Here is a 115,343-nt window from a genome sequence, read left to right on the forward strand (position 1 = left end):
CTTATAGAGGAAATAATTATGCTTCAAAGGCTTGTAAAATTATCAAAGACGTAGCTATTGCACATGGAATGAATAAACTTATAATAACTTGTAATCCAGACAATTTCCCTTCTCGAAAAACTTGTGAAAAAACAGGTCTTAAACTTAAAGAAATAGTAGATTTGCCACCACATAATGAGATGTATCAAGAGGGGGAACGTCAAAAGTGCATATATGAATGGATTTTAGAATAGTGACTACTTTGCTTTATTCATAAAATGACAACTAAGGGAACTCTTTTACGAGTTCCTTAAAAATGTTATTTATCAACACTATTCTTTAACATCGCCAAACTTAAAATATACTATAGAAAATATTTTTTTATAAAAACAGCTTAACTACTTAGAAAAGACTGTGCAAGATTTGTGAATTTCACACTATCTTATCACAGTCTTAAATCATATAAGATAAATTTATACATTAGATTTCACTATTTTTCTCAGTGTCCACAGAAGGTACTAATCTATCATCTTTTTCTCCTCTACTATCTTTTCCATCTGCTGGCATTTCCATATTTTCATCAGGCCTTCCCCTGTTTTCTCCTTGAGTAGGTCTGTACATTTTTTCATCTGGAGTTCCCATCTTTCCACGTCCTCCCATGCCGCCTTGAGTTGCTCCTTCTTGGGTAATATTAGTTATAACACTTGAAACTGTACCTTCACCTATTTTATTTCCACCTGAATATTTTCCATCAGTATATAATCCATCAGTTGAATTTCCACTTGAGCTTCCTCCAACATAAACTAAGTACTTTTCATTAGTCTTTATATTTGGAGAACATACTACAACTGATTGATATGTTTTTGATGGTGCAAAAGTAATAATATTTTCCTCACTTTCTGATTGAATGTTAACTATAGTATTAGCTTCTTGTGAAGTTAGATTTATATTTATAGTATTTTGAGTTGAAGAATTGCTTGGTGTTTCTGCCATTCCAGAACTTCCCGCCGCAATTAAAGTACCTCCACTTACCTCACATGTATTATCAAAATCTAAAGCTCCATTTCCATTATCCGTTGGACCATTTACTATTACAGTTCCATTAGTCATATAAATTGAACCATTGGCATCTATACCATCACCACTTGCATCTACAAAAATATAACCTCCATTAATATTTATTTTAGCATTTCCAGAAGACTCAAATTGATTTTGCCCTGGACGGCCGTTGATTGAAGATCCATCATTTCCTCCTGCTGCATTTATTCCATCATCACTTGCAGTAACATAAATTTCTCCACCATTAAGAGTTATTACTTCACTTTCAATCCCTTCATATGATTTTTCAATATTTATCTTTCCATCATTTATTGTTAAATTGGAATTTGAATGTATTCCATCATCCCCAGATGATAGATTTATAGTTCCATTGTTGATTGTTAAATTATTGTTTGAATGAATTGAATCATCTGATGAATCTATTTTTATATTTCCACCTTCTATAGTTATATTGCTTGATGCTTTTATACCCTTTGCACTAGTAGACTCTTCTTCAATGTTTTCATTAGTATTGGCATTATTCATATTAGGATCTCCATTACCACTCATTCCCTTATCTTTCATGCCCCAATTTCCCCAATCACTGTTTTTGGAAGTACTACTATTTTCACTACCACCGCCTGAAGATATTGTAATGTCTCCATCTTCAATTAGCAGTTCAGTCTCTGCTTGAATGCCATCTTCAACTGCAGTTATATTAAGTGTACCTTTTTCAATATATATATATCCTTTACTTGCATCAGTATCATTATCAGATTTTATTCCATCTCCGCCTGCATTAATTGTTATATTTCCATCAGAAATATTAATGCAATCTTTTCCTTTTATACCGTTATTTTTAGAATTCACAACTACATTCCCACTTTGAACTTTTAGATCATCTTTACTAACAATACCGTTATTATAATTAGCATTAACAGTAAGTTTACCTTCTCCTATAATATATAAATCATCTTTACTAAATATTGCTGCATTAGGTTCATTTGTAGTTGCATCTTCTAAAACATAATTTTCCCCATCTGTTATAATATTTTCAGTATCTTTTTCTAAAGCAATTATACATCTTTTAGCATTTATAATATAAATAGGTGCACTATCAGAACAAGTAATATCTATTCCATTTAAAATTATATACACTTTTTCTTCATCACCTACATTAACAATTAGTTGTCCATCATCTAACTTACCACTTACACTATAAGTTCCACCCTGTGTAATTGTAACCTTATTATTTTCTACATTTACACCATTTCCATCAACACTTATATCACTCCCCAATTTTATAAATGTATCTGGTTCTCCTACGCTTTCACTTTCTAAAGCTTTCATATTTACTTTGGACGTCTCTGTAACTTTCGTAGTATTTTCAGAATTTGTATTAGCTTTATTTTCAGAACAAGCTGTAACACTAAGGCTTAGTGACATAGCTATCAATATTGATATAAATTTTTTATTCATTGTTTTCCTCCTCTAAAATTTAATTTATCTCAATTAAAATAACCCTCTTTATTTCTTAAAAACATACTATCATTTATATCTTAAATTAAACTTAAGTCATTACTAATTATTATTTAGTTAAATCATAGCCTTATAGATAGTCTTTCTATATTAGTAAAATACCTATAGTTATTTAGTACAAAGTAAATATTTTATTCAAAATTAAGTTAATTTTTTACTCTTTTATAAGTTTTATTAATATTTTTTAAACCTTCAGCTACATTAAAATTTTTATTTTTATGTAATTTCCACTAACAATAAACTAATGAAGATTAAAAGAATACATAAGTCAATTGTCAGTTTAAAACATTGGTTAAACTTGACAAATATAGTATGATTATAATATTATGATTGTACGTTTATAGTTAAGAGGTGTATTAATGAAAGATCATCTAAAAGACATGGCCAATATCCTTAAATCCCTTGGCGATGAGAAAAGATTAAAAATAATAAAAATGCTTGCTTCAAATGCTGATGAAACCTTTTGCGTTTCTGATGTGGCACAACAACTTGATATATCTCAACCTGCTGCATCTCAACACATAAAAATTTTAAAGAATATTGGAATTCTCGAGGAGAATCGAAGGGGTTTTAGAGTTTTCTATACAATTAATTCTGATACATTGATTAAATACAGAAAGGATGTAAATGAACTGTTTAAGAAAGCATTTGAGAGATGCCAATATGACTTCTCTTGTGACAAATGTCCTTATAATAACAAGTGTCAATAGGAGTAATGTACTATCTTGTCTATAAGTATTTGCTTATAGACTTATAGATAGACAAAGGAGCTATTCATAAACTAACTCAAAACTCCTACAATCAATATTACTATTATTAGAGATGCTCCCATGATTTTACTTGCGACATTTATTATTATAATAACAAGTATTAATAGAAGGGATTGTTATCCTAACTATAAGTATTTGCTTATAGTCTTATAGACAGATAAAGGATATTTTCATAAGCTAACTTGAATTTTCTACAATCAATATTAGCATTAGTAGATATTTCTTTGTAAGGATAATTTATTATTGTTTTTTGTGATAGCAGCTTTTATGACAAATCGTTGCCTTAATTAATTATAGCGTGCAGAAATATTTTTAATTTTCATGGCTTTTTGAGCCTAAAGTATTTACACAAATCAAGGAGGGTAAAGATACATGATAAAAGATACTCAATTATTAGAAGTTGATGAAGTAAAAATAACAATAATCATGGACAATACAGTAGACGTATTTATGACAGGTAATGAAATTGTACACAGGTTTGATTTAAGTTCTGATTTTCCACCTATCGCAGAGCATGGTTTTTCAGCAATGATTCAGGTTAAATCCGGAAATAAGCAAGGAACTGTATTATTAGATTTAGGTATTAGCTCTAGCGGTATCTTACACAACATTGATTCCTTAGGAATTAATGCAACAGATATACAAGCAATTATACTCAGTCATGGTCACTCTGATCATACTATGGGGTTACCTGGTCTAATTGAGAAGTTAGGAACACATAAAGTTCCTCTTATTTCTCATCCAGATGCTTTTTTAGACAGAAAGATTATAATGCCAGGTGGAGATGAAATAAATATTTCTCCCCCAAAGTTAACTGCTTTTCAACAGGAAAAAATTACTTTTATTAAAAAAAGCGTTCCAACACTTCTTGTTGATGACATGATTCTTGTTTCTGGCGAAATTCCTCGAACTACAGATTTCGAAAAAGGATTTCCTTTACATTATACAAAGCGTAATGATCAATGGGAAAACGATCCGGTAATAAAGGATGATCAGTGCGTTATTGTAAATGTTCGTGGACAAGGATTAGTTATAATTACAGGTTGCTGTCATTCTGGAGTTATCAATACCATACGCTACGCTCAAACTCTGACTAATAGCCAGAAAATTTATGCTGTATTGGGTGGTTTTCATCTAACAGGTGGGATATTTGAAAAAATTATTCCTACTACAATTGCTGAATTACAGAAAATTAATCCAACTTATTTGATGCCTGGTCACTGCACTGGTTGGTCTGCCATCCACCAAATTGCCCAATCAATGCCTAAAGCATTTATACCAAACAATGTTGGTACTACATTAGTTTTTCAAGGGAAATAAATATAAAAACCTTATCCAAAAACAAAGTTCTAAATAAGATAAATTTTGTTTTTACCATCAATGTGATTAATAAATTTTAATATTTGCTTATTTAAGCATAAAATTAATGGAGGTATTATAGTGGAAGATTTAATAAAAAATGAAATTATAAAATATGTAACTAAATGTAAAGATAACTGGTTTGAAGAAATTAATGACCATTATTACGATGAACCAATTGTAAAATTCGCATCTGCAGATGATCCATTGTTTGAGGAGTATAAAACCATAATAGGTAGTGATCATTTAACTCCATCTGAAGCTTTTGAAATGACATTTGGGAAAAATAGCTATCATGGAGGAACAGTTATAAGTGTTGTATTACCTATAAATGAAAAGATTCGAAAAAGTAACGGAGTACAGAAGGAATTGCCATCAAAAGAATGGGCTCTGCTTCATAGCTTTGGAGAGGACGTATTCAAAAAGAATTTTTATAATTTTTTTGAAGATTTTTTAAATCAAATGGGATATAAAACTGTAGCACCTTATGGTGCTGAATGGTTTAAAGCTTTTAACACTACTTCTGGTCCAAGCTCCAATTGGTCAGAACGTCACATAGCTTATGTAGCTGGTCTTGGGACTTTTGGATTAAACGATGCATTTATTACTGAGAAAGGAATTGCGGTAAGGTTAGCTTCATTTGTAACTGAATTAAAACTTAATCCAGATGTCAGGATATCTAAAAGCTATACAGAAAATTGTTTATTTTACAATAAAGGTATTTGTAGAGCTTGCATTAAAAGATGTCCTTTTAATGCGATATCTGAGAAGGGACATGACAAATTAAAATGTTATAAATCTTGTTATGGAGAAGAATCAAGAAAATTAGCAGAATCCTATGGAGGAAATCCAAATGCAGGAGCAGGCTGTGGTTTATGTCAAACTAAAGTACCTTGTGAATACAGAAATCCAACTAAATCAATTAATAGCTAAATAAAGATTATTATTAAAAAGAATAATTTAATTATATCATTGTTTTTCTTTGAAACATTAACTACAATAATTAACGTGAGTTCCTTTTTGCTTGCACTTATAATAAAACATTTCGATGGGATTTTTTATTTTAAATTTTTTCCATCGAACTCACGTTAATTTATGTCTATAGGTGACTCTTAGTTAATATAAGATTAACATAATTTTTTTCTATATCGGATATATACACTTATGAGGTCTTCCCGGAGCCGGTACCATACCACAATAAATGCAAATCTCAGCATTTACTTCATCATTCTCTTTATATGCACTCCAACTACAAACATGATTTTGTCCTGGATATATTCTATCTCCGCATCTAGGGCAAACTGGTGCTAATCTATGAATATGATTCTCGCCTTTTCTCACTGTTTCTTGGCAAATTGGACTGGATGTAGCTGCCTTAACCTCTACACTTGGGATTATTGATGTACCAATAATAGTTATTCCTGCTATACAAGTAATCAGTAATTTTTTTAAATTCATTTTAGATCCTCCTTAAAAATAATTTTGAAGATAAGTTGGCCAACTTTTAATAACTTCTTTCTTATTGATTTTAAGATTGAAGTTTCTCAATATAATTTATGATCCTCCAAGTAAATATATTCCTTTTTATCTAATTCTATTTCTTTTCTCCCAAAAGTTATATAATCGGTCATGTCTGCAAATGCTATGTCCATAAACTTCTGAAATATATCCTTTGATTCTAATATTGCTTTATTTAATTTATTAGTTTTAAGCTTTTTAATTTCATTTTGTATTATAGTTTTCTATAGTACCTAACACCCTATTTCTGATGCTCTATTTTTAGAATATCCAACTTTAATAGCTGCTTTAGGGTAATAAACACAAAGAAGCTTTTGACTTTCAGCAAGCTCAGAGTTATTTAAAATCTTCTTAACTTTCTGCTGCATTATCCTAGGGATATTCAATTGATAACTAAGTTAAGGAAAAATATAAAAAATAAACTAATGTTTATTGAAAATAAAGTTCTACTTAGGGAAAGAGCTATTATTGAAATTATAAATAATCATTTAAAGAATATATGTCAAATAGAACATAGTCGACATAGAAGTTTTACTAATTTCATAGTAAATATAATTTCTAAACTAGTTGCATATAGCTTTCTTCCTAAGAAGCCATCTTTAAACTTAGATAACTACATCACTATAACTTATTTGGAAATTAATAGAGGTACTTTTTTGTGCTTTTTTATAACCATATTTATCTAATGCCGATTTTATTTTTCGAACTCACGTTAATTACTATAAAAAACATATCTAGATAAAAAATCCACGGCAATACAATTATAGTATTGCTGCGGATTTTTCCTTAAGCTATGTTTCAATTTATTGTTAATATTTAAACATTTTTTAAGGGAAGTCTAATAACTTCTCTTAAGGAACGTATCAATTTTAAATATATAATCTTACTTATATAACAATAGTTGTAGCATTTTTTTATCAACTTCATCAAAATATCCGATGTCGCTTTCTAAATCCCAAAGCATAATTTCGTTTATTTCATCATTTTCTTTGAATTCTGTAAGTCTATCAACCTCTGCAAAATATGCTGTTCTATATCTTATCTGATTTTTATTTTTATCATATATCTTAAATACACCTCTATATTTAAGATTGGTTGCATATTGATTTGTTTCCTCAAATAATTCTCTAATTGCACATTCTTTGTATGTTTCGTCTTTCTCCATTTTTCCAACAGGAAACTCCCATTGATTTCTCCATTTGTTATATATAATCAAATATTTACCACTGCATTTTATAAATGCAAATGAACCTGTAATAAGTTTAAAAACATCACTTTCTATTAAATCACTTTCAGGAATCAGTCTATATTCCTGAAATCTATTTATTTTTGTATAAGCATAGGCTATTCAAAATATAATAAAAGAGATATTTCAATATTGGTTATTATTGAAATATCTCTTTTATATAAATATACCAATTCTAGAATTAATATAAATGTAAAAATAATTGATATTTTTTAGTATCATAGCTGAAACTATTGAATTCGCAATTTACAGTTCTCAATTGTGGATATTTCTTAGCAGAAGCTGAGAAATTTAAAATTATTTATTTTTGAAGTGATGCAGTCACTTTTATTGAAAAATCTATTTAAAGAAATTAATTTGTAAGAATTAATTTCCACCACAATTGTCAATTCTCAATTGATTATATTCCCCAGAGGTGGAGACTAACAATACATTGCTAGTAAAAATTAGTTTAAGAAATTAATTTTAAAGTAGTTTATCTATACTATATCTCTATAAAATTTTCATTTTCATCAACTTTAAATAGCGGAAGTCTTTTTATAAATATAATATCATCTCTATTTGAAGCATCTCCTTCAGCTAGAATTGCAGCTTTTGCTTTGACGATACCACCAGCTTTTTCAACTAACTTTTCAACAACCCTTAATGACTCTCCAGTGGAAATGACATCATCTATAATAGCAACATTTTTTCCTTTTACCTTTTCTGCATCAATTTTATCTAGACATAAAAATTGTTTCTTTTGAGTAGTAATTGAATTCACTTCCTCAGTTATTGGCGAATCCATATAAGCTTTAATGCTTTTTCTCGCTACAATAAATTCTTTCATGCCTAAAAGCTTTGAAATTTCATATGCTAAAGGTATTCCTTTTGCCTCAGCAGTGACAATTACATCTATATCCTTCAATCTATCTGATATTGCAGGTGCAACTGTTTGTACTAATTCAGTGTCACCCAGTATTACAAAACTTGCAATAGCTAAGTCATCTTTAATTTTCATTAAAGGTAATTCTCTCTTCAATGAAAGTAATTCTAAATTATATGTATTCATATGAATTTCCCCCCTAAAATAATCCTACAGCAAATCTAGTTATAATTCCTGCAAGCATTCCAAAGAATGGATCACTTATTGCTGTTACCCCCATAGTAACACCACCAACTAAACTATCTGCTCCTGCTAAGGCAGCAGCTGCATTGCCTGGTACTGTTACTAAAATACCTAGTACGAATAAGAAACCACTAATTGATTGAGAAGGTACATATTTACCTATCTTTGGAAGCAGCCCTAAAAATAATATGGCAGCCATAATTAACATCATGATTATACCAGCTGCTAATGGATGCGGAGCACTTCCTGTTGCTGAAATTATAGATTCAACTGGTGCACCACCATATAATGCAGAACCCATATCAGCTAAGCTGCTGATAACGGAAAGATGATCAATGTTTACATTTGCATTAGCCATATCTCCAGTAATTTGTCCAAAAGCTATATTAGATCCAATATTTAAGCACACCATTCCAAGTGCTCCTCTTAATATTTTACTATTAAAGCTAAGTTTACGTCTTTCTATTTTTTCCTTAGGTATTTCAACATTTCTCATATCCTTATTAATGATATTTCCAACAATACTTGAAATAACCACTGAAATAGTAATAGTTAGAACTAAATCATTTGTACCAAAGTATATTGCTACTGCAGTGGCAATTGATACAATACTTACAACTTTTTCACTTTTTAGCATATCCATAGATACCTTTGCAAGCATTATTCCAACACCTGCCATCATGCCTGTTGTAATTGTTGGGCCTATAAAATTTACAATTTTACTCAAAAACCCGAATATTCCTATACAAGTCATTATAACTGCACCAAAGAATATCATTGAAAGTCTTTCTTCCATATCCTTTCCAGCAGTTCCTGCATATGTTATGGTTTCCGCTTGGAAAGAAATAGGTGCAACTGAGCCTGTTAGTAAATTTCCAGCTGCTCCTACTAAAAATGCAAATGCTGTTGGAATTGAAGCAAAACCAAATGTTAATGCTAACAACCCTTGTGGTAAGCCATTTAGAACAACACCTATGATTGCTAGAAAGTCAGTAAGAAAGTCTGACATAGTTGTTTTCCCCCTTTAAATTATCCACTTATCCTCTAGTAATAAATAAATCCTCATAGCCAGAACCTTTGCGGAGTTCTGGTAGAGACATCTGGACCATATCACCAGAAATATACGAAGACATCAACTTTTTTTCATCTTTATAATAACACTAAATTCGAACATTTTCAACATATTATTTAAAAATGTACGTATTTTTTATAAAGTATTAAAATAATGTTAGCTAATAATTTATTAAAAATAAAAATACTTAAAAAAACCTCCACATTTCTGTGGAGGTTTTTAGTGGAATTAAAGCATAACTTATAATTCACTAATTATTACTTATTAATTCTATAATTAAAAAATCTATATTCATTGATTCCTTTGTGAATTTTTTAATAGTATATTTATCTCTTTGAATATCTTAATACTGCAATCCCCTTATCCATACTATACTGCTCTAAATGTAAATCTATCTTAGGATTATTCCCAAGGAATAGTGGTCTGCCTTTTCCTAATATCGTAGGAATTATTCCAATTACATACTCATCAATAATATCTGCTTTAATGAAATTATCTACGAGACCCCCACCACCAAATAAGAATATATTTTTACCCTCTTTTTCTCTTTCTTCTTCTATTACTTTGCATATATCACCATTTATAAAATGTATATTGTCATGATCTTGCAATTCTTGTGATGTTGCTACATATACTTTTTTATTGTTAAAATCATTATGGAAGTTTTGGTCATAGCAGTTTTTCCCCATAACTACAACATCTACCCCATTTAAAAACTCATCATAATCCCACTTCTTTTCAGTGTCTAATTTATCATCACCATCTCCAACTATCCAATCAAATCCACCATCTTCTGATGCTATATATCCGTCAATGCTTACTGCTAAATTTAGTATTATCTTTCTACTCATATCTTTTCCCTCACTTTCTTATACTTTTAAATATATTAATTATTTGTCAGTAGAATTTTTTATATTCAGAATTTCTACTTGATATCAAATACATTGTAACTTATAATAGTTGACACCTTATGTCATATTGAAAAGGAGATATTTAATATGAAAGCAGATAGATTAATTTCTATATTAATGTTGTTACAAATACATAAAAAGTTAACAGCTAATGAATTAGCTCAAAGATTAGAAGTCTCTGTTAGAACTATTTATAGAGATATTGACTCTTTAAGTAGCCTTGGAATACCTATATTTAGTGATAGAGGAACAAACGGAGGAATAAAACTTTTAGGAGATTATAAAACTTCTTTAAATGGAATAAATGATGATGAAATTTATTCTCTATTTCTTCCAACTGGCGATAAAATTTTAGAAGACTTGGGAATTCAAAAACTTAAAGACTCTACAATACTTAAGCTCTTAGGCAATTCCTCTCCTTATCAAATCAAAGAAATTGAAAATATTCAAAACTATATTTACATAGATATGCATACTTGGAGTGAAAATCCCACTAATGTAAATAAAGACATTCTTTCTGTATTACAAAATGCTATTTGGAACCATAAAATATTAAAAATAGTATATAGAAAAATAAATGAAACAAAAGAAGTACTCTTAAATCCATTAGGATTAGTATGTAAAAGAGGTATTTGGTATTTAATTGGAATTAACGCTGAAGTTATCAAAACCTATAAAGTAATCTCTATAGAAAGTGCCCTTTTGATAGATGAGCATTTTGACAGACCAAGTGATTTCAGCCTAGAAACTCATTGGAAATCATCTACAAGTAATTTTAAATCTTTAATTCCTAAATATACTTTTACTTTTAAGGTTAATCCTTCTATTATAAATCATATAAAAGAAAGAAAATTTATAACTATAAGTAATGAAGTTATAAAAGATAATGAAATTTATTTAGATATAAATTTTGATGATATTTGGCAAGGTATTGAATTTGCTTTTACATATGGTAAAGATATAAAAATAATTAAACCTATTGAAGCTATTAATGAAATTAAAATAAAAGCTTCTGAAGTAATTAAACTATATGGTAATTAAAATTAAACATATATAAATAAGGAACCACCACAACACATTTCTGTATTATGGTGGTTTCATGATTCAAGTGTTAGGTTATTATAGGGATACAATGTGAACACTTAATATATACTCTGGAAAATAAATTTTCTATAAAAGCAGTTTTATCCCTTAAAAATTAAGGATTAATAATTAAGAATGAAGAATTTAGGATGAAATTCACCCTTAGTAAATTTCTTAAAATAAATTTTATTCTCAAAAAACTTCAAAGGTCTTAACCGTGAAGTTTTAACCATAATTCTTCATCTTTCATTCTTAATTTTTCATTCATAGAAAAGAATTTTTGTTATGGAAATTAAAATCATGCATAAGTTAAATTTTCATTAAGAAACCCTATAGAAGCCCCTCACTTCTTCTATTTATCATTATGCATGAGACAATACAGGGAACATTAAGTCTTCTGTTTTAAATGGATTATCTTTTCCTATTTTAATAAAAAGAGTAGTATCTTCTTCATTTACTAAAGTTTTTTCATATGAGGAAATATCCTTTGGAGTAAATCCCAAAACTACTTTTTTCGTTTTCTCATTCATCATTGCATTGATAATATTATCTAACTCTACTTCTTTTGTACTAAGCACTTCTTGTAAATATAAAATATCTTCATTAAACTCGCATATAACCACTGTATCATAGTCCTCAAGATAATAAATGTTATCCTTCATAAAATATGTGCAATAAAACATTATAAGAGATGTATTATTTTTCATAGAAGCCTTTGAGAAAGATATTGTATTACAAGCCATATTGTAAATAATTTCTCTATCACTATCATTATCTATACTCATCTTTCTTATCTTTTCTAACTTATCCTCTTTAGTTGTGTTTATTGAGTATTGATATTCATGACATATTTCAAATCCAAACTTTGGATAAAAATCAAGAACGCTGTCATTCGCAAAAAGATAAATGAGATCACATTTATCCTCCCATTCTTTTAATACTAACTCCATAAGTACTCTGGACAATCCTTGTCCTCTATAATCTTCATCTGTCATAACAGTTCCAATTTGTATATATCTCTTTTGCTCTTCTAAAATTAAAAAATCTATAATACTCACCGAAACGTTAGACACTACTTTGTCTCCATCTAATAAGGAATATGGTATATATTTGTCTCCCCAATATCCATCCTCGTACCATTGTTCAAAATTAAAACCATAAGTTTTTTCTGTTAAACTATTAAAACTATTTCTTAATTTGGCATCATCTTTGTAATTACACTTATAAATATATTTTTTTCCATCTATTAATAAAACTTCACTCATATTTTTATTTTCTCCTTAATTTTATAGATATACACATTCTATTCTATCTTATCTAAGTACTTTTTCCAAAACAACCTTACAAATTTTTATTAAACAAAAATAAGCCATAAGCTATATAAAGTTAGCTTATGACTCATTACCTACAATTGTTATCTGCTGTATAATAAGGATTAATAATTAAAAAACCCTGATCAAATATTTATTTTTAAAAATACAACCAACATGTACGCCTGACGTAACTCCTATACTCTAGGAATTCCATAAAATGATTACAGAAAATATTATAGTATTTATTTTTCATTACTTAATAGTGTAAATTACACTATTAAATAAAAAAGACTGTTTCTTAACTAATTTCTTAGCTTTGAAACAATCTTTCATTTAATTAATTATATAGATAAGTTTTATGGCAGAGTCCAAGATTTACCTTACCACCATACATTCATCCAATCTTAGTAAAAATCGCATTCATTTGTGATACAGTTCCCCTTACCGTAGGTAAAAAACTTACATCTCTACTACAATACTTTTCTAGTTCACTACTAAATATAATCTATATCTTTACTTGGAAACCTATTTGCTATATATGTATCACATTCTTTTTAAAGTTTTTCATAATATTATTATGTACAAAAGGAAGTTCGAACTCGAACCTCCTCTTTGTTTATCAGAAAGTATCAAAATAAATTTTGATACAGCCCCTTTATACTGTCCTATTTAAGAAGCAAAACTTTTCATCCTTGTTAAAAACACCTACAACTTTTGTTGATATCCTCATCTATTATTAAAAATATATGCTTAATCTTGTGTTTCCATTTTTTTACGAAAAACCATTTCTTATACAATTACAACTTTTGTTTTTTCCACACTTACTACATTTCCTAATTTTTCCGCATTGATTACATTTAAAACATTCATTACATTCAAGACATTTATCACATTCATCACACTCAAACCATTTATCACATTTGTCACATTTATGAGCATGCCTACAAACCTCTACACATGCAGATGATGTGTTGTTAAGCAGATTAGGATCTGGTGTTGTTGAAGTTACATTTGCTTTATTAACTATACATCCTTTAGCAGATAAACTTACTGTTCCTCTAATTAAAATGACTCTAGAAGTTCCAGCTGGTAATGTTCCTATACTAAGAGTTCCTGGCCATGGATCAAATGTTACCCCTCCATCTATTGAAAATTCTGGTTCTATAATACTAGGTGGAATATTATCAGTTAACACTACATTTTCTGCATTTGATGGTCCTGCATTTAATACTATAATTGTATAAGTTAGCACTCCTCCTGGCGCTACTGGATTGGGACTTGCTGTCTTTTCAACTGAGACATCTGCTTCTGCTTGAGGCGCTATCTCTATACATATAGATGATACATTATTAAGCGGATTAGAATCCGGTGTTGTTGAAGTTACAATTGCTGTATTATTTATACATCCTGTAGCTGTTGGACTTACTGTCCCCCTTATTAAAATAGTTCTAGAACTTCCAGCTGGTAAGGTTCCTATATTAAAGGAGCCTGTCCATGGATTAAACGTTACTCCTCCATCTATCGAAAATTCTGGTCCTGTAATGCTAGATGAAACATTATCAATTAAAAGAACATTTTCTGCTTCTGATGGTCCTGCATTCGATACTACAATTGTATAAGTTAGCACTTCTCCTGGCGCTACTGGATTTGGAATTGCTGTCTTTACAACTGAAACATCTGCTTCTCCTGGTACTGCAGCTACTTCTGTAATTACTGTAGATGTGTTGTTAGACGGATTAGGATCTGGTGTTGTCGAAGTTACATTTGCTGTATTAGTTATAGTTCCTGTAGCTGATTGTGATACTGTTCCTCTAATTAAAATAGTTCTTGATGCGCCCGCCGGTAATGTTCCTAAACTAAGAGAACCTGTCCATGGATTAAATGTTACTCCTCCATTTATTGAAAATTCTGCTCCTGTAATACTAGATGGAATGCTATCAGTTAACACTACATTTTCTGCATTTGATGGTCCTGCATTTGATACTATAATTGTATAAGTTAGCACTCCTCCTGGCGCTACTGGATTTGGACTTGCTGTCTTTTCAACTGAAACATCTGCTTCTGCTTGAGGCACTATCTCTATACATATAGATGATACATTGTTAAGTGGATTAGGATCCGGTGTTGTTGAAGTTACAATTGCTGTATTATTTATACATCCTGTAGCTGATGAATTTACTCTTCCCCTTATTAAAATAGTTCTAGAACTTCCAGCTGGTAAGGTTCCTATATTAAAGGAGCCTGTCCATGGATTAAATGTTACTCCTCCATCTACTGAAAATTCCGGTCCTATAATGCTAGATGAAACATTATCATTTAAAACAACATTTTCTGCAGCATTTGGTCCTGCGTTGGATACTACAAGTGTATAGGTTAGCACTCCTCCTGGCATTACTGGATTTGGAATTGCTGTCTTTACAACTGAAACATCTGCTTCTCCTACAGCCGGGATAACTTCCACATCTACTGTAGATGTGTTATTGCCTGGATTAGGATCTGGTGTTGATGAAGTTACAGTTGCAGTATTGGCTATAACTCCTGTAGCTGATGGTGACACTGTTCCTCTTATTAAAATAGTTCTTGTTTGACCAGCTGGTAATGTTCCTATATTAAGACTTCCTGGCCATGAACTAAAGGTTCCTCCTCCATTTGTTGAGAATTCTGGTCCTATAATACTTGATGGAATACTATCAGTTAAAACAACATTTTGTGCATCTGATGGTCCTGCATTCGCTACTACAATTGTATAGGTTAGCACTTCTCCTGGTGCCACTGGATTTGGAATTGCTGTCTTTACAACTGAAACATCTGCTTCTACAGGAGCAATAACTTCCACATCTACCGTAGATGTGTTATTGCTTGGATTAGGATCTGGTGTTGTTGAACTTACCTCTGCAGTATTACTTATAATTCCTGTAGCTGATGGTGACACTGTTCCTCTTATTAAAATATTTATTGTTTCACCAGCTGGTAATGTTCCTATATCAAGACTTCCTGGCCATGGATTAAAGGTTGATCCTCCATCTGTTGAGAATTCTGCTCCTGTTATTTCAGGTGGAATAGCATCCGTTAAAACAACATTTTGGGCATCTGCTGGTCCAAAATTTGATACTGTAATCGGATAAACTACCGTCCCTCCTGCAGGTACCGGATTCAGCCCTACTGATTTAAAAACTCCAACATCTGCTTCTTGAGTAGATTCGTTAACTTCTATAACTGATGTTGATGTGTTATTACTTGGATTAGGATCTGGTGTTGTTGATGTTACCTCTGCAGTATTAGTTATGAAACCTGGAGCTACTGGAGCTACTGTTCCTCTTATTAAAATAGTTCTTGTTTCCTGATTTAATAGTGTTCCTATATTAAGACTCCCTGGCCATGGACTAAAGGTTGCCCCTCCATCTGCTGAGAATTCTGCTCCTGTTATTTCAGGTGGAATAGCATCCGTTAAAACAACATTTTGGGCATCTGATGGTCCAAGGTTTGATACATCAATTGTATAGGTCAAAATCTCTCCTGACATTACTGGGTTTGGACTTCCTGTTTTTATAACTGAAATATCTGCTACTACAGGAGCCCTAACTTCAAGTGGTACAGTATTAGAATCCACAGTAAAATTGTTTTCTATTCCCCCTTCTACAGGTGTATAAGAATAATTTATTGTTGCTGTATTAAGGGCTGGATTAGGAGTTGGAACAGCATTAACTACAGCATCAAAATTTATAGTAGCAGTAGAACCTCCTGGAATATCCGGTATAGTAAATCCAATATTAGGATCTGATGATTCTTCTGATACTCCATTAACTGTTACGCTGCCAGCCACAAATAATAATCCATTTGGTACGTTATCTTTAAAAAATACATTTGTTAAAGGACTAGTACAAGTATTTTCTAATGTTACTGTATAGGTTACTGTTTCCCCAACATTTGCAACAGGGGTACTAATAGTTTTTACAGGTATAAATAGAGGAACCTGAACTTCGTTTAATGATACATCATCTATAGCATAATCATTTCCAATAACCTCTGGCCCTTCACTTAAAAATTCTACCGTTAAGCTTGTGTTATTTTGTGAATTGATTACAGTACCTATTTGTTTCCATTCTGGAGCATTTGTATTAACTGGAATCTGAGCTCCCAATGTTGCACTATATAGTACATTACCGTTTTGATCAAGTATTCGTACACCAAGCTCAGGATTTGGATATCCTGTTACTTTAAATAGATTTAAAATCCAAGAACTAAATAAATAGTTTGTATTAGGCTGTACTGAAACTACATCTCTAAAAAAAATAGCCCCTGGATTAAAACCATTTACCACCATCATTCTTCCTGTTTCATTACCTGTAGTATGGTCTGCAATACGCCACCAAGCACCTATTTCATTACTCATTGCATTAGTCATAATGTTTTGTACTGTATATTCACCACCAATAGGTGTAAACTTAGTTGGATCCGGTAATACATAGGTAAAATCTGGGGTTACACCTGGGTAAGGTTCAACTGGAGCACCCGTATTAGCAGGGGTACCTGGAGGAAAAAAGCCAAATGTTCCATTATCAGCAACATTAATAAGATTTACATTTGAAACTGACACACATGGATCTAATATATTTTGTATAGGTGTATATATAACTGGACCATCAAGGAAATTTTCATTCGTTAAGTTTGCTCCTGTGACAGTTACTAAAAGTGTATCTGGAGTTAAAGAATCTAAATTAGTTGAACCCGGTGGAGGATTCGTTGCAAAGCTTATCGGAGGGTTTGTCCCTACTGGAACAGGTCCAACTACTGCGTTATTGAAATCTCCTGGGGTTGGAATGCCTCCAGATGTTCCAAAGGACTGTACAATTCTATAATCACCATTTGGTACATTTATAAATGAATAATTTCCATTAGCATCTGTAAGAACTACAAGTCTAGCATTTGTTGCTGTATTTTGTAATACTACAGGTACATTAGCTATACCTGAGTCTCCTGCATTAATTGTAGCACTTCTATCTCTATCAAATATAACGCGACCTGATACTGTCGCCATAATATCACCTCATTTTATCATCACAACTATATAATGATATTTTTTATGATATATACTATGCATTGATATGTTCTTTTGATTATGATTTTCGCTATTTTTCTACTTTTTTAGACTTTAGGGCTATAATCAATTAGTTTATTCCATATCTTATCTAAGCACTTTTTCCAAAACAACCTTACAAATTTTTATTAAACAAAAATGAGTCATAAACTATATATAAGCTAGCTTATGACTCATTAAGGCATCTTCAAAAAATAATATATCAATATGGTTAGCATATTTGGTCTAGTATTTTCTTTCAGATGCCTAAGTTAATTATTTTCTTTTTTCCTCTAAAATAATTCTTTCTATACTTTTTTCTGATAAGAAATACTTGCTAGCAAGAGATTCTTTGCAAATCCCCCTATTATATTCCTCATAAATAGCTGTATTTCTAATTGCAATTTCTTTTCTTATATTAGTTGTTTCTCCCCATTTCTTTCTATTGCCTTCTTTTTTAGGAATATATATGTACTTTCCATCCACATACTGCTGAATTAGGTCAATTATCTCTTGGGGAAATATATCTTGAGCGTTAATATAGCACATTATGTTCCTCCTAAATTTACTTTTCTTACTTAGGATTAAACAAAGGCTATTTTCTTGATTATGTTTTTAACACAATAGCCTTTGCTATGTGTTAATAATAAGTTTTCTCATAAATAATTATCTCCTTTTTTCCTTTTAAATTATAGGTTAATTCTATTCCCATCGAGATGGTAACAAATCATTAATAGTAAGTACCACATCTTTCTTTATCATTACTTCACATTTATAATTTTCATCATGGATTTGGCAAATAAATTCTCTACATCTTCCACAGGGTGGAATTATTGTTCCATCTTCATATACTGCAATTACTTTTGTTATTCTATTTTCTCCAGCAGTAATCATAGCTGCAATAGCAGCGTGTTCTGCACAAAATCCCATAGAACAAGGTGTATCTATACATACTCCAGTATAGACTTTTCCACTTTCACTCAAAATAGCTGCTGCAACAGAACCAGCATAAGAGTTTTTAGAAAGTTCTCTAGGATTTAATGTATTTTTTGCAATATCATATAATTCATCAAAATTCATAGTTATAACCCTTTCAAATAAATTTTTATATTTAAATTAATACACGCTATATTAGCTTATATGTTTTTTCATCAACATAGCATTCCTTTGTTTCAATAGTAAATATAAATAGTGAAATTATATTTACTATTTTAAATTTCTCGTAGTAAGGAACTATTCTCACTTTAAAAGTTATTTGATAGACTTAATTTTATCTAAATCTGAGCTGCAAAGCACTTCGAGATTTTTAAAAATCTTTTCTTCAGTCCAATCCCACCATTTTAATTTTAATAAATAATCAATCAACTTATCGTCAAATCTCTTTTTTATAATTTTACAAGGGTTACCTCCAGCAATATGATATGGAGGAATATCTTTTGTTACCACAGAATTAGCAGCAATAACTGATCCATCTCCAATATGCACACCAGGCATTACTGTAACATTCTGTCCAATCCATACATCATTACCAACCACAGTATCACCTTTTAGAGGTAAATCTTCAAGAGTAGGCGCTGCTTTTTCCCAACCTCCTTCCATGATATTAAAAGGATATGTGGTTATAGATTTCATTCTATGATTTGCACCATTCATAACAAATTCTATTCCCTTTGCTATTGCGCAAAACTTTCCTATAATAAGTTTGTCACCTATAAATTCATAATGATGAGTTACATGTTCTTCAAATTTTTCTGCTCCATTTATATCATCATAATAAGTGTAATCTCCAACTTGAATATTAGGATTCTTTATAACATTTTTTATATAACAAATACTCTTTATATTTTTATTAGGATAAATACTGTTTGGATTTGGGCCAAATCTATTCATATATCTTGCCTCCTTTATAATTAAATCTATTTTTTTACTATTACTTCTTTTTAATCATAAATATATATAACAAATGATCAAACTATATTATTTTCTCTTTAGTTATATATCACTTACATAAATTCCATCTTCTCTGTATTATTTACTTATCTCTTCTCCATCATTTAATCATTACCTGTGGAGATTTTCTTATATTGTAATTTTAAATATTCAATGATCTCTGTCTTTTTTATAGGTGATGAGTGCCCTAAGAAACAAGTATCAAATTCTAAGCTCTCTAGCATATTTATAAAGCTTTGTAATTTAACTGAATCATAATTGTAGTTATTATAAAAATCTATACTGTAAGCATCTCCTATAAATACTACTTTTTCTTCAGGTACATAAACTATAACAGAATCTTCTGAATGAGGTGCAATAACATTTTTTAAAATAACCACTAATCCTCCTAAATTTATTTCTAAATCATTCTTAAAAACTATATCAGCAAGTATAACTTTTATATCTTTAAGAATTTTATATTCTTTACGGATATTTGTATCCGCAAATTCAATATCTTCTCCAGTTAAAAGACGTTGCTTCATTGCTTCCTCTGTCCATTGCCATTTGGACATAACCTTTAATCTTTCATTAGTTATTTCGCATGCTATTGTTTTTGCCGTAACTGCATTCATTCCATAAGTATGATCCCAATGCCAATGAGTAATAGCTACATAATCTGGTAATCTTAAGTTTGATTCTTCTATAGAGTCATTAAATTTTTCAACATGATTTCTCGAATTTCCTGCGTCCACCATTAAAGAATACTTATCTCCTTTAATGTATCCAATTAACGGTCTATCCGCTTCTTTGTCATTTTCAAGAAAATAAATTCTTTCTGTAACTTTTGTTAATGCCATAAAGTATCCCACCTTTTTTTAATATAAAACTAAAAAATCCCCACAGATGAACAATATCATCCATGGGGATTTTATTTATAAAAATCTTTTAATATATCCAAATAAAACTTAAAATACAATATAGATATACTTATCCTAAATTTAATGTATAGATCAATATAACTGCACCCTTAGTATTTCAATTCACAATTATGATAAAAATTAATTTTTAATAGCAACGTATTGCTACTTCTTTATAAGAAGTGATTGTATCACTTTAAAAATAAATAATTTTAAATTTCTCAGATTTTACTAAGAAACATCCACAATTGTAAATCCACTAGTTTCAAAGACACTAATTATTTTCACGTATATTAATTTTAGAACTTATATATAGTTATTTTATTTTTATATAAAAGAGTTTAATAGATGATATTGTTCTTAAAATGCATAATTAAATAAAGCTCTAGCGTAGAACTTTAAAAGCATTTCAAACTATTTAATTTTAATAGTTTAGTTAAGAGCAAATAAAATCATCTCTTTAAATCTCCTTTTCACATAACCAAATTTTAAATTGATTGTATAATAAATTTTTTTCATTGTCAACAAGGACTATATATTTGAAAAATCAAAAGACACTCCTTCATGCTAAAAGTAAGAGTGTCTTCTAGATTGATATAAAAATTAAGTTCAAATATTATGTATCACAAAATTTTATTGGCAGCTTTATTATAAAGTTACTACCTTCATCTAATTTACTATATACGTTTATACTACCACCATGAGCCTTGACTATTTCTCTTGATATTGTAAGTCCTATTCCAACTCCTCCAGTTTCTCTGGCCCTTGACTTATCTGTTCTATAAAATCTTTCAAATATATAGTCTTTATCTTCATCACTTATACCTATTCCACTATCTTTTATAGATATATATACATAATCAGATTTAGTAAAACAGCTAACAAATATATCTCCTTTATTTGGAGTATACTTAATAGCATTTGAGATAATATTAATTATCACCTGGCTTATTTTATCCTTGTCTATCATAATATTAATAGGCTTAATATCTACTTGTAAGTTTATATCTTTATCTAATAACTGTTTTTCAAAATTTGTTAAAATTGTAGTTATTACAGTCTTTAAATCTACTTCTGATTTATTTAACCTTATTTTACTACCCTCACATCTTGATAAATCCTCTATGGATACAGTTAATCTATTTAATCTCTGAAGTTCATCATATATACTCTTTAATCTTTCCTCGGATGGTTCCCATAAACCATCCATTATTGCCTCAAGTTGTGCTTGCATAGTGGTTATAGGAGTTCTAAGCTCATGTGATATATCTTTCGTTAACTCTTGTCTTATTTTTTCTTGCTTATCTAAATCTCCTGCCATCATATTTATTGATTTTACGAGTTTATTAATTTCATATATACTGTAATCTTCTTTTATACTCCTAGAATAATTCCCTTCAGATATAAGATTTGTTGCATCTATTACCTTTAGGATAGGATTACTAATAGTATAAGACAATAACCATCCTACTATAATAGATATAATAAAAAATAGTAGGCCTAGTATAAATAATATTCTATCTAGCATTTTCAAAAATATAACATCTGAATCTTCATAATAAATTGGACCTATATACTCAATTTCTAATTTTCCTATTGAAGCTTCACCTTGTTTTATGTCAAATTTATCAAATGTATTTTTAATATCTATACCTGGACTTACTTTATTAGTATTTTCTATAATTTTATTTAGAATCTTCTCACATACAATATTATCATAGTCTCTTGCATTCCATATAATATTATCATTTTTATCTCTAACTGTTATAAGCAATCCTGCGGTTATTGCATCTGCTCCTATGTTCTCAATAGCTTTCTTATCCCATGAATTATTACTGTATACATTTAATATTTTATTTTTAATCTCCATTTTTGACTGTTGTATTTTTTCGCTAGTATATACATTAAACTTCTTTTCAATGTAATAATGATTTACTATATTTACTAAAAATATGATACTCAATGAAAATAATATAAAAATAAGACTTACTCTATATCTTAATTTATTAAACATTAAATCTATATCCCATGCCACGAATAGTTTTTATATAGGTTGGATTTTTACTATCTTGATCTAGTTTAGCTCTTATATTTTTTATATGAGTATCAATTATTCTATCATAAATACAAATATTATCTCTACTTATATAATCCATTAGCTCTTCCCTTGAAAATATTCTATTAGGATTTCTAGCTAGTATAGATAATATTTTATATTCTGAAGCAGTTAATACAATCTCGTTGTTATTGTATTCTACTTTCTTATTAACAATATCTATGATTAATTCATTATTAAAAATTAAGTTTTCACCTTGATTTCCCTTAACTCTTTTCAAAACTGCATTAACCTTCGCTACTAATTGCTTTGGACTAAACGGTTTTATTACATAGTCATCACTTCCAATTGAATATCCATTTAGTATACTCTCTTCACTTGATTTAGCAGTTAACATAATTATTGGCACATCAGATTCTTCCCTTATGCGCTCACACACCTTTTCACCTGATATATCAGGTAACATTAAATCTAATATTAATAAGTCAGGATTAAACTCACTTTGCTTTTTTAGTGCCTCAATCCCACTTGTAGCCTGTATTACAGTATATCCCTCATTTTCTAAGTACAATTTTATAACTTCTATTATCTTAACTTCATCATCTATAACAAGTATAGTTTCTTTCATAAATTATACCTCCATGGGTACTTACTTAATTATCTTATTTATATTTTCATTAAGCATTTCTTCATCCATGATTCCTACATGATCATACACTAAATTTCCTTCTTTATCTATAAATATGCTTCTTGGAATACCATTTAATTGATATTTGTTAGCTGCATCAAGATCTATATCAAACATAACATTCATATTATATCCTTCTTTTTCCATAAATCCCTCTGCAGACTCTTTAGTTTCTCTCATTCCATCTGTAACATTTATCATTAGTATTTCTAAATCCTCATTATTATATTTATTTGTTGCTTCTTGAAAATACGGCATTTCATACTTACATGGAGAACACCAACTTGCCCAAAAATTTACTACTACAGCCTTCTTCCCTTTATATTCTGATAACTTTACTTTATTATTATCTTTATCATAAACTGTAAAATCTACTGCTGGTTGAAAACTAGAATTTTCGTCTGATACATTGTTACTAGCTTCATTACCAGCTCCATTATTTTTGTAATTATTTGATAAATAATCATATCCAAATTTAACCCCTACAAGTAAAACTAGCATTATAGCACTTATATATATATATCTTTTATTATTTTTCAAATTTATCACTCCCTTTATATTTTAAAATGTCAATATTGATAGTAATAGGTTTAGATAGCCAGTCATCATCATTATCCCTATAATAATTAGGAAAACTCCTGATATTCTATTTATTGTCTTATAGTTTCTCTTTATGAAATCAAAAGTAGTTTTCAGAGAATCTATTAAAAGTGCTGATAATACAAATGGTATTCCAAGACCTAAACTGTAAGTCAATAACATTGATGCTCCCATAAATACATTAGTGGAATTTGATGCTATCATAAGCGCTGATCCTAGAAATGGTCCTACACATGGTGTCCATCCAATTCCAAAGATCATTCCAAATAATATTGCAGACATAATAGATGATTTTTTATTTCCTGTTGGGTTATCCATTTTAAAGCTTTTATTCAATAATCCTATATTTATTATCCCTAAATAATTCAGTCCAAATATTACCATAATAGTTCCTGATACTATATTTATTTCCCTCATATATTTATTAAAAATGACACCTACTGTTCCCGCTGCTACACCTAATAAGGTAAACACAAAGGTAAATCCTGCAACAAATGCTATTGAACTTATTAATGCTCTGTTTTTATAATTTTTATTATCTATATCTCCTCCAGCAAAATATGAAACGTATATTGGAATCATAGGCAATATACAAGGAGATATAAAGGTTATTATTCCTTCTAAAAATAGTAATATATAATTCATAATTTCCCTCCTAAGGCATCTAAAATAAAATAACTAGTATACTGATTAATTATTTTTAATGTACCTAAATACCACACTGTAAACTTTTCATTACTTCTTCATATATTTTTTCTTTATCTGCTTTGTCTAATCCATTTACAACTCTTATGCCACCAATTAATTTATTATCCATAAGAATCCCATAATTTACACCTTCATCAAGTTTAGTAGTTAAAACAAATTCATTACTTTCTGTATAAATCATATCTTGCTTTTCTCCATTTGACGAATTAATAAGTATTACCTCACTACCCTTATTAATATCATTGATTTTTATATTAAACTCTTCTTTAACGTCAACCATAGTTACTATTCTATCTAAGTAACTTCCGTCATAACTCTTATTTATTTCACTACTATATACCTCATCAAATTTTTTAATGCTCTCTGCTTTATTATGCGATAAGGCTTTAGATTCATTGTTGAATATGTAAAAACCTACTGCAGTTAAAATCAATATAATTGCTCCCAATATTGTTAAGATTTTTACCCTCATAGCATCACTCCTCTTGCTCCATAATAAAATAATACCTAGCTTACTTGTTGATATTATGAAGATTTATTCTTCTATAATAAATGCTCTTTATATTTTTTATAGTTAAAACTCTGTTTTGGAAATTCACTAACAGTGAATTTCACCCTAAATTTTTTATTCTTAATTATTAATCCTTAATTTATAAAGATTTATTAGTTTTACCCTACATTAAAAACAAAAAATCCCCATAGATAAACAATATTATCCATGGGAAAATATTTCTTTACAAATTTAATCTTACTTAATATAGCAAGTTAAATTGCCTATCTAAATAATCAAACTCATCATAAGTGTATTATAATAAACTCCATTTATATAATTATCTTTTTTTAATATACCTTCAGTTTCAAATCCAACCTTTTTATATAGTTCTATTGCTCTAGTATTATCCTCTCTAGTTAGAAGAGATATTTTTTTAGTAATACCATTTAACTTTGCCCACTCTATAAGACAATCTACCATTTTTACTCCTAACCCTAATCCACAATACTGCTCTGTTACAACTATTCCTAAAGTTCCCACATGTTTAGTCCTAACTTTCTGATTTGAATTAATTGATGCTATACATGCTATTTGCTCATCGATTATTGCTAATAATATTATTGAATTATCTTCCCCTCTAGTAGATTCTAAATAGCTTTCATATTCTTTCAAATCTCTTTTAAATTCATTTTTGCCAAATGAAAGAAAATCCGTTTCTCCTCCTGCCAAATTATAAAAATCTATCATAGACTGCGCGTCTTCCTTTTTAGCTTCTCTTATAATAACTTCTTTCTCATCTCTTAAACATATTTTCATTATACCCCTAATCTCCTTTTAATTGATTACTATTAATAATATTACTACTAAAAGCAAACTAATTATGTATCTTTATTATATCTTTGTATAAATCTCTCATATTTTTAAATAGTATCATGGACTCTATTACCTTTTTTACTTTAATTGTATATTACTCCTATACTAGTTTCTTATCAATACTGATTATTTAACTTTTCATTTTTTATTTGCTCTTGTTTTCTACATCTTTATTAATACTTATTTCATAACTTATAAAAAGCTTCTTGTTCCTACATCAAGAAGCTTAAGAATGGCATAAATCAAAAATATATTTTATAGTTAAAGTAAAAAATCCACGATCTTAAAGATTGTGGATTTTTTCTATAATTGAGGCGATACGTACCCTTAGTACCCCGACATTTATTTCTATGTATTGCGGCAAAATTTAGGTTTAATTTTTTAACTTATCCTTATTAATTTTAAAGTTTCTCTATTTCCTATAATAATAGGAACCTTCTCTATTTCAACATTACTAGTATCTATTCCAAACCACTTTTCCGGTGTAACAGTTAATTTTTTAATTAATAACTTTGTACTTGTAATAAAACTATCCCACTTAGAAAGTTCACTTTCATTAGAAAGTATTTCTTCTAATAATACAAATTTAAAATCTCCCACAGCACATTTTCCATTATTACTAATCATATAGTCCTTTGGAGTAAATTCCACTTCACCACTACGAGCAAGTTCTTGAATAACTTGATGTAAAAAAACATTGATTTTTTGATCGATACGGAATCCAAGATTAAATTGAATACTAAATGCTTCATTTGGTACAATTGTTTTTACACTATATTCTTTTGTGTATGGTTCATCTGTTACTCTAACATTTATAAACCAGTAAAACTTTGCACGTTTAGGCTGCTTATTAAAAATAGAAAAAATTATTTTCCTTTCAATTTCCTTATAATTTTGTGATTCAGTCAAATATACAATATTTGTAGCGTAAAGTGGCATTTCTTTGTCTTCTTTTAAAGCCTTAAAATGTTTGCTAAAAGATAGTATATCAACATATTGACTAAACCTTTTTCTTATAACTGTACCATAAATCCAAATATACATAAGGAATATAAGTGCTCCAGCAATTATAATTGTTACATATCCGCCATTTATAAATTTAAATAAATTAGCATATAAGAAACCTGTTTCTATTGTCATAAAAATAGCAAATACTATTATTGACATAATTGGTTTTCGTTTATTAAATCTTAGATATTGAGATAATAAAATAGTTGTCATCAGCATTGTTATTGTAATTGCTAATCCATATGCTGCTTCCATATTTTCTGATTTCTGAAACTTTAGAACTAATAGTACACATCCAATATAAAGTAAATAATTTACTGCTGGTATGTAAATCTTTCCCTTATCATCATTTGGGTATCTAACTTGAAGTTTTGGGAAAAGATTTAATTTAATAGCCTCAGAAACTAGCGTAAATGATCCCGTTATAAGTGCTTGGCTAGCAATTATTGCTGCAATAGTAGCTACTATAGTTCCTGGTATAATAAACCAACTTGGCATAATTAAAAAGAATGGATTTTCTTTAATTGTGCTTCCTTCACGTAACATAAGCCAAGCTTCTTGACCTAGATAGTTCATTATTAAACATATTTTCACAAATACCCATGTATAGTGAATATTACTTTTACCACAATGTCCAAGATCGGAGTAAAGCGCTTCTGCTCCAGTAGTACAAAGAAATACTGCCCCTAAAATATATACACTTCTAGGATTTGTTACTAATAACTTAATACCATAATAAGGATTTAAGGCCTTTATTATTTGAGGATATTGTAGTACTTGACTAAATCCTAGAATTATCAACATTGAAAACCATATAACCATCATAGGTCCGAACATTCTTCCTATTACATCTGTTCCAAATCTTTGAAGTAAAAATAACACCGTTAATATACTTATTACAATTATAATTATACTTCTTGTTTCTATTGGAAAAACTAAAGTTAAACCTTCTATTGCTGATGTTACTGTTACAGGTGGTGTAATCATCCCATCAGCAAGTAATGTTGCTCCTCCTATAACAGCCGGTATAATTAGCCACTTAGCTTTTTTTCTTACAAGAGTATATAATGAAAATATACCTCCCTCTCCTTTATTATCTGCTTCCAGAGTTATCATTACATATTTTATTGTCGTTTGAAGTGTTAACGTCCAAACCACAAGAGATACTCCACCTAAAATAAGTTCCTTTGATACATATCCATTATTTACTCCAAGCATTGATTTCATAACATAGAGTGGTGATGTACCTATATCTCCATATACAATACCTAATGCTACTAAAAGAGATGCTATACTAATTTTTTTTCTCATTTTTTTACAAGTTCCTCCTATATTGTCCTAAAATAAATCTATTCAAATAATTATAGTCCTCGCTTGTTTCAATGTCTATATCTGCAAATACAATTTTTTTTACAGTTTATGACTCTTTTTGCATGATATTGATTTTCTATTGAATTTTCTATAATTTGCATCACACTATTAAACTATAAACTGCCACGATTTTATTCCTATTACATAAAACAAATATATTTTCTACATTAAAAATGTTTCTCTACATCCTTAATCTTAAAGTCACATATTCCTTCCTAAGCTTGAGCATTGCCCATACTTTCCCCTAATTTAGTATATTTATAATACTGCTTCATCAATTTTTGTTTTATATAAAATATCAGATTCTAATTCCTCATAATCTGATAAAATAAATTGCTTATTTACAAGTTCAAGATTCTCTTTCTTTATCTCTTTACTCCATGATTTATTTATAAAAGATTTGATTAGATTTTTAAATATATCCTTACTAGTTAGTAAATCCTTATAGCTCTTATCATGTATGTTATTAATATCTTTTATTCTTATTATTTAAATAAACTAATATAAGCTTCTCCCCATCACTATCTATTAGAAACTCCTTACCTAATTCAAAAGCATCTTTAGGACTTGAAACTCTTCTTGATTCATACAAAATTGAACCTTCTTTAATAAGTTTTACTGATACTAAATTAACTCTCTTTAGCATCTTTTTACTTTCTTCTATCTTTATTTTTAACTACCTCATTGATTTTCACTGTAAATTTCTCCTTTTTAATACTTCCTACACATAATAAATACCTCATAAATCTTCCTAAATGATAAAGACTTAATTACCATTAATACTGATAATTAAGTCCTATTTTTCATTAATTAGATTCCCTAGTTGTGTTATAAACTTTCTACCCAGCAAGCACAGAGAGTAGAGCAAAATTCATTTACTCTTTTAGAAATAAGAAATCCTGAGCAATATGCCCTTAAATTAATAATTAGGTTCCTTTTAAATGTGTCTTTTAATATCCTCCACTCCATATTACCCCTCCTCATATCTTTAATTTTGATTAACTACTTAGTTAATTAAAACCCTCTTTCCCTTAAGGCTATGGAATTACTCTTGTCAATATATTAGTTTTCTTTTCTATATTTTAAAATAATGCTGAAATAAGTATAATCTAAAAGGATGTCCAAATGGACATCCTTGAAATTCGCAATACTTTAAAATTGCACCTAAAATAAAATCTATTGAAATAACATTATTTTAAACTTTTATATTTATTAATTTATTTTATAGATATAAACCTATTTATAACCAAGAAAGCAACCAGCTAATGGGTTTATAGAAATTTTAAATATTTTTCACTGTCTAAAAGGTTCTCTAATTTATAAATAAACTCTTCATTATCTATTTAATTAGCCACTTCAAATTGGCTGTAATAAAGAGAAGCATAGAAACCATTTTGTGCTAGAAGACTCTCATGGTTTCCTCTCTCTACAATATCTCCATCTTTAACAACCAAAATCATATCTGCATTTTGGATAGTTGACAATCTGTGAGCTATGACAAAACTTGTTTTATCCTTCATAAGCCTTGATAAAGCTTTTTGAATTTCTACTTCTGTTCTTGTATCTACACTTGAAGTAGCCTCATCTAATATCATAATTGTTGGATTAGTCAGCATAGCACGAGCAATAGTTAAAAGCTGCATTTGTCCTTGAGAAACATTAGATGTCTCACTAGATATTACAGTATCATATCCTTCTGGGAGTGTACGAATAAAATGGTCACAGCAGGCTGCTTTTGCAGCAGCTATAATTTCTTCTCGTGTAGCATCCATCTTACCATAGGCAATATTTTCAGCTATTGTACCTTCAAATAGCCATGTATCTTGAAGTACCATACCAATCTGTCGACGCAATGTGCTTCTAGAAATTTCAGTAATATTAACCCCATCAATTGATATAGATCCTCCATTTAATTCATAAAAACGCATAATCAAGTTAATTAATGTAGTTTTTCCTCCACCTGTTGGACCAACAATAGCTACCATTTCATTAGGCTTTACTTCCAAACTTAGACTCTTTATTAAAGTTCTATCTTGTGTGTAACCAAACTTTACATTCTTAAAAGTCACTCTACCATTAGATTTGGGGAATGTACTAACCGTATTATCTATAGTTTCTTCCTCTTCATCTAATAGTTCAAAAACTCTCTCAGCTCCAGCAATAGCAGATTGTAGAGACATAATAACATAAGAAGCTTGAGTAATAGGCTCAGAAACTTGATTTACATATTGTAAAAATGCCTGAATTCCACCTAAGGAAATCTGTCCATTAAGTGTCATTATTCCTCCTACAATAGCTGTAACAACAAAACCTAATTGATTTAATAGCCTTATAGTTGGATATATAGCAAAATCAATGAATTGTGCTTTTCTATTTGCTTCAAACTGCTTTTTGTTAAGCTGAGAAACCTCTTCAATCATATCAGATTGTTGATTAAATACCTTTATAATACGATTGCCAGAATATACTTCTTCAATTTTTCCACTCAAATCACCCATGGCAGCAAAATTATCTGCATAATAACGTTGACTCAATTTTGATACGAAATTTGTTGCAATAGCGCTGATTCCAATGAATATAAAAATTAAAAAAGATAACTTTGGATTTAAGATAACCATAGCAATAATGGTAAGTACAATTGTAAAGCAAGAAGATATGAACTGCATAAATCCAATCTGCATGACTTGTGATACTTTTTCAAGATCAGTTGTTACCCTACTCATAACATCCCCTGTTTTATGTGAATCAAAGTATTTCAGTGGAAGCTTATTTATTTTTTCGCTAATGTCTTTACGTAGTGATAGAGTTAAATTTTCACCAATGCTAGATATTATATATTGCTGAATATAAGAAAGCAAACTATTAACAATAGATGTTAGTACTAACATCAAAACTGGCATAGCTAGTGCATGTGTTACCATTGATATAACACTTCCGGAGCCATCAAAGCTACGAATTGCATCTAGTAGATTATTAATAGCTACTCCAACCATAAGTGGCATAATTGCATAAGATGTACTACTTAGTAATGCAGATATACCCACAATTATTAGCTTTTTATTTTGCATTTTTAATCGTCTCATTAGTCTCTTAATAGTCTTTTTTGTATTTTGAGGAATATCCTCGCTGAATGCCATTATATCATTCTTCTTATTTTTATCCTTCTTCATAAAATCAAGCCTCCTTTATATTCATCTGACTTTTAGCAATTGCTTGATATATAGAACAGTTTTTCATTAGGTCATCATGTTTTCCAATACCAACTAGTTTTCCTTCGTCTAATACAAGGATTTGATCTGCATCCATAATTGTACTTACTCTCTGAGCAATTATTATCTTGGCTGCATCTGCCATATTTTCTTTAAGTGATTTACGAAGTGCTGAATCTGTTTTTAAGTCCAAAGCAGAAAAACTATCATCGAAAATATAAACTGGTGCCTTCCTTATAAGGGCCCTTGCAATAGACAAACGTTGTTTCTGTCCACCTGAAAAATTAGATCCACCTTGAGCAACTTGAGATTCTAATCCCATAGGTAATTTGTCTACAAAAGAATCTGCTTGAGAGATGCTTAATGTTCTTTTCATATCTTCCTTAGTTGCCTCTTTATACCCCATTCTTAAGTTATCTTCAATTGTCCCGCTAAATAAGAAAGCTTTCTGAGGAACGTAACCAATTGTATCCCTTAATTCCTTTTGTGAAAGGTATCTTATATCCACACCATTTATGCGAATCTCTCCTTGGTCTATGTCGTGTAATCTTAGAATAAGATTAGCAATAGTACTCTTACCAGAGCCTGTACTTCCAATAATGGCTGTTGTCTGACCTTCATTACATGAGAATGATAGGTTTTTTATAACTGGCTCCTCTGCTCCATGATAAAAGAAGGATACATTTTCAAATTCAACAACTGCAGGATTATCCTTTATATCTTCTTTTTCTATGTTTAAATCCTGAATCTCTGGATTAATTTCCAAAACTTCCTCTATACGATCAAGGCATGATTTCATTTTAGGAAGGGTAACACTTGTTGTTGTAGCCAATATTAGATAGCTCAATGTAATAATAGAATATTCAGTAACTGCAGTTATTTGCCCAATTTCCATTGTTCCATTCATAGAAAGCACTCCACCTATCCAAACTATAAGGGCCATAGACAAGCCAGTTATAAACCATATTGTAGGATTTAATATAGCAAATAGCTTATTTAGCTTTATCATATCTGTAGCATACCCCTTAAAAGCTTTACTTGCTCTACCTTCCTCATATTTTTCATTTCCAAAAGCACGGATAACACGGATTCCAGTAATAGATTCCCTTATTACCTGATTAATATGATCTAATTTAGTCTGAACCCTTTTAGAAATATAAGTTGATTTCTTAAGTACTAACGCAGCAAAGACCATAAATATTATCACAGATAAAATAAGTATTAAAGCCAGAGTAAAACTAGTGTATGCTGTCATAACAATAGATACACCAATAATAAGTGGAGTTGGAATTATCAACTGCAAGACCAACCCAAAATTCTGTTGTAAATTAGAAATATCTGAAGTTGTACGTGTAATCATAGAAGAAACACCAATAGTGTCAAATTCATGAATAGATAATTCCTGACTCTTACAAAAAATCTTATTTCTCATGTAATAGCCAAAAACTGCAGCAAGGTCTGCAGAATAGTAACTTCCTAAGACAGCTGCCCCTGTTGTTATTAAAAGAACTAATATCATTTGAACCCCTATACGAAGGATCTCATTCATATCACCTTTCAAAATTCCATTGTCTACAATCCCTGCTATTAGAAATGGAATGAGTAATGTTCCTACTACTTGTCCTAAAAGCATAATTAATGTTATTGCTACTTTTCCTTTTCTTTCTTTTAGGAATACTTTTAAATACTTCATAGTCTACCTCCGTTATGTAAGTAATTTTGCAAAAACTTATTTTCAGTGGTATTATAAAGCTTAAAGTAACTTTAATGTCAATAGTTTATTTAAAGCTTGGAGGTTATTATGAAAGATGAATCTTATATGCCAATAAAAGAATTTTCCCGTCTCACTGGTATTAAGCGTGAAAACCTAAGATATTATGATCAAATTGGGTTGTTCTCTCCAGAATTTCGTGGTGAAAATGGTTATCGCTATTATACTAGAAGTCAGCTTACTACAGCATATTTAATCATTTCTCTTAGAGAAATTGGCATTAGTATAGACGAAATCAAGAAATATATAGATATACGTACTCCTGAGCAGATGTTTTCTTTGTTTAGTGCACAGAAAAAGCATATTTTGACGGAAATAAAAAAACTTAAACGTATTTTAGAAATCATGCAATTATATGTGGATATGGCAGAAGATGCTATTAAATATGAAGAAAACAGCATAAATATTGAATATAAAAAGAAAGAGCCTATTTTTTTAGGCCCTATACTTTCTAATAATCCTCCAGATGATTCTACTGTTTCATTTTATGATTTCGCTGCTGAAAATGGAATTGATGTAGGTTATCCTCTTGGTGCTATTATTAATACAAAAAGCATTGAGTCTGGAGAGCCTTTATTAGTAGTGCACTATTATTTTAAGGTGGAAAATGACCAAAATTCATATAAGCCAGAAGGTAAGTATGCAGTGTTCTATGGTAGATGTGCTTATGGAGAATCCGATGATCTTTATGAAAAGTTATTTACATTTATTAAAGAAAATAATCTACGCATTTGTAGTAATGCCTATGAGGAATATCCTCTAAATGAACTTACTACTAAAGATGAAAAGCAATACTGTGTAAAGATAGAAATAATGGTGGAGGATATTTAATTTAAATATCCTCCACCACATTCTCTATACTGATACAATAAAAATTTTTGACGTCCTCATAATTATTTTTACTTTATCCTGTGATCTTAACCTCAATTAAAGCCTCATCTTATCAGTCTAAATTATAAATAAATTCTACTATATATATTTTAATATTTGTAACTGGTATTCTTGCAAGGAAATATGACCTCCAGCAAATTGATTTTCTAATATTGCTATCTTTTCAGTCTTTGTTAATACCCAGCTAAGTCTCTTGGCGTATTATAAAAATTTTATATTTTATTTTTATAAGATAGCTTCTATCCTAGTACTTAATAATTTTTTATAAACATTAAAAATCTTAGATTGTTGCACAACATTAAATTTGATAAAGCGAAGGCGAAACTAAAGTTATCTTTCATCCACCTGTTTTATATATTGTTCTGTCTTCTCTAAATGTTTTATAAAAGCATAGTTATAATATACTTATTAGCAATTATTTTTATATTGTAAATTTATTTATCTAATTAGTTAATAATTTAGTAATTCTAAAAGAACTGAAAATTATATTATATATTAATATACTCCCATATCTATAAAACATAAATTTAACTAGATATGAGAGCATATTAATTAATTATTCATTATATTGAGGTTCTTCTTGTTTTACAAAGTCAAGTCTTGATTGAAGCGCTTGTTGTACACTTTCCATTGTATTTGCAAGTTGATTGAACATTTGTTTTGCTTCTTGATTATCTGTATCTAAAGAAAATGTCTTCATATCAGCAGCTAGGCCTTTAGCGCTAGATAATGCTGTTTCAAGTTTAGTTCCTGTTGGCATAAAAATTCCTCCTTTATAATTTTTTATTGCAACTATATTTTGTTCATAATCAATTTAAATATTCCTTTTATCAATAATGAAATATATTCCTTTTTAAATCTAGTCTATATTTATTAAACTTTAGTAATTTATCTTTAATAACTTAAAAAATATTTATATTAAGAAATGAATTAAAATTAAGTTTATTGGTTAAAGTAGGTTAGAAAGTAATTTAATAAATATAAAGGAGACTTTTATATGACTGCGATTTCAAAGGTAAAACAAACATTGGCTACACTAAAAGGAGCTGAAGCCACTTTAAGAATGTACTCATTACAAGAACGTAATAAAAAATCTAGAGCTATCTATAATCAGACATCTGAAGAAATAAGAAAAATTAACACAGATTTAGAAAAAAGAATAGGAGCTATGGAGTTTGAAGAACCCCAATATAAAGGCAACTAGTGAGGTGGCATATGAATTCTTGGTTAATAATATTATTTAATTCAATAGTTTTATTTTTTTTAGCATTAGTTATAACAAAATATATGAAGAAGAAGACCTTATCTAGGGCTACTCCCTTTGATTTTATTTCTTATGCTGTCATTGCTATTATAATTACTTTAATTTCTTTAAATATCGTTGATAATATTTACTTTGGACTAATTACACTGGCTGTTTGGGCACTAATGCCTATTATCTTAGATTACGCTTCCATGAGAAGTAAGTGGGTTTATAACCTAATACATAGTAAGGAAAGAGTCCTAGTTAAAAACGGTAAAATCATGGAAGATAACTTATCTAAAGAGAGAATCACAGGTCAAGAGTTTCTACAAGAGATGCGTTCAAAAAATGCATTTAACTTAGCTGACGTTGAATTTGCTGTAATGGAATCAACCGGAGATATAAATGTTAGTTTAAAAGCTGATAAAAAACCTGTTACTCCATATGATTTAGGAGAGCAAGTAGGACCTAAAACTGAACCACAACCTGTTATCTTAGATGGAAATATATTAGATGAAGGTCTTACTAATGCTGGATTAAATCGAGACTGGCTCACAACCCAGCTGGAAATCAAAGGGGTTTCCCTTGAAAATGTTTTTCTTGGTCAAGTGGATTCTTCTGGAGACTTATATATAGATCTTTTTGATGATATGATACAAGTCCCTAAAACACAGATTAAGGAAATGCTATATGCTAGCATTCAAAAAAGTCAAGCTGATCTCTTGTCATTTTCTTTAGACTGTGACAATAAAAATGCAAAAACTATGTACTCACAAAGTGCTGAAAAATTAGAAGAAATCATGAAAAAATTAAAACCATATTTATTACGTTAGAAGGTGAAATAAATGTCAAATATGAAAAAGAAAAAAATGACTCCAACTCAGCAGCAATATGATGCACTAGTGAAGAGTATAGAACCTAAAAGATCTATTTTAACTAATTGCATTAGAGCCTTTCTCGTAGGTGGTGTAATATGTACAATTGGTCAAGGATTGCAGTGGATTTTTATCAACTATTTTCATTTTAATGAAAAGACCTCAGTAGCTCCTACTTACGTAGTTTTAATCTTTTTTGCAGCTTTATTTACTGGTCTTGGAATTTATGATCATCTTAGTCAATGGGCTGGATGTGGAACTGCTGTTCCTATTACAGGCTTTGCTAACTCTATAGCTTCTTCTTCAATTGAACATAAGAGTGAAGGATTTGTACTTGGAGTAGCTGGAAATATGTTCAGACTTGCAGGCGCCATTATTGTTTATGGAGTTTTTGCTGCTTTTGTAGTTGCTACAATAAAAATGACAATAAAATGGTTGGGGGCGATGTAAATGCTTAAAGGACATCAATCCTGGATTTTTAGTTCTAAACCTACAATATTAGCTTCTGCAACTGTCGGTGGTCCTTTTGAAGCTAATGGCGCTTTAGCTGATGACTTTGATATACTTTATGAAGATTTATGGCTTGGGCAAGATAGCTATGAAAAAGCAGAAAGGGCTCTACTTGAGCATGCTTGTGAAAGAGCAATACAAAAATCAAAGATAAAAAAGGAAAATATTAATTTTTTTTTAAGTGGAGACTTAATGAATCAAGTCATTTCTAGCAGCTTTGCTGCAAGAACTTTAGGAATACCTCATTTCGGAATCTTTGGTGCTTGTTCTAGCTCCATGGAAGGTTTATCATTAGCAGCTCAATTAATAGAAAGTAAAGCAGCTAAATATGTTATAACAGCTGCAGGTAGTCATAATGCAGCTGCTGAAAAACAATTTAGATATCCTACCGAATATGGTGTACAAAGACCACCTACTGCTCAGTGGACAGTAACTGGAGCTGGAGCTGCAGTTCTTGGGCAAAATGGAAATGGACCTAAAATAACTTCTGCTACCATAGGAAGAGTAGTAGACATGGGAATTTCAGATCCCTCTAATCTTGGAGCAGCTATGGCACCAGCAGCTGTAGATACCATTGAAGCTCATTTTAGAGATTTAAATATTGATGCTTCTCATTATGATCTTATTGCTACTGGTGATTTAGGAAAAGTTGGTCATGAACTTGCTAATGCTTTATTAGAAAAACATGACATAAATATGCCAGCACATATATTTACAGATTGTGGGCTTTTAATATATAAAAAAGAACAACCAAGCTTTTCTGGTGGTAGCGGCTGTGCTTGTTCTGCTGTTGTAACTTATGGACATTTACTTAATCGTATGCGAAAAGGAAAATTAAAGAAAATATTAATTGTTGCAACTGGTGCCTTAATGTCCCCTATCTCCTATCAACAAAAGGAAAGCATACCTAGCATTGCCCATGCTGTTTCTATAGAAATGTAAAAAAGAAGGTGTGAGTTAAGTTATGGAAAAATTTATTTTTGCATTTATAATAGGTGGTTTAATTTGTGTTATTGGGCAACTTATAATGGATACTTTAAAGATTACTCCTGCACACACAACTTGTACACTAGTTGTAATTGGTGCAATCTTAGGTGGATTTGGTCTATATGATCCTTTGGTGAAGTTCGCAGGTGCGGGAGCATTTGTACCTATAAGTAGTTTTGGAAATACCCTTGTAACTGCTGCTATAACTGAAGCTGAGAAAACTGGTTTTATAGGAATATTTACTGGTGTTTTAAAGACAGTAAGTGCAGGAGTTTCTTCAGCAATAATCTTTGGGTTTATTTCTGCCCTGATATTTAAACCAAAAGGTTAAGCATATGAAAAAATATGTTAAAATTTAAATTCCCTACATATATTGAACTTAATTTTAGGCTAAGTCCATTAGTGTATTATAGAAGTTTTATATTTTGTTTTATAAGATAGCTTATATCTTAGTGTTTAATAATTTCGTATAAACTTTTTATTACTCTACTTAATATCCCTAACTCATGTTTTTAACTTCTAGAAGTATTTACTTCTTAACAATCATAATGAAAAGTAAATTTAGCTGAGCCGCAGCTTAGGATTTTCCAGTGAACCTAAACATTACATATATTTTATATTTTTATAGTTAAAGTAAAATCCGCGATCTTAAAGATTGTGGATTTCTTCTATGGTGGATGTGATTGGCATCAATAATATCTAGAATTAAATTTCACACATATTTCTATAGAATTTTACTCCTAGAAGTCATATCAATGGAAAAATCATTAATTTCTATTATTAATACAAATCATTAAATTTTTAGTATAATAAATTTATTATACTTAGGAGGTGTAACATGAAATCAGCACAATATTATATAGAAAAATTAGACATGATACCACATGTGGAAGGGGGATACTTCAAAGAATCAATAATATCAGAAGACTTCTTTAGAGAAGATAAAAAATTATTTAGTAGCATATATTTCTTACTTAAAACTGGAGAGGTATCTCATTTTCACAGATTAACTTCTGATGAGATGTGGTATTACCACGATGGTCAAGCTCTGACTATATATATGATAACACCAGAGGGTGAGCTCATAACTAAGCAATTAGGATTAGATGTAGAAAAAGGAGAAGTTCCCCAAGTTCTAGTTCCTAAGGGATATATATTTGGTTCTTCTATGAACAATGATGGATTTGCTTTAGTTGGATGTATGGTATCCCCTGCATTTACTTTTGATGATTTTGAACTATTTGAGAGAGCAGAACTTTTGAATATGTATCCAAACCTGGAAGATGTAATAAAGAAATTAACTAGATAAAACATATTCTTTATATTAACTAAATATAAAGAATTATAAAAAGCAAATTTTATACTAATATACTTCAATAACTGTAGGAGACACAGAATGACATTACTATGTGATAATAGATTCTTACAATATCTAATAATTTTAAAGTTAAAATATCCAAAAATTATAGAAGGTCTACTTGAAAGTGATTTAAAATTCACTTTCAAGTAGACCTCTCATTTAATTATAAATTCATTACATATTTGTCCAGAAGGTTGCAGAATGATAATTTTTAGGGACGCTTAGTATTCACCATTCCATGTTTTATAGACATATTTTTTAAATTATTACCCTTGTACCATCAAATTTTGTGAAGGCAAAACCATGGAATTCTTCATTATAGGTATTTCTATAATCCTGAAGTAATCCTATCGCCACAGCTTCTCCAAGTTTCATGCCTTCTAAACCATCTGAACGCCAATGAACACCTGCAAAATCTCGTGCAAGGGCAATATTAGTAGCAAGCTTATTTAATTCTCCCCCTACTTTTAGATCACCCTCAAGATATGGTTGTAACTTAAGTCCGTCAGCGCTAGCTACTACTGGATTAGGAATAATATAATCCTCATTGAAAAATGCTTTTAAAATAGTTACCTCCGCTCCAATGTGGGCTGCATGGCCTGCAGGATATGCCGGATGAGTTGGACATCCTTCAGGATAGGCCATAGGCAGGAGGTACGTTCCATATTTTTCAAATACTATCTCTAATACCTTTGAATTTAATAATTCTGGATTAATCGGATATCTTGCGGCACCTGTCTTAAAATTTTGTACGCATCCTCCAAACTCTTCGGGTCTTAATCTTCGATGCACCAAAAACTTTTGGAACCAGGCTGCTTCAAGGGCCATCCTCGCTGCACGAGCCGCAAAATCCAAAACATGTGCGCTACCAAAGGTAGCAAACCCCTCCTGAGTTTTTGAGAATAAATAGGGATTACTCAAAGACAGAGCTTCCTGCCCAAAGCCTAGTAGTATCAAGCAAGCCGTTATTGCAGCCTGAATGCTGCTGTCTTTATGGACATATTCGCCGAGGACTCTTCCATTACTAATATATCGAGGTATTGGATCAAGTTTTAATGTTGAAGAGGGCGCCTGTCCATTCTGTATATTAAGCCATTCATTATATGAAGTCATATAATCGATTTTTCCCACAGGTGCAATGTAATTCTGTGTTACAGTTTTTGCCCCAAAGGGAACATCCTTTAAGAGGAATTGTGAAACATATGGTCCTTCCAAAGCGCCAGGTACATTACTACGGAATAGTGTTTCCGTAGTGACTTTACATTTACATTTAGGACCATCAAACTTCGAAAACCTTGATAAATCCTCAGCTGCAGCCCTAGTTCCAGGGTTGGTGTTATAATCTACAAAAGGGACATCACGAGTTAAAGCCATCCAATAATCCTCAGCCATTTCACTTGCTTCTATGGCACTGGAAAAGCTCGGAGCTGGTGCCATAGTAAGATGATGAGAATCAGGTCCAACCATCTCATAGGCATACGATGCCTGAGGGTTAGAGAATTTTCTAGTCCCTCCTAGCGGTAACAACTCAAATTTTTCTGGATTCCCAGTGGTTAATGTGTTTATCCAAATGTTGTAGGCCTCTAAATTTACTTCTCCTAACAAATTATGAGGTAAAGCCTTTGTATAACTTCCAATCTTATTTGCATACAAAACTTCATCGTCATTGCATCTTTGACCTTGAAGAATTAAATTCTTCTGAAATAAAGCAGATTGAATTCGTTTTTCAAAGGCCTCAATGCGCCTCTGCTCAGGCGTCAAAGGTCCAATCCCGCATTGATCTTTTATTACATTGTATTTAGGACATACGGACTTAGTAATACAAACTTTATCTTCACTTTGATTCGTTTCTCTCTTTTTATCTTGCTTTTCTTCCACCTTAATCACTCCTACTATTTAATTAGAACTTTACTATATTCAAATTTAAATATGCTATCTATATCAATTCTTCAGTATATTATATGTATCGAGTGATTAAATTTCTATTCTTAATCTCAAATGTTATATAATTTAATTACGCTGATTCTTCGTAACGGTAAGCAGTGTTCGCCATATATTATTAAATATATATTAAACTATAAATTGATTTGTAAGAATTAATTTCCGCCATAATTGTCAATTTCCCATTCTCAATTCTCAATTGATTAAGTTTCCCAGAGGTGGAAAATTAGCAATTGTATTGCTGGTTAAAAAATCCATTAAAGAAATTATTTTAATTAAAAATAATTTCCACCTTAATTGTGCATTTTGCATTGTGAATTAAAAATGCCATAGAGATATACATTAAGTTTTAAGGCAGTTTATCTATATATAATTATATGATGATTATATATCATATCCAGACTCTTTAAGGTTTCTTTTTATTCCTTTACTTAATATGTCTATCTCATCTTTTTTAAATTTATTTTTAGAATAAGCTTGTGCTATGTTAGAAATTCCCCTATCTTTTAACTCCTCTAATCTTTCCTTACTGTTTCTAGTTTGAAATAAATTTTCTTTTTCACCATACCATTCCCTTATTTCTTCTTCTGTAGGTATTTTGTAGGAGTTATAATGCACAACAGCCTCCAGTGGTAATCTATCTGAAAGCCTACCTTCATTCTTTGGATATCCTAAACATAGCATTCCTGATGGGAAAGTATACACCGGATTATTTATAATCTTTCTTAAATCCTTAGAAGTTACATCTCCATTATAATATGTGCCAATTCCTAGGCTTTCTGCTGCTATCTGAATATTATGAAGGCAAATTAGTGCATCCCAGTTATTTATGAAGAATCCATGAGTTGTATTTACAGGTTTTTTATCCTCACCAAAAGTAGCAAACCACTTTTTAGTTCTATAGGCATCTGCTAATGCTATTATTACAAGGGGTGTATTATATATTCCAAGTTCCTCTAGCTTTTCTAAGTCGTCAACTACAACTAATGAATATCCCTGCAAGTTTCCTCCATTAGCAACTCTAACCCCAGCTTCTAGTATTTCATCTAAAATCTCTTTTTCAATTTTTTTCTTTTCAAAGCTTCTTATTGACCTATGATTTTTTAAAGATGTGATTACTTCATTGCTCATTTAAATTCCCCCTTTTACCATTATTCCTAAATTATAATGATAATTCTTTGGTAATAATAGACTTATATTTTTATCCATTTTATGGTACAATAATAATATAGGATATCTATTTAAATGTAATAAAAAATTCACCATAGAGATGTGGTGAATTTTTATTTTATGTTCAATATAATTTATGAACTCTAAATCTACAATAAATATTTAGCATACCTTCGCACTTATCTGCTTCTATAGTTCCATTGATTTTTTCTATTAAACTTTTTACTATTGATAGACCAATTCCTGTACCTTTTCCTGAGCGATTTTTATCTGACATATAAAATTTATCAAAAATTTTATCAACATCTATAAATTTAAATCATCAGTAGTATTGCTGACTCTTAATAGCACTGTTTCATCTTCTAAAACTAAGGAAATATATAGCTTGTCCTTTGCGTATTTTATAGAATTACTTAATAAGTTTTCAATTATACGTTCTAAATACTTTTCTTCAGCGATAATGTATATGCTATCTTTTGGCATTTCTATAGTAGGGTTCAACCCTTTATCCAAAAAATCCGTATATCTACCTAATAAGAGCTCTTGTAATATTCTAGTGATATTTAAACTTTCCAGCTTAAGCTCATGATCTAAATATTCTATTAGGGACAGTTCATAAAAATCATTTAATAATGTTTCAAGAAATTTTGCCCTTTGCTCTGCTGTATTTAAATACTCCATTCTCTCTTCTTCAACTATATTATCTAATTTGCAAAACTGAATATATCCTATAATTGAAGTTAAAGGAGTTCTAAGATCATGAGACATATTAGCAATTGTTTCTCTTAATTCGCTTTGGAGTTTAATATTGTTAATTTCACATTGTTTTTTCAAACTCAAAGTAGTATTTATATTTTTAGTCAATTCTTCAATTTCTTTATTTATTAAAGCTACAGTTAATTTTTTATCATCTTTATCTTTATTAATATCTATAAGCTGCTTTGTTATGTCCACTATTTGCTTTTTCATGAAAATTAAGCGTATAAACAAAAATGTTATTATAATTATCAATCCTACTATAATAAAAACCATTTATTTACCGCCTTTCTTTATTTTATATCTGCTTTCTCAAAAAATATATACTTAAACTGGTTGAAATTGCTACTGTAATCAAAACTATTAATATAGCTCTAAGTGCCCCTATAAAACTAATATTATTGGATAATATAATTAACGATTGTCCAAATATAGTTTTATCATAAATTAATTTAATAATACCCTGCTCTTGAACTGAATGAAATCTAGCAGATCTACTAATAAAATCTATAATTACAAATAAAGATACAATAATTAATGGATTTTTAAATATAAAGGATATTAAAAGTGCAATACTAGACAAACCAATATAAACAAGAGTCATAAGAAAAAAGATTTCCACTATAAATATAAAAGAATTGAAAGTAAATGGTTCTCCATATCCATTCATTAAGGTATTTATTATAGTTATTAAAATAGGTGATAGTAAGTTTATAATAGTGATCCCAACGTAATAAACTATACTTTTTGCCAAAACAATATCTCTTCTTTTATGTCCATAACTAATTAAGTTTACTATATGTCTAAAGCTAAACTCGTTGCCTATATAGTAAGCTGCAAATATACCAGTAAAAATAAAGAATCCTATAAATTCTTGTGCTAAAAATACTTGAATTAGTACTTTTTTGCCAGTCATAGTGTGGCTAAATAGTATAGGGCATAAAATACTTTGAGGTACATTCAGAAGTAAAATTGCTAAAAATATTTTTGAGGTTTTTAGCTTATAAAACTCTGATTTTAACAAATTAATCATCTATATCACCCCCTATGACTTTTGAAAAATAATCTTCTAAACTATCTCCCATAGGCATAAGTTCTTTTACTAACACTCCTTCTCTAGCAAAAGCTTTAGATACTATTTCTGAGCTATCTACATAGTCATATAATCTAATAATATTATTAGGCAAGATATTAAAGCTTGATGTTGATAACTTTGTATTTAATATAACTGCTGCCTTAGCTGAATTATCTACTTTAATATGAAGAAACTTTTTACATTTCTCTTCCAATTCCTTATCTGTTATTTGTTCTATTAATTTTCCTTTATGAATTATGCCATAACAATTTGCAAGTTGATAAAGTTCCTCTAATATATGACTTGATATTAAAATAGTAACTCCAGCTTCTTTGTTTAGCTTTTTTAATAACTCTCTTGTTTCAATTATAGCTATAGGATCTAGCCCGCTAATGGGCTCATCTAATACTAAAAATTCTGGATTACCAAGTAAAGCCATTGCAATTCCCAGTCTTTGTTTCATACCTAATGAAAGATCTTTTTTTTTTATTTTTAAAATTTAATAAATTTACTAGTTCTAAAACTTTTTCTATGCAGTCTTTTCCTGGTATCCCTTTATGTAATCTTTGAATTTCTAGATTTTCATAAACAGTTTTATAATAATGTAGAGCTGGTGTTTCTATAAGACATCCCATTCTTCTTCGCTCTTTCTGTATTTTATCAGTATTACTTTCACCAAATAATTCAATGCTTCCTCGATTTACTTCTATATAAGGCCTGATATAACTCTCATTAAAGTAGTTTTACCTGCACCATTTAATCCAATAAGTCCATAAATTTGACCTTTTTTTATTGACATATTAACCTTATCTAGTACTGTTAAATTTTTATATATTTTAGTAACACCAAAGATTCTTAATATAAAATTATCCATAGTCCCCCTCTATAATCATATATTTTTTCTATTAATTATAGCACAAGCTATTACGAAAAATATGCATCCACTAACAATCATAACTATAGACTGATTAAAAGTATAATTTAAATTGTTAAAGCCTGTAACTGCAATATAAAAAGGCAGCTTTTCTATAAGAATTGTCACCATTTTATTACTGCTTGATTCTACTACATTTGAAAGGAGAGCTATTATTAAATCAAAATAAAAAGCATAGGTTATTATTCCAGTAAATATGCTATTGGATGTAACTGCTGAAACCAATAATGCAAATGAACCTAGGGTAAATGTATAAATAAAAAATACATAAAGGTTATTTATTACTGTAGTAAAACTAATAAGCTGAGATATATTTTGGCTCATAAATAAATTATACAAAATTGATACAATTTGAAAAAACATAAAATAAATTAAGCTTGTAGCAAAAAAGTTAAATAATTTTGAAATCATTATCTCATATCTCTTAAAAACCCCTGTAAAAATTATTTTATCCGTTTTATTAGTAAATTCCTGAGTAAGACAAAAACAGCCATTAACTAAAATCATATATGGAACTGTTCCAAGAACTATATTAGAAATATCTATAGATTCATCTATAATAAAACATAAGAATAATATAGGTATTAACACAGTGACACTAATTAAAATGTTTTTAATAAAATTTTTCTTTTTAAACTCTAAAGAAACAACAGTTAAATTTCTTTCCAAATCAATTCCTCCATTACTATATTTTAAAATAAACTATTACTTAATTTCTCTTTTATTTAGGATTAAAATAGAGCAAGCTGAGAAAATTAAGCCATAAGCTATAGCCATTAAAACTTCATTTATATTTAAACTTTCCAAATTTAATTTCAGTAATAAGTCAGTCCAAATATAAAGTGGTGTTTTGGCGTAAAATGAAATTTTCTCAGCAAATTCAATATTGCTATATGCTAAAGTTACTACAAATGCATTATAAAAATTTACAATACTTAAAAATAGTATTGTAGATAAGATATTTTTACCGCGTTTAAAAATTATGGAATTTATAAGAATCATGAATGCTCCTACTGAAAATGTTATTACAACATAAGTTAAAATTATTTTAAGATGAGGTAATTTCAAAAATTCTATAACACCCATTTTTCTCCAATCTAATATAGATAATAGAAATCCATCTAATTCAACTATTAATGAAAATATAAAACCTAATATAATTAAAGATAATAACTTAGACATCATTATTTTAGTTCTGCTAAAAACACCTGTAAAAAGAGTTTTAATTGTATCCGTAATTATGTCATTTCTCATAACTGAAAGACTAGCATATAAAATTATAGTATATAAAAATCGTCCAAATTCAATGACATAAGTTTCTAAAACAAATGATCTAGATTGTCCTGCTATAAGCCACATTAAAGAATATAAAAAAGCTGCAATAATTAAATATTTAAATGGCTTTGAGCGAACTATATTTTTAACATTAAATAAAGCTAATTTAAGCATCTATATCTTCCCCCATAGTCTTTAAGTATTTTTCTTCAAGGCTTTCTTTTACTTCATATATTCCTTTTAGTGGTATTTTATTTTCAGCTATATCCAAAGTTAAATCTTCTAATTCTGAACTTTTTATCCTTATATGAACTCTATCTTCATCTGCTAACTTATAGTTGATTTTTTTTCTTTTCAAAAAATGCTTTTAAATTTTCTAATTTACTGCTTTGGAGTGCTATTACTTTATAATCCTCCCCAGTTTTATTTAGATTTTCAACTTTTAATATCACTCCTTTTTGTATGAATATGACTTTATCACACATAAGCTCTATTTCTGATAAAATATGACTTGATATTAAAACTGCAGTGTTTTTTTCCTTTGCCATATATTTTATAAACTCTCTAAACTTAGGTACTATGGCAGGATCTAATCCATTGGTAGGTTCATCTAACATTAATATTGGCGGACATGTTAAAACAGCCTGTGCTACCCCAATCTTTGCTTCATTCCTAAGGAATATTTTTTTACCTTTTTATTTATATAACTCTCAATTCCTAATCTCATAATAACTTCATCAATTTCTTTTTTATCCTTTAACCCAGAAACTTCAGCGAAAAAAAGTAAATTTTCATATCCTGTTAAATCAGGATAAAAACCAGGTGTTTCTATAACACAACCTATTTGTTTAGTTTTATAATTCTTTTTAGATTTGATATTCTCACCCTTTAACAAAACTTCTCCTTCATATTTAGGAATTAGTCCTGTAATAATTTTCATTAAAGTAGTTTTTCCCGCACCATTTTACAATACCAATAATTTCACCTTCTTCAATAGATATATTTACATTATCAAGTACCCTTTGATTACCATAAGTTTTACTTATATTGATTGCATTTAAAACTTCACTCATCTTATATCCTCCATCTATTATGATTTATCAGTTATTGTTTTCCATTTACTTTATAGCTATATATTAGTAAGGAAAATATAAGAGAATTTAAAGAAATCCTTAAGAAAACCTTAAGATTAAACAATAAAAAATCTACTATACAATAAATGCATAGTAGATTTTTATGATTTAAGCTTATATCCCATTCCCCATATGGTTTCTATATATTCCTTATTAGGATTTACTTTATTTAATTTATTTCTCAAATTGCTCATATGTACGTTGACCGTATTATCATCACCTAAATACTCATCTCCCCATACACTTTCATATAAATTAGCTTTACTAAATACTTTCTTAGGGTGAGTTAAAAGTAACTCTAATATATTAAATTCTCTAAAGGTTAAAAATAATTCTTTACCATTAACATAAACTTCTTTAGTTTCTTTGTTTAAAATGATATCTTTATATGCTAAATTTTCTTCTTTAGGCGAACTATTATCAAAATCTATATACCTTCTAAGATTAGCATTAATTCTTGCAGACAGTTCTTCAATATCAAAAGGTTTAGTAATGTAATCATCAGCACCTAATTTAAATAAATCTAGCTTAACTTGCTTTTCCAATTTTGCTGAAATCACAATTACAGGCATTTTTTTAGTTTTTCTTATATTTTTTAGTAATTCTTCACCTGTAATTCCAGGCAACATTAAATCTAACAAAACTAAATGAAAATCTACATTTTCAATATATAGCATAGCTTCTGTTCCAGAGTAAGCCTGCCTTACATTATATCCACCCTTCTCCATGAGTTTTGCTAGCATTTTATTTATATCATTATCGTCTTCTACCACTAATATATTAATGTTATTATTCATAATTAATCACCTAACAATATTATAAAATTCTAGTACTTATCAACGTATTTTCTTAATATAACTTATCATAACTGCTATGTGAATTTCAAGTTTGTTCCTCTTATTTTTGCAATTTATTATAAAACAAGTAAAACTAAAAGTTATTCACATAAAATCATTTTATTTTCTCTTCATTTCAATTTTACAGATCGTAACCTTAACAAGAAATTAATCATACATTGAATTAAGGCATCTGAAAGAAAAGGAGATGATTTCTTGATTGATTCAAAAACAATATCAAAATACACCTCTGATCTCGATATATTACCTGTTTTTAAACCTATATATGAGTATGATTGTACACTAAATAAATGTATACCAGCTTATAAAGTAGATATAATTAAAACTGAAGTTCAAATGTTACCAGAGGGTTATCCTAAGACTACAGTATATGCATATGGAGGTATAGTTTATAGCAATGACGATACAGAAGAATATGTATCATCTACTCCAGGTCCTTCATTTATAGTTAAAAAAAATGAAGCTATATCCGTAGAGTGGAGAAATAAAATAGATAGTGAGCATATACTACCTGTAGACCCAACTCTTCACTGGGCAAATCCAAACAATTTTATAGTACCTCCAAAGCCATGGCCACCATTTCCTCCTGGATTTATTCAAGCACAATTTCCAGTTCCTACAGTTACCCACCTTCATGGAGGAGAAACTGAAGCTAAATACGATGGATTTCCTGACTCATGGTTTACCTTCAATGGTATAACAGGATCAGCATATGAAACTAATGTATATAAATATTTAAATCGACAACAGTCCTCAAATTTATTTTACCATGATCACACAATGGGAATTACTAGATTAAATGTTTATGCTGGTTTAACTGGAGCATATATAATAAAAGATCCTTATAATATATTAGATTGTGAGGATTGCTCTCCACTCCCTCAAGGTAAATATGATATAGCACTTATAGTACAAGATAAGTCCTTTAATGAAGATGGCAGCTTACACTTTCCATCTAATGGAATCAATCCAAACACTTATCCATATTGGAGACCTGCATTTTTAGGAAATACTATTGTTGTTAATGGTAAGGTGTGGCCAAATTTAAATGTTAAGAAAAGACCTTATAGATTTAGAATAGTAAATAGTTCAAATTCAAGATTTTATACTTTTAAATTATCAAATAATAAAGACTTCATAATAATTGGTACTGATTCTGGATATGCTGAAAAACCAATATATGTAGATGAAATAACTTTATCACCAGCAGAAAGAATAGATGTTATAATAGACTTTTCTAAATTTACAGATGAAAAAGTATTATTACTAAATGTAAATGAAAACTCACCATTAGATGAAGAAACAACAGGACAAGTAATGCAGTTTAAAATAGAAAAGTGCAAATATAACTGTCGTCCTTTAAAGTTACCTTGCAAATTAAATAATATTCCAAAACTACAGGAAACAGTTTCTAAAAGAGTTGTTGTTTTAAACGCAGCAATAAATGAAGGAGGACTAGAAGCGCTTTTATTAAATGGACAACTATGGCATGCACCTGTGTCTGAAAAGCCACTAGTAGGATCTACTCAAGTATGGGAAATAGTAAATATAACTGGAGGAGCACATCCAATTCATATACACCTTATAAATTTTCAAGTCTTAGATAGACAAGCTATTGACAGCACTTCATATGCTAATGATTTTAATGCTATAAATGGTCCGTCACCCTTAAGCCATGCTACAAAAATAATAGACCCTAACAGCTATTTAATAGGAAAGCCTATTAAACCAACAGCTTCAGAATGTGGATGGAAAGATACCGTTATAGCTTACTCTGGACAAGTTACTAGAATAATTGTACCAATGTTTCCAAATATAGAAAATCCTGAAGAGGTAAAGCCTGGAGATAATTTATTTCCATTTGATCCAAGTGATTTCCCTGGGTATGTATGGCACTGTCATTTATTAGACCATGAAGATAACGAAATGATGAGGCCTATGGTGATAGTAAACAAACTACGTGAATAATATTTGTTATAATATGTCTTAAACAGTTAATAAATAAGTGTAATGTAAAAAAGTGGACAAGCTAAATAAATTTTATAATCATAAAGGCATAACCACCATTAAAATGGATGGCTTGATCTGAGGTTATAAGGCTGTTTTTTTTAGCTAGCGTCTAAAGGCGCTGGCTTTTTACTTAATAAAAAAGGGCAAAAGCCCTTTAGAATACACCTAATTATATTTCAGTTTTGTTCACTATTGAGGCTTTTCCACCTACTTTAATACTAATTCTTTCGAAACTTTTTTCTACTTTAACTATTATCTCACTAGGATTATCCATATAGTATCCTTGTTCACAATAAATAGTTATATTTTCATCTTCATTAACTTTTATAATTTCATTCTTTATAAGATAAGCTCCTAATGCTCCATTAGAAGTGCCTGTTGCACTTTCTTCATCAATTCCTGCTGCTGGGCCAAAGTTCCTTGTAGAAACAGTGGAAGTATCATTTTCTGTTTCTAAAGTAAAAGCATGAACTCCAATCACACCTAAAGAGTTACTATAGTCTGCTAATTTCTTAAAATCAGGATTAATTGATTTTAATACTTTAAGATTTTTAACAGGAAGCATTATATCTGCAAGTCCAGTAGATACTGCCTGAGGTTTTGTCTTAAAAGATTCTATAAAAATATCTTCGCTTGAAATACCTAAAATATCACAAAGTTCTTTACTATCATCTATTTCAAATAAAAATTTAGGCTCTGCTTGAGTCATTAGAACATTAGATATGTTACCATCATTAAAATTAAGCTCTACATCTAATATACCTACTTTAGTTTTTTGTCTTATAATTTTTTGATTTTTTCCTTCATCGCAGGTTATCATTCCTAGCTTTGCTAAGGTATAAAAGCTAGCGATAGTAGCATGACCACAAAGCTCAACTTCCTGAGTTGGTGTAAAGAATCTAACTTCAAAATCATAATCTTCTAGATTCTTAGAATTATTATGTTCTTTTTTATTAGCATTAGGAATTATAAAAGCTGTTTCAGATAGCCCTACTTCTTTTGCAATAATTTGCATTTCTGAGCTGTTAAGCATAGAAGCATCTACAACTACACCTGCACCATTACCCCCTTTATTATCTTTAGTAAAAGCATTTACTATATAAACTGATATTCCCATATTTAAATTCCTCCTAAGTTTATTTAGTTTTATAATGTAGGTAAAGCACAACAAGGAAAATTTACTAAATTAATATACCATTTAGCAAATTACAGCCACTTTCACCTATCTATTACATAATATATAGGGATATAAAATCATATTATTAGGATTGATGCGATATATTTTTGTCCTATTTATGATGAAATGCTGGAATACTTCAGTGATATTAATCTTAACTAGATTATATCAATTCAATACTTTGTCCAATCTCTAACCGAATTGCATTTTTAAATATCATGCAAGCAGTTATGTTGTCTTGAATGGACATTCCTGTAGAGTCAAATATAGTAATCTCTTCATTATTTTCACGCCCCAATTTAGTACCTAATAAGATTTCACCAATTTCTCCATATAAATCTTTTTCAGTAATGATACCTTCTCTTATTGAATTTTGTGTCTCACCACGATGCATACACTGTTGTATATTATCTACAACTATTTTAGCATGGGAAAAAATTTTTGAATCAAGCTCCTGCTTACCTTCCATATCTGCACCAATTGCTATTATATGGGTGCCAGGACTAACCCATTCATCTTGTACAATAGGATTTTTACTAGATGTTGCAGTGACAATAATGTCTGAAGATTTTACAGCTTTCTTTGGTTCGTCACATAGGATAACCTCAATACCAAGCATTGATTCTATATCTTGCTTATACTTCAACATATCTTCACCTATAGTGCTCCAAACCTTTACTGTTTTTATAGGCAAGACCTCTTTAAGCGCTACCATCTGCATTCTAGCTTGATTTCCAGCACCTATCACACCTACAACTTCTGAATTTTTTCTCGCTAGTACCTTAGCCGAAACACCACCAGCTGCACCTGTTCGATATCCTGTAATCAAGCTGCCATCCATTATACATACTGGATAGCCATTTTTTCCATCATATAAAGTTATGGTTGCTAAAAGTGTAGGTAAATTATAACACTTTGGATTGTCCCAATAACCAACTGCAGTTTTAACAGTAATCATCTCTGTGGACTTTGAATACCCAGCCTTTAAATCCATTTCCCCATTATAATCTGGTACCTCAATAGAAAGAATCGGTGGTTGAACTACCAATTTTCTATTAAAGTCCTTATATGCTTCTTCTACTGCAGCAATAGTATCTGTCATATTTAATATTTGCATTACTTCTTTTTGATTAAGTAACAATGTTTTCATATTAATTACCTACACAAGTTTCTTTTCAATTAAGTAATTTTCAAAAACTTTTAAATTAGTTTCAAAATCCTTTCGACCATATCCCATCCTAAAATAATTATCTTTAAAGGCATATATATCTGCTGGTAGAAGTAATACTCCTTTTTCCGCAACCAATTTATCGCAGAATTCTCCTATTGGCATATCAATATTCATTTTGTGAAAAGCTATAGGGCCTGCACCTGGTCTGTTGTATTTAAATAAATTAGCATACTTTTCAAAAAATTTATCCGCTATTTCAAGGTTTCCTTCAATGATTTTACGATTTCGCTCTAAAATCTCATCACTATGCTTTAAAGCAACAGTTGCAAGATATTCAGCAGTACTACTGCAACAAATACTGGTATAGTGCTTCATCTTTATCATCTTTTCAAGGATTTCTTTATCTTTTGTAGCAATCCAACCAATTCTAAGTCCAGCTAAACCATATGCTTTAGACATTACCCCAAGAGATATAGCTTTTTCATAAATATCTGCAAACCATGGTCGTTTAACTCCGTCTAATTCAATACCTTTATATACTTCATCACAGAATACATATATATCATGCTTACGAGCAATGTCGGCAATCTTTCTCATTTCTTCTTCTGTAAATATATATCCTGTAGGATTATTTGGACTATTAACACAAATTAGCTTTGTATTTGGCTTAATCATTTTTTCTAATTCATCATAATCTATAGACCAACCATTTTCTACTTCTTTAAGTGACCACTTGGATACTTCACATCCAATAGCGTTACCTACCTCATATAAAGATTGATATATTGGAAACTGACATATCATATGATCTCCAGCTTCTAAGCACACATTCAAGAAATTAAATATTGGTTCTTGTGCACCAACGTGAACAATGACCTCTTCTGAATTAATATTTTTATAAAGCTTAGAGATTTCTTTTCGTAGTTCTGGACTTCCAGGAACTTCAGTATATCCTAACCATCCATTTAACAATCCTTCTTCTGCCTCAGGCTCAAGAGCTAATAGTTCTTTTACAGACATTGACTCACAATCTGATTGAGTCAATAAATATGGAGCTGAGAATTCATGCTTTCCGAAGAATACTTCCAGTTTAAAATCATTTATACGCATAATTATCACCTAACCTTTCTTATTTTTCTTTTATTATACTGAAAGGTTTTAATATTGTATCCATCCATTTATTGAATGTCAAACCAACCAAGTGTTACAATGGAAGTGATTAAAAAGAATAGTATAGATATACCAGCTCTAAAATTAATATATGTAAAAATAAGATATCTTTTAGTATCATAGCTGAAACTATTGAATTCACAATTCACAATTGTAGATATTTCTCAGCAAAAGCTGAGAAATTTAAAATTATTTATCTTTGAAGTTACGCAGTAACTTATTATAAAGAGACTAGCAAATGTAGTCTCTCCTTAGTGTTAGTTAAATTTATTAGTGTTGTTCCAATCTATGCTGCACCTCAGGGGAACCCTAAAGGGCTTCACTACTGTTCCCCAGAGGTGGAAAACTAGCAATTATATTGCTAGTTAAAAAATTCATTAAAGAAATTATTTTGATTAAAAATAATTTCCACCTTAATTGTGAATTTTGCATTGTGAATCGTGAATTGAAATACTTAAGAGTGTAGCTATATTCAGATATACATTAATTTTTAAAGTAGTTTATCTATATTTGAATATATAAGGAGGCAATTTCATGGAAAATAGAACATCTAATATAGTAAATATAGAATGGAAACCTGATAAAGCCAGTAATATTCCAATTTTCAAACAAATTGTTAACTATATTAGTAATAAAATCTCTAAAGGCGACTGGCTTATTGGTAATAAACTTCCCTCTCAACGTGAACTTGCAAAAATGTTTGATGTTAATAGAAGTACTATAGTTGCGGCTTTAGAAGAGCTAACCTCTCTTGGAATCCTAGAAGGTAAATCTGGACATGGCACTACAATCGTTAATAACACTTGGTCTTTGCTACTGTCTACTTCTCCGCCAAACTGGCAGCACTATATTGATTCCAGCATACATAAATCCAACTCTGTTACTATTCAAACTATAAACAAGATGGAATTTGTTGATGGTATCACACGACTTGGTACTTGTGAACTGTCACCTAATTTATTCCCTCGTGATATGATGGATAAGGTCTTACGAAAATTACCTGAAAGAGCATATGACTTAAACTATTTAGCCCCTCTTGGTCTTCTTGAGCTGCGAAAAGTTTTGAGTCAATACTTAACAAAGTATGGGATATATGTACCACCATCTTGCATACTGATTGTTTCTGGTTCATTGCAGGCTTTACAATTAATTTCAGTATGTATGCTACGACCAGGTTCAACGGTATTTGTTGAATCTCCATCTTACTTAAACTCACTACATATTTTTCAATCTGCAGGAATGAAGCTTAGTGGAGTTCCTATGGATAGCAGTGGTATTACTCCTTGGGCTCTAGATAGAAATCGCTATCTAAAAGAAACACCTTTACTATATACCATACCCACTTTTCATAATCCAACTGGTATAGTTATGACAGAAGCAAGGCGTATGGAACTTTTAAATTGGTGTAAAAATAACCGTTTACCAATCATAGAAGATGATGCATATAGAGATCTATGGATAGATGAACTTCCTCCTCACCCATTAAAAGCTCATGATAAAAACGGTATGGTTCTATATATGGGAAGTATATCAAAATCCCTAGCACCCGGTCTTCGTATAGGTTGGTTAGCTGGACCTGAATCTATCGTAGAGCGTCTAGGAGATGTAAAAATGCAAACAGATTATGGATCAAGTTCTCTTTCACAATGGGCATTGGCAGAATTGCTAGAAAGCGGACTTTACGATCAGCATTTACTCAGCCTAAGAAAAAATTTAAAAGAGCGTCGTGATTTAGTTTTACATACACTAGAATCTCATTTTAAAGATATCGCTACTTGGAATGTTCCTGCTGGAGGATTTTATATTTGGTTAAAGCTTAACAAAAATATTTCAACGGATAGATTATTTGACTTAGCTTTAAAGGAAAAACTTCTAATAACTCCTGGAAGCATATATGATTTTTCAAAAAACCAGCATATACGTATTTCTTATTCCTATGCTTCACCTGATGAATTGATAAAAGGCTTGATTAAATTATCAGAATTAATTGAAAGTATGTACTAAATAAAATAAAAGTAGTGAGGAAAATAATATTAATTATTTTCTTTCACTACTTAATCATTATCTTATTTGGCCATTTCCAAATATTATATATTTATTAGTAGTAAGCTCTTTAAGTCCCATTGGACCTCTTGCATGTAGTTTTTGAGTACTTATACCTATTTCTGCTCCAAATCCAAATTCTTCTCCATCAGTAAATCTAGTGGAAGCATTTACATAAACTGCTGCTGCATCTACACGTTGATGGAATTTTTGAGAATTGTTGTAGTCCTTTGTCACGATAACTTCAGAATGCCCTGAACCATATTTATTTATATGTGCTATAGCTTCATCTGTATCCTTCACTATCTTTATGCAAATTATGTAATCTAAATATTCCTTATAATAGTCCTCTTCATCTGCTAGTATTATATCATTTACTATTTCTATAGAACTTTTATCTCCTCTAACTTCTACTTTTCTTTTTCTTAATTCCTCTACTATTATTGGAATAAATTCTTTTGCTACGTCTTCATGAACAAGTAGTTTTTCCTCAGCATTACAAACTGCCGGTCTACTAGTTTTTGCATTAATAACTATTTCTTTTGCCATTTCTAAGTCGCAGTTTTTATCAACATAAACATGGCAATTTCCTGTTCCTGTTTCTATTACCGGTACTGTAGCATTTTCTACTACTGATTTTATTAATCCTGCTCCTCCTCTTGGTATTAGCACGTCTATATATTCATTTAACTTCATCATTTCTTTAACAGTTTCTCTACTTGTATCTTCTATTAATTGGATACAATCTACCGGTAATTGAGTGTTTTCAAGTGCTCCCTTTAATACCTCTACTATTTTTTTGTTAGAGTTTATAGCTTCACTTCCACCTCTTAATATTGTTGTATTACCTGATTTTAAACATAATCCTACTGCATCACAAGTAACATTTGGTCTTGCCTCGTATATTATTCCTATTACTCCTAGAGGCACTCTTTTTTTCCCTATTTGTAATCCGTTTGGCCTAATTACTATTGAACTTACTTCACCTATAGGGTCTTCTAGTCTTGCTACTTGTGTTAAGCCACCGCTCATTCCTTTGATTCTATCCTCATTTAGAAGCAATCTATCTATCATTGATTCTGATGTTCCCTTATTTCTTGCATTTTCTATATCGATTTTATTTGCTTCTATTATGTCCTTAGAATTTTCTAATAGGGCTTTTGCCATTTCATTTAAAGCTTTATTTTTTTCATTTGTTGAAATATTTGATAATATGTACGAAGCTTCTTTTGCTTTCTTACCTTTTGAAATTAACTCTTTCATCTAAATTTACCGTTACATAAAATCTACTAAAATCTAATATTTAGGGATTTATTCCTTATTCAACGCAACCTGTTTTGTCATAAGACTACTCCAGTTTGATATTTTGCTCCAAAGGCTTAAATTCCTGCGTAACGAACAGTACATATCAGCATTATCTTGCTCATGATATTATGCTGATTGTTTATATCTTGAAAGATTTATTGACGCATTTTTGTCCCTATCAATCTTACTATTGTATGATGGACAAATAAAAACTCTATCTTTAAGTTTTAAATCTTTCTTTATTGCTCCACAACAAGAACAGGTTTTGCTTGAAGGATAAAACCTATCTGCTTTAACAAATTTAATTCCATTAAATCTACTTTTGTATTCTAAAATACTAATAAATTTATGGAAACATTGTTCTTGTATAGCCTTTGATAAGTGTTTATTTTTAAGCATACCTTTCACATTTAAATCTTCAACAACTATTCTGCTTGGCTTGGTTTTCACTATTGCAGTTGTTGCTTTATGAATATGATTTAAACGTATATTTGAAAGCCTTCTTTGAATAAGTCTTATTTCTCTTTCGAGTTTTTTAATATTATTAGTTTTAGTAAATTTATAACGGTTTTCACCTTCCTTCCCTATTTGGATTTTACCTTTTTCATATTTTCTTGAAACTTGTTTTTGTTTTCTTTTTAACTTCTTTTTTAGTCTTTTAACTTCTTTAGTTTTATTAATATTTTTAAATGGCTTATCTATATTACTGACTATAGCTAAATCTTTTAATCCGAGATCTACTCCAATTGATATATCTGTGTTTTTGATATATGTTCTGTTTCTTCAATGCCTACAGATATATACCAGAACTTCCCATCAAAACTTACTCTTGGATTAGTATATTTAACATTCATAGGTATCTGTTCTACTGTTTTAGCCCAACCTACCTTTTCAAGTAATACTATATTTTCTTTAACTTTAAGTTTTGATGTATCATTATAAAATGATGGTTTAGATTTTCTTCTACTTTTAAATTTTGGTTTATCCGATAAACCTTTGAAGAATTTTTTATAAGCATTACAAGCATCTTTTACAGCCTGTTTTGCCACATTATTAGATACTTCATTAAGCCAATTAAGTTCTGCTTTCTTTAGAATAGTTAGTTCTTTTCTTAAATCCCCATCGTTAATAAACTTACCGCCATTTTTATAATTTTCTTCTTGTCTTGCCAGTGTCCAATTGTAAATAAATCTTGCAGTTCCAACAGACTTCCAAAGTTGTTGTTCCTGATCTATGTTTGGAATAATTCTAACTTTCTTCGCCAGTATCATTCTCTAACAACTCCTTAATCATTTTCTTTACCTTATTTGCTTTTTTGCCTTGTAAACGGCAACTAAAAACAGCAACAATCTTGATTAAATCTTCAACTAATTCCTGTTCTTCTATTTTTTCAGTGTTGTCTATGATTTCAATAGTGGTACCATACTTATTACATAGTTTTTCTATGATTTCAAATCCAAATCTTAATAATCTATCTTTATACAAAATTACTAACTTATCAACTTCCGAATTAGTTATCATATCTATTAATTGATTTAATCCTTTTTTATTGTAGTTAATTCCACTTCCAATTTCAAACTGATAACCTTTTGCTATCATATAAGTTTTAACATTTTCAATTTGCCTTTCAAGGTCATCTTTTTGCTTATTGCTTGATACTCTACAATATCCAATTACTTTTTTAGTTTCAATGCCTTTAATACCTAAAAAATGATTAAGTTGCTCTTGCGAATAATACCCCCTTTATGCTTTATTTATATTTCTTTTCCAAGAAACAGAGTTCCTACCTCTTCTCCATTTAATATATCAATAAGTATACTTGGATCTTTTCCATTTGCTAATATCATATTTGTACCATTATCAGTTACACGTTTTGCTGCATATATTTTAGTTTCCATGCCACCTGTACCTAAGTTACTTCCTGCACCTTCTGCAAAACTTTGTACTTCATCAGTTATAGATTTTACCTCTTTTATAAACTTTGCATCCTTGTTTGTTCTTGGATTAGAGTCATAAAATCCATCAATATCCGATAATATTACTAAAAGGTCTGCATTCACAATAGTAGAAACTATTGCCGCTAGATTATCATTATCTCCAAATCTAGATACATTTTCAATTTCATCTATAGATACGCTATCGTTTTCATTTACTATTGGAATTATTCTACTTTCTAGCAAAGTTTCAAAAGTGTTTACAACATTGTTTCTACTTCTTTCACTTTCTATATTATCTCTTGTTAAAAGTATTTGACCTACTGAATAGCCATATTCTCCAAATAATTTACTGTAAATATTCATAAGTGCCACTTGGCCTACAGATGCTGCTGCTTGTTTTTCTCTAATAGTTTTTGGTTTTTTCTTTAGGTGCATTTTACTTACTCCAACACCTATAGCTCCAGATGTTACAAGGATTACTTCTTTCCCACTATTTATTAAGTCAGATATTGACATAGCTATTTTTTCAATTCTTCCTAAATTTATGTTTCCATTGCTATAAGTTAAAGTTGATGTACCAATTTTTATAATTATTCTTTTTGATTTTTTAATACTTTCACGATATTTCATTTTTCTTTCCTTTTAGGCATTAAAATAATTAGTCAAAGATTTACCGTCTATTTCTTATAGATGAAAGACACACTGATAATAAATTTTGACGAAGTATAATACAAAATACTAGTTAATGACTAGTTATTTTTTTAAAATGCCTTAGTTCCTTTCAATAGTTTTATTCGTTAGTTAAACTTATAATAAAATATTATCATAAAAACATAAGTTTATTAATACCACATGTGTACGCTTTTAAACATTTTAGTTTGTAATTTTAACCAAGTTAAAATAATTCACAACTTAAATTAATGCACAGTTCTCAGTTCACAATTCACAATTAAAGTAGAAATCATTTTTAGGCAAAATAATTTCTTTAACATATTTTTACTAGCAATATAATTGCTAGTCTATGTAGGGGCGAACATTGTTCGCCAGTTTCTCCACCTCTGGGGAACAGTAGTGAAGCCCGTCAGGGTTCCCCTGAGGTGCAGTATAGCTTGGAACAAAATCAATGAAATTGCACTAAACTTATGGAGATAAGTAATATACTTTAAATATTGTTTAATGTTGCAGATGCAGTGCCATATCATACTGCACCCCAGGGGCTTCACCAATGGAGAATTCAAAATTGACAATTCAAAATTAAGGTTGAAATTATTTTTTAACAAAATAGTTTACTTGAATATGTTTCTAACTAGTAATTATATTACTAGTTATGTGAAGAACATTGTTCAACGTTACAGATAAATAATTGTAAATTTCTCAGTGATAGCTGAGAAATATCAACAATTGTCCGTATTCCATTGTCAATTTTCAATTATTGAAGGGGTGGCGGTTAATTCTAATGAATATCCACAACTGTGAATTTTGCATTTTAAATTTAAAAATAGTATATCCACACAGTATTATTATATCTAATAACATGCTTTTAAATCATAGTGTTAACAGTTATTTTTATATTACTTTTAAATTTATTCACATAACAAATTCTTTGATATTTTATAATTATTAAAATGTTTAACTTTATTATTTCTGAAGTTTATGTAAAATAGCAAATAAGATAGTATATTTTATATAAACTATATTTTTATTCTTCGAATGAGCTAAGTACCTCCTCTACTGTTTTAAATAAAATAAAAAACACATCTATATAATCATAAATGTGTTTTTATTAGATATGTATGATATAGGTGAAGCACAATGGTTATAATCCATCAATCATATTTGCTTATCAAAATTCTATTTGTTGAAATAACAAAGGTAAGAATTCACATCAATGATATGCGGGTATGTCAAAACTATGTTGTACTATTCTATGAATTTTAAAACCATACTTTTCAAGATATGATAATAGCAAAAATGAAAGAACAGAAAATATCTATAAGTGTAATAATATATTAATCTTAATTATCACCATATTAAATCTATTCTATTTTATGCTCAAAATTCATTTATTGGTATTAGAAACTTTTACTACTGTTGTAGTTCGTTACATAAATAATTGTAATACCCCTTGTATTTTTAAATTTCCTCATTTTCACAAAGAAACATGTTCAAAATTTGATTATAAAATAAATCAATATCTTTTTAAAACTCCGCTTTCACAATTTAAACTTTTTATTTTCTTAAATTTTATATATTAATATCCAATATTTTTCTCGAGAACTGAAATAAGGATGTTAATAGCTATTATATAGTTGCCTTTAAAGGCGTATTTATCATTTCTCTGTAAAATTTATTTCTTTTATATAACTCTAAATGGCTTCCAATATCCTCCACATATCCATCGTTAATAACTATAATCTTATCAACTTTTAATAATATATCAGGTTTATGGGTTATTATAATAATTGTTTTATCTTTATAACTTTCTTTAATCACATTATTTACCTGATATTCAGCTTCTATATCATAATTAGCTGTAGCCTCATCTAATATTAATATTTTAAAATCTCTAATTAAAGCTCTACTCATAGCTATTTTTTGTCCTTCACCACCAGATAGCTTACTTCCTCTTTCTCCTACAATACTTTCATATTGGTTAGACATTTCTTCAATAAATTTATATGCTCCACTTTTTCTTACAGCTGAATGCATTTCAGTATCAGTTTTCTTAGAATTAAGTATAATATTTTCCTTTATAGTACTATTAAATAAATATACATCTTGACTTACTACAGATATTAATTGTCTATAATCTTTTAATTTCAAAGAATTAATATCTTTGCCATCTAGAAGTATTTCTCCAGAATTAGGAGTTAAAAATCTTAAAATTAGATTAATAATTGTTGATTTTCCTGAACCATTACTGCCAATTATAGCAACTTTTTCTCCAGCATTTATTTTAAAACTAATATCCTTTAATACAGGTTCATTATCTCTATATGAAAATTCAATATTTTTAAACTCAATAGTTCCTAGAACTTCATTTGTATTTAATTTTTGTAATGGATTTTTTCCAGTGATGGCTTCATTCTCCATATCCATAAAATCAAAATATCTTTTTGCAGATGGTAATACACTTGCAAAACTATATCCAATGTTCATAATTGCAAATATAGGTGCAGTGACATAAGCACTGTATGTAATAAAGGCAACTAATTTTCCAACAGTAAGTATTTCCCCTATAATCATATACCCACCAATAACATATATTAATGTTGTTATTATTTGTGTAAACAGTGTTTCTGAAAATTCATTTGCTTTTCCTAAATATGACATTTTTATATTTTGTTTTATCATATTTCTTTGTTTTTTTATAAATTGACCTGTTTTTAATGCTTCTAATCCCCAAATTTTTACTTCCTTGATACCTCCAATGGTATCACCATACCAACCTGAATAATCTTCATAACTTTCAATATATTTTTCAAATAAGCTTTTTTCTCTTTTTAGCAAGATATTTTACAACTAAATATCTTGCTGGGGTTACTACCGCTACTAAGATACTAAGCCTCCAATCGATAGCAATCAATCCGATAATTCCTACTATAATTCTAAAAATGCTTGTTAAGATATAAAATGTACCCTGATTGGCTATTTAAGATATATTATCAATATCTGTCCTTAAATTACTTATTATCTCTGCATAATTTGTACTCCAGAAAAAACTCATTTTAAGTTTTAAAGTATGTTTAAAGGCTTCCTTTTCAAGATTATAAGATAATAAATTTTCTATATAAGAACGATATTTAGTTTCTATTACTTCTAAGCTTTGAATAACAGTTATCAGAATTAAATTATAAATAGAATATGTTATAATAGCTTTCAAATTTTTTCCAATTAATCCTTCATCCATTAATCGCTGATTAACAAGAGGTGTTAGTATACTTAATCCAGATGATATTATTATACAAATAATTACTAGTATTACTTTCCACTTATATGGTTTAAATATATTTATAATCCTACCTATAATATGCTTGTCCTCTTTTTTTATATTCATAATCATCCCTCATAAAATAATATTTATTCAAATAATTTGTATTTACAATACAATAGTACCAAAATTTTAATATTATATCAATAATTTGTAAATATATATATATTTTTGTTATTTAAATGAATTTATTTCCATCTATTTAATTATAATGAAAAATTGTAATACTTCCATTAAATTTCATATTAAAGGATACAATAAAATGATTAATAATCTAGATAATTTATATATTTCTAATTTAGAATTGCCACATAAGTACTTTTACTATAAAACAAAAAATTCACCACATTTCTAGAGTAAATTTTTTATTTCATGGTAAAAGCTATACCTTCCTTTGAAATCTGCTATTTATAAAACCTTGTTTATATATACTATTCACTTAAAATAAATTATGATAATTTTTTTCAATATCTAATAAATAATTTTTTCTTATAGCAAGAAAATATATGATTAAGCAATTAACATAGTAGCTATAACCTGAAATACTAGAATAGCTATCTTAGGTACAAAAGCATAATTTATTGCACTAATAGTGACAGAAAAATATATGTTAAAACTCATAGAAAAATGACATATGTCATTTTAAGAGCTTTTTATTTAATATAATATAAAAATGGTGATGGTAATGATTAAAATTGATAACAAAAAAGATATAAAGTATTACGTAAAAAAATTTGATATAGATAAAATATTTAAAAATGATATGACAAATTATATGGAGTTGTATTCCTTTAATAAAGGAGAACATGTATATATGTCTAATGGAGATATAGAACATCTTTATTTTCTTGTTAAAGGAACAGTTAAGATATATACAATCTCTAAAAATGGTAAAGCATTATCATTAAGATTTTATAATCCATTACAAATTCTTGGGGACATAGAGTTTATAGGAAATAAACCACCAACCTGTAATGTTCAGTGCTTAGATGATGCATTATTTATAGTAATATCTTTTGATGATATGAGAAAATATGCTACTGATGATATTAATTTTTATAAATATATATCTAAAATATTCTCAGATAAATTAAGCACAAGTTCACATTCGAGTATGCATAATTTTTCATATCCTTTAGAAGAAAGATTAGCAAGTTATATTTTAGCATTAAGCTATGATAGTGAGAATTCAAATCAAAATTCAGATGAAGTTGAGATTTTTAAATTAAATGATATAGCTGAATTATTAGGAACTAGTTATAGGCATTTGATTAGAACTATTAATTCTTTAATGGATAAAAAAATTATATATAGGAAAAAAATATTATAAAAATTTTAGATAGAGATAGATTAGAAAAATTAGCTAAAGATTTATATGATTAATTTATTACTAAAAGTTTGTAAATGGAGGGATAAACTATGAAAAAGATTTTAATTACAGGGGCTGGAAGTGGCTTAGGAGCAGAGCTTGCCAAATGTTACGGAAAAGATAAAAATCATATTATATTAGTTGGTCGCAATAAAGAAAAACTAGAGAAAATATCAAATGAAATTATTCAGATGGGAGCAACATCAGAATATGTTACTTGTGATATAAGTAACCCCAAATCTGTAGAAGAACTAGGAGAGTATATTAGTGAAAATCATATTACTATAGATTATTTAATAAATAATGCAGGAGTAGGGTTCTTTGGACCTCTAGGAGAACTTACTATAAGTGAGATGGATACTATGATAAACGTAAATATTAAGGGAACAATTCTAGTTACACAAAAGCTACTCTCTTGTATAAATCAAAAGATATTAAATATAATATCTACAGCAGGATTAAGAGGAAAAGCTAATGAAACTATGTACTCCGCAAGTAAGTTTGCAATTAGAGGATTTACAGAAAGTCTTCAAAAAGAACTTGCAGATAAAGACATAAAGATAACTGCAGTATATATGGGAGGTATGGACACGCCTTTCTGGGAAGATTCAACATATGTAAAAGATAGAAGCAAATTAAAATCTCCATCTGAAGTTGCAGAAGAAATTAAAGCTAAAGATGATGGTAGAGCTGAAATTATTATTGGAGAATAAGTATTTCAAAAGCATAATTTTATCCTCTATAACTTTTCTTTATTTATTTTGTAATATTCTAAAAAAGTGATGGAATAATACCATCACTTTCTATTTCGTTGAATTTACAAAAGGTAAATTTAATTAAAATTATAGAAATCAAATTTCTCTTGTTTATTATATAAAATTATTTATCCTTAGAAGATAAAGGTCCTTTAACATCAATAGTATAGGATCCACTTGTTCCAGAGAACTTGTATACAAGTAAATAATATCTTCCAGCTGAAGGAGCATCATATGATCCTGTTAATTTTCCGTTGTCACTATTAGTGGCATAGGCTACACAATTATTATGATCAGATTCACTATAAAGCATCCAATTCATTCCTATGGCATCTTCATTATTTACTGCAATATCAATTTCTCCTTCTGAAGTAACATCAAAGTAGAAAATATCTTTTTCATTGCTTTCATCAAGCGTTCCTTTAGTAATTGTATTAGAAAGTATAGGTCCATTTACAGTTCCAAAGGTATCATTTGTATCTTCTGGAGAATTCTCCTTAGAAGATAAAGCTCCTTTAACATCAATAGTATAGGATCCACTTGTTTCAGAGTACTTGTACACAACTAGATAATATCTTCCAGCTGAAGGAGCATTATATACTCCTGCTAATTTTCCATTATCTCTATTAGTAGCATATGCTACATAATTATTATGATCGGATTCACTATAAAGCAGCCAATTCATTCCTATGGCATTTTCATTGTTTACTGTAATATCAATTTCTCCTGCTGAAGTAACATCAAAGTAAAAAATATCTTTTTCATTACTTTCATCAAACGATCCTTTAGTAATTATATTAGAAAGTATAGGTCCATTTGCAGTTTCAAAGGTATCATTTGGTTCATGAGAAATTAAAGCATCTGTTGAAGAATTATCCTTAGAAGATAGAGGTCCTTTAACATCAATAGTATAGGATCCACTTGTCCCAGAATGCTTGTACACAACTAGATAATATCTTCCAGCTGAAGGAGCATTATATAATCCTGTTAATTTTCCATTGTCTCTATTAGTAGCATAAGCTACATAATTGTCATGATCAGATTCACTATAAAGCACCCAATTCATTCCTATGGCATTTTCATTGTTTACTGCAATATCAATTTCTCCTGCTGAAGTAACATCAAAGTAGAAAATATCTTTTCCATTACTTTCATCAAGCGTTCCTTTAGCAATTGTATTAGAAAGTATAGGTCCATTTGCAGTTTCAAAGGTATCATTTGGTTCATGAGAAATTAAAATATCTTTTGGAGAATCATCAATTACGTTAACTGAAGTACTCTCAGAATTATAAGCCCCTTTGTCATCAGTTACAGTAAGTTTAACATTATAGTTACCATCCTTTGTATATAAATGAGTAGGATTAGAATCATTACTAGTAGTTCCATCACCAAAATCCCATAGATATGAAACTATTTTACCATCAGAATCAGCAGAGCCATCACTACTGAAGCTTATAGGCTTATTTATAGTTCCTGTATACGGTCCATTTATCTTAGCTACAGGAGGACTATTAAAGTCTGCGGTATTAGAAAGTATTCCTTGAAATACAACTTCAAATTCAGCATTATTTGATGAATCCACTTTGTAGTTAACAAAATAACAACTAAGAGTTTTATATCCACTCCAAGGATAACTATTTAATGTGTTTAAAAAATTATTTGCAGTACTGTTCATTAACTTCCAATCATTTAATTTACCTTTTGAAGTTCCTAAAGTATACGTTCCACGAAGAGTAAATGTATTAAAGAATGGAGACTTCTGCTTTTCAGTAGAAACGTTTTTTAATTTTGCAACAGATGTAATATCTGAAAAAATCTCTGATTCATTTTTAGCTGCATGTTTAGCTAAGTAATCATCAGAAACTAGTGGAACAGTTAATGTGTCCAAATTATCTACTAAATGCTGCATATGATTTTGATACTCAGTGTTAAGAGTATTATTACTCATTGTATTAATGTAACTATCATATTGCTTTACATCATCTGATTTTATAGAATCTGCTAATTTATTGTATAAATCTAAATTGTTATTATATAAGTAATTATGGAGTGCAAATCCATAATGATAAAAACTCCAACCACTGCTATAGCCTGAATGAACCAATTGGTCTATGGTGTATCTTTCTGAAGGATTATTAGATATTCCACCTACAATAGAGTGTCTTGGTAATATATCTTGAGTACGAGTAGATCCTGCAAAAAATTCAGCACCGCCTTCTTCATACCAAGAAAGTCTATCATTTTTATAAATTTCAGTTTGTCCCCACATACCAGGTACAAGGTATCTTCCCTGAAGGTAATGAGTAAACTCATGACGGAATAATTCTTCAAGTGAATATATGCTTTGTTCTGTAGTTCTTTCATAGGTAAAGAATGTACCATCACCTTCAATATATATACCTCCATTATCAGTACTATAGCCGTATAAAGTTGAATTCATTTTGTATTCATCTGGAGTGTTATAAACAACAACTGTTAACACATCATCTGCACTAGGTCCTTTGTCTATAGGAGTATCATTTCCAAAAGTTCTATAGAACTGAGAGTTTACTTCTTTTGTAGCCCAGTAAAGTCGTTGAATTTTATCATCAGATATTTTATCTCCTACTTTAAATACAAATTTTCCATCATCAAATACATATGTTTTAGGTAAATAATGTTGTTTTCCTTCTTCATTTAATTTGTTTATATCAATTATATTTCCATAATAGTCTTTACCATTAAAATTCCTATATATCTGATCAGCAGCTTTAAAATAAGATGAGCTTAAATAAGGATAAATTTTTAAAGCATCTGTGAGCATTTTATTACAATCATTTGGATTGCTTGCATATTTTGATAATTCTCCAATATAATAAATACCACTATCTATTACCCATTCATTATCACTATTAACATTTCCTTTTATAGCAATTTTGTTTAACTCCCTAATATAAGAATCAATATTTTTATAATATGGAGTCTTTTCAATAGGTGTGCCATCCCAAATATATTTATCCATTGTATAGCTAATACCCTTAAGCATATTGAATGAAGCAGAGCCCTTTGAGTATTGCTGTGTGTAATTATCAAAATTTTCGTTGTACTGCTTCAAAATTGGAACAGCATAATTAATTACTTCTAAATCGGATGACGTAGCATTAATTAGTAGACCTGTAGAAGCGATTATATCATCTTGTTCTTTTGTACCCAATTTAAAGTTTGGATTTTTTTCAATTGCCAATATAGCAGGTATACATTTATCGCGATTAGCTTTAGTATTAAGTGATTCAAGTTCTTTGTTGTAAAAACCTAAATAGTTTCCTGCTCTAAATACCTCAATAAGAGTAGGGAGGCCCTTTGTATCAGAGGATGTAAATTGACTTCCTCTTTCTTCAATAGCATCAAGAAGTGCTTGCATACGATTTGTATTGCTATAAAACTCCTGTGCATCAGTATTATATTGAAAAAGATCTGTAATATCACTCCATTGAATAGTAACAAGAAGATTAATAAGTCCAGTATAATTCATACGGTTTAAATCAGACATAGAATATTTTTTCGTACTTGATTTTTCTGCTCCAAATGCTCTTATATTTGATTTCTCTATTGCTTGTCCACTAATTTCCCCTGGTATATCAGAAGAGCTATTTGACAAAATAGAACTTTCATCTTTAACCCTTTTTATATCATCAAGACAATTATCATGAGGAACTTCTTCATAATTAAGCATTTGTTCCATAATAGGATTAGGGATAGCTTCAGAGTTTTGATTAGGTAATGCATAAATTAGTCCATGGGAATTTGTTGCAATTAATGTAGTTATGACCAATGTACTCAATACTTTGGATAAAGTGGTTTTTTTAAAGTTTCCTTCAGTTAAATTAGATTTAAAATGTGACTTCTTTATCATACTTTTACTCCTTATGTTTATTAATTTTTTACTAAAGTACAACAGGTTATTTTTAATGATTTGATACATAAATTAAATAACCATAAAGTTGTTCTAAGGATTGCGAGAATCCTTTTCTTCTCTGAGACGTACCCGTGACTTAAACTCATGGTAGAGTAGAGATAAAAATTATGAAAATAAGATAAGTGCAATAAATATAATTCTACTTTTTATCTAATATAATCACCTTCCTCTACAACTTTTTTAATACATTTTTTCAAATTATATTATTTAATAATATAATTATACATAAATGGTAAAAATTTTTAAAACACTAAATAATCCTAATTTTAGAAAATAGTTTTAATTTCCTTTAATTTAAACAAATAAATGAAAAAATCCTACTATTTGCATAATTTTAATAAATATAGAATTTTAAATCTAATAAAAATTTGCGAAGCCTTGTCCTAACAGCATTAATATCCACTGGTGCAAGATTATATTTCAAAATAATTATTTCATTATATAATTTTCTATAGATATTTTAAGGCAGAATTTTTTTACATAATGTTACTATTTTAGAGTAATATATCCATAATGCAACTTTTTCAATTTTTATCAAAAATTAAAAGAACCATAAATAGATTTATAATTAAAAATCCATTTCCATCAAGTAGCATATAGGGCTCCCTAATGAAAATTTAACTTATGCATGATTTTAATTTCCATAACAAAAATTCTTTTCTATGAATGAAAAATTAAGAATGAAAGATACGAATTATGGTTAAAACTCCACAGTTAAGACCTTTGGAGTTTTTTAAAAATAAATTTTATTTTAAGAAATTCACCTTTAGTGAATTTTTTCCTGAATCCTTCATTCTTCATTATTAATTCTTAATTTCTAAAGATCTAAGCTGTTTTTATAGAAAACTTATTTTCCAGAGTATATATTAAATTTTCACATTGTATCTCTATAGCAGCTATATAAAAAAAGCTCCTTTTTCTAAAGAAACTTTTTTTATAATCTATCTATTTTATAATCTATTAAAATAAAGTCTATTTAAATATCTTAATACGTTCTTCTAATGGTTGGAACTCTTTTTCACCTGGTTGTGTTGTTGGCTTACCAAATGGCATTTGCGCAATTAATTTCCAGTTTTCTGCTATATTCCATTCTTTCTTTACATCATTTTCGATAAGTTCAGTATAATGTTGAAGTGATGCTCCAAATCCTTCAATTTCTAATGCAGTCCAAATAGCAAATTGGTGCATTCCACTTGATTGTTGAGACCAAATTGGGAAATTATCTTTATAGATAGCAAATTGTTGCTGAAGAGATTCTACTACACTATTATCTTCAAAGAATAAAACTGTACCATATCCACTTTTAAATGAATTTATTTTTTCTTCAGTAGGGCCAAATTTATCTGCTGGTACAATCTTTCTTAGCGTTTCCTTTGTAACATCCCATAATTTATCATGATGTTCTCCTAATAACAGAACTACCCTTGCACTTTGAGAGTTAAATGCTGATGGTGTGTATTTCACTGCATGTTCTATAACCTCTTTTATTCTATCATCAGAAACTACAGCCTCCTTACTAATTCCATAAAATGTGCGTCTATCTTCAATAGCAGTTAAAAATTCTTTTGACATCTAAACATACCTCCAAATATATATTTTTTTGTTATTCATAAATAAATTTAATATTAATCTTGTTTTTTCATTTCTAAAACTATAATATGAGAAGTTTCTTTCGCTTTAATTAGAATATCTTCCTCAACTATTTCCATTCCATCTCTTTCGTTTAATTCAACTTCGTTAACTAATAAAGTTCCTTCTATTTGAACTAAATATGCCTGTCTTCCTTCCTTCACTGGAAAACTAATCTCTTTTCCTTTTTCAAGTTCTAAGGAATAAGCATTAATATCTTGGTTTATTTTTATTGGGGCATCACCGTCTTTGCTTGAAGCCATATGAAGCCATTTATTTTTCCTGTCATCCCAATTAAATCTGTAATCCCCATAGTTAGGTTTATATCCTTTTTGATCAGGGAAAATCCATATTTGTAAAAGTCTTAATGTATCTTTTCCAAAATTATGCTCACTATGATAAACTCCTGTTCCTGCACTCATGTATTGAACATGGCCACGAGTTATAGTGCTTTTATTACCCATACTATCTCTATGAGTAAGTTCACCATTGACAACATATGATATTATTTCCATATCTCTATGAGGATGAGTGTCAAACCCTGTATTAGATTGAACTAAATCATCATTTATAACTCTTAAAACTCCAAAATTTATATTATCGGGATTATAATACTCAGCAAATGAAAAGTGAAATTTACTCTTTAACCATCCAAGATTACTACTTCCCATATTTTTGCTTTCTATTTTTCTTAACATCTCATGCCACTCCTTTTTTATAGGGTTCCACAATGAAAATTTAACTTATGCATGATTTTAATTTCAATAATAAAAATTCTTTTCTATGAATGAAAAATTAATAATGAAAGATGAAGAATTACGGTTAAAACTTCACGGTTAAGGCCTTTGAAGTTTTTTGAGAATAAATTTTAAGAAATTCACTAAGGGTGAATTTCATCCTAAATTTTTCATTCTTAATTATTAATCCTTAATTTTCATGGATTTAAACTATTTTTATAAAAAATTTATTTTCCATAGTATATTTCAAGTTTTCATATTGGATACCTATATATTGTTCATAACTCTGCTCTTCAATATTCATGTATATTCAATAAAAATAATTTATCTCCTTACATATAATTATTTAAATTAAATAATTTATTAAGTTACATTTAGTAACCAACTTTAAATTTATTATTACATGCTAAGTAGAATTAGTCAAGATATTTTTTAAAATAAAAAGAACCTCTTATTAATTTTAAGAGATTCTTTTATTTATTTTAATTAATTCCATTTTTCTGCCCATTCTTGAATTTCATCCATAGCATTTTTAAGGTCACGTCCCTTTTCTGTAAGTTCATATTCTATACGTACAGGTGTTTCTGGATAAACTTTTCTAATAACAATTCCTTCGCTTTCTAATTCTTTAAATCTTTCTGTAAGCATACGAGCACTCATATTAGGAATTGCATCTGCTATATCAGAAAATCGCTTTTGTCCTCCTAGCAATGTTCTTATAATTAATCCATTCCATCTTTTCCCTAATAATCCAAAAGCATTTTCAAACTTTGGACACATATGATATTTTTCCATATCCAATCACCACCCGCATACATTTTACCATACATACTTAAGAAAAGTAAGTAGGTTATTATATTTATGTACATAATGATATAACATTATACTATTTATTTTAATACATAAAATTACTGTGACTTAATTGCTATTGAATTTACTATTTATGTACTAAGAACTTTTATATAAATCTATCTTCATTACTAATATTTGATTATAGACAAATCTTACACATCCAAAAGTTTTAGCAAATTGTATTTCTTGCTCTTTAGTTGGATAAATTCTATACTTATTTATATCCTTTTATTACTGTTTTATCTCCATAGATAAACTCGCCACTTTTCTATATCTTTTATTAATATTTTACGTCTATATTTTACACACCATCCAATATAATATTCTATTAGATAAATATAACCTCCATGAACTTTTGATATGTATCAATTACCTCATGCATTATGATACTATATTAATTTTATCTAATAATTAAAAGCTAAAATGAATATAATTATTTTCCGATATTTTGCTATTTTTATATAAATACTCCACTTTTTGTGATATAAATGTATTATAAATGTACTTAAAAGGGGACATATAGATTATGAAAAAGCAAAAACTAACGAATATTTGTTCTTTAGTTATTACTACTTATTTATTATCATCATTTATATTTATACATAGTAATCCAATAAGGGTTGCAAAGCGTTATAATTTGTATCATAGGTGTTTTATATCCCATTTAAAGGAAGCTCCAAAGTTAGAATATACTTCTGACGATAAGAAAAATGTGAGGATTCGCCTATTATATAAGGATAATTCCATTTCAGGAATGGGCTTATATAAAACAAAATCAGGGTTATGGTTTATAATACCAAATGGTGTATATCACTGGTAAAAATTATTCTAAATATTACCCATATATAACCATATCAGTTAATAAGTGCAATTCAAAATTGCACCTAGAACTTTTTTTGTCTTACACTTATTTTTATGCACAGCAAATAAGTTAATATTTCAAGCAAATCTTTAATTTTTTTAGTCTATTCCAAACCATATAATTGATTTAGTTATTTCTTTCTTATATAACTTTATTAATTTCTTTAGCAATTATAAAAAATATTTATTCTAATTAATAAATTTTGCAAACAGATATTCTAAATGTTATTTCAGAGCTCTATACATTAAAATAATAATAGAGCTAAATGTCGAGTATGAAGATAGTAATTTTTTTTATTTTCATTAATGATATTTTATCAATAGAATTATTGTACATCTTTTGGTTCTTGAAAAAAAGATATTATAAGAACTGTAAGACCTGTGACAATTCCAATTTTAAAGAATAACCAAGCAACTGATGGTAAGAAAAATAAATCAAATGAAATAGAATATGGAGTGAAATAAAAAAACATACATATGATGCTTATCAAAATTGAAATTAAAGATATTAAATATTTTTTCATCTTTTAAGCTAACCTACTTTCATTATTTTTGAGTGTGCGAAATTATTTCTGCAAATAGCTTTCTATGATAATTATTTTAAAGGCATGGATGTTATGATATGACTACCATGCCTTAATTTTAATATAATATTAGCATCTTTTTTTAGCTTTATCTAAATGCTTAGCTACATAAGTACCTAAATAATTTTATATTATTATTTATTAAGTATCTGTTGAAACACTGTCCCAATTATCATTATATGTGCCTTTTCCAATAAGCCAATTTAATCCCCAATGACGTTCAAATACCACCCCTGGATCTAACCCTGCTGGTGGATTTTCTCCGTGTATCCTAGCATTTACACAAGCCCAGTTATAACGATAAATTAAATCTGCTTCATCTAATATTTCTTCTATGCTTCTCAGTTTAACTGTTTTCATAAAATCATTAAAGTCTTCATAATCTGCCACTGCACGAATTGCAAAGTTACAGTCGCATATTTGTGAAGGGTATTCTAGCTTGTCCGCAATACCTAATGCCCAAATAAGTGTCCAATAGGCTTCATATTTCCACGCCATATTGATTACTTCTTGTATATCTGGACTTCCAAAAATAATTTCCTTCTCATTATCAGTTAATTCTTCTTTTACTTTATACCTTTCTAAGAAACCTTTAAAAAACTCTCTAGATTCTCCAATATTCTCTCTACTATTAATATCACATGCTACTTGAATAGAGATTAAACAAGCAATAGCACGTTTAGCTATTTCTTCTGCACTTCTCATCTCTATTTCATTTACACCTTCAATAACTGGAAGTTCTTCCATATATGGAACCTTATTAGCTTTTAATATTTCTATAGATTTTTGTTTTCTTTCTAATGGACTCATACTCTTTCCCCCTTATCTTTTAAAGTTACTTCTTTAATCTATAACCTCAACATTCCCATATTGAATTATTTTATATTCTTTGCTAATACTTGTCTATAAAAATATAGATACTACAATGAATAAATTTCCAATTATTGCACTAAACATATAAGATACTATAGAATATGAATTGCTGAAATCAAATTATAGGATTTTTACTTACGCGAGTCTTATCAATGACAAAACCTTTGATTTATACTATGTTTACTCAATTGATCTATATTATACTTTATTGATTTTATAATCTTTTTAAAACTTTCACCCCTACATATATATTCTCATATACCTCCTTATAAACTTTAGTCAATCTGCAAAAAAAGCTTAATTAGTTTTATATTTTTTATTGACTTACTATATTAAATAGAATATACTCTTAATAAATTAAAGGAGAAACAAATATTAAATCTCATTTTTTGTTTTTCTATGAAAAATATTATTAATTATGAAATAAAACTGGAGGGTAATTATGAATACTTTAATAAACAAACAAACACGATTTAGTTTTTATAGCCAATTTATATAGGGTTTGTATCACGTTACAAATTTGATTAATTTTAACATGGATACAAGCCCCTTAGGACTCACTGATAATTAGGGATTGTATCTGTGTTGGCTATAGTGTTTATAATGGTATTCATTATTATCATCATTTATAAAGTCACGCAGATTATACTGTGTGGCTTTTTTATATTCAAAAATAAGCCACCTGGATTATGCTATGTGGCTTTTTTATATTCAAAAATAGACCACATGGATTATACCATGTGGTTTTTTATACAAAATAAATTTTAAAAGGAGTGTTTTTTATGACAGGAATTATATCTGTAGTGATACAAAGTTTGATTTTATCAATTATGGTATTAGGTATTTATATCAGCTATAAAATTTTAGATTTTCCAGACTTATCTGTTGATGGAAGTTTCTCATTAGGCGGAGCTATCATTGCTTTCTCTTTAACTAACAATATCTCTCCAATAATGGGAACTTTATTAGCTATGATATGTGGTTTAATTTCTGGTCTTGTTACTGGTATTTTACACATCAAACTTAAAATTTCTAACTTACTTTCAGGAATCTTAGTTATGGGTATGCTTTACTCCATTAATCTAGGCATAATGGGAAAGTCAAACATTCCATTATTTGATCTCAATCACCTATTTAATATGGGCATTTCTCCACTGATATTAGTTACAATAATTGTATTGTTTTGCAAATTTATTTTAGATTTATTCTTAACTACTGGCCTTGGATATACGTTAAAAGCTGTTGGTGATAATCCTCAAATGGTTAAATCATTAGGAATTGATATTGGTATTATAAAAATATTAGGATTGATGCTATCTAATGCTCTTGTTGCTTTATCTGGTAGCTTGTTTGCTCAATTTCAAGGATTCTCTGATGTTAATTTAGGGATCGGTACTTTAATACTTGGAATAGCATCAATTATAATTGGCATCTCCATATTTAAGAAACTTACATTTATTAAACCCACAACATCTATAATATTAGGGACTTTAATCTACCAATTTACAATTTATTTTGGAATAGATTTAGGCATAGTACCTCCTAATAACTTAAAATTAATGACTTCTATAGTAATAATTTTATTCTTAAGTGTTGGTAACCTAAATATTTTTGCTAATAACAATAGTAACTATAAAACTTTAAAGAGAAGAGGTGCTGTAGATGTTGCAGATTAAAAGTATTTCAAAAACATTCCCTAATCCATATGGAAATCCTAATATAATTTTTAAAAATCTTTCATTAACTATAAATAAGGGTGAATTTGTTAGTATCATCGGAAGTAATGGTACAGGTAAGTCTACTTTACTTAATATAATTTCAGGTTTTATAAAAGAAAGCCAAGGAGATATTTTATTAGACCGTATTAATTTAACAAAGCTAGCTGAACACAAAAAAACTCAGCTAATAAGCAGAGTGTTCCAAGATCCAAGTTTAGGTACTTGTCCTTCCATGACAGTTAAAGAAAATTTATCCCTAGCTTTAAACAAAGGAAGCTTACTAAATCTAAAAAAATGTCTTCGTCATAAAAATGAAGTTATAGAAGACTTATTAGAAGATATATCACTTGACTTAAAAAAATATTTAGATGTTCAAGTAAAATATCTGTCCGGTGGTCAAAGGCAAGCACTTTCCCTAATTATGTCCACTATTACAAATCCAAAGGTTTTATTACTAGATGAACATACTGCTGCTTTAGATCCTAAGACTTCAGATGAAATTATAGATTTAACTAATAAAATTGTTAGAGAAAAAAATATAACAACACTAATGGTAACTCATAATTTAAAGCATGCTATTAGCTATGGTGATAGACTTATAATGCTTCATAAAGGAGAAGTGATTTTAAATATAAGTGGTGAAGAAAAATCAAATATAAGTATAGAAGAAATACTAAACAAATTTGAATATGCAGTTTAAAATATGAGGCTTAATTTACAGTTCAATTAGTTAATGCATCTAACTCTGTGAATAGATTTAACTACATATATAAAAATAAAATTTAGGAGGATTATATTATGACAATAAAAAATAAATTAATGAATTTAATTTTAATAGGAACAATTGGAGCTTCTTTACTTACAGGTTGTTCTAAGGATAATAATGATAAATTATCTAATTCAAATAAGAATATCAAAACAATAGGTATTACTCAGCTAGTAGAGCATCCATCTTTAGATAAAGCAAGAAATGGCTTCATAAAAGCACTAGAAGATAACGGGTATAAAGATGGAGAAAATATAAAAATTGATTATCAAAATGCCCAAAATGATATGCCTACAACTCAAATGATTGCAAATAAGTTTGTATCTGATAAAAAAGATTTAATATATGCTATATCAACGCCATCAGCTCAAGCAGCTTACAATTCAACTAAAGATATGCCAATTTTAATAACTGCTGTCACTGATCCAGTTGCTGCTGGTCTAGTAAAATCTATAGATAAGCCTGAAGGAAATGTATCAGGTACATCAGATTACATATCTATAGATAAAAATCTAGAATTAATTAAAATGTTTATCCCAGATGCTAAAACTATAGGTGTTTTATATAATACTAGTGAAGTAAATTCAAAAATACAAATTGATACTCTAAAAGAGTATGCATCTAAAAATAATTATAAAGTTGTAGAAAAAGGTGTTTCCTCTTCAATGGAAATTAGTCAAGCTATGTCTAGTTTAGTAGGTAAAATAGATGTTTTATATGTTCCAACAGATAATTTAATTGTTTCATCTATGCCAATAGTTTCTAAAATTGCTACTAATAATAAAGTGCCAGTAATATCTTCTGAAGATGGTTCTGTCAAATCTGGTGCACTTGCATGTCAGGGTATAGACTATGAAAAGTTAGGTTATAAAACTGGAGAACTTGCTGTTAAAGTTTTAAATGGCGAGGAAATATCTAATATTCCTGTAACTATATTAGATGAAACTCAAATAATAGTTAATGAAGATACTTTAGAATCTCTTTCTTTGAAAAAAATTGATGATAAAAATATAACATATATTAAAACTGAAAAAAATTAATTATTTACACATTCATTTATATAAACAATATTTAGCTACATTATATCTTAGGCTCAAAGTGAATATAAAATTATTTTTGGGAATTAGTGTATAAAATAAGACGTATATTCTTCCAAAATAGTAATTATTAAAAAGTTAGGATTGGACCACTGGAAATTCTCCAGTGGTCTTTTGAAGAATTTATTAGTATAAAATAAAAAATTCACCACATTTCTATGATGAATTTTTATTCTATGGTGGAGACAAAGCACTATCCTTAAAGTCCACCATAAATTATATATTATTTAACATATATAAAAAATTTTTAAAATCTATACTTTCAGGTATTGCATAATCCCAATCTTGACCAAAGAATATACCCATTAATAAGTAATCTTTAATCATTTTAATATTTCTTTCTAAAATTAGATTAAAAACAATTATCAATTTTATCTCCATGTATTCAACTATTATATCAATATCATTTTTATCAAGTTTCTCTATATCTATTTTATTATTCTTAATTCCATCGATAAATGAATACTCTATTGTTACATTTGCCAACTTAAACTCAATATCTTCATTTGTACAGTATTTTCCTATACTCTTCATCTTATCATCATCTAGTATCAAAGTAAAAATATATGCAAATCTATTCACTAGAAATTTATTTAGTTTCATTATAGCATTATCTGATAATTTCTCACCTGCATGCATATTCTCAACTGGTCCGTTTCGAAAAGCATAATGTGTTGCTACTACTGAAAGTTTATGAATAATATCTGGGTCATCTAAAGGATTATTCACATTTAATTCATTGTTTGCTGAACCAAATAAAGTTCTTATCACTACTTGTTTCCCAGAATTTCATAGTGATCCCATCTTCTACATTATTATATTGCTCTACAGGTATCTTAAATTTTAAGTTATTCTTACCAGCACTCAATTTCGTACCACTAGTTTTCATAAATATATCACCCTCTGGTGGATTAAAGAAGCTCACATATCTATCTATGCCACTTTCATATGTTACGAAAAATTCTACTTCACTTCCGTTGTTATACCTCTTCCAACTTTCTATTTTTAAATCGTTTGCTGAAATATTTGGAGTAAAAGTTACATCTACAGCTTTATTTATATTATCATCTAATATACTGTCATCTATAAGCTGATTTGTTACTATTTTCTGATTTGGATTAAACCAAATAAAATTCCTATCACTCTCTGATTCCCAAAATTTCATAGTAATTCTGCCTTTTGAATCATTATATTGCTCTATAGGTATTTTAAATTTTAAGTTATTCTTGCCAGCACTCAATTTCGTACCGCTAGTCTTCATAAATATATCACCCTCTGGTGGATTAAAGAAGCTCACATATCTATCTATGCCACTCTCATATGTTACGAAAAATTCTACTTCACTTCCGTTATTATACATCTTCCAACTCTCTATTTTTAAATCATTCGCTGAAATATTTGGAGTAAAAGTTACATCTATAGCTTTGTTTATATTACTATCTAATATACTGTCGTCTATAAGCTGATTTATTGCTATTAAAGTCTCTGTTCGCCCTATAGTTATACTGTCTGAAATCTTGCCTATTCCCACTGATGCTGATTGAATCATGGCAGAGTTTACTATACTACTCTGACTAACTGCAGCAGCATTTACAGGAACAGTGTTTCCTATTAATATAGAAAGAGTCAATCCTCCTAACATTGCTAACGAAACTATCTTCTTTCTTATTGTTTTTGATAAAAATCTTTTAATATCCATCTCATTCCCCTATCTAATAATTATAAATTATAAATTGTAATTATTTATTATTTTATGTTTACAATATCTTTGTAAAATTAAATACTTTTATATCCCTTTTCTACCAATATGTTCATATATTCTATAATAAATTATAAACTCCTCTTTATATATAAGCACCTCCACATTTTATATATATAACATTATTTTTCTAACTACCAAATTAGTTTAAATGTATAAAATATATGTTTAAAGTAAACGTATAAGTTTTATTACCATTGAGCTAATGCAATGGATAAAAGAAAAAACAAGCAGACTTAATATTGACTAAATATAAAAAAGTGACTTCTAGAAAGGATAGATATAATGAAGAAATGAAGGTTACTAAAGAAAGATTCTATCAGTATAAAATAAAAAAATTCATCATATTTCTATGGTGAATTTTTTATTTTATGGCAGAGGCGAAGCACGCCCTTTAAAATCCACCTTTTTTTGACTTACAATAAGTTTATATAATTATGGATTAGTAAAACTACTATCAGCTCTTACAAACCTTAATATATGAGGATATTTCTCTGCGTACACTTTTAGAGTTAATCCTATGAATCTTGCAACCTATATTGAAGCATAGACATTACTTACTCTAAGCTCCGCTTTAGTTAGATTACTGCTACATCTATATTACTTATAACAAAATCTCCTATATACATATATATAATAAAAAGTTTCTATTCTCATAATACGCCATATCATTTTTCTTTGATCTAAATGTATTAAATACTTTTCTGTTATATTAAGATTCTAAAAAAATTATTATACTATCATTTATTTCTTCAACTACAGCTGCATAACCATATGGATTATTTCCATAAGCTCACCACACTGCTATTGCATCTAACTTAGGAATCTTGCCATATAGATATACTTCTCATTTATATCCCCATCATTCACTTGCATTGCCACTACTTAGATTAGGTTATTTTCCTAATAATTTGGATTATTTTTTGCTGCTACTGATAATCTTGGTTTAAATATTATTTCAATATATCCACTGTCTATAGATTTATTCCTTGAGGATAATAGAATAAGTTATATGGATCATATTTTTCTTTTACAGTTTTTAACCAAGATACATTATTGCCAAAATAACTATATAAATAATCAGGTATATTAATATCACAATAGTTAAGATACCCAAAGCCTGCATATGGAAGTAAGGAATTTCTTAAACTATTTACCCACCTAATTGTATCATTAGCATACATACTATACTTAAGAATCCATTCGGCATCAATTTGTATTAATACTTTAGCATGTCTATGAGGAAAAGCACTAGGTAAACCTTCATTTTCTGCAATCTTTCCTCCCAATAAGAGGAATTCAATGTCTATAGGTGGCTGTATAGGTGGTGAATTATCTAAATAGTCAAACATTATTTGGCAAGGTTCTTTTCCTAATGAATTATATGCAAGTAATCCTGTATTCTTAAATCCTTTTGGTGTAGGCACAAAGCCTGGATGCCCCTGTACAGATTCCTTAAAACTAATATACTTTATTGTATAATTCATTTTATCAGGAACTCTTAATAAATCGCTTAAAGCTTGTTCCATTTCTTTTTCTGTGCTTCTTATTCCTACTCCATATAGTTCAATAATATCTTTAGTCATAGAAACCTTAATGGTATATCTATTATCTAAATATTCCCCTACCTTTTGAAATGCTTGAATTACTTCATATCTACTATTTTTAGGCCATTCAGCAGTCATTACTGTTACTTTATCAACGGGATATACTTTAAAAGTAAGTGACACTACTACTCCAAAATTATTACTACCTGCTCCCCTTAATGCAGCAAATAAATCTTGATTTTGATATGAATTAGCAGTTATTATCCTGCCAAAAGCATCTACTATTTGTGCTTCTACTAAATTATCGCATACTAGCCCATATTCCCTTTGTAAAAAGCTAACTCCTCCTCCTAATGTAATTCCTGTAACTCCAATAGATTGACAACTTCCTCCAACAAATGCAAATCCATATTGAGTTATCTTAGGATGAAGTTGTTCTTGTCTATATCCTGCCCCTATTCTTACGTAACCTCCACTTGTATCTATTTCAAAATCAAGTAAATTAGAAACATCTATCACAACAGCATCATTTGCCACAGAAAATGATTCATAGTTATGACCACCATTTCTACAGCGTATATTTAATCCTTGCTTTCTTGACCAATTTACTGCATTAACTACATCTGTTATATTATTAGGATATACAATTACTCTTGGGTAGTAACTAAAATATAAATTTGCAGTTCTACGAACAATATTATAACTTTTATCTTCTTTAGTTATAACAAGTCCTGTTAACCCTTCTATCATATTAATTTCCTCCAACCTTATTAACCATATAATGTTATAATATATGGTAATAACTTGGGAACTGTTCTTAACAGTAGTTACACTCTTCATTATTAATAATTCATAGATTCTTATTTCATAATACTATAAATAAAAAATATCCATCTTATAATATACCTAGCAACTTCTTTATAATGTTATTAAAGGGAAGCTTGAGCTTACCTTAGTTCTTATAACAATATTGCTTCGCATCATGCTCATATACTTATAGTATATAAATTTAAAACTAACTTTCTTTATAATTTTTATGATATTCTCGGTCTAAAATGCTAAAATAAAATTGATCTACCCACTTACCTCCACATTTATATTCTTCTCTAAATACGCCCTGTTTTGACATTCCTGCCCTTTGCATTACAGATGCTGATTTGAGATTATCGCAATGGCACATACCTATAACTTTATGGGCATTTAATTCATTAAATGCAAAGGATATTAAAAGATTTGCACTTTCTAAACAATATCCATTACCTTGAAACTCTGGTAAGAGAACATACCCAATTTCCCAGCTTTTACGTGTAGAACTACATTGCCATATATAAGTTGCTCCCATCTGTACACTATCTGAACTTCGTTTAATAATAAAGTCGAAAACATCACTTTCTTCAATTCTTTTAGTAAACCTTTCTCGAATACGTTCCTTGTTAGTTTCAACATATTCTTCATAACACCATAATTCTGAATTACTTTCTTCATCACATATAAAATCCATATGTTCCTTTGTTACAGGAACAAGTTCAATAGTTTTACCTTTTAATATATGATGAATTTGCTTTTTTATATATTCATTCCCCATCTTTCTCCCCACTTTCATATTACATAAGCAATCTTTTGTTCACAATTTATTACATAGAAATCAATATCAATACTAATCTTAAGCATAATTTGCTATCATGTCAGTAGCAAATTATCATCATGCAAAATTGAAGTTAGCTAAGTATTAATAAGTAAAGATTCGGCATTTTCTTGATTTACATAAAAATTTTCAAGTTCATCTTTCTAAATTGTTCTCTTATAAATATTGAAGCTACAATATATGATTAAAGTATAAAGGAAAATATGAAGTAATAATATGTAAAGTTTAATTATAGATGTAAATACACAAAAGCAGCCAGTTCATCAACCGACTGCTTTTCTTCTATTTCTTTCTATAAATTATACTCTTGATTGTATCATAGGACAAATGATATTCAGCCATAAGCTCATCTATTGTCGCACCATTTTTCTTCTTTTTCTTGATTTCATTGTTTCTTTCAATAATTTCATTTCTACTGTTCGTAGAAGTGGCCCATGATTTTTTATCATTATCCTTTTTAGGTATATAAATTATACTACCACCAACATATTGCTGTATTTGAAGAATTAATGTTTCTGGTAAAACATCTTTTGCATTTATATACTGGACCATAATCCTGCTCCTTTTTACTATAATTCACAAGATTGCAGATTCGTCATATAAATGAAACAGCGATTATCTTTTACCTTCTATGCAACTAACCGCTAAATTATATGACTAATCCTGCATAGAGTAAAAATCTGTTTTTATTCTTCATAACTATACCCCCTAGCTAATAAACACTCTATTTTACGCAGTAAATCATTATAATAAAAAATACCAATATTTATCTCTCCTATATTTTATTATATTAATCTGCAGTAAGCAATTACCTTATTTTCCATGATTTTTTCATAAAGTTATTGATACAACTACCATTACTAATGGAATTTTAAAAAGCTGACTACTGTTTAATACAGGAATCAGCTTTTATCTACTTAACTGGCTTTTTTAATATCCTTGATATAAGAATCACTTTGAATATAGATTCTTCTTATATTAATTGTTCTTCTTTGAAAGGTTATTATTTTCTGATTTATTGTTATTCTCTTTACTATCTTCTACTTTATTAGACTTACCTTTATTCGAGTTATTAGATTTATCATTATTTGTTTCTTTAATGCTCTCTTTTGTTTTTTCGCTACTATTTGTATCTTTAGTATTCTCCTTTATTTTTTCACCATTGTTTCTTCCTTTAATATCCTCTTTTATTTTTTCACTGTTATTTGTTTCTTTAATATTTTCTTTTATTTTTTCACCATTATTTGTTTTTTCTTTATTAGTATTTGAATTATTATTTTTATTTATAGAGTTCTCATTATTCTTTTTGTTCTCTTGATAAGTACTTCCTTTGCCATTAGAGTTTGTAGTTTCTTTTACATCATCATTAGTTTTTGTTTTACCATTTTCTTTCTTATCTTCCTCTTTTTCTTTAACCCTTTGCTCCTTTATCTTTTTCATAATATCCTTAACTGAAGAGTTTGCATATTCATCTAAAGTTGCTTCTGGCATTACTTGTTGAAGCTTCTGAATTAAATTTACTTTTCCAGGTGATATTCCTAATCTTTCAGCTTCTTCAAATCTTTCTTTATTAACATTTTCTTTTATTATCTCAGTATTTTTTATTTCTTCTTCCTCTAAGCCTTCTTCTGCGCCTATCTCTGCTTCGTCTAATAGTTCATCATTTGTTGAAGTAAGCATAACTGCATTTTCATCATCAACTATATAACCATTGTCCACTGCAGATTCTACTAATAATTTTATAGCTTCGTTAACATTTTTATTCTTTATTTTTAATTCTTTACTTATACTCTCTCCGTCAGAATTTAATGCTTCTATCTTTATTACTTTGCTATACCTATTAGTTGTTAGTTTTATACTAGGATTTATATCAAGTGTTAAATAATCCTTTGGAGCTGCATAAGAATATCCAAAGCCACCTATTCCAAGCAATAAAATAAGTGACATTGCAAATACTATACCTTTTTTCATAATTAATGCCTCATTTCTTTCATATTCATCACCAATTTTTAGATTCATTTTATTTTTAACCTTTTTAAATCTACCTTTATTATCAATAACAATCATATGTTTATCATTTATTTCTACCACTAAGGCTCTTTTCATATCAAACCTCCAAATTTATGTATTCTCTTATATATTGGTAATCACCTAAAAGTATTATCAGTACTGATATTATATACTTTCGTGATCTTTCTATTGTTTTTCGGGGTATCTTAGTATTTTTTTGAATTTTTGCTATTGGAATCTTATTATTTAAACATATTTCCTCAATAATATCTCTATTTTTTATTATGTAATTAATTATTTCATTATATTGTTTTCTAGTAGACTTCCATTTAGGAGAAACTTTTATTAAATCCTTAAAAGTTATATTATATTGGGATAATTCATCAATTAAGCTTTCTATTTCAAGTTTTCTTAAATATGAAATGTCCTGTTTTTCATAATTTTCTATAGATTGGTTTAAGAAAAACTTGTCCTTATTTTCCTTATCTTCTTCTATAGATTTCTCATTTAATAATGTTTTATTTTTTCTATAATAATCTATCAATCTAAATTTTATAACTCGCTGAGCATATGAAAAGAAACTTCCTTTGCTTATGTCATAGCTTTTTATAGATTCATAAAAAGCCATAAGAGCTATACTATATTCATCATCATTATTTATATCAATATATCTCTTTAGGGATCTATTACAATAAGCTATAATAAATTGTTTATATTCATTAATAAAAAGATTTATCCGCTCTTTATCATTCTTAATTATCATAACTTGTTCATTAATATTTTCTAACATAACTCACCTCCTTATAAATAATACGTATACCTAAATAGCATTTCTAGGGTACTTAAAAAAATATATTTTTTATTTTACTTTCCTGTTCATCATGATATTTTACATCTACTTCTATTTATAGGGATACAATATGAAAACTTAAAGTGCACTCTGGAAAATAAGTTTTCTATAAAAATAGCTTAAATCCTTAGAAATTAATGATTAATGAATGAAGAATTCAAGAAAAAATTCGCTAAAGGTGAATTTCTTAAAATAAAATTTATTTTTAAAAAGCTCCAAAGGCTTTGGCTACGGAGTTTTAATCATAATTCTTCATTGTTCATTCTTAATTTTTAATTCATTGTATGCATATCATCTGCTTTAAATTTATCTAATGAAATCTTTAATTAATATAAAAAAAATACTATACTTAATAATATATTAATTAATGACTACAAATAGAAAAGATTAGATTGAGGGGTTTATATATGAACAAAAAAGATATACTTGAGTTAAAAAAACGTTTAAAGAAAGATTATTGTACCTTCACTAAAATGTGTGGTTGCTATGTTAATGGTGAAAAAAATATTATTTTAAATTTTAGAGAAACCTTTTTAAATTTGGAAGATGATGAGTACTTTAAGTACTTAGAAATTGCTAAAAAAGTCTTATCTGGAACTATTGCTAATAATATTTTAGAACTTAACTTTCCGCTTAATGAAAATCTTGAAAATGAAAAACAACTTTCTCTTATTAAGCTTAAAAAAAGTCAATTAAAGGATGATACTTTGCTTCAAGATTTTTATAAATCCATTATAGATAGTTATGATTATACTGGTAATTTTTTAATACTAGTTTTTCATGATGCTTATGATGTTATTACTAAAACTACTGATAACGCTAAAATAGATGAATCTGAAGAAGTATATGAGTATATTTTATGTGCAATATGTCCTGTTTCACTTTCAGATCCTGGACTTAGATACCTTGAAGAAGAAAAGAAAATAAAGGCACGTATTAGAGATTGGGTGGTAAATGCTCCAACCCTTGGCTTTGTGTTCCCTGCTTTTATTGATCGTAGTTCAGATGTTAACTCTGTTATGTACTACACTAAAAATCCAAAAGACCCACATCCTGAATTAATGGAAAAAGCTTTAGGTTGTTCTTCAAAGCAAACTGCCAACATACAAAAAGAAACCTTCCATACAATTATTAAAGATTATATTGATACTGATGAGAAAAAAGCTGAGAAAACTTTTATGGAAATACAAGAGAATCTAAATACTATGATAGATGAACATAATTCAATATATAATGATACAGATGATGAACCTATAACTTTAACACAAAAGGAGATACAAAATCTTTTAATAGAAAGTGGAGTTTCTGAAGAAGCTACTACTAAAATTGAAAAATCTTATATAGAAAACTTTGGTGAAGACCTACCTTTAGCAGAGAATTTACTTGACTCAAAGGTACTTAAAGCAAATGCTCAGAGAAAAAAGGAAGAACAACTTAAAAAACAAGTAGAAGCACTTCAACTTAAACTTGAACAAGCTGAACAAGAGGCTGTTGTAGATAGTGAAAGCCATCCAGTTACAGAAATTAATGATGATAATGTAGTTTTAGAAGAAACTCAGCCAATTACAGAAATTGTTGATGATAACCTTATTACAAAAGAAATTCACAATGGAAATTCAGAAGATAATAATACTACTTCTCACTATGACATTATACTTCAAGTAAAACCTGAAAAAATACCTGAAATAAAATCTCAAATAATTAATGGCCAAAAATGCATAGTTATTCCTATCAATGGCAATGAACAAACTACAGTTAATGGCTTAGACCATATAATTTAAATTAAAAAAGAGTGTCTTTTTTCCTTAAAGATACTCTTTTTTATTTCTATAAACATCCATAATTTATTAACTTTTAATTTTCAAATGTAAAGCTGCAATATCCTATTTCATCACATCTTTTTTTCATATCATCCCATACATCCTTTTCCTTTATAGCTTCTAAAGATGATGGATACAAAATATAATTTTCCTTAAAAATATGATCCCTTAAGTTAAAAATTATATATTTTGAAACTTCATCTGATTTGCTCTTGAATTCATCAAATTCCATTTTATATGCATTTTCAGAAAGTCTTTTTAATTCTTTTTTTCTAGCCCTTAAGTCATCATGTTCCATTTTCATTATTCTTGTAGGTCCTGTTATTTCCCTTTTTTCCATCTCCACAAATAAAACTTTTTCTTCTCTTTGATGATGATTCTCTGCATCTAATATATTTTCTGCTAATTTATGAAGACTATGAATTTTTTCTTTAGCTTCATCATAACCTGTAGTCTTTTGAATATCTGAATTCACTTTTTCTAAATCTTCTAAGAACTTCAAAATCTTATCATGTTCATCTATTAAAGTATAAACTACATGTCCTTTGTTTATCTTTGTCTTTATTTTACTTAATTCATCCTTTAAAACTTCCATGTGTACCTCACACAAATGTCTTAAATCTTGTGGTTCCATTCCTTCTTCTATAAGTTGTTGTTCTGCTATAGATAAATCTATAGGGTCAATATCTTTTACTAAATCTAGAGCCTCTTTTCTTGTTTCATCCTTAATTCCAAATTTATTTAAATTTTTTAAAACTTCCTTTAATTCCTGAATTTTTTTATTATCCATTTAAATCATCTCCTTTATTCAGCCTTAAATCATCTCAAATAATACACTGTTTTCTTTATATATGTGGATAAATAAATCTTTTTCTAAATTATGAATCTTATCATAAGCCAATCTATAGCTTGTACATGCACCTTCTGGAGCTTTAAAATCTCTTGTTATTTTTTCTAATTCTTTTAATATATCTCCAGCTTCATCATGTTCATTTTCTGTTTCTTCTATAAATTTATCTATTTCTTTTTTTAGATTTTCATCTTTATTCGATTCATATTTTTCTATTAATGGGAATAAATTTTCTTCTTCTTTTATCAAATGCTCTTCTAGTTCTATTTTCAAAAGCCCAAATAATCTATGAACTTTTAATAACTCTTCTCCATGATGACTAAAATGAACCTTTAATATTTTTGATAACAGGGCATCTATTTCTTTAAGCTCTCTTTTTGTATATTCATGGTGAGTATCTAATATATTTTTCATAAGATTTAACGGTTTTTCTTTTCTCCAATCTATATACTCTTCATTGGATTCTATAAACTTTTCATATTCTTCATTAAGTTTTTGTATAAATTCATCTGAATCAATTCCTTTTTCCTTTAAAGCTTTTCCTAAAGTATCATGTCCACCGCAGCAATAATCTATTTTAATATCATTAAATATTCTACTTGCTCCTGGGAATATAGAAACAACTTCTCCAAGCTTTTGATTTGCATTAATAGTATTTTTCATAATAGTTCCTCCTAATTAATTTATATCTCATAATTACTTATCATAATCCTTACAGTGAATTTAATAATAAATCTGCTATAAACGTAGTTGCTTTCTTTATTTCTTCTTTGTCCATTTCTTCTGGAGAAAATTTAATTCTTATTGGAAATTTCACATCTGTCATTCCTGTTGATTTTATAATGTATGAAGTGCTTAAAGTCTTCATATTTGTTTCATTTAAATAATCTTGGAGAACTTCAATACCTTCTCCACTCCATCCATAAGATCCAAAGGCTGCTGATATTTTATTTTCTAAATCCATATCCTTTAAATTTCTTAAAACATCTTCTAATTTTCCAATCATATCTGCATATTTTGTGGATGTTCCAACAAGTACTGCATCTACTTCTTTAACATTTTTTAGAATGTCCTCATCTGATGCTTTATTAACATCAATTAGCTCTGCATTTATATTGTCTTTTTCAAAATATCCTTTGATTAATTCTGAAATCTTTTTAGTATTGTTTGTCATTGTAGAATATAAAATTAAAACTTTTTTATTTACATTTGTATTTTGGCTCATTTCATCATAAAGTTTTATAAATTTTTCAGCATTCTCTCTTAATATAAACCCGTGAGATGGTGCTATAATTTCTATATTTAAATTTCTTATTTTCTTTATCATATTTTGTACATATCTTCTATGAGGATGCATTATTAAACTGTAGTAGATTTTAAAATCTTCTAATATGTCCTCTTTAGCTTTATCATTGAAATATTCATAGTTTGCTACATGAGTACTAAATATATCACATGGAAATAGTATTTTATCTTCTTTAGCCAAAGTTATCATAGTTTCTTCTGTATGAAGATACGGTGTTTCTATAAATGCAAGGGTTTTTCCACCTATATCAAGGGTATCCCCATCTTTAACAACTAGAAAAGTTCTATTATAAAGCTTATACATAGCTTTTAATTGGTCAACTGCTTTTTTGGTGCAAACAATAATTGCATTTTTAGCATTGAAGGCTAAAGTTCCTAAAGCCCCTGAATGATCTGGTTCTGTATGATTTATTACTATATACTGAATTTTTTCTAAGTCTATTAAAGTTTTTAGATTTTCAACGTATTCTCTTCCAAAACTTATATCTACAGTATCAATAATTGTAGGTTTTTCTGTAAGTAAAAGATAACTGTTATAAGTTGTTCCCTTCGTTAAAGTTAATCTATGAAATGGTACATCTCTATCATCAATTTTTCCTACTAAATAAATTTTTTCTTTAATTTTTATATTTTTCATCATATCCATTACCCCCAATTTTTTATTAATATTTATGTTATTTGCTTTATTTTCTTGCTTGTTATGGCTTTATTATATAAACTATTAGAATTTAAAAATATGATTCAAATCAAATTTTTAAAAATAAAAAAAGTGCAAAGCACTTTTCTTTAAAATAATCTATTCTATAAATTCTTTTAAGGCATCTTCATTTTTGATTATAATTACCTTATTACCAACAAGTTTTATAATATCTAAATCCTCAAATTTAGATAATTTTCTACTTATAGTTTCTCTTGTTACCCCTACATAGTTTGCCATCTCTTCTCTATTTATAGGCAGTTTTATTTCTATATCTTGTTCTTTACTCACTCCATATTTTTCACCAAAATCTAATATCATATGGGCTATTCTAGCATCTACATCATTGGTAGCTAAATTTTGAGCTAAAGTTTCCGTTTCTGCAAGTCTCTTAGTAACTTCTTTTAGGATAAAATTTAAACAAAAATGATATTTTTTAAATAAACAAAAATACAACTACCTACAGACAGTATTGAAGCTGTCTATAGGCAGTTCATGAATTTATTGATAGATTATACTTGTTATTATTAAAGAAATTTTCAACGTCAAATAAGAAAGATACTACAAAACCGTCACTAAAATTATGTTACTTGACTATATAAATTGGAATTTAGATTCCATAATGAATTATATATTTGTCATTTTCTTTTGCTTGCTTAGCTAAGACAATCAAAGAAACATATTCCTCTTTTTTGTAAGATGACAAAACACTAATAAGTGTTTCCATTGATTTAGGCGGTATAAGTGTAATACCAAAATAGGCAAGACCTTTTTCTGCTCTTTGAATGGTATGCCAATAACAATCTATGCTTTCCAAATCAATTATAATTGGTTCAATGAAATCATCATCAATCGCAATACAATTGTATTTTTGTGGTTCATAAATGTCGAACCGCTCTTTAGATGATGGTTCCTTTTGCATAATTCCAAACTCATGCTTTGCCACTATCGTTACACCTCCAAATAAATAAATTTACTATTTATTCAGTTGTTTTACATCTTTCATAAATCCTATAATTTTACTAAAGCACAATAATTGATTATAATTATTACTTACAATAATAATTATAGCATGTATATCAATATTTGTTTTAAACCCAATTTTTTCTGATGAGTTTCCATTTCTTATCTCTTTCTTCTGTAACAAGATCTATATCCTCATCATTTAAGTGCTTAAACCTTCCTTGTCTTAGAAGATAGTTTTTCACAGAAGTAAATTCCTTGGGATTCCTATTAATTTTGAACTCCCCTTCTTCAAATTCAGCCAAATACCATAAACCAGAGTCCACAATATCCTTAGCCACATCTACCATTTCATCTGTTGGAATTCCCCATCCCACTGGACATGGAGCAACCACATGAATATAGGATGTGCCATCAACTTCTGCTGCCTTTTTCACTTTATTTATAAAATCTGGCAGGTATCCAACACTGGCTGTGGCTGCATATTTTATTCCATGAGCTGCTACAATTTCAAACATGTTTTTCTTTTGTGTTATGCTTCCTCTAATGTTTTCTCCCGCTGGTGTTGTAGTGGTCTTTGCACCAAAGGGAGTTAAACTACTTTTTTGAATACCTGTGTTCATATATGCTTCATTGTCATAGCAAATGTAAATAACATTATCATTTCTATCTATGGCTCCTGAAAGAGCTTGTATTCCAATATCAGCAGTACCACCATCCCCTGCAATACCAAGAACCTTATAATTTTTAAGCCCTAAAGCTCTTGCTCCAGCCTCAACACCAGTAAGCATTGAAGCAGTGCCTGCAAAAGTAGATATAATTGCATTGTTACTAAAACAAAGCTGTGGAAAATTAAATCCTACTGCTGACATACACCCTGCTGGTATAACTGTAAATGTCCTTTCTCCAAGTGCTTTTAATGCAATTCTTACTGCTAAGCTTCCGCCACAGCCAGCACAGGCCTTATGCCCATAAAATAATTCGTTATCAGTAATATTCTTTGCGGTATTTTTTTCAGTCATTAATTTCCACCCCCAAACCTATAAATTTTACAAAGTCCTTTTTAGTTCCTTCTACCCCTTCTTTTATATATTGGAACATTTCCAGTACATCATCCTTTGAAATATCCCGTCCACCAAGACCAGCAACAAAGTTATAAGAAGGTATAGAAACCCTAGCCTTTGTTATAGCAGAATTTACATTAGTATAAACTGTACCTTCATAACCAAAGGATATATCCTTTTCTAAGATACCAATGCCTTTAACGTGTTTTGCTAAGTTAATTAATTCTTCCTCTGGAAAAGGTCTTAAAAATCGTATTCTAAATACTCCTGCTTTTAATCCACTTGCTCTAAGTTCATCAACTACAAGCCTAGCCAGACCTGTAACACTTCCTAAAGTTACGAGTACTATTTCTGCATCATCACAACGATATTCCTCTACCATTCCACCATATTTTCTGCCAAACTGTTTATTAAAGACTTCATCTACATCTTTAATAACTTTTTTCGCATCTATCATTGCCTTATGCTGCTGGTATTTAAACTCCATATTATCTCCAGGTCCTGCACTAAAAGCCATATTTACTGGATTCTCCAAATCCATTTTATTAGAAGTCTCAAATGGTGGTATAAATTTATCTGCCTCCTCACTTGTAGGAATCTGTACTAACTCATAAGTATGTGTAAGTATGAAGCCGTCAAGATTTATCATAATTGGTGTAAGAACCTTTTTATTTTCAGCTATTACGTAGCTTTGCAGTACCATATCAAGGCTTTCTTGGGCATCTTCTACATATACCTGTATCCAACCACAGTCAAGCTGGGAAAGTGAATCTCTTTGGTCCCCATAAATATTCCAAGGAAGTGCTGTAGAACGATTAGCATTCATCATAACAATTGGGAATCTTCCACCACTAGCATACTGAAGACATTCTGCCATATAAAGTAACCCTTGTGAGGATGTAGCGGTGAAGGTTCTTGCACCTACTGCACTTGAACCCATTGCCGCAGATAAAGCTGAATGTTCTGACTCTACATGAATATATTCACTTTTTAAGCTACCTTCCTCCACCATTTCAGAAAGCCTTTCTACAACAGTTGTTTGTGGAGTAATTGGATAAGCCGAGATAACCTGAGGTCGCGCAAGTCTTACCCCCTCTGCCAAGGCATCATTCCCAGATAAAAAAGCTTTTCTTTCCGCCATTATTTACACCTCTCTTTCCATTTTTATAGCTTTTGGAATGCATACCTTGGCACATATTCCACAACCTTTGCAAAAATTATAATCTATATCGATATTGCTATCCCTCTTAAAGATAACTCCATCAGGACAATACATATAACATTGAAAACAATTAACACATTTTTCATGATCTATAATAGGCTTCTCATTTCTCCATCCTGCATTTTTTGTGACAAGATGTCCAGCTTTATAGCAAGGCCCTAAAGGATATTCCGATATATGAGAAGGCTTTGTATATTGTCTTAATCTTGGCTTATTCATATTATTCACCCCTCACCTTATTGTAAGAAGCCAGTATAACTTCTCTATTTTTCTCTAGAACTGAACCTTTCAAATAGTTTTCACAACCTGAAATTACAGCTCCAATGCTTATAATCTTTGATAAACCAATAAGTGCACCAATCATAGCAGTATTTGTAGTAGGTCGCTTTAAGATATCTAAAGCTATTTGTGTTGCATCAAAGGTAACTACAAATTCACTATATTCTTCATATTTTTCAGAGTGACTGCTATTAATGATTACTTTTCCCTGCGGCTTTAAATCCTTGATGTATTCCTTATCAAAAAGCGTCTCGTCTAGTAAAACTATATAATCACATTTTTTTATTTCACTTCTATCAATAATTTTCTTATCATCAATTTTAGTAAAGGACTGTATTGGCGCTCCTCTTCTTTCTGGACCAAAGGATGGAAAAGCAAGTGAATATTTATTTTCAAATAAAGAGGCAGAAGCACCTAAAATTTTTGCTGCAGTAAATGCTCCTTGACCACCTCTGCCATGCCATCTTATTTCAATCATAATCCTAATCCCCTTGCCTTATGTTTTAATAAAGAAAGACGGTTAAGCGCCTCTTCTAATGTCTCTGTCTTTTTAGCGAAATGAAGCCTTATTAAATGATTAACTTCTTCTCTAAAGAAGCTCGAACCAGGTACTGCAGCAACACCAACTTCTTTTGCTAACCACTCACAAAACTTAACATCATTGTCCCTGCTAAATTCTGAGACATCAATCATTATATAGTAAGCACCTTGTGGGGTTGTATAGGTTAATCCTATATCGTCAAGCCCTCTTAAAAATAAATCTCTCTTCTTTGTATAAGTCTTTTGTAACTCTTCATAATAAGTATCCTCAAAATTCAAAGCTGTAACCGCTGCCTCTTGCAAAGGTGCCGCTGCTCCAACTGTAAGAAAATCATGAACTTTTTTTGCTACATTAACAATTGTTGCCGGAGCTATAATGTATCCTAATCTCCACCCAGTTATTGAATATGTTTTTGATAAAGAACTACAAGAAATAGTTCTCTCAAACATATTTGGAAGTGATGCAAAATATGTGTGCTTATGTGGAGCATAGATTATATGCTCATAGACCTCATCTGTAATTACAAAAGTATCATATTTTTCTGCTAAATCAGCGATAATTTTAAGTTCATCATAAGTAAATACTTTTCCAGTTGGATTTGATGGATTACAGAGTATAATAGCTTTAGGATTTTGTTTAAAAGCTGCTTCCAATTCAGAAACATCAAAATTATAATCTGGTGAACGTAAGGAAACAAATATAGGTTCTGCTCCTGATAAAATAGTATCTGCAGTATAATTTTCATAAAAAGGTGAAAAGACTATAACCTTATCCCCTTGATTGCAAACTGTCATCATTGCTACCATCATTGCTTCTGTACTTCCACAAGTTACAACAATCTCACTATTTGGATCAATGTTTATCCCCATAAATTTTGACTGTTTTTTCGCAAGTGATTCCCTAAAGTTCTGCGCCCCCCAAGTAATGGAATATTGATGAATATCTTTGTATACAGTATCACTTAAAGAATCTAATAATTCTTTAGGTGGATCAAAGTCTGGAAATCCTTGTGATAGGTTTACTGCATTATATTCATTTGAAATTCTTGTCATTTTTCTAATTATTGACTCAGTGAAACAATCTGTTCTATTGCTCAAATTCACCATAATACACTTCCTTTTTAAAATTTAATAACTCGTCTTTAATTTTTTTCTTATTTTCAAATAGTATAATTTACTTTTCTTTCATCTATAAGACGTTTAGCCTTATGAGTAGCCCTTGGCAAAGTTCCATCCTCTAGCACTACTACATCTTTTGGCTTCACTCCTAATCTTGCTTTAAGTGCTGCAGAAACCTTAGCTTTTACTTCTTCATCAGATTCATTGTTGTCTATTGATTTTTCTATTTCTACTATATATTTAATAGTAAAACTTTCTTCTAAAATGCGGATTACATATTCCCCCGTAATTCCTTTAAGTTTGCGAAGAACAAATTCTATATCACTAGGGAATACATTAACTCCTGAAACTATGAACATATCATCCAGTCTTCCAACTACATTTATTCTTGCATGTGTTCTTCCACAAATACATGGACTTCTGTCAACAATACCAATATCGCCTGTCCTAAATCGAATCATAGGACGTGCTTTTTTTCTTAAAGTGGTAAGTACTATCTCTCCGCGTTCACCATCAGCTACTGGTGTTCCTGTTTCTAAATCTAAGACTTCAACTAGCAGGTGGTCTTCTGCAATATGAAGTCCATTTCTAGCTTCACACATACCTGCACAAGCACCAAATATATCAGATATTCCAAAGAAATCATAAACCTTTGCTCCCCAAAGCTCCTCAATGGCATCTCTTGTTGCATCAATGGACCCGCCAGCTTCTCCTGCAACTATAATTTTATTTATTGATAAATCTTTAGCTGGATCAATTCCATTTTTCTTAGCAGTTTCTCCTAAAAACCAGGCATATGAGGGCGTTGTCCAAATTACTGTTGGTTGAAACTCCTTTAAAATGAATAAAAGTCTTTCTGAAGGAATTGTTCCTGCCCAGATACATAGTGCACCAAGGTTTTGAGCACCAATAACATCTGGTCCTCCTACAAAAAGTGAAAAGTTAAGTGCATGCACATATCTATCATTTTTCCTCATGCCTGCTGCATAAAAAAGTCTGCTTTCTACATCTTGAAATTCATCAAAATCCTGTTTTGTAAAAGGACTTAGGGTAGGAACTCCAGTTGATCCGCTTGAAGCAGAAACGAAAACCACTTCATCTTCACTTACAGCAACCATATCTCCCAAAATCGGGCTTTTAGTTTGGCGTTTACGTTCTATTTGTTTATCTACAAATGGAAATTTAGTTATGTCTGAAAGTTTTTGAAAATCAGAAGGTTTTACCCCAGCTGCATCAAAAGCTTCTTTATAGTACGTAGAGTTGCTATATGACAATTCTAATATTTCTTTAAGTTCCCTTTCTTGTAACGCCTCAAGCTCTGCCCTTGGTAATGTTTCTATTTCTTCATCCCAATATTTTTTCTCACTCATTATTAAAAACCCCCTACATTTATTTTTTATTTACTTGCTTTGCAGAAAAATCACCTAACAATTGCAAGCCTTGAACTATTATGATTAATACACCAACACAAGTTAGCATTACTGTGGTATTGTAACGTTGATAACCATATCTAATTGCTAAATTGCCTATACCACCTCCCCCTACAGTACCTGCCATAGCTGAAAATCCAATAAGAGAAATAGCTGTTATAGTAATTCCATTTATAAGCTGCGGAAGAGCTTCTGGTATAAGTATGTGAATTATTATCTCTATGGATTTAGCACCAGAGGCTACTCCTGCCTCTAAAACCCCCATATTTACCTCACTAAATGAAGCTTCTGAAAGCCTTGCATAAAAAGCTATTGCTGATACTGAAAGTGGCACTATAACTGCAGCTGGACCAATGGTTGTATGCATAATTGCGCTGCTAATTGGTATAAGCAGTACTAAAAGTATTATAAATGGTATTGATCTTGTAACATTTATAATGATCCCTGAAACTCCATTTAACATCCTGTTTTTAAAAAATAAGTGGTTAGAACTTAAAAAAAGTAAAAGTCCAAGGAGCCCGCCAATTATTATGGAAACTATTAGTGAAACAGAAACCATAATAAAAGTTTCATTAAGTGCTAATATTAATTCTTCAAAAAGGTTAAAATTATTGGATAACATGTCTAATCACCTCCGTACTATATGTGTTATTTTTTAAATATTGAATAGCTTCAGCTATACTTTCATCATTGCCGCTGATGGTTATATACAATGTTCCCATAGGTAAATCTCCAATGTACTCTATTTTTCCTTGAAGTATGCTGAAAATCACATTGTACTTACTTGAAAGTGTCGATAATATAGGCTCTGTAGCAGTTTCTCCAACATATTTAAGCTTTACAATGTGACCTTTTAAACTCTTAATAAGTTCTTCTGGCAACTGAAAATTTGAGGAATGTGCTAAAAGCTGTTTTGTATATTCATTTTGAGGATTTGCAAATAAATCGTAAACCAGCCTTTCTTCTACAACTTTTCCTTTATCCATTACTGCAACTCTATTACATATTGACTTTATGACCTCTAATTCATGAGTAATAATTACAATGGTCATTCCAAATTGTTCATTTATATCTTTGAGAAGCTTTAAAATAGATGCTGTAGTTTCAAGGTCAAGTGCTGAGGTTGGTTCATCACACAATAATATTTTGGCATTATTAGCCATTGCTCTTGCAATTCCTACTCTTTGCTTTTGTCCTCCGCTTAATTTTGAAGGGTAGACCTCAGCTTTATCTTTTAATCCAACAACCTGAAGAAGTTCATTAACCCTAATATTGATTTCTTCTTTAGTTTTACCAGCAGTTTTAAGTGAAAATCCAATATTCTCATAAACAGTTTTGTTTAAAACTAAATTAAAGTGCTGAAATATCATGCCTATTCCTCGTCTTAATTCTCTTAATTCTTTCCCTTTATAATTTATAATGTTTTTATTATTGATCATTATTTCCCCACTGGAAGGCTTCTCTAAAAGATTAATTGTTCGTAATAATGTACTTTTTCCAGCACCACTTGAACCAACTATTCCGAATATATCCCCTCTTTTAATTCTGAGGGAAACATCTGAAACAGCATGAAGTTCATCGCTTTTTTGTTTGAATTTCACATTAATATTTTTAAGTTCTATCATTCAACATGACTCCTTTTTATTAATAATCAGCTGGCTTTTGAAAAGCTTTATATTGTCCCTTAGGATCATCAATTACTGATTTAAACTTAGAAGATTTAACTACCTCTAATACATCTTTTGATAACTGAGAATCTGCATCTTCTGTTCTTACTGCTATAACATTTATATATCCATCACTAAGTTTTTCATTATATAAAGCTTCGCTAGGGTTAAGTCCTGCAGCAATTGCAAAGTTCCCATTTATAACTGCTAAATCTGCGCTATCTAAAGTCCTTGGAAGCTGTGGTGCTTCTATAAGCTTAAACTCAAGCTTTTTGGGATTCTCTGAAAGATCTTTTTCTGTTGCTATTGAATTTTCAACTTTAGGATCTATTGTAATAAGCCCTGCAGCTTCTAGTACCTTTAATGCTCTTGTTAAATTTGTAGGATCATCCGGTATTGTAACTAGAGCACCTTCTTTTAGTTCATCTAAGGATTTAACTTTATTTGAATAAACTCCCATACCTGCTGTTGGTATTTCTGCAATTGCAGTTAAATTTAAATTATTTCCAGCGCCAAATTTCTCAAGATACACAGAATGCTGAAACATATTGAGGTTAATTTCTTTATTTGCAAGTGCTTTGTTGGGTTGAACATAATCACTAAATTCCTTAATAGTTATCTTATAGCCCTTTTCTTCTAGGGAAGGTTGAATTGCATCTTTAAACATGTCACCATAAGGTCCAGCACACACACCTACTATTATGTCTTTTGCCGGAGCATCAGTTGTAGTTTTTAGGTCATTAGTCTTTCCACATGCTATTAGGCCTAAACTTAATGCAAGCGCCGCTGCTAATGATAGTATTTTTTTTGATTTCATTTTAATCATCCTTTCAATTCACATTTTTATTAATATATTTAATCAAACACTATAAAAAAAAGCTGTTCTCCTATAAGGAAAACAGCAATGATTAAATTTAATAAGCAATAAAATTGCATTATAAAATTTGCTGACATCCTTATCTCTCAGATTTTACAATCTGCAGGAATTGACACCACTACATTCGAATGAGAATGCTGGTTGTCGGGTATCATTGGGCCAGTCCCTCCACCACTCTGGATAAGTTATATTTAGTTATTAACATTTTAATTATTTAATTCTTTTATGTAATAAAAAAGCTGCTCTCCTATAAGGAAAGCAGCATGATTAACTTTAATAAACAATAAATTGTATCATAAAATTTGCTGACATCCTTATCTCTCAGATTTCACAATCTGCAGGAATTAACACCACTACATTCGAATGAGAATGCTGGTTGTCGGGCTTCATAGGACCAGTTCCTCCGCCACTCTGGATAAGTTATATTTAGTTATTAATATTTTAATTCTTTAATTCTTTTATATAATAAAAAAGCTGCTTTCCTATAAGGAAAACAGCATGATTAACTTTAATAAACAATAAATTGTATCATAAAATTTGCTATCGTCCTTATCTTTCAGATTTTACAATCTGTAGGAATTAACACCATTTCATTCGAATGAGAATGCTGGTTGTCGGGTATCATTGGGCCAGTCCCTCCACCGCTCTAGATAAGTTATATTTAGTTATTGGATTTATTATATTATCCATAACAGTAATTGTCAACACTTTTCTAAATAAAATTTTATTCCAGTTCTCTTACATTCCACTTAACAAATAGTATAAGTCCTAAATTAATTATTGCTGTCTAGTTGCTACTGCTGTTGAAAAGTCTGATACACTCCCCAGCATATTCCTTGGCGCTTATTTTTGTATAAATGCTAAATTGACTCGACACCTCGTGATATAATAAATAAAGCATTCAAATACGAAGGAGGCATTCACATGAAAAAAGCAGGTAAAATTCTTTTATATCTTTACTTCATCGTTTTGATCTGGATATTGCTTTTTAAATTTTCAGTTTCGCTGAATGATGTACTTAATCGAGTATTTTCTGGTGAGCAATTACGACATATTAACTTGATACCATTTGGAGCGTCAGGTGGCGTCAAAGAAGTTGTCTACAATATTATTATTTTTGTTCCCTTAGGTATTTTGATAGAAATAGTGAACAAAAAAAGTTCAATGGTTAAAAATGCCATCTATATTTTATTGTTTAGTCTTTTTATTGAAGTGAGTCAATCCATTTTAGCGGTCGGCGCTACGGATATAACTGATCTCTTGACTAACACTCTTGGTGGAATCTTAGGCATACTGATTTATACAACTTTAAGAAAGGTATTCAATTCAGAAAAATTAGATAAGGTACTGATAGTGATAGGTATAGTGCTTTTTGTTTTGGCTATACTATTCGTTTTATTTTTAGTATTTATTATGGGAATTCGCATTAAATTTCTAGGTTGAACGAGACTCAGCTGTTACCTTTAAAGCCAGAACAAAAATTAAAACTCAGTAGCGAATCGTTATTGAATTTACGGAACTCTGCAGAAATGTAGGGTGTTTTTAATTTTAAGCGATAATATAATTAGCTAACTAAAATTATCATAGAATGATAGAAATATCAAATGAAAGGAGTTTGTCATTAAATTATGGTCATATTAAAATGGGGAAAAATAGGCATATTACTTTAACTGCCTCAGATTCCAATGCAATACAAAAAGCCCACAATATTTTAACAAAAGAAGCCTGCAATCCTCCTACCATTAAAAGCTTAAGTAAAATGGTATTTCTAAATGAACAAAAATTAAAAGCAGGCTTTTTAGCAAAATATCATATGTGTATTAGTCAATATACTACTTCCATTAAAATGACAATGGCAGAAAATCTATTAACTACAACAGAATTAAGTATTGATGAAATATCTAAAATCCTTGGATATAATTATAGTGGAAACTTCGTAAAAATGTTTAAAAAGTTCACGGAAAAACACCACTAGCTTTTAGAAAAATGAAGGGTTAAGATGAAGTTCTAAAACCAATAAAAACATCTTACTTTTTCTTATCACTATCCTAACACCTCTAATTTATGTAACTGCTAAGACTGTTGATAATTTGTAACAGCTATATTACATTCTTCGCAGCTGAATCTCTCACGACTAAAGTCATAAGGTTCTTAGGTACTATCCAAACTTCTTTTGGATAGCCGATAATTGCTAAAGCAATATCGGTTAACACCAAATACTGGCTTGGTTTCCCTAAGACTTTATCGGGCAAAGTTTCCGTTGAAACTATTATCACCCTACGGGGTTTATCATATTGGCTCGGTTCAAAACCATATGCCCCAAAGTAGTATAGACTTTTAGAGTCCTATGCTACTTATTTGTTTTTTATCTAATTTTCTAATTCTTTTTATTTCTTTATTATGCAACTTGAAGAAGTTTTCAAAAGTTGCATTTGCTCTATCTATATCTACTTCTTTTAAGTTATCCTTTGTATTCATTATTAGAAATGCAGAATACATATCTCTTTGAATATTTCCTTGTTCAAATTCATTCCAACGTTTTGATAATGGCTTTTTAACATAAGTTTCTGTGAAGTGTTCAAATTGACTTGCTTTAACTTTGTAAGTATTTATTTTCTTAATTGAAAGACTGTAGTATTGAAGTTTCTTATCTATAAGAGTTATAAGCATACTCGGGGCTTTGTTACTAAGAGATTTTCCAAATCTTTTCTTGCGATTAATCTTTCCAGTTTTCTCATTTATAGTAATTTCTTTTGCCTTTTTTTGAAGTCCTTTAAAATTCATAGTTTCAACTCTTACATCAAGACCAAGAGAAAGTATGTGATTAGCAAGTTTATTATGAGATTGTTTTCTCTTATCGGCTATTTTCCTTTGAATTTCAGAAAGTGCAAATTTAGTTTTGATATAACTTTTACTTTGAACCCATTTGTCACGATTTCCTACTTTAATTGTGCCATCTTCATTATATTTGTTAGGATTATTTGCTCTACGTTGTCTATCAAGTTTTCTTTGAAGAGCTCTTTTAAGTTTTTCGTCTATATTTATATCTTCTGCAAGTTCTAATATTTTAACTTCTTTTTCACTTGCTATAGCAAGAGTAGAAGTACCAATATCTAGGCCTACACGAGAATTTTCATCAGTAGAAACCTTACGGTTGTTCTTTTTTGGTGGAACACCCTCGAAAGTCATTTGAACAAAATATCTATTTTTACCGCGGATAACTTTTTTGACAAGTTTGCAAAACTTTAATTTATCTAAAAAACATTGATTTGCATACTCGTCATTTCTTTTTATGATTACTGGCATTGTTAGCCCAAGCCATTCCATTACGTTTCTATCTTCAAAATATCTAAAGCCTGTGATATTTCCTTTTTCACGTACAGAATAGAACTTACTGAAATCTTTAAATCTAACTTTCTTAGCTTCTCCAAACATTAGTTTTTCAAAAGAAGTAAAAGAACGTTCTGCGATTTCTTGAACCATTTGAGAACCTAAGTTTTGTTTAAACTTTTGCCCCATAGGTTTCACATATTTGTTTAGATCAAACTTAGTTACACCAAAATCTTTTCTAAGTTTATTGAACATTGCATTACGTTTTTTACCTTTTTCCATTTTCATTGCAAGACCATATTCTTTTTGTCTTTGCATTAATCTATATCTTGAAAGAATCTCTCCAAGACAAGTATTGTAGATTTGACGAGCAATATTCAATCTTTTTTCTAATATATCTTCTTGCCACTTTTCCGTTTTCAATGGAAGTGTCAAAACGTAGTTTGCCACTAGAGAAATTCCTCCTTTATTTTTTCTGTTGATTTTGAATATATTTTCTTATTTGTTCTTCTGTATTTTCACTTATAGTGGCTACGAAGTAGCTCGGGTTCCACATATGTCCACCCCATAATCTATTTTAAAGTTCAGGATGCAACTAAAACATTCTTCTTGCAGATATACCTTTTAATGATTTTAGAATATTAAGTATATAGTGTTGTGGAGTACACTCTATTAGCAAATGTATATGGTCTTTGTTAGTTTCCATTTCTACAATGGTTATAACATTATCATTTACAAGTTAATTTATTATATTCTTTAAGTCTTCTTCTACATTTCCAACGAGAAGTTTATGGCACATTCGTCTCGGCACTGAAGTACTGAGTATTCTGTGTTGTGTGATAAAATAAATTTATGACTCTTTTATCACCAATCCAAGGTAAAGCTCCTAACATATGATTTAAACTTAAAGTATCTGAGCCTCTATTAACTTGTTCTATCAAATAATCCCTAACATCAACTGGAGCATCTTTAAATATTACTTCAGGATAACACTCATTCTTCTTTAATAATGCTCGTAGACATTCTTCAATTTCTGTATTTAAAGTACTATCTGCATAAGTCAAATGTTATTTTTTATTTTGTAATTTTTATATGAATATTTTACCACAACCCATTTCTACATTTTTGATAAAATACAACTATCTCACCGTATTGCTTCTAAGTGAGGTTTTTCATTAAAGCTAGTTTTATAATACTTCTAATGAATAATATATTAAGATTGAAAACTAATTAAAACCAGCCGTGATGATAAAAATTTTTTCACAACATAACCATCTCCCAAAGGACACTTTTCCTTTTATTAAAGATATGATATGTTATATAATGTCGAAAATTGTAGAGTATTTTTAAAGGAGTGATTATTGTTGAAAACAGATAAAGTAACTGAAAAAGTAGTAAGAGGAAAGAAAATTTATATTGTAGAAAATCATCACGAAGTTATAATTCCATGGTCAGAATATGCCTCTAATAATGAAACTGCACCAGTATTATTAACTTTTGACCACCATATGGATACTCGTAGTGCATTTTACAGGCATTCTTGTAAGGTTGCTGGTCTAGAATGGAGACCTGTAAGAGATCAACTTATAGCAAATGCATATATAAATGAATCAAGTACAATTGCATCATCATTAGACAAGCTTTCCAATGATGAGCATATAGATTTTGCATTACAAACAGGGATGATATCAGACGCAGTAGTATTTAGCCTACTGAGTGCAGGTATTTGCAGAGATTATGCCAATAATAAAATATACTATATAGATCCTTGCTACACTAGCAAATGTAAAAAAAGTTCACATGGCGATGAGTGCCAAATTGATGTATACGATAAGGTAATAGAAGGAGCGGAACTATTATTTAAATTAAATCAGATAAATAATTTTATACCTGGTTTTTTTATCTCGAATAGAATAAACAAGAAATTTATTTTAGATATTGATTTGGATTGTTTTCATACTAAAAAAGCTATCAATGCCGTGGACATGTCTGTTTTTAACTATTTAGTAAATAATGCAGAAATAATTACTATAGCAACGGAAGGATATTATGTTGAGTTAGAAAAAAAGGATAACGATATAAATGAGAATTATCTTTTAGAAAAGTTATTAGTACATATAGAAAATGCTATAAAAAGGACGGAAGGTAATAAAAGATTTAAATCCTCTAGATACAATAACACAAGAGAACTTATTACAGTATCTTGAAGAAGTCATTGTATTAGAGTCTATTGCTACTAAAATCACAATTGAGGTCAAGGGAAATAGATTTTCAATTTGAAAATTCTCCCCTCACTGTGAAAGCAAACTAACATAATATCCCTAGACCAAAATTTCAACAGGGTCAGTTATGTTAGCGTACAAATTAACATTTTTCCTATTTTTCTTGATAAACTCCTCTTCCTCTTTTCTTTTTATTTTCTGATAGCATGACATACAATAACCACCGGTTCTATCAGCTGTTGTTTGCAAAATAGTTGCCTTACAACCTTTACTTCTACAAGGTATACGCTCACTCAAAACTATTCCTCTCTTTCTGTGCTATAACTGAAATAATTATATTTTTAGACTTTCAATCAAATATGATAATTTTAGGGTGATTACATTTATTCTCAAAAGATGTTTGCATCAATGCAAAAGTAAATGCCCATATTACTCTTATGTTATAACTTGTTGATGAATCAAACTTCATATCAAAACTGTTTACTATTGGAAGTAATTTTTCTTTAGAAATTTCTACTTCATCCAAATTTTTAATACTTCCAATACTTTATATACGAATTATTATAATACAAATTCTTGAATTCCTACAAATATATCTATTCTTGGAACTCCATTTTAAATATGTTATTATTATTAAAAGACTTTTTATTAATGTAGAGCGAATAAAATCAATTTTAAAAATCACAGGAGATTTGTATGGAAAAACTTACTTTTGTAATGGAAAATTATTTAGAAGCTATCTATGAGTTATCTGAAGAAGGCAAAGGAGTTAAAATGACTCGTATAGCAGAAAAGCTTGGAGTAACTAAAGCCAGTACTAATAGCGCTATGGTAACTTTAGCTGAAAAGGGACTTATAACCAATGAAAGATACAAGGAAATATTTTTAACCCCTTTAGGCTTAGAAATAGCTAGATCTACATCTAAAAAGCATCACATTATTAAAGATTTCTTTATAAAAATTCTAAACATAAATAGTTCTATTGCAGATGAAGATGCTTGTGCTATAGAACATGTTATTAGTTCAGATTCTGTTTACGCTATGCAAAAATTTCTTTCAAAACATGAAAATAAATAAAAAATAACGACTCAAAATTGCTTTTGCGATTTTAAGTCGTTATTTTTTTTATCTTTAAGATACCTGACTTCTATAGAGCATAGCATAAGCTCCTCCATAACGGATCAACTCATCATGGGTTCCTGTTTCTTTAATGCCTGTTCCTTCTAGAACTACAATTTTATCTGCATTACGGATAGTTGACAATCTATGGGCAATTACTATAGTTGTTCGATCTTTTGAAATTTCATCTAATGCAGCTTGGATTTCTTTCTCTGTTTTTGTATCAAGAGCTGATGTAGCTTCATCCAAAATAAGAATAGGTGAATTTCTAAGAATTGCTCTAGCTATGGAAATTCTCTGTTTCTGTCCTCCAGAAAGACGTACTCCACGCTCACCTATTATGGTATCATAACCATTTTCTAAATTTTCAATAAAACCATGAGCATTGGCTGCCTTTGAAGCCTCAAGAACCTGCTCTCTAGTAGCTTCTTTCCAGCCATAAACAATATTTTCATAAATTGTTCCATTAAATAAAAAGGTGTCCTGCAAAACCATGCTTATATTATCCCTAAGACTCTTTAAAGTTACATCTTTAATATCCATTCCATCGATTAAAATGCTTCCATTTTGAGGATCATAAAAGCGGTTTAAAAGGCTGGCTATTGTAGTTTTACCAACTCCAGTTGCCCCAACAAAAGCTACAGTTTCTCCTGGATTTACTTTTAAATTTATATTTTGTAAAATGTTTATTTCATCATTGTATGAGAAAGAAACTTCCTTAAACTCAACTTCTCCTTTAACCTTAGGCATTTTCTTTGCATTAACTTTCTCTCCAACATCTGGAACTTCATCCATAACCTCAAAGACACGCCTGCACCCTGCAAGTGCGTTACCTGACATTTCCATAAGCCTTGAAAAACTCTTTATAGGTCCATAAAACATGCCAAGATACATAGAAAATCCTACAATATCTCCAATGTTAATTTCTCCTCTTGAAACCATAAATCCACCAAATATTATAACTATAACAGAACCTAAAGCGGTGAAAAATGCAAGAAGCGGGAAAGTGGTTTCAAAAAAGAAGCTTGCCTTTAAGTATGCTTTACTATGTTTTATAGAAAGATTCTTAATCCTTTTTTCTTCTCTTTCCTGTTGATTGAATATCTGTATTTCTTTAATTCCAGAAAAATTATCTTGAACAGTACCAGAAAGTTCTCCTCTAACCATAGAATTCTGCTTCCATATAGGAGAAAGATGCTTACTCTGCCAAAGAGTAATCATAATAAGAAAAGGAATAGTAACAAGACTTAAAAAAGCTAACTTTACATTAATAGAAAATAATAATATCCCAACACCTACGAAAGTCAATATATTAACAACAAAATCAGGAATTACGTGAGCTAAAAGAATCTCTACCTCCATAACGTCATTAATAACTCTGCTAGTTAAATCTCCTGTACGGCTTTTATTAAAATACTTAAGCCCCATATGTTGAAGCTTAGAGTAAAGTTCTGTTCTCATATCTGCAACATAATGCAAAGCTGCATGATGGTTTAAATATCCTGAAATAGAACTTCCAGCTGATTGAAGTACAGTTGCAACTAAAAGCATCAATCCTATTCGTAAAGATTGAGCTCCAAAATCACCGCTTCCTTCTGTTGCTATACTTGTAAGTTCTCTTAGTGCCCATGGATTATAAAATCCTGCTATAGTAGAAATAATAACGGCTATTAATGCTAATATTAAATAAATCCAATATTTTCTGGCTCCCATAAAAATACGTAAGGTAGTTTTCATATGCCCACTGCCTCCTTTTCCTTCGACTCTACATCCTCATTTTCATCTACAATATCATAGGTAATACATACTGGACGATTACTCTTAGGTTCAATAACAACATCAGCATTGATATTGAAGGTTTTTCTAAGAACCTCTGGAGTCATAACTTCCTCAGGAGTTCCATGTTTTATGATAGCACCTTTTTGAATAGCAATAATATAATCAGAAAATCTTGCAGCAAGATTTAAATCATGAAGTACCATAACAATAGTGCACTTTTGATTACGGTTAAGCTCATATAAAAGCTTTAAAACCTCTAATTGGTGAGCAAGATCAAGATAAGTAGTAGGTTCATCTAATAAAATTAAATCAGTCTGCTGTGCTAGAGCCATAGCAATCCAAACCCTCTGTCTTTGCCCTCCTGATAAAGCATCAACTTCTCTTCTCTCAAACTCACTTAACTTAGTTGCATCTAAAGCCCATTTAACAATTCTTTTATCTTCCTCTGTAAGATTTCCAAAACCTTTTTGATGAGGAAAACGTCCATATGCAACTAACTCACCTACAGTAAGTCCACTTGGTGCAGTAGGAGTTTGAGGAAGTATGGCCATCTTTTTAGCTATTTCTTTTGTAGGTAATTTACTTATATCTTGTCCGCTTAGATGTACTACACCCTTCTTAGGCTTTAATATACGTCCAACCGCTTTCAAAATAGTTGATTTACCACAGCCATTTGCTCCTATAATAGAAGTTATCTTTCCCTTTGGTATCTGCATATTTAATTCCTTTACAATGAGAGCATCATCATAAGCTATATATAAATTTTTAGTTTCAATACTTTTCATACAATCCTCCTTAATTTGACTTTACTAATAAGTATAAGAAGTAAGGTGTAGTTAATACAGTAATAATAATTCCTGTAGGAACATCCGTTCCAAGACTTATAGTTCTAGTAATAGTGTCTGATAATAGAATAATTATTGAGCCCACTAAAGATGCAGTAGGAATCAATAGTTTATGATTTGAGCCTACAAACTTTCTCGCCATATGTGGAGAAATCATTCCAACAAAAAAGAAGTTTCCACCTAGGGCCACGCTGCCTGACGATAGAGCAACAGCTGCTATAGCTAGACCTATGAATTCTCTCTTTACTGCTACTCCTAATCCTGTTGCAGTTTGATTACCAAGGTTTAAAGTATTCAAAGTACGAGATTTATAAAGTACATATAGAAATAGAATCAATATCCAAGGTGCAAGAATAGAAATATACGTCCAATTGTCTCCCCAAAGACTTCCTGCACTCCATCTTTGAACAAAATCCATCTGTTTTTCATCTAGCTTTAAAGTAAGCATCATAGTAACAGCACTATATCCACTTCCAACAGCCACACCTGTCAAAATTAATCCTGTAGGTGATATGCTTTTTCCTCTTTTATATGAAAGTAAAAATATCAACACAGCTGCTGTCATTCCACCTATAAAAGCTAAAAGGGGGAGAGCAATAGCTGAAGATACACTATCTACCTTAAAAACAACTATAAACAATAATACAAATAAACCTGAGCCAGAACTTATTCCCAAAGTTCCAGGACTAGCCATATCATTTCGAAGTAAACTCTGCATTACACATCCAGCTGTTCCCATACCAATACCTACAAGAATAGTTAATACAATACGAGGAAGACGAAAATCATATACTATAAGATTTTGTTTAGCTGTACCTTTTCCAATAAGAACATTAAAAACTTCTGAAGGAGAGAGATTCATTTTACCTGAGTTCACACTTATTACTGCCACAAATAAAAGTACAATGGTAAGTACCAAAATAATAGTTAAGCCACGTGAAACTGAATAGCCCTTTTTCTTCATTCGAATTCCCTCCTTTGCTTCCTTGTAAGATAAAGAAAATACGGAACCCCTATTACAGCAAAAATAATTCCAATAGGAGTTTCATAAGGCTTATTAATAAGCCTTCCAACTAAATCTGCTGCCACAGTAAGCAAAGCTCCATATAATCCTGAAGCTGGAATTATGTATCTATAATCTACACCTATAAGGTAACGGACAATATGAGGTACTATTAATCCTACAAAACCAACAGGTCCAACAACAATTACAGAAAGCCCTGTAAGTATTAAAACAACTACAGTAGAAATAGCTTTAACCTTCTTAGTATTAAGCCCAAGACCTATAGCTGCATCATCTCCAAGATTTAAAAGAGTAATTGAAGGTGATATAATAAGAGCTGTAATTATGCCGACAATAAAGAATGGGAAAACTATAGCAAGTTCACTCCATTTAGCACCTGCTGTTCCTCCAGCAGTCCAATAAGCTAAAGCATGCCCAAGTCTATATTTAATAGAAAGATATTGGCTAAAAGCACCAAATAGCATTGATATAGAAATACCTGCTAAAACAAGTCTCTGTGGTTTCATGCCTCCTCTGCCAATAGACGCAATAAAATAAGTCATACCTGTAGTAACAGCTGCACCAATACATGCAAAAAGCATCATCTGTCCATAACTTCCACCAGGTAAAAATGCCATACAAAAAGCTATAGCAAAAGAAGCACCACTACTTATACCCATAAGTCCAGAATCAGCAAGAGGATTTCTTGTGGTTCCCTGCATTATAGCACCACATATGGAAAGGCTTGACCCAACAATTATATTAGCTGCTATACGAGGAAGTCGGAGAGTTTGAATAATCTGGTGTTCAGTTAAAGAAGAGTCAAAATTAAAAATCGCTCCCCAAGCCGTAGACAAATTCATATCAGCAGCACCAAAAGAAATTGATGCCGCTGACATAATCACCAGCAAAACCACCCCTGCAATCATATAGATTGTAAAATTCAAAGCCCCTAATTGTCGCTTTTTATTATAGGCATTTTGCATATTTATTTTCCTTTCTTAATTAGAATTATTTAGCTAATGAATTTATTGCATTAACCATATAGTCAAGTTGTTCAGTAAGACTTGTAACATCAGAATAAAAGAAAAGTCCTGCATAATGTCCTGGAATTTCTACAACTCTGCCTTCTGCAACAGCAGGAATGCTTTTCCAAATTTCTGTCTTTGCATAATCAGACTCTTTACCTTCTTGTTTAAACCATAATATATAGTCACCAAAATACTCATGAGCTACTTCATAACTTATAGATCCGCGTCCTTCTCCTGATTTTTCTATAAGTTCTTTAAGCTTGTCTGGATATTTAAGTCCAAGATATTCATATACTAAAGTACCACCTCTAGAGCCTGTTTCATAATATAGTCCACTCCACTCACCAGTAGCTCCCCAGTCTTCCAGTATACTGAAAGTTTTACCTTCAAATGTATCAGCTTTAAAAGTTTTCTTCGCATCTGCAAGTTTTTCTTCAAAATTAGAAACTGCCTTCTCTGCTTCAGCCTTACGTCCTGTAGCTTCTCCTATAGTTTTTATACGTTCAAGAGAATTCATATCTCCCTCTGGAATAACAAGAACTGGAGCTATTTTGCTGAATTTATCAAAGTCTGCCTCATCATATGTAATAATAAGATCTGGTTCTAAATTCATGACGTCTTCCGGCTCCCACTTTTCAATTTTTGTAGAAGCTTTAAGAGTATCATAAAAAGGCATACTTTCTTGTTCCCAAGCATTATATCCAACTAAATTTAATCCTAAAGTAATAACATCTCCAACATACCAATTAGCAATAACACGCTTAGGATTAGCAGGAACTTCAATATCTCCTTTTACAGTAGATATGGTACGAACAGTTGCTTCTTCTTCCTCTGCATTTTTAGATGAAGAGCAGCCAGCAAAAATCATAGTAGTCATAAGTATTGCACAAAATAATGACAAAATTTTTTTCATTTTATCCCTCTCCCTTATAAATATCTTATATTAATCAAATAGCACTAACGCCTGGGTTATATACGAATGTAAGACTAGTCTAACTTTTAAAAGCGTAGCATTTACAAATTCTCCTGTCAACATCTCAGAAATCCCCTTTTTAGAAGTCATTTTCTCTTAAAATAAGAGTAACTTATTGTTTTATAACAGTTAAATGAAAACACTTCTCATCATTTTGGATTGTAATTTAAATAAAATGGATTATGTTCTTATTGAAAATCTTTCTCAAATGATGCTATAATATTGTTACTTCAAATCAAAGAAAAGAGAGGGATAAAAATTTTATGGATGAATATAATGACTCTTCTTGGAGTGCTTTAGCAGATAAATATAATTTTGTTAAAAGGTCTTATGGTAATGGACAGATTTATGATTTTCCTCCTCATTGGTCGAATGGATGGATTGCAGAAATAAATGCTGCTAAAGGATTATTTGTTTCAAGTGCTTGGTTTACCCCAAGCGAACAGGTAGTACATACAATAAATTCAAATAAACCTTTTATGATTATCTTTTGTATTGACTGTGGAGAAATAGTTTATTCACATCAAGGAAAAAAGAGACAAGCTCTTCCTCCAATCACTAATTTAATTGTTAACCCTCAAAAACAATTTACTTTTACTTTCTCTAAAGACGTACACTATTGTTTTACTAGTGTTTTAATTTTTGATGACTTTATAAAGCCTTTTCTCAAAGATCGTACCCATGCACCTAAAATCAGTGTTCAGGATGCAAAGCATTGGAAAACTCAACACTATAATACGCCTGATATAATGCTTATTTTAGAGCAAATTAGATGGGCTGTAAGAAATACAGACATGCCTTTACTTGCTTTTGAAGGGATGACTTTGCATCTTTTATCTGCAATTGCTAGAAACTTTCCTGATATTCCTAAAAGAAGAAGCAGCCGCCGCCACTATGTTACTTGGGAAAATGAGCAGAAAATTTATCAAGTTAGAAATAAGATTGATGAAAATATTTTAAATCTTCCAACTACAATTGAACTATGCAGAATAGCTGGAATGAGCGAGAGTAAACTTCGCGATTCTTTTAAAAACCATTATGGAATTCCCCTTTATAAATATATTCGAATAGAAACCATGAAAAGAGCCATGCAGCTCCTATCTGCTGACCATCTAAGTATTCATGCCATATCCGAACTATGCGGATACAAAAATCCAGCCAAATTTGCTGCTGCCTTTAAAGCTGTCCATGGAATCACTCCTAGTGATTTTAGGAAATCTTTTAACTTATAAAAAAATTAAGATACTTATATGCTATAAGTATCTTAGTTTTTTACTAATTTTCTAGTAATTTATCCATAATATAATCTAACTGTACACTGGATGAGTAAATATCAATATCAAAAAATAGTGTAAAATCAACAGGTATAACATGTCCTTCCTTAACAGCCGGAATTGATTTCCAAACTGAATTATTCTCTAGTTTTCCAACCTCTCCACTAAATATTATATAGTCTCCAGCATAATCCTTAATTGATTCAAGAGAAATCTCTCTATGTTGATCTTTTCCTATAATTTCATTCTGTATAACATCTAGTGCTTTAAATCCTAATTGGCTGTAAATTAAATCGCCTCCACGTCCCCATTTATCACCATATACCCAAATGCCTCCATTTTGACTGCCTTCAAAAATACTGAATTTCTTATCCATAATTCCTTTGGAAGCTAATTGTTCCTTTGCATCACTTATCTTTTCTTTAAAATCAGATAGAACCTTTGAGGCCTCTTCCTTTTTATTAAGAACTTCTCCTAAAAAGGTTACTCTCTCCTCCATACTAAGGTTGGTGAAAGGAATATAAACTGTAGGGGCTATTTTAGAAAACTCATCAATTTTTTCTTCGCTTATAACAAGAATCAGATCTGGATCATATTGCATTATTTCTTCTGGTTCAAACTTTTCCCATATTGGTAAGCCTTCTACTTCTTTTTCATAAGCTTTACCCTCTGCATTATAAGTAGCAACCGGTTTAACTCCTAATGCCAAAATGTCACCCATCCCATAAGTAATAACAACTCTTTTGGGATTAGCAGGAACCTCAACATCTCCTCTTATAGTACTTACAGTACGAACAGCTTCCTCTTTAGTAGTATCCTTATATGAAGAACAACCAGCTAAAATTAAAGTAGTCATAAATATTGTACAAAATAATGACAATAATTTTTTCATTTTATATCTCTCCCTTATAAACATCTTATTTTTAACCTAAATAACACCTGAGCCCGCACTATACGAAAATGTAAGACTAGTCTAACTTTTAAAAGCGTAGCATTTACAAATTCTCCTGTCAACATCTCAGAAACCCCTTTTCAGAAGTCATTTTCCACTAAAATAAGAGTAATTTATTGTTTTATAACAGTTAAATGAAAACATTTCTCATCATTATGGATTATAATTTAAATAAAATGGATTATATTTCAATTGAAAAAATATACCTATATAGATGTACCATTTCTAAATTTAATGTATGAACTTATAAAATTGCATTAACAAATTGTTTTAGTTTATATTTATATAATTGAGAATTGACTATTGACAATGGGCAATTATAGAAGAAACATTTTTAGCAAAAGTGATTCATTTACATTCGAATTATAATACTTTGTTTTCTTTGTTAAAAATGAAAAAAGAGATGACATATTTAAATCACCTCTTTAAAAATAAAATTTCCATTTTATTTACCATGGCACTTTTTATATTTTTTTCCGCTACCACATGGGCACAAATCATTTCTCCCAATTTTTTTTATATTAT

At 29.6% G+C, this 115,343-nt stretch carries 106 protein-coding genes, 8 pseudogenes and 4 riboswitches (2 of these 118 only partly in view); of the genes and pseudogenes, 27 read left to right on the forward strand and 87 right to left on the reverse strand.

What is annotated here, in order from left to right; all coding sequences use genetic code 11:
* Positions 1-233: the 3' portion of a GNAT family N-acetyltransferase gene (locus ACWPW7_RS22075; protein ID WP_454055321.1), read on the forward strand. It extends 220 nt beyond the left edge of the window; the window shows 233 of its 453 coding nt (coding positions 221-453); the start codon falls outside the window, past its left edge; its stop codon occupies positions 231-233.
* 226 nt (positions 234-459) lie between these two features.
* Here the strand turns inward: ACWPW7_RS22075 and ACWPW7_RS22080 are convergent, their stop codons facing one another.
* Positions 460-2,496, reverse strand: coding sequence for a carbohydrate-binding domain-containing protein (locus ACWPW7_RS22080; protein ID WP_454055322.1), 2,037 nt, complete (start codon positions 2,494-2,496; stop codon positions 460-462).
* A 419-nt stretch (positions 2,497-2,915) separates the two neighbouring features.
* Here ACWPW7_RS22080 and ACWPW7_RS22085 point away from each other — a divergent pair, with 419 nt between their 5' ends.
* The 3 genes from ACWPW7_RS22085 to ACWPW7_RS22095 all read left to right on the forward strand — a co-directional run bounded on the left by ACWPW7_RS22085 (position 2,916) and on the right by ACWPW7_RS22095 (position 5,618).
* Complete coding sequence (locus ACWPW7_RS22085) at positions 2,916-3,266, forward strand: ArsR/SmtB family transcription factor (protein WP_454055323.1); 351 nt, start codon at positions 2,916-2,918, stop codon at positions 3,264-3,266.
* 432 nt (positions 3,267-3,698) lie between these two features.
* Complete coding sequence (locus ACWPW7_RS22090; RefSeq protein ID WP_454055324.1) at positions 3,699-4,646, forward strand: MBL fold metallo-hydrolase; 948 nt, start codon at positions 3,699-3,701, stop codon at positions 4,644-4,646.
* A 120-nt stretch (positions 4,647-4,766) separates the two neighbouring features.
* Positions 4,767-5,618: a (Fe-S)-binding protein gene (locus ACWPW7_RS22095; protein WP_454055325.1), complete on the forward strand. Its 852-nt coding sequence runs from the start codon at positions 4,767-4,769 to the stop codon at positions 5,616-5,618.
* 210 nt (positions 5,619-5,828) lie between these two features.
* Here the strand turns inward: ACWPW7_RS22095 and ACWPW7_RS22100 are convergent, their stop codons facing one another.
* From ACWPW7_RS22100 to ACWPW7_RS22110, 3 genes are all read right to left on the reverse strand, one after another.
* Complete coding sequence (locus tag ACWPW7_RS22100) at positions 5,829-6,143, reverse strand: hypothetical protein (RefSeq protein WP_454055326.1); 315 nt, start codon at positions 6,141-6,143, stop codon at positions 5,829-5,831.
* 86 nt (positions 6,144-6,229) lie between these two features.
* Entirely contained in the window at positions 6,230-6,421 is a 192-nt protein-coding gene (locus ACWPW7_RS22105) for a terminase small subunit (protein WP_454055557.1), read from the reverse strand.
* A 15-nt stretch (positions 6,422-6,436) separates the two neighbouring features.
* Positions 6,437-6,571: a hypothetical protein gene (locus ACWPW7_RS22110; protein WP_454055327.1), complete on the reverse strand. Its 135-nt coding sequence runs from the start codon at positions 6,569-6,571 to the stop codon at positions 6,437-6,439.
* Between ACWPW7_RS22110 and ACWPW7_RS22115 the strand changes: the two are divergent.
* A pseudogene (locus ACWPW7_RS22115) lies at positions 6,572-6,889 on the forward strand (transposase); the annotation flags it as partial. It abuts the gene before it with no gap.
* 197 nt (positions 6,890-7,086) lie between these two features.
* Here ACWPW7_RS22115 and ACWPW7_RS22120 read toward each other — a convergent pair.
* From ACWPW7_RS22120 to ACWPW7_RS22135, 4 genes are all read right to left on the reverse strand, one after another.
* Complete coding sequence (locus ACWPW7_RS22120) at positions 7,087-7,419, reverse strand: NUDIX hydrolase (protein ID WP_454055328.1); 333 nt, start codon at positions 7,417-7,419, stop codon at positions 7,087-7,089.
* 514 nt (positions 7,420-7,933) lie between these two features.
* Positions 7,934-8,500, reverse strand: coding sequence for a phosphoribosyltransferase family protein (locus ACWPW7_RS22125; protein WP_454055329.1), 567 nt, complete (start codon positions 8,498-8,500; stop codon positions 7,934-7,936).
* 13 nt (positions 8,501-8,513) lie between these two features.
* Positions 8,514-9,566: an NCS2 family permease gene (locus ACWPW7_RS22130; protein ID WP_454055330.1), complete on the reverse strand. Its 1,053-nt coding sequence runs from the start codon at positions 9,564-9,566 to the stop codon at positions 8,514-8,516.
* A 36-nt stretch (positions 9,567-9,602) separates the two neighbouring features.
* Positions 9,603-9,704, reverse strand: a riboswitch (purine riboswitch).
* A 251-nt stretch (positions 9,705-9,955) separates the two neighbouring features.
* Positions 9,956-10,480, reverse strand: a complete 525-nt coding sequence (locus tag ACWPW7_RS22135) for a dihydrofolate reductase family protein (protein WP_454055331.1) — start codon at positions 10,478-10,480, stop codon at positions 9,956-9,958.
* 147 nt (positions 10,481-10,627) lie between these two features.
* On the opposite strand from ACWPW7_RS22135, the gene ACWPW7_RS22140 reads away from it, so the two are divergent.
* Positions 10,628-11,581, forward strand: a complete 954-nt coding sequence (locus ACWPW7_RS22140; RefSeq protein WP_454055332.1) for a helix-turn-helix transcriptional regulator — start codon at positions 10,628-10,630, stop codon at positions 11,579-11,581.
* A 404-nt stretch (positions 11,582-11,985) separates the two neighbouring features.
* Here the strand turns inward: ACWPW7_RS22140 and ACWPW7_RS22145 are convergent, their stop codons facing one another.
* From ACWPW7_RS22145 to ACWPW7_RS22225, 17 genes are all read right to left on the reverse strand, one after another.
* Positions 11,986-12,888, reverse strand: a complete 903-nt coding sequence (locus ACWPW7_RS22145; RefSeq protein WP_454055333.1) for a GNAT family N-acetyltransferase — start codon at positions 12,886-12,888, stop codon at positions 11,986-11,988.
* Positions 12,889-13,708: 820 nt separating this feature from the next.
* Complete coding sequence (locus tag ACWPW7_RS22150; protein ID WP_454055334.1) at positions 13,709-17,974, reverse strand: SdrD B-like domain-containing protein; 4,266 nt, start codon at positions 17,972-17,974, stop codon at positions 13,709-13,711.
* Positions 17,975-18,289: 315 nt separating this feature from the next.
* Positions 18,290-18,562: a CD3324 family protein gene (locus tag ACWPW7_RS22155; protein ID WP_291565506.1), complete on the reverse strand. Its 273-nt coding sequence runs from the start codon at positions 18,560-18,562 to the stop codon at positions 18,290-18,292.
* 153 nt (positions 18,563-18,715) lie between these two features.
* Entirely contained in the window at positions 18,716-19,093 is a 378-nt protein-coding gene (locus ACWPW7_RS22160) for a cytidine deaminase family protein (protein WP_291565504.1), read from the reverse strand.
* A gap of 171 nt (positions 19,094-19,264) precedes the next feature.
* Positions 19,265-19,903, reverse strand: coding sequence for a Vat family streptogramin A O-acetyltransferase (locus ACWPW7_RS22165; protein WP_454055335.1), 639 nt, complete (start codon positions 19,901-19,903; stop codon positions 19,265-19,267).
* A gap of 164 nt (positions 19,904-20,067) precedes the next feature.
* Entirely contained in the window at positions 20,068-20,802 is a 735-nt protein-coding gene (locus ACWPW7_RS22170; protein ID WP_454055336.1) for an MBL fold metallo-hydrolase, read from the reverse strand.
* A gap of 676 nt (positions 20,803-21,478) precedes the next feature.
* Entirely contained in the window at positions 21,479-22,732 is a 1,254-nt protein-coding gene (locus ACWPW7_RS22175) for a sensor histidine kinase (RefSeq protein WP_454055558.1), read from the reverse strand.
* A gap of 136 nt (positions 22,733-22,868) precedes the next feature.
* Entirely contained in the window at positions 22,869-23,546 is a 678-nt protein-coding gene (locus tag ACWPW7_RS22180) for a response regulator transcription factor (RefSeq protein WP_454055337.1), read from the reverse strand.
* Between the two features lie 21 nt (positions 23,547-23,567).
* The gene (locus ACWPW7_RS22185) at positions 23,568-24,146 is read right to left on the reverse strand and encodes a TlpA family protein disulfide reductase (RefSeq protein WP_454055338.1); all 579 of its coding nucleotides are present in this window, start codon (positions 24,144-24,146) and stop codon (positions 23,568-23,570) included.
* 21 nt (positions 24,147-24,167) lie between these two features.
* On the reverse strand, positions 24,168-24,851 hold the full coding sequence (locus ACWPW7_RS22190) for a cytochrome c biogenesis CcdA family protein (RefSeq protein ID WP_039633033.1): 684 nt from the start codon (positions 24,849-24,851) through the stop codon (positions 24,168-24,170).
* Positions 24,852-24,915: 64 nt separating this feature from the next.
* Positions 24,916-25,386 (reverse strand): hypothetical protein, encoded by a 471-nt coding sequence (locus tag ACWPW7_RS22195; protein ID WP_454055339.1) that lies wholly within the window; start codon positions 25,384-25,386, stop codon positions 24,916-24,918.
* A gap of 306 nt (positions 25,387-25,692) precedes the next feature.
* Positions 25,693-26,223, reverse strand: a complete 531-nt coding sequence (locus ACWPW7_RS22200) for an N-acetyltransferase family protein (RefSeq protein WP_454055340.1) — start codon at positions 26,221-26,223, stop codon at positions 25,693-25,695.
* 438 nt (positions 26,224-26,661) lie between these two features.
* Positions 26,662-28,599: a KUP/HAK/KT family potassium transporter gene (locus tag ACWPW7_RS22205; protein WP_454055341.1), complete on the reverse strand. Its 1,938-nt coding sequence runs from the start codon at positions 28,597-28,599 to the stop codon at positions 26,662-26,664.
* A 318-nt stretch (positions 28,600-28,917) separates the two neighbouring features.
* Positions 28,918-29,148 (reverse strand): Rpn family recombination-promoting nuclease/putative transposase, encoded by a 231-nt coding sequence (locus ACWPW7_RS22210; RefSeq protein WP_454055559.1) that lies wholly within the window; start codon positions 29,146-29,148, stop codon positions 28,918-28,920.
* Positions 29,126-29,305: a hypothetical protein gene (locus tag ACWPW7_RS22215; protein ID WP_454055342.1), complete on the reverse strand. Its 180-nt coding sequence runs from the start codon at positions 29,303-29,305 to the stop codon at positions 29,126-29,128. The genes ACWPW7_RS22210 and ACWPW7_RS22215 overlap by 23 nt, the downstream gene beginning before the upstream one ends.
* 697 nt (positions 29,306-30,002) lie before the next feature.
* Positions 30,003-31,829: an ABC transporter ATP-binding protein gene (locus ACWPW7_RS22220; protein WP_454055343.1), complete on the reverse strand. Its 1,827-nt coding sequence runs from the start codon at positions 31,827-31,829 to the stop codon at positions 30,003-30,005.
* 4 nt (positions 31,830-31,833) lie between these two features.
* Positions 31,834-33,561 (reverse strand): ABC transporter ATP-binding protein, encoded by a 1,728-nt coding sequence (locus tag ACWPW7_RS22225; protein ID WP_454055344.1) that lies wholly within the window; start codon positions 33,559-33,561, stop codon positions 31,834-31,836.
* A 108-nt stretch (positions 33,562-33,669) separates the two neighbouring features.
* On the opposite strand from ACWPW7_RS22225, the gene ACWPW7_RS22230 reads away from it, so the two are divergent.
* The gene (locus ACWPW7_RS22230; protein WP_454055345.1) at positions 33,670-34,470 is read left to right on the forward strand and encodes a MerR family transcriptional regulator; all 801 of its coding nucleotides are present in this window, start codon (positions 33,670-33,672) and stop codon (positions 34,468-34,470) included.
* A gap of 616 nt (positions 34,471-35,086) precedes the next feature.
* Here the strand turns inward: ACWPW7_RS22230 and ACWPW7_RS22235 are convergent.
* On the reverse strand, positions 35,087-35,290 hold the full coding sequence (locus ACWPW7_RS22235; RefSeq protein WP_454055346.1) for a DUF1657 domain-containing protein: 204 nt from the start codon (positions 35,288-35,290) through the stop codon (positions 35,087-35,089).
* Between the two features lie 237 nt (positions 35,291-35,527).
* On the opposite strand from ACWPW7_RS22235, the gene ACWPW7_RS22240 reads away from it, so the two are divergent.
* The 6 genes from ACWPW7_RS22240 to ACWPW7_RS22265 all read left to right on the forward strand — a co-directional run bounded on the left by ACWPW7_RS22240 (position 35,528) and on the right by ACWPW7_RS22265 (position 39,454).
* Positions 35,528-35,734: a DUF1657 domain-containing protein gene (locus ACWPW7_RS22240; RefSeq protein WP_291565471.1), complete on the forward strand. Its 207-nt coding sequence runs from the start codon at positions 35,528-35,530 to the stop codon at positions 35,732-35,734.
* Between the two features lie 11 nt (positions 35,735-35,745).
* A complete protein-coding gene (locus tag ACWPW7_RS22245; RefSeq protein WP_454055347.1) occupies positions 35,746-36,606 on the forward strand; it encodes a DUF421 domain-containing protein in 861 nt (286 codons plus the stop codon).
* Between the two features lie 12 nt (positions 36,607-36,618).
* Positions 36,619-37,098 carry a stage V sporulation protein AC gene (gene spoVAC, locus ACWPW7_RS22250; protein WP_039633015.1) on the forward strand — a complete coding sequence of 160 codons (480 nt, stop codon included), beginning with the start codon at positions 36,619-36,621 and terminating at the stop codon, positions 37,096-37,098.
* Complete coding sequence (spoVAD, locus tag ACWPW7_RS22255) at positions 37,099-38,100, forward strand: stage V sporulation protein AD (RefSeq protein WP_454055348.1); 1,002 nt, start codon at positions 37,099-37,101, stop codon at positions 38,098-38,100.
* A gap of 22 nt (positions 38,101-38,122) precedes the next feature.
* Positions 38,123-38,476, forward strand: a complete 354-nt coding sequence (gene spoVAE, locus ACWPW7_RS22260) for a stage V sporulation protein AE (RefSeq protein ID WP_039633011.1) — start codon at positions 38,123-38,125, stop codon at positions 38,474-38,476.
* A 507-nt stretch (positions 38,477-38,983) separates the two neighbouring features.
* The gene (locus ACWPW7_RS22265; protein ID WP_454055349.1) at positions 38,984-39,454 is read left to right on the forward strand and encodes a cupin domain-containing protein; all 471 of its coding nucleotides are present in this window, start codon (positions 38,984-38,986) and stop codon (positions 39,452-39,454) included.
* A gap of 309 nt (positions 39,455-39,763) precedes the next feature.
* Here the strand turns inward: ACWPW7_RS22265 and ACWPW7_RS22270 are convergent, their stop codons facing one another.
* From ACWPW7_RS22270 to ACWPW7_RS22330, 13 genes and pseudogenes are all read right to left on the reverse strand, one after another.
* Positions 39,764-41,383 (reverse strand): vanadium-dependent haloperoxidase, encoded by a 1,620-nt coding sequence (locus tag ACWPW7_RS22270; RefSeq protein WP_454055350.1) that lies wholly within the window; start codon positions 41,381-41,383, stop codon positions 39,764-39,766.
* Between the two features lie 447 nt (positions 41,384-41,830).
* Complete coding sequence (locus ACWPW7_RS22275; protein ID WP_454055351.1) at positions 41,831-42,577, reverse strand: nitroreductase family protein; 747 nt, start codon at positions 42,575-42,577, stop codon at positions 41,831-41,833.
* A 163-nt stretch (positions 42,578-42,740) separates the two neighbouring features.
* On the reverse strand, positions 42,741-42,893 hold the full coding sequence (locus ACWPW7_RS22280; RefSeq protein ID WP_454055352.1) for an ATP-binding protein: 153 nt from the start codon (positions 42,891-42,893) through the stop codon (positions 42,741-42,743).
* A 29-nt stretch (positions 42,894-42,922) separates the two neighbouring features.
* Positions 42,923-43,585, reverse strand: a complete 663-nt coding sequence (locus ACWPW7_RS22285) for a sensor histidine kinase (protein WP_454055353.1) — start codon at positions 43,583-43,585, stop codon at positions 42,923-42,925.
* 85 nt (positions 43,586-43,670) lie between these two features.
* Positions 43,671-44,405: an ABC transporter permease gene (locus ACWPW7_RS22290; protein ID WP_454055354.1), complete on the reverse strand. Its 735-nt coding sequence runs from the start codon at positions 44,403-44,405 to the stop codon at positions 43,671-43,673.
* A pseudogene (locus tag ACWPW7_RS22295) lies at positions 44,398-45,321 on the reverse strand (ABC transporter ATP-binding protein). Before ACWPW7_RS22295 ends, ACWPW7_RS22290 begins: the two are co-directional and overlap by 8 nt.
* Before the next feature lie 15 nt (positions 45,322-45,336).
* The gene (locus ACWPW7_RS22300) at positions 45,337-46,050 is read right to left on the reverse strand and encodes a hypothetical protein (protein ID WP_454055355.1); all 714 of its coding nucleotides are present in this window, start codon (positions 46,048-46,050) and stop codon (positions 45,337-45,339) included.
* Positions 46,051-46,086: 36 nt separating this feature from the next.
* Positions 46,087-46,830, reverse strand: a complete 744-nt coding sequence (locus ACWPW7_RS22305) for a hypothetical protein (protein ID WP_454055356.1) — start codon at positions 46,828-46,830, stop codon at positions 46,087-46,089.
* Positions 46,823-47,014: a hypothetical protein gene (locus tag ACWPW7_RS22310; protein ID WP_454055357.1), complete on the reverse strand. Its 192-nt coding sequence runs from the start codon at positions 47,012-47,014 to the stop codon at positions 46,823-46,825. The genes ACWPW7_RS22305 and ACWPW7_RS22310 overlap by 8 nt, the downstream gene beginning before the upstream one ends.
* Entirely contained in the window at positions 46,989-47,273 is a 285-nt protein-coding gene (locus ACWPW7_RS22315) for an AAA family ATPase (RefSeq protein ID WP_454055358.1), read from the reverse strand. Before ACWPW7_RS22315 ends, ACWPW7_RS22310 begins: the two co-directional genes overlap by 26 nt.
* Positions 47,274-47,305: 32 nt before the next feature.
* A complete protein-coding gene (locus tag ACWPW7_RS22320) occupies positions 47,306-47,596 on the reverse strand; it encodes an ATP-binding cassette domain-containing protein (RefSeq protein ID WP_454055359.1) in 291 nt (96 codons plus the stop codon).
* A complete protein-coding gene (locus ACWPW7_RS22325) occupies positions 47,568-47,729 on the reverse strand; it encodes a hypothetical protein (protein WP_454055360.1) in 162 nt (53 codons plus the stop codon). The genes ACWPW7_RS22320 and ACWPW7_RS22325 overlap by 29 nt, the downstream gene beginning before the upstream one ends.
* Before the next feature lie 161 nt (positions 47,730-47,890).
* Positions 47,891-48,586, reverse strand: coding sequence for a response regulator transcription factor (locus ACWPW7_RS22330; RefSeq protein ID WP_454055361.1), 696 nt, complete (start codon positions 48,584-48,586; stop codon positions 47,891-47,893).
* A gap of 255 nt (positions 48,587-48,841) precedes the next feature.
* Between ACWPW7_RS22330 and ACWPW7_RS22335 the strand changes: the two genes are divergently transcribed.
* Positions 48,842-50,614 (forward strand): multicopper oxidase family protein, encoded by a 1,773-nt coding sequence (locus ACWPW7_RS22335; protein WP_454055362.1) that lies wholly within the window; start codon positions 48,842-48,844, stop codon positions 50,612-50,614.
* 211 nt (positions 50,615-50,825) lie between these two features.
* On the opposite strand, the gene ACWPW7_RS22340 is transcribed toward ACWPW7_RS22335, so the two are convergent.
* The 3 genes from ACWPW7_RS22340 to ACWPW7_RS22350 all read right to left on the reverse strand — a co-directional run bounded on the left by ACWPW7_RS22340 (position 50,826) and on the right by ACWPW7_RS22350 (position 54,114).
* Entirely contained in the window at positions 50,826-51,773 is a 948-nt protein-coding gene (locus tag ACWPW7_RS22340; RefSeq protein ID WP_454055363.1) for a PhzF family phenazine biosynthesis protein, read from the reverse strand.
* A 223-nt stretch (positions 51,774-51,996) separates the two neighbouring features.
* On the reverse strand, positions 51,997-52,983 hold the full coding sequence (locus ACWPW7_RS22345) for an ornithine cyclodeaminase family protein (protein ID WP_454055364.1): 987 nt from the start codon (positions 52,981-52,983) through the stop codon (positions 51,997-51,999).
* A gap of 9 nt (positions 52,984-52,992) precedes the next feature.
* Positions 52,993-54,114 (reverse strand): aminotransferase class I/II-fold pyridoxal phosphate-dependent enzyme, encoded by a 1,122-nt coding sequence (locus tag ACWPW7_RS22350; protein WP_454055365.1) that lies wholly within the window; start codon positions 54,112-54,114, stop codon positions 52,993-52,995.
* A 594-nt stretch (positions 54,115-54,708) separates the two neighbouring features.
* Between ACWPW7_RS22350 and ACWPW7_RS22355 the strand changes: the two genes are divergently transcribed.
* Positions 54,709-56,178, forward strand: a complete 1,470-nt coding sequence (locus tag ACWPW7_RS22355; protein WP_454055366.1) for an aminotransferase-like domain-containing protein — start codon at positions 54,709-54,711, stop codon at positions 56,176-56,178.
* A 57-nt stretch (positions 56,179-56,235) separates the two neighbouring features.
* Here the strand turns inward: ACWPW7_RS22355 and ACWPW7_RS22360 are convergent, their stop codons facing one another.
* The 6 genes and pseudogenes from ACWPW7_RS22360 to ACWPW7_RS22385 all read right to left on the reverse strand — a co-directional run bounded on the left by ACWPW7_RS22360 (position 56,236) and on the right by ACWPW7_RS22385 (position 63,516).
* Positions 56,236-57,480 carry a glutamate-5-semialdehyde dehydrogenase gene (locus ACWPW7_RS22360; protein ID WP_454055367.1) on the reverse strand — a complete coding sequence of 415 codons (1,245 nt, stop codon included), beginning with the start codon at positions 57,478-57,480 and terminating at the stop codon, positions 56,236-56,238.
* Positions 57,481-57,648: 168 nt separating this feature from the next.
* Positions 57,649-58,793, reverse strand: a pseudogene (locus tag ACWPW7_RS22365) (RNA-guided endonuclease InsQ/TnpB family protein).
* Positions 58,771-59,259, reverse strand: a pseudogene (locus ACWPW7_RS22370) (IS607 family transposase); the annotation flags it as partial. The pseudogenes ACWPW7_RS22365 and ACWPW7_RS22370, both read right to left, overlap by 23 nt.
* Positions 59,260-59,276: 17 nt before the next feature.
* Positions 59,277-60,089 (reverse strand): glutamate 5-kinase, encoded by an 813-nt coding sequence (proB, locus tag ACWPW7_RS22375; RefSeq protein WP_454055368.1) that lies wholly within the window; start codon positions 60,087-60,089, stop codon positions 59,277-59,279.
* Between the two features lie 1,671 nt (positions 60,090-61,760).
* Positions 61,761-62,969, reverse strand: coding sequence for an ABC transporter ATP-binding protein (locus ACWPW7_RS22380; RefSeq protein ID WP_454055369.1), 1,209 nt, complete (start codon positions 62,967-62,969; stop codon positions 61,761-61,763).
* A gap of 142 nt (positions 62,970-63,111) precedes the next feature.
* Positions 63,112-63,516 carry an ABC transporter transmembrane domain-containing protein gene (locus ACWPW7_RS22385; RefSeq protein ID WP_454055370.1) on the reverse strand — a complete coding sequence of 135 codons (405 nt, stop codon included), beginning with the start codon at positions 63,514-63,516 and terminating at the stop codon, positions 63,112-63,114.
* A 619-nt stretch (positions 63,517-64,135) separates the two neighbouring features.
* Between ACWPW7_RS22385 and ACWPW7_RS22390 the strand changes: the two genes are divergently transcribed.
* Together ACWPW7_RS22390 and ACWPW7_RS22395 are read left to right on the forward strand one after the other, a co-directional pair.
* Positions 64,136-64,780: a Crp/Fnr family transcriptional regulator gene (locus ACWPW7_RS22390; protein WP_454055371.1), complete on the forward strand. Its 645-nt coding sequence runs from the start codon at positions 64,136-64,138 to the stop codon at positions 64,778-64,780.
* Positions 64,781-64,869: 89 nt separating this feature from the next.
* Positions 64,870-65,532 carry an SDR family NAD(P)-dependent oxidoreductase gene (locus ACWPW7_RS22395; protein WP_454055372.1) on the forward strand — a complete coding sequence of 221 codons (663 nt, stop codon included), beginning with the start codon at positions 64,870-64,872 and terminating at the stop codon, positions 65,530-65,532.
* A gap of 166 nt (positions 65,533-65,698) precedes the next feature.
* Here the strand turns inward: ACWPW7_RS22395 and ACWPW7_RS22400 are convergent, their stop codons facing one another.
* The 5 genes and pseudogenes from ACWPW7_RS22400 to ACWPW7_RS22420 all read right to left on the reverse strand — a co-directional run.
* On the reverse strand, positions 65,699-69,466 hold the full coding sequence (locus tag ACWPW7_RS22400; protein WP_454055373.1) for a collagenase: 3,768 nt from the start codon (positions 69,464-69,466) through the stop codon (positions 65,699-65,701).
* Positions 69,467-70,501: 1,035 nt separating this feature from the next.
* Positions 70,502-71,101, reverse strand: coding sequence for a nitroreductase family protein (locus ACWPW7_RS22405; RefSeq protein ID WP_454055374.1), 600 nt, complete (start codon positions 71,099-71,101; stop codon positions 70,502-70,504).
* Between the two features lie 53 nt (positions 71,102-71,154).
* On the reverse strand, positions 71,155-71,856 hold the full coding sequence (locus ACWPW7_RS22410; protein ID WP_454055375.1) for a pirin family protein: 702 nt from the start codon (positions 71,854-71,856) through the stop codon (positions 71,155-71,157).
* A gap of 525 nt (positions 71,857-72,381) precedes the next feature.
* Positions 72,382-72,690: a winged helix-turn-helix transcriptional regulator gene (locus ACWPW7_RS22415; RefSeq protein ID WP_454055376.1), complete on the reverse strand. Its 309-nt coding sequence runs from the start codon at positions 72,688-72,690 to the stop codon at positions 72,382-72,384.
* 159 nt (positions 72,691-72,849) lie between these two features.
* Positions 72,850-72,969, reverse strand: a pseudogene (locus ACWPW7_RS22420) (helix-turn-helix domain-containing protein); the annotation flags it as partial.
* Positions 72,970-73,273: 304 nt separating this feature from the next.
* On the opposite strand from ACWPW7_RS22420, the gene ACWPW7_RS22425 reads away from it, so the two are divergent.
* Entirely contained in the window at positions 73,274-73,567 is a 294-nt protein-coding gene (locus tag ACWPW7_RS22425; protein WP_454055377.1) for a hypothetical protein, read from the forward strand.
* A 766-nt stretch (positions 73,568-74,333) separates the two neighbouring features.
* Here the strand turns inward: ACWPW7_RS22425 and ACWPW7_RS22430 are convergent.
* The gene (locus ACWPW7_RS22430; protein WP_454055378.1) at positions 74,334-75,002 is read right to left on the reverse strand and encodes a DUF4272 domain-containing protein; all 669 of its coding nucleotides are present in this window, start codon (positions 75,000-75,002) and stop codon (positions 74,334-74,336) included.
* Positions 75,003-75,847: 845 nt separating this feature from the next.
* Here ACWPW7_RS22430 and ACWPW7_RS22435 point away from each other — a divergent pair.
* The 3 genes from ACWPW7_RS22435 to ACWPW7_RS22445 all read left to right on the forward strand — a co-directional run bounded on the left by ACWPW7_RS22435 (position 75,848) and on the right by ACWPW7_RS22445 (position 78,589).
* Complete coding sequence (locus ACWPW7_RS22435; RefSeq protein WP_454055379.1) at positions 75,848-76,741, forward strand: ABC transporter permease; 894 nt, start codon at positions 75,848-75,850, stop codon at positions 76,739-76,741.
* Positions 76,728-77,483 carry an ABC transporter ATP-binding protein gene (locus tag ACWPW7_RS22440; protein ID WP_454055380.1) on the forward strand — a complete coding sequence of 252 codons (756 nt, stop codon included), beginning with the start codon at positions 76,728-76,730 and terminating at the stop codon, positions 77,481-77,483. The genes ACWPW7_RS22435 and ACWPW7_RS22440 overlap by 14 nt, the downstream gene beginning before the upstream one ends.
* A 98-nt stretch (positions 77,484-77,581) precedes the next feature.
* Complete coding sequence (locus ACWPW7_RS22445; RefSeq protein ID WP_454055381.1) at positions 77,582-78,589, forward strand: ABC transporter substrate-binding protein; 1,008 nt, start codon at positions 77,582-77,584, stop codon at positions 78,587-78,589.
* A 273-nt stretch (positions 78,590-78,862) separates the two neighbouring features.
* Here ACWPW7_RS22445 and ACWPW7_RS22450 read toward each other — a convergent pair whose 3' ends face one another.
* From ACWPW7_RS22450 to sigI, 7 genes are all read right to left on the reverse strand, one after another.
* The gene (locus ACWPW7_RS22450) at positions 78,863-79,417 is read right to left on the reverse strand and encodes a hypothetical protein (RefSeq protein WP_454055382.1); all 555 of its coding nucleotides are present in this window, start codon (positions 79,415-79,417) and stop codon (positions 78,863-78,865) included.
* Positions 79,383-80,345 carry a hypothetical protein gene (locus tag ACWPW7_RS22455; protein ID WP_454055383.1) on the reverse strand — a complete coding sequence of 321 codons (963 nt, stop codon included), beginning with the start codon at positions 80,343-80,345 and terminating at the stop codon, positions 79,383-79,385. The genes ACWPW7_RS22450 and ACWPW7_RS22455 overlap by 35 nt, the downstream gene beginning before the upstream one ends.
* 1,034 nt (positions 80,346-81,379) lie before the next feature.
* Complete coding sequence (locus ACWPW7_RS22460) at positions 81,380-82,702, reverse strand: FAD-binding protein (protein WP_454055384.1); 1,323 nt, start codon at positions 82,700-82,702, stop codon at positions 81,380-81,382.
* Between the two features lie 265 nt (positions 82,703-82,967).
* Entirely contained in the window at positions 82,968-83,537 is a 570-nt protein-coding gene (locus tag ACWPW7_RS22465) for a GNAT family N-acetyltransferase (RefSeq protein WP_454055385.1), read from the reverse strand.
* A gap of 342 nt (positions 83,538-83,879) precedes the next feature.
* Complete coding sequence (locus ACWPW7_RS22470) at positions 83,880-84,149, reverse strand: CD3324 family protein (protein ID WP_454055386.1); 270 nt, start codon at positions 84,147-84,149, stop codon at positions 83,880-83,882.
* Between the two features lie 426 nt (positions 84,150-84,575).
* Complete coding sequence (locus ACWPW7_RS22475) at positions 84,576-85,703, reverse strand: anti-sigma-I factor RsgI family protein (RefSeq protein ID WP_454055387.1); 1,128 nt, start codon at positions 85,701-85,703, stop codon at positions 84,576-84,578.
* A 1-nt stretch (position 85,704) separates the two neighbouring features.
* A complete protein-coding gene (gene sigI / locus ACWPW7_RS22480) occupies positions 85,705-86,397 on the reverse strand; it encodes an RNA polymerase sigma-I factor (RefSeq protein WP_454055388.1) in 693 nt (230 codons plus the stop codon).
* A 467-nt stretch (positions 86,398-86,864) separates the two neighbouring features.
* Between sigI and ACWPW7_RS22485 the strand changes: the two genes are divergently transcribed.
* On the forward strand, positions 86,865-88,238 hold the full coding sequence (locus ACWPW7_RS22485; protein ID WP_454055389.1) for a DUF4317 domain-containing protein: 1,374 nt from the start codon (positions 86,865-86,867) through the stop codon (positions 88,236-88,238).
* 73 nt (positions 88,239-88,311) lie between these two features.
* Here ACWPW7_RS22485 and ACWPW7_RS22490 read toward each other — a convergent pair whose 3' ends face one another.
* The 14 genes and pseudogenes from ACWPW7_RS22490 to ACWPW7_RS22555 all read right to left on the reverse strand — a co-directional run bounded on the left by ACWPW7_RS22490 (position 88,312) and on the right by ACWPW7_RS22555 (position 100,230).
* On the reverse strand, positions 88,312-89,067 hold the full coding sequence (locus ACWPW7_RS22490) for a DUF438 domain-containing protein (protein WP_454055390.1): 756 nt from the start codon (positions 89,065-89,067) through the stop codon (positions 88,312-88,314).
* A 24-nt stretch (positions 89,068-89,091) separates the two neighbouring features.
* Positions 89,092-89,790 (reverse strand): iron-sulfur cluster repair di-iron protein, encoded by a 699-nt coding sequence (gene ric, locus ACWPW7_RS22495; protein ID WP_454055391.1) that lies wholly within the window; start codon positions 89,788-89,790, stop codon positions 89,092-89,094.
* 49 nt (positions 89,791-89,839) lie between these two features.
* On the reverse strand, positions 89,840-91,072 hold the full coding sequence (locus ACWPW7_RS22500; RefSeq protein WP_454055392.1) for an FprA family A-type flavoprotein: 1,233 nt from the start codon (positions 91,070-91,072) through the stop codon (positions 89,840-89,842).
* A 156-nt stretch (positions 91,073-91,228) separates the two neighbouring features.
* Positions 91,229-91,540 (reverse strand): annotated as a pseudogene (locus ACWPW7_RS22505) (Crp/Fnr family transcriptional regulator); the annotation flags it as partial.
* A gap of 199 nt (positions 91,541-91,739) precedes the next feature.
* The gene (locus tag ACWPW7_RS22510; RefSeq protein ID WP_454055393.1) at positions 91,740-92,075 is read right to left on the reverse strand and encodes a hypothetical protein; all 336 of its coding nucleotides are present in this window, start codon (positions 92,073-92,075) and stop codon (positions 91,740-91,742) included.
* A gap of 145 nt (positions 92,076-92,220) precedes the next feature.
* Positions 92,221-93,114: a thiamine pyrophosphate-dependent enzyme gene (locus ACWPW7_RS22515; protein ID WP_454055394.1), complete on the reverse strand. Its 894-nt coding sequence runs from the start codon at positions 93,112-93,114 to the stop codon at positions 92,221-92,223.
* Positions 93,107-94,297 carry a transketolase C-terminal domain-containing protein gene (locus ACWPW7_RS22520; protein WP_454055395.1) on the reverse strand — a complete coding sequence of 397 codons (1,191 nt, stop codon included), beginning with the start codon at positions 94,295-94,297 and terminating at the stop codon, positions 93,107-93,109. The genes ACWPW7_RS22515 and ACWPW7_RS22520 overlap by 8 nt, the downstream gene beginning before the upstream one ends.
* Before the next feature lie 3 nt (positions 94,298-94,300).
* Entirely contained in the window at positions 94,301-94,597 is a 297-nt protein-coding gene (locus tag ACWPW7_RS22525; protein ID WP_454055396.1) for a 4Fe-4S dicluster-binding protein, read from the reverse strand.
* Between the two features lies 1 nt (position 94,598).
* Positions 94,599-95,135, reverse strand: coding sequence for a 2-oxoacid:acceptor oxidoreductase family protein (locus ACWPW7_RS22530; protein ID WP_454055397.1), 537 nt, complete (start codon positions 95,133-95,135; stop codon positions 94,599-94,601).
* Positions 95,132-96,304 (reverse strand): pyridoxal phosphate-dependent aminotransferase, encoded by a 1,173-nt coding sequence (locus tag ACWPW7_RS22535; RefSeq protein ID WP_454055398.1) that lies wholly within the window; start codon positions 96,302-96,304, stop codon positions 95,132-95,134. Before ACWPW7_RS22535 ends, ACWPW7_RS22530 begins: the two co-directional genes overlap by 4 nt.
* A 53-nt stretch (positions 96,305-96,357) precedes the next feature.
* A complete protein-coding gene (locus ACWPW7_RS22540; protein ID WP_454055399.1) occupies positions 96,358-97,686 on the reverse strand; it encodes a phenylacetate--CoA ligase family protein in 1,329 nt (442 codons plus the stop codon).
* Positions 97,687-97,705: 19 nt separating this feature from the next.
* Positions 97,706-98,368, reverse strand: coding sequence for a methionine ABC transporter permease (locus ACWPW7_RS22545; protein WP_454055400.1), 663 nt, complete (start codon positions 98,366-98,368; stop codon positions 97,706-97,708).
* Positions 98,355-99,371 carry a methionine ABC transporter ATP-binding protein gene (locus ACWPW7_RS22550; RefSeq protein WP_454055401.1) on the reverse strand — a complete coding sequence of 339 codons (1,017 nt, stop codon included), beginning with the start codon at positions 99,369-99,371 and terminating at the stop codon, positions 98,355-98,357. Before ACWPW7_RS22550 ends, ACWPW7_RS22545 begins: the two co-directional genes overlap by 14 nt.
* Positions 99,372-99,390: 19 nt before the next feature.
* A complete protein-coding gene (locus tag ACWPW7_RS22555) occupies positions 99,391-100,230 on the reverse strand; it encodes a MetQ/NlpA family ABC transporter substrate-binding protein (protein WP_454055402.1) in 840 nt (279 codons plus the stop codon).
* A gap of 136 nt (positions 100,231-100,366) precedes the next feature.
* Positions 100,367-100,477, reverse strand: a riboswitch (SAM riboswitch).
* A gap of 124 nt (positions 100,478-100,601) precedes the next feature.
* Positions 100,602-100,712: riboswitch (SAM riboswitch) on the reverse strand.
* A gap of 124 nt (positions 100,713-100,836) precedes the next feature.
* Positions 100,837-100,947, reverse strand: a riboswitch (SAM riboswitch).
* Between the two features lie 267 nt (positions 100,948-101,214).
* Here ACWPW7_RS22555 and ACWPW7_RS22560 point away from each other — a divergent pair.
* A complete protein-coding gene (locus ACWPW7_RS22560; protein WP_454055403.1) occupies positions 101,215-101,733 on the forward strand; it encodes a VanZ family protein in 519 nt (172 codons plus the stop codon).
* A 178-nt stretch (positions 101,734-101,911) separates the two neighbouring features.
* Positions 101,912-102,288 (forward strand): annotated as a pseudogene (locus ACWPW7_RS22565) (helix-turn-helix domain-containing protein); the annotation flags it as partial.
* A 339-nt stretch (positions 102,289-102,627) separates the two neighbouring features.
* Here the strand turns inward: ACWPW7_RS22565 and ACWPW7_RS22570 are convergent.
* The 3 genes and pseudogenes from ACWPW7_RS22570 to ACWPW7_RS22580 form a co-directional block, all read right to left on the reverse strand.
* The gene (locus tag ACWPW7_RS22570; protein WP_454055404.1) at positions 102,628-104,070 is read right to left on the reverse strand and encodes an RNA-guided endonuclease TnpB family protein; all 1,443 of its coding nucleotides are present in this window, start codon (positions 104,068-104,070) and stop codon (positions 102,628-102,630) included.
* A 16-nt stretch (positions 104,071-104,086) separates the two neighbouring features.
* Positions 104,087-104,470: pseudogene (gene tnpA, locus ACWPW7_RS22575) on the reverse strand (IS200/IS605 family transposase).
* The gene (locus ACWPW7_RS22580) at positions 104,409-104,684 is read right to left on the reverse strand and encodes a hypothetical protein (RefSeq protein WP_454055405.1); all 276 of its coding nucleotides are present in this window, start codon (positions 104,682-104,684) and stop codon (positions 104,409-104,411) included. The pseudogene tnpA and the gene ACWPW7_RS22580 overlap by 62 nt, the downstream one beginning before the upstream one ends.
* A gap of 300 nt (positions 104,685-104,984) precedes the next feature.
* On the opposite strand from ACWPW7_RS22580, the gene ACWPW7_RS22585 reads away from it, so the two are divergent.
* Positions 104,985-105,827, forward strand: a complete 843-nt coding sequence (locus ACWPW7_RS22585) for a UPF0489 family protein (RefSeq protein ID WP_454055406.1) — start codon at positions 104,985-104,987, stop codon at positions 105,825-105,827.
* 114 nt (positions 105,828-105,941) lie between these two features.
* Here ACWPW7_RS22585 and ACWPW7_RS22590 read toward each other — a convergent pair whose 3' ends face one another.
* Positions 105,942-106,139 carry a hypothetical protein gene (locus tag ACWPW7_RS22590; RefSeq protein WP_454055407.1) on the reverse strand — a complete coding sequence of 66 codons (198 nt, stop codon included), beginning with the start codon at positions 106,137-106,139 and terminating at the stop codon, positions 105,942-105,944.
* Between the two features lie 52 nt (positions 106,140-106,191).
* Positions 106,192-106,368: a hypothetical protein gene (locus ACWPW7_RS22595; RefSeq protein WP_454055408.1), complete on the reverse strand. Its 177-nt coding sequence runs from the start codon at positions 106,366-106,368 to the stop codon at positions 106,192-106,194.
* Positions 106,369-106,538: 170 nt separating this feature from the next.
* Between ACWPW7_RS22595 and ACWPW7_RS22600 the strand changes: the two genes are divergently transcribed.
* Positions 106,539-106,919, forward strand: a complete 381-nt coding sequence (locus tag ACWPW7_RS22600; RefSeq protein WP_454055409.1) for a metal-dependent transcriptional regulator — start codon at positions 106,539-106,541, stop codon at positions 106,917-106,919.
* Positions 106,920-106,973: 54 nt separating this feature from the next.
* Here the strand turns inward: ACWPW7_RS22600 and ACWPW7_RS22605 are convergent, their stop codons facing one another.
* From ACWPW7_RS22605 to ACWPW7_RS22625, 5 genes are read right to left on the reverse strand one after another with little or no spacing between them, the layout of a single operon-like run.
* Complete coding sequence (locus ACWPW7_RS22605) at positions 106,974-108,698, reverse strand: ABC transporter ATP-binding protein (protein ID WP_454055410.1); 1,725 nt, start codon at positions 108,696-108,698, stop codon at positions 106,974-106,976.
* Positions 108,695-109,525: an ABC transporter ATP-binding protein gene (locus tag ACWPW7_RS22610; protein ID WP_454055411.1), complete on the reverse strand. Its 831-nt coding sequence runs from the start codon at positions 109,523-109,525 to the stop codon at positions 108,695-108,697. Before ACWPW7_RS22610 ends, ACWPW7_RS22605 begins: the two co-directional genes overlap by 4 nt.
* Before the next feature lie 10 nt (positions 109,526-109,535).
* A complete protein-coding gene (locus ACWPW7_RS22615; protein ID WP_454055412.1) occupies positions 109,536-110,549 on the reverse strand; it encodes a FecCD family ABC transporter permease in 1,014 nt (337 codons plus the stop codon).
* Complete coding sequence (locus tag ACWPW7_RS22620; protein WP_454055413.1) at positions 110,546-111,574, reverse strand: FecCD family ABC transporter permease; 1,029 nt, start codon at positions 111,572-111,574, stop codon at positions 110,546-110,548. The genes ACWPW7_RS22615 and ACWPW7_RS22620 overlap by 4 nt, the downstream gene beginning before the upstream one ends.
* Before the next feature lie 25 nt (positions 111,575-111,599).
* Entirely contained in the window at positions 111,600-112,532 is a 933-nt protein-coding gene (locus ACWPW7_RS22625) for an ABC transporter substrate-binding protein (RefSeq protein ID WP_454055414.1), read from the reverse strand.
* Between the two features lie 323 nt (positions 112,533-112,855).
* Here ACWPW7_RS22625 and ACWPW7_RS22630 point away from each other — a divergent pair, with 323 nt between their 5' ends.
* Entirely contained in the window at positions 112,856-113,824 is a 969-nt protein-coding gene (locus ACWPW7_RS22630) for a helix-turn-helix domain-containing protein (RefSeq protein WP_454055415.1), read from the forward strand.
* 43 nt (positions 113,825-113,867) lie between these two features.
* Here ACWPW7_RS22630 and ACWPW7_RS22635 read toward each other — a convergent pair whose 3' ends face one another.
* Both ACWPW7_RS22635 and ACWPW7_RS22640 read right to left on the reverse strand, forming a co-directional pair.
* The gene (locus ACWPW7_RS22635; protein ID WP_454055416.1) at positions 113,868-114,758 is read right to left on the reverse strand and encodes an ABC transporter substrate-binding protein; all 891 of its coding nucleotides are present in this window, start codon (positions 114,756-114,758) and stop codon (positions 113,868-113,870) included.
* Positions 114,759-115,263: 505 nt separating this feature from the next.
* Positions 115,264-115,343, reverse strand: partial view of a YecA family protein gene (locus tag ACWPW7_RS22640; protein WP_454055417.1) — the final stretch only. The gene runs 1,417 nt beyond the window's last position; 80 of the gene's 1,497 nt are visible here — the last part of the coding sequence; its start codon lies beyond the right edge, outside the window — the gene reads right to left on this strand; its stop codon occupies positions 115,264-115,266.

The organism is Clostridium sp. Marseille-Q7071, assembly GCF_965112025.1.

Coding starts and splice junctions, on each gene's coding strand:
- ACWPW7_RS22555 (WP_454055402.1), bottom strand. CDS start 100,230: ATGAAATCAAAAAAAATACTATCATTAGCAGCGGCGCTTGCATTAAGT.
- ACWPW7_RS22245 (WP_454055347.1), top strand. CDS start 35,746: ATGAATTCTTGGTTAATAATATTATTTAATTCAATAGTTTTATTTTTT.
- ACWPW7_RS22600 (WP_454055409.1), top strand. CDS start 106,539: ATGGAAAAACTTACTTTTGTAATGGAAAATTATTTAGAAGCTATCTAT.
- ACWPW7_RS22615 (WP_454055412.1), bottom strand. CDS start 110,549: ATGAAGAAAAAGGGCTATTCAGTTTCACGTGGCTTAACTATTATTTTG.
- ACWPW7_RS22155 (WP_291565506.1), bottom strand. CDS start 18,562: ATGTGCTATATTAACGCTCAAGATATATTTCCCCAAGAGATAATTGAC.
- ACWPW7_RS22445 (WP_454055381.1), top strand. CDS start 77,582: ATGACAATAAAAAATAAATTAATGAATTTAATTTTAATAGGAACAATT.
- ACWPW7_RS22090 (WP_454055324.1), top strand. CDS start 3,699: ATGATAAAAGATACTCAATTATTAGAAGTTGATGAAGTAAAAATAACA.
- ACWPW7_RS22195 (WP_454055339.1), bottom strand. CDS start 25,386: ATGAGGGTAAAAATCTTAACAATATTGGGAGCAATTATATTGATTTTA.
- ACWPW7_RS22160 (WP_291565504.1), bottom strand. CDS start 19,093: ATGAATTTTGATGAATTATATGATATTGCAAAAAATACATTAAATCCT.
- ACWPW7_RS22430 (WP_454055378.1), bottom strand. CDS start 75,002: ATGAGTCCATTAGAAAGAAAACAAAAATCTATAGAAATATTAAAAGCT.
- ACWPW7_RS22320 (WP_454055359.1), bottom strand. CDS start 47,596: ATGAAAATTATTACAGGACTAATTCCTAAATATGAAGGAGAAGTTTTG.
- ACWPW7_RS22325 (WP_454055360.1), bottom strand. CDS start 47,729: ATGAGTGAAGTTTTAAATGCAATCAATATAAGTAAAACTTATGGTAAT.
- ACWPW7_RS22525 (WP_454055396.1), bottom strand. CDS start 94,597: ATGAATAAGCCAAGATTAAGACAATATACAAAGCCTTCTCATATATCG.
- ACWPW7_RS22150 (WP_454055334.1), bottom strand. CDS start 17,974: ATGGCGACAGTATCAGGTCGCGTTATATTTGATAGAGATAGAAGTGCT.
- ACWPW7_RS22170 (WP_454055336.1), bottom strand. CDS start 20,802: ATGGCATTAACAAAAGTTACAGAAAGAATTTATTTTCTTGAAAATGAC.
- ACWPW7_RS22605 (WP_454055410.1), bottom strand. CDS start 108,698: ATGAAAACTACCTTACGTATTTTTATGGGAGCCAGAAAATATTGGATT.
- ACWPW7_RS22425 (WP_454055377.1), top strand. CDS start 73,274: ATGAAAAAGCAAAAACTAACGAATATTTGTTCTTTAGTTATTACTACT.
- ACWPW7_RS22235 (WP_454055346.1), bottom strand. CDS start 35,290: ATGCCAACAGGAACTAAACTTGAAACAGCATTATCTAGCGCTAAAGGC.
- ACWPW7_RS22485 (WP_454055389.1), top strand. CDS start 86,865: ATGAACAAAAAAGATATACTTGAGTTAAAAAAACGTTTAAAGAAAGAT.
- ACWPW7_RS22165 (WP_454055335.1), bottom strand. CDS start 19,903: ATGAATAGATTTGGCCCAAATCCAAACAGTATTTATCCTAATAAAAAT.
- ACWPW7_RS22125 (WP_454055329.1), bottom strand. CDS start 8,500: ATGAATACATATAATTTAGAATTACTTTCATTGAAGAGAGAATTACCT.
- ACWPW7_RS22635 (WP_454055416.1), bottom strand. CDS start 114,758: ATGAAAAAATTATTGTCATTATTTTGTACAATATTTATGACTACTTTA.
- ACWPW7_RS22205 (WP_454055341.1), bottom strand. CDS start 28,599: ATGAGAAAAAAAATTAGTATAGCATCTCTTTTAGTAGCATTAGGTATT.
- ACWPW7_RS22475 (WP_454055387.1), bottom strand. CDS start 85,703: ATGAAAAGAGCCTTAGTGGTAGAAATAAATGATAAACATATGATTGTT.
- ACWPW7_RS22350 (WP_454055365.1), bottom strand. CDS start 54,114: ATGCGTATAAATGATTTTAAACTGGAAGTATTCTTCGGAAAGCATGAA.
- ACWPW7_RS22625 (WP_454055414.1), bottom strand. CDS start 112,532: ATGAAAAAAATTTTGTCATTATTTTGTGCAATACTTATGACTACTATG.
- ACWPW7_RS22110 (WP_454055327.1), bottom strand. CDS start 6,571: ATGCAGCAGAAAGTTAAGAAGATTTTAAATAACTCTGAGCTTGCTGAA.
- ACWPW7_RS22395 (WP_454055372.1), top strand. CDS start 64,870: ATGAAAAAGATTTTAATTACAGGGGCTGGAAGTGGCTTAGGAGCAGAG.
- ACWPW7_RS22460 (WP_454055384.1), bottom strand. CDS start 82,702: ATGATAGAAGGGTTAACAGGACTTGTTATAACTAAAGAAGATAAAAGT.
- ACWPW7_RS22630 (WP_454055415.1), top strand. CDS start 112,856: ATGGATGAATATAATGACTCTTCTTGGAGTGCTTTAGCAGATAAATAT.
- ACWPW7_RS22315 (WP_454055358.1), bottom strand. CDS start 47,273: ATGTTAGATGAACCTACCAATGGATTAGATCCTGCCATAGTACCTAAG.
- ACWPW7_RS22100 (WP_454055326.1), bottom strand. CDS start 6,143: ATGAATTTAAAAAAATTACTGATTACTTGTATAGCAGGAATAACTATT.
- ACWPW7_RS22440 (WP_454055380.1), top strand. CDS start 76,728: ATGTTGCAGATTAAAAGTATTTCAAAAACATTCCCTAATCCATATGGA.
- ACWPW7_RS22490 (WP_454055390.1), bottom strand. CDS start 89,067: ATGGATAATAAAAAAATTCAGGAATTAAAGGAAGTTTTAAAAAATTTA.
- ACWPW7_RS22305 (WP_454055356.1), bottom strand. CDS start 46,830: ATGCTTAAATTAGCTTTATTTAATGTTAAAAATATAGTTCGCTCAAAG.
- ACWPW7_RS22175 (WP_454055558.1), bottom strand. CDS start 22,732: ATGGAGATTAAAAATAAAATATTAAATGTATACAGTAATAATTCATGG.
- ACWPW7_RS22545 (WP_454055400.1), bottom strand. CDS start 98,368: ATGTTATCCAATAATTTTAACCTTTTTGAAGAATTAATATTAGCACTT.
- ACWPW7_RS22280 (WP_454055352.1), bottom strand. CDS start 42,893: ATGTCAGATAAAAATCGCTCAGGAAAAGGTACAGGAATTGGTCTATCA.
- ACWPW7_RS22340 (WP_454055363.1), bottom strand. CDS start 51,773: ATGGGAATATCAGTTTATATAGTAAATGCTTTTACTAAAGATAATAAA.
- spoVAC (WP_039633015.1), top strand. CDS start 36,619: ATGTCAAATATGAAAAAGAAAAAAATGACTCCAACTCAGCAGCAATAT.
- ACWPW7_RS22405 (WP_454055374.1), bottom strand. CDS start 71,101: ATGTCAAAAGAATTTTTAACTGCTATTGAAGATAGACGCACATTTTAT.
- ACWPW7_RS22230 (WP_454055345.1), top strand. CDS start 33,670: ATGAAAGATGAATCTTATATGCCAATAAAAGAATTTTCCCGTCTCACT.
- ACWPW7_RS22085 (WP_454055323.1), top strand. CDS start 2,916: ATGAAAGATCATCTAAAAGACATGGCCAATATCCTTAAATCCCTTGGC.
- ACWPW7_RS22385 (WP_454055370.1), bottom strand. CDS start 63,516: ATGAATATAAAAAAAGAGGACAAGCATATTATAGGTAGGATTATAAAT.
- ACWPW7_RS22550 (WP_454055401.1), bottom strand. CDS start 99,371: ATGATAGAACTTAAAAATATTAATGTGAAATTCAAACAAAAAAGCGAT.
- ACWPW7_RS22200 (WP_454055340.1), bottom strand. CDS start 26,223: ATGAAAATATGTTTAAGAGATGAGAAAGAAGTTATTATAAGAGAAGCT.
- ACWPW7_RS22290 (WP_454055354.1), bottom strand. CDS start 44,405: ATGATTAATTTGTTAAAATCAGAGTTTTATAAGCTAAAAACCTCAAAA.
- ACWPW7_RS22130 (WP_454055330.1), bottom strand. CDS start 9,566: ATGTCAGACTTTCTTACTGACTTTCTAGCAATCATAGGTGTTGTTCTA.
- ACWPW7_RS22080 (WP_454055322.1), bottom strand. CDS start 2,496: ATGAATAAAAAATTTATATCAATATTGATAGCTATGTCACTAAGCCTT.
- ACWPW7_RS22560 (WP_454055403.1), top strand. CDS start 101,215: ATGAAAAAAGCAGGTAAAATTCTTTTATATCTTTACTTCATCGTTTTG.
- ACWPW7_RS22535 (WP_454055398.1), bottom strand. CDS start 96,304: ATGGTGAATTTGAGCAATAGAACAGATTGTTTCACTGAGTCAATAATT.
- ACWPW7_RS22400 (WP_454055373.1), bottom strand. CDS start 69,466: ATGATAAAGAAGTCACATTTTAAATCTAATTTAACTGAAGGAAACTTT.
- ACWPW7_RS22285 (WP_454055353.1), bottom strand. CDS start 43,585: ATGAAAAAGCAAATAGTGGACATAACAAAGCAGCTTATAGATATTAAT.
- ACWPW7_RS22225 (WP_454055344.1), bottom strand. CDS start 33,561: ATGAAGTATTTAAAAGTATTCCTAAAAGAAAGAAAAGGAAAAGTAGCA.
- ACWPW7_RS22355 (WP_454055366.1), top strand. CDS start 54,709: ATGGAAAATAGAACATCTAATATAGTAAATATAGAATGGAAACCTGAT.
- ACWPW7_RS22435 (WP_454055379.1), top strand. CDS start 75,848: ATGACAGGAATTATATCTGTAGTGATACAAAGTTTGATTTTATCAATT.
- spoVAE (WP_039633011.1), top strand. CDS start 38,123: ATGGAAAAATTTATTTTTGCATTTATAATAGGTGGTTTAATTTGTGTT.
- ACWPW7_RS22540 (WP_454055399.1), bottom strand. CDS start 97,686: ATGAGTGAGAAAAAATATTGGGATGAAGAAATAGAAACATTACCAAGG.
- ACWPW7_RS22390 (WP_454055371.1), top strand. CDS start 64,136: ATGATTAAAATTGATAACAAAAAAGATATAAAGTATTACGTAAAAAAA.
- proB (WP_454055368.1), bottom strand. CDS start 60,089: ATGAAATATCGTGAAAGTATTAAAAAATCAAAAAGAATAATTATAAAA.
- ACWPW7_RS22455 (WP_454055383.1), bottom strand. CDS start 80,345: ATGGATATTAAAAGATTTTTATCAAAAACAATAAGAAAGAAGATAGTT.
- ACWPW7_RS22530 (WP_454055397.1), bottom strand. CDS start 95,135: ATGATTGAAATAAGATGGCATGGCAGAGGTGGTCAAGGAGCATTTACT.
- ACWPW7_RS22135 (WP_454055331.1), bottom strand. CDS start 10,480: ATGAGTAGAAAGATAATACTAAATTTAGCAGTAAGCATTGACGGATAT.
- ACWPW7_RS22145 (WP_454055333.1), bottom strand. CDS start 12,888: ATGAGTGAAGTTTTATTAATAGATGGAAAAAAATATATTTATAAGTGT.
- sigI (WP_454055388.1), bottom strand. CDS start 86,397: ATGTTAGAAAATATTAATGAACAAGTTATGATAATTAAGAATGATAAA.
- ACWPW7_RS22610 (WP_454055411.1), bottom strand. CDS start 109,525: ATGAAAAGTATTGAAACTAAAAATTTATATATAGCTTATGATGATGCT.
- ACWPW7_RS22470 (WP_454055386.1), bottom strand. CDS start 84,149: ATGGTCCAGTATATAAATGCAAAAGATGTTTTACCAGAAACATTAATT.
- ACWPW7_RS22410 (WP_454055375.1), bottom strand. CDS start 71,856: ATGTTAAGAAAAATAGAAAGCAAAAATATGGGAAGTAGTAATCTTGGA.
- ACWPW7_RS22500 (WP_454055392.1), bottom strand. CDS start 91,072: ATGATGAAAAATATAAAAATTAAAGAAAAAATTTATTTAGTAGGAAAA.
- spoVAD (WP_454055348.1), top strand. CDS start 37,099: ATGCTTAAAGGACATCAATCCTGGATTTTTAGTTCTAAACCTACAATA.
- ric (WP_454055391.1), bottom strand. CDS start 89,790: ATGAAAAATACTATTAATGCAAATCAAAAGCTTGGAGAAGTTGTTTCT.
- ACWPW7_RS22220 (WP_454055343.1), bottom strand. CDS start 31,829: ATGAAGAAGGATAAAAATAAGAAGAATGATATAATGGCATTCAGCGAG.
- ACWPW7_RS22240 (WP_291565471.1), top strand. CDS start 35,528: ATGACTGCGATTTCAAAGGTAAAACAAACATTGGCTACACTAAAAGGA.
- ACWPW7_RS22215 (WP_454055342.1), bottom strand. CDS start 29,305: ATGCTAAAGAGAGTTAATTTAGTATCAGTAAAACTTATTAAAGAAGGT.
- ACWPW7_RS22190 (WP_039633033.1), bottom strand. CDS start 24,851: ATGAATTATATATTACTATTTTTAGAAGGAATAATAACCTTTATATCT.
- ACWPW7_RS22465 (WP_454055385.1), bottom strand. CDS start 83,537: ATGGGGAATGAATATATAAAAAAGCAAATTCATCATATATTAAAAGGT.
- ACWPW7_RS22415 (WP_454055376.1), bottom strand. CDS start 72,690: ATGGAAAAATATCATATGTGTCCAAAGTTTGAAAATGCTTTTGGATTA.
- ACWPW7_RS22180 (WP_454055337.1), bottom strand. CDS start 23,546: ATGAAAGAAACTATACTTGTTATAGATGATGAAGTTAAGATAATAGAA.
- ACWPW7_RS22330 (WP_454055361.1), bottom strand. CDS start 48,586: ATGAATAATAACATTAATATATTAGTGGTAGAAGACGATAATGATATA.
- ACWPW7_RS22360 (WP_454055367.1), bottom strand. CDS start 57,480: ATGAAAGAGTTAATTTCAAAAGGTAAGAAAGCAAAAGAAGCTTCGTAC.
- ACWPW7_RS22265 (WP_454055349.1), top strand. CDS start 38,984: ATGAAATCAGCACAATATTATATAGAAAAATTAGACATGATACCACAT.
- ACWPW7_RS22345 (WP_454055364.1), bottom strand. CDS start 52,983: ATGAAAACATTGTTACTTAATCAAAAAGAAGTAATGCAAATATTAAAT.
- ACWPW7_RS22515 (WP_454055394.1), bottom strand. CDS start 93,114: ATGACTGAAAAAAATACCGCAAAGAATATTACTGATAACGAATTATTT.
- ACWPW7_RS22140 (WP_454055332.1), top strand. CDS start 10,628: ATGAAAGCAGATAGATTAATTTCTATATTAATGTTGTTACAAATACAT.
- ACWPW7_RS22620 (WP_454055413.1), bottom strand. CDS start 111,574: ATGCAAAATGCCTATAATAAAAAGCGACAATTAGGGGCTTTGAATTTT.
- ACWPW7_RS22275 (WP_454055351.1), bottom strand. CDS start 42,577: ATGAGCAATGAAGTAATCACATCTTTAAAAAATCATAGGTCAATAAGA.
- ACWPW7_RS22520 (WP_454055395.1), bottom strand. CDS start 94,297: ATGGCGGAAAGAAAAGCTTTTTTATCTGGGAATGATGCCTTGGCAGAG.